The following is a 113230-nucleotide window of genomic DNA, read 5'->3' on the forward strand; positions in this document are numbered from 1 at the left end:
GGCGATCGCCGCGTTCTTCGTCTTCGTCTTGCTCGTCGGCATACATGCTCCTTGGGGTCATGCTATGCCTCGAACACAAAATTCAGGACAGGCTCTGAACGCCAGCTTCAGAAGGCAGACTCAACCGGTCTACGCAAGAGATTCATAAAAAATTCCATCCAAAAGCTGCCATTCCATTCAAATCAGATCGGCTTTCTTTGAGCGCGCGAGGAGTACGCCCTCAATTGCTTCACAGATGGGTACGGTATCTGAAGCTTTCGCTAGGCGCATCGCGGCAGCCTTGCATCGCGCATTGACCGAGTCCGATGACAGCAACGAGGCCAACGTGGACTCAAGAACTCGGCCTGATGCGCTTGCCGCCTTGATCGAGTGGCCGACCCCAAGCGCCTCCACACGAGCGCCGTTGTCAAACTGGTCATGTGCGAAAGGCACAACCACCTGCGGGATTCCAGATCGCAAGGCCTCAGCGGTGGTTCCTATTCCCCCATGATGAACGATGGCCGCCGCATGAACAAGAAGGCGTCGAAGGGGTACGTACGATTGCCACAGCACCTCACCCGGAAGAGCGGTGGGCAACTGCTTTTGAAATGGCGTCAAGAAGATCGCACGCCGACCAAGTCGAGTGACTGCGTCCAATGCCCTGGAAAAATAGGCGCTGCCGTGCTTGTGTCCGGTTCCTGAAGTGAAAATGATCGGCGCATCACCGTTCGCGAGAAAGTGGCGAATTTCATCAGACAGCTCATGTTCCGGATGCGGATCGAAGAGCGGAAACTCCCCGCTGTGGCGCGGTTGCGGCCAATCCGGCTGGTCCTTGGCAAACCACGACGGAAACAAGGTCAGCGAAAGATCCGCGACGGTATGCATATGCTCGACCAGGTGCGCCACTGGCTCAAGCCCATTGCGTTGACGCTCTTTGTTCAAGTCTGGGACGGCGATCCGATCGATTAGTTTGGCGTCAATGCTGTTCCAGATCCAACGACGCCAACTCATCGGCAGCCACGCAGGAATACCAATCGGCCCTATCGTCAGAGGATCGTGGAGGGTTCGCATATTCGCCGGCGCCAGATAGCCGCCAACGATCGGCAAGTCGGGCCGTTCAGCCCGCGCCAGCGATGCCGCGGGCAGCGCGAAGGGATGAGTGAGCAGCAGGCACTGCTCATCTGCTGGCAAGGCTCTGACGAAGGTCGGGATCTTCACCAAGATGGAAAGGACACCGCGCCACAGCGTTTCGAACGCCTTCCGTGAATCCCAAAGGTCGGGATTATTGATGAGAGCGAAATAGTCCTCGCGGCTCCCAAGCGCATGAAACGCGAATCCAGCCTCTCGAACTAGTTCCTCATGAACGGCCGGGGCCAGGAACGTGATCCGGTGTCCTCTCCGTTGCAGGGCCTGCCCAAGGCTGATGAATGGATTCACATCGCCAAGTGTGCCAATTGAGACCACGACGATATGAGCTGGTAGGCGCGCAGATTTTGTTAAAGGAATGAAAGTTGACTGACGGTACGCTTTTTCGTACGATTAAGGACTCTCTCGGAGAATACGATGACAACCCCAATCACTGCAAGCGAAGCACGTGCAAGTCTCTATCGGCTGATTGATCAAACCAGTGAATCGCACCAGCCCATCCTTATCTCGGGCAAACGCGCCAGCGCAGTGTTGATTTCTGCTGATGATTGGCAGGCAATACAGGAAACGCTGTACTTGCTGTCCATCCCCGGCATGCGTGAGTCAATCAAGAAGGGGATGGCGGAACCGCTGGGCAAAAGCGCACGAAAGCTTGCTTGGTGATGTGGGAGTTGGTCTACGCTAAACACGCTCTCAAAGACGCGAAAAAGCTTGCCGGCGCAGGCTTCAAGGCCAAGGCCCTAGATCTGTTCGAAGTACTTGCGTTAGATCCTTTTCAAAATCCACCTCCCTATGAAAAGCTCGTCGGCGACCTCGACGGTGCCTTCTCTCGCCGGATCAACATCCAGCACCGTCTTGTCTATCAAGTCTTCAAAAAGGAGCGCATCGTTCGCGTGCTTCGAATGTGGAGTCACTACGAATGAATCAGATTCGAATCGGCGACGGGTCTGAATACGTTCTCTTCGAACTCCTGTCGCACGAAGTGACTGATGGCTGGTATGAAATGCGGGCAAGTGTCGCTGTCCCTGGTTTCAATTCCTCAGTCAACGCGTTCCTGGAACCGATCGACTTCGCTCAATTCGAGCAGCAACTCAAAGTGCCGTACGACACGCTTCAGGGAACGGCTGAACTTCACCCATGTGAATCGCAAATCAACGTCGTTCTCACTGGAAACGGTCGCGGCGGCATTGAAGTGACCGGCGACATTTCTTCAATCAGTTGGACGAACAAGCTTCAATACGGCTTCACGATCGACCAGACCTTCCTGGTAGACACACTGGCCCAGCTTGAGCAACTCGGTTCAGGCGTTTGAGGTTTGCAGAATTGGCTTGCTTGCCCGCATCACTCATACAGGAACTGCGTCCGAAGACTCCGCTCCACCTTCTGTGCAAACACCTTTTGCGCTTCCATGTCCGTCCCCGCACACACCGGCTGCGTCGCGACCATCGTCATGGTCCGCACGAGCTTGAGTGATCCGGCTTCTCGCTGAACTGTCTGCCGATACTCGATGCGGCTGCCGGTCAAGTCGAGCGTGTGGTGTTCGGAAGGCGGGTCTCGCAGTAGGCGCACGTTGTCGGGCAGCTTGAGCTCGACTGTCTCGCTGACTTCGCCGTTGGGGCAACCGTAGGGATAGTGGCGCTCCGTCCTCAGCGATGCCACCCAGGGTGCCAGGGCATTGAAGCCTGACGGGGGCATGCGGATCGCACCGGGTCCGGGCAAGTCCAGAAAGTTTTTTGTGTCGTAGTCCAGGCCGAATTCTGCTTCTGCGCTGTCTGCACGCAGGTCAGGCCGGCGCAGTACGCCCGTGCCGTTGGCGCCTGCTTGGGCGAGCATTGACGTCACCACCTGCGCATCGGAAATCGATTGCATCGCCGCGAATGTCCCGCGCAATGTGGCGGCACCCAAGCCGGTGCCACGAACGGAAGTCTTGACGGCGGCCGATTCATCTCGCGCGACATCGATCACCTGCTTCACCGCCGTCAACCCGCCGTCGGACAGCGGGGTGCTGGCCCATTGGCCCGACTTCACATGGAGCACCTGCTTGCCGCCGTCGGCGAAAGGCAAGGTGCCAAAGGCGTTGTAGCGTGCCGTGCTGTCCAAGTACAGGTTCAGCTGTGGCACGTAAGTGATCATGTGGTTGAACGCCTGGAGTGTGCCGGCGCGCGGCATCCAGAACGCGTTGCCCGCGCCGATCAACACGGGCGTGCTGTCGATTCCCTTGGCGCGCAGCAATGCGCCGAGCAAGACCGCCTGGTCCTTGCAGTCGCCATAGGCGTTCGAAAGAATGCTGTCGAGCGGTCTCGGAGTGAAGCCACCGCGTTCGAGGACAACGTTCACATAGCGGATGTTCAGACGCACCCAGTTGTAGATTGCCTCGGTCTGTTTGCGAGGGTCCGACACGCCCTGGGTCAGTTGATCCGCCAGCGCAACGACGCGCGCAGTGGGCGCAGAAACATCGCCAGTCAAACGACCGTAGGCGGTGGCAAGGGCGGCACCGTCGGCCATGGTGCTGACGACCATCCTCGGGCTGTAGTCGCTTCGCGCCACGCTGCCTGCTTCGGGCGCGACCGCCTTAACGTTGTCGCTGCTAAAGACATGCTTCACCCGGCCATCGGCCAGCGTTTCCTGCACATGCGGTAGGTCGATGGTTTGCACGTCCAGTGGCATGTCCGCAGGGGCGGTAACCGTGAAAACAAAATCCTGTCGCGCGGAGTGCGGCGAGATGAACTCCATGGCGCTGAACTGGCCTGGCAGGATCGAGGCTTTGGCTGTCCGGAGCAGTTTAGTTTGCGCGGCGAAAGATGCAACAACAGGTGCCGTCAGTCCACAAAACTTTGAATTTCTGAATCCACCATTCCCAATCTTTCCCGAAGCGGCCGCACAGCATCGGCCACCTCTTCTTCCGTAAAGCGCGGCGTGATGTGCTGCGCGCAGTTCCAGTCAAACGACTCCAACCGCACGCGAAAGATGCGTTTCAGCTTGGCCTTGTAGCCCGGCAACGTAAGGAGTTCCGTGAACGCCGCGTAGGCATCCAGCGCGACCGCTTCGAGGCGTGCATAAACCTTCAGTCGTGCCCGCCCCGCGTAGTCCATCAAGAATAGGCAAGCGCGATCGTCGGTGGCCAGGTTGCCGGTGCTGATGTACTGGCGGTTGCCGCTGTAGTCGGCAAAGGCCGGCGCCTTGTCGTCGACCATTTCGAGAAAGCCGCGCGGCCCGCCGAGGTGCTGGACGTGGGACCAGCCGGTTGTTGACACCGTGGCTATGTTGAAACTGTTTTGCGGCCGGCGTTTAGACGCTAAGCCAACGACCGGATGATCTTGTCCAGCGTCAGCGGATAGTCCCGCACCCGCACGCCACAGGCGTTGTAGACCGCATTGGCGATGGCCGCCGCGCTGCCGCACAAGCCCAGCTCACCGACGCCCTTGGCCTTCATCGGCGACGATTTGTCGTCCACCTCGTCGAGGAAGAACACGTCCTGCTTCGGCACGTCGGCGTGCACCGGCACGTGGTACTCGGCCAGGTCGTGATTGACGAAGTAGCCATAACGCGTGTCGACGACCAGTTCTTCCATGAGCGCTGCGCCGAGTCCCATCGTCATCGCGCGGATCACCTGGCTGCGGGCCGTCTTCGGGTTGAGGATGCGGCCGGCCGCGAAGGCGCCGCTCATGCGCCGCACGCGCACTTCGCCGGTGGCCGCATCGACGCCGACTTCCGCAAAGTGCGCACCGAAGGTGGCCTGCGCGTAGGTCTTGGCCAGGTCGCCGAACTCGATGCCGTCCTCCACCGTGATGCCTTGCCGGCCCGCCACTTCGGCGAGTGTGACGCTGCGGCTGCCCGAAATGATCTTGCCTTCGTCGAAGCGCGCATCGCCCGCCATCAGGGCGGCCTTGCGGGCGATGGCTTCGCGCAATTTCATGCAGGCCGCATACACACCGGTCGTCGAACTGTTGCCGCCCCATTGCCCACCCGATCCGGCCGAGACCGGGAAGTCCGAGTCGCCCAGCCGCACGACGACCTGTTCGAGCGGCACGCCGAGCATTTCCGCCGCGGTCTGCGCAATGATCGTGTAGCTGCCGGTGCCGATGTCCGTCATGTCGGTCGAGATCGTGACCACGCCCTTGCCGTCCAGCGACGCGCGCGCCGCCGAGTTCATGGTGATGTTGCCGCGAAACGCGCTGGCCATGCCCATGCCGACCAGCCATCGGCCGTCGCGCACCTGGCCCGGCGTGGCACGACGCTGGTCCCAACCGAAGCGCTCCGAACCGATGCGCAGGCAGCCGATGAGGTCGCGGTGCGAGAACGCACGGCCGGGCTTCTCGGGATCGACCTGGGTGTCGTTCGCGATGCGCAGCGCAACAGGGTCCATCTTCAGGCGCTCAGCCAGCTCGTCCATGGCGATTTCGAGCGCCATCAATCCAGGCGCCTCGCCAGGTGCGCGCATGGCGTTGCCTTCGGGCAAATCGAGCGTGGCGAGACGGTGGGATGTGATGCGGTTGTCAGCCGCGTAGAGTTGGCGCGTCTGCATCGCGGCGGTTTCGGGCTGACCGCCGGGCAGGTCACCGGACCAGCTCTCGTGCGAGATCGCGACCAGCTTGCCGTCGTTACCGGCGCCCAGCTGGATGCGCTGGATCGTCGCGGGGCGATGGGTCGTGTTGTTGGGAATTTGCGGACGCGCGAGCGCCACCTTGACCGGTCGGCCGGCCACGCGTGCCGCCAGCGCCGCCATGACGACGTCGCTGCGAATCCACAGCTTGGAGCCGAAGCCGCCACCGACATAGCTCGACACGACACGGACGTCCGCCGGCTGCAGGCCGAGCACTTCCGCCAGATCGCGCTGGGCCCAGGCGATCATCTGGTTCGAGGTCCACACCGTGAGCTTGCCATCCTGCCAAGACGCGATGCTGGCGAACGGCTCCATCGCCGAACGGCTCTGGTGGGGCGTGGTGTAGGTCTGGTCGACCTTCACGGGGGCGTTCGCGAAGGCCTCGGCGAAATTGCCGACGGCAGTGTCCGGCGGGTCGTCCATCTTCGGCTTCACGGCCGAGGCACGTTCTTTGGCCAGGTCGAAGCGGCCTTCGAGACGGTCGGACTCGACCACGATGAGCTGCGTGGCCGCTCTGGCCTGCTCGAACGTCGAGGCCACCACGATCGCCACCGCCTGATCGAAGTGATCGATGTCGGGCCCCGCCATCAGTTTGGCGGTGACGGCCTTGGCCTTGTTGACCTTGCCGGCGTTCTCATGGGTGACCACGGCGATCACGCCGGGTGCCGCGCGCGCGGCACTGGTGTCGAGGCGCCGAATGCGCCCCTTGGCGATGGCAGCACCGAGGATGACGCCGTAAGCCTGGTTGGGCACCACGTCGTGCCGCTCATAGGCGTAGGGCGCGGTGCCGGTGGTTTTCAGTGGGCCGTCGATACGGTCGTACGGCTTACCGACCACCTTGAGACGGTCGATCGGATTGCGGGTCGCGGGTTGATCGAACTTCATGATTTCAACTCCTCGCTTCCGCCAGCACAGAGGCCAGCGTTCGTTCCACCAGCAGCGACTTGAACGCGTTGTGTTCACTGGTGCGTGCGCCTGCGAGCGTGACGCGCGCAATCGACGCAGCATCGGCCTGCGATTCGGCAGCCTCGACGCGCCACGGCTTGGGCGCCAGACTGCCATAGGCGAAGCGCCCCCGCCCATCGGGCTGGACCACCGCCGCCACCGAGATCAGCGCAAACGCATACGACGCGCGATCGCGCACCTTGCGGTAAATGTGCTTGCCGCCCAACGGCGCCGGCAGCGTTACTGAGGTGATCATTTCGTCGCGCGCGAGGGTGTTTTCGACCTGTGGCGTGGTGCCGGGCAGGCGATAGAAATCGGCGATCGAAATCGCGCGTCGCGTGCCGTCGGCCCGCACCGTTTCCACCGAGGCGTCGAGCAGGCGCATGGCGACTGCCATGTCGCTCGGATGCGTTGCGATGCACTGGTCGCTGGTCGACAAGATCGCCAAGTTGCGATCGAAGCCGCCTATCGCAGAGCAGCCAGAGCCCGGCTGGCGCTTGTTGCAAGGCTTGGTCGTGTCGTAGAAATAGGGGCAGCGCGTGCGTTGCAGCAGGTTGCCTGCCGTCGTCGCCTTGTTGCGCAACTGGCCCGAGGCGCCCGACATCAAAGCGCGACTGAGCACGGCGTAGTCGGCACGCACGCGCGGGTGTGCAGCAAGGTCGGTGTTGCGGACCAGCGCGCCGATACGTAACCCGCCGCCTTGCATGTCTTCGACCTGGCTCAGGTTCAGGCGGTTGATGTCGATGAGGTGCGTCGGCGTTTCGATCTGCAGCTTCATCAGGTCAAGCAGGTTGGTGCCGCCTGCGATAAGCCTGGCGCCGGGCGTATTGGCCAGCGACGCGGCCGCACCTGCGGGCGTCGTGGCCCGCTCGAAAGTGAACTGCTTCATGCGGCGTCTCCGGCGACTTCCTGGATGGCGTCGAGGATGTTGGCGTAGGCGCCGCAGCGGCAGATGTTGCCGCTCATGCGCTCACGGATTTCTTCCGGCGTGGCCCGTTGGATGGCCTTGATGTCGACGCTCACGTGGCTCGGTATGCCGGCCCTGATTTCCTGCAGCGTACCCACTGCGGAACAGATCTGGCCTGGCGTGCAGTAGCCGCACTGGAAGCCGTCATGCTTGATGAAGGCAGCCTGCATCGGATGCAGTTTTCCGGGTGCTCCCAGCCCTTCGATCGTCGTGATCTCGTCGCCGTCGTGCAGCACTGCCAGCGTCAGGCAACTGTTGATGCGTCGACCGTTGACCAGCACGGTGCAGGCGCCGCATTGCCCGTGGTCGCATCCCTTCTTGGAGCCGGTGAGATGGAGGTGTTCTCGCAGCGTGTCCAACAAGGTGGTGCGGGTGTCGAGGTCGAGGGCGTGGCTCTGGCCGTTGACTTTGAGTTCGATGGGCATCATGGGCAGGGGTCCCGCGCCTTTAAGTGCAGATGTTTCTGCCGTTTGCGCACGGCTCGCCGCAAGGGGCAGCACTGTGCCGGCGGCAGTGGCAAGGCCGCTCGCGAGCACGTCGCGCCTGCGAACTTCGTAAGAGTCTGGTTGTATCGACATCGTGGGTTTGACGGATGGTTACCGGTCTGGTCTCAAGGCGCCTCTTCGGGCGCCTGGTGGGGAATGACGTCTTCGGGGCTGGGCGAGTTCTGTCCGCCTTCGGACTTCACGGTGCCCTCTTCGAGGTGCAGCTCAGCAATCTTTTGCTGGGCCTCGTGTCTCGCTTGCTCTAGCAGCGATTCGTTGTCGAGCGCGTCGGGGGACGGTGATGTTGCAGACATGGGGATTCCTTGCGTGGGGCAGGCAACTAGGTGCCCGAGGTATGGACGTTGGAAGCGTTGCCGACCTTTTCGTCAGAACGATCCAAAACACCTTGCCTCGGCACCGCGCCGTGCCGCGTCGGACTTGACGCCGAGCGCTGGTCTCCGGCAACAGGAGAACGCTACCGTCTCGCTGGACCGAGGGCGGAAGGGAGAGGGAGTCGAACCCTCCCGGCGACGCGTGGCGCCACCCACCGGGTTTGAAGCCCGGCCGCCCCACCAGGGACGATTCCCTTCCATGTCTTGTTGCTCATGGAACGATTCATGTCGACGACGACAACGCAGCAGGCTTGCTGCTGCCCGACGCACCGAACATCACGGTATCGGGCCGCAGCAAATGCACATCCTTGACGCGTCGCGTATAGCCGACGCGGTCGAAAAATTCGAGCAGCTGGATCGCGCGCTTGCGGCCGAGGCCGGTCGCGTCTCTGAAGCTCGCGGCTTGCAGGCCTTCGGGCAAGGCGAGGCAGTCGCGTGCCAGTGCGGCCAGCCGCTCGATCGTCGCTGCTGGATAGTACAAGTCCTTGACCACCTGGAATGTCAGACCGCGCCGCGCCAGGCTGGCGAGGGTCTGGCGCACGACCGCATCCGATGCGCCGCAGCCTTTGGCGAGGTCGCGCACCCAGGCGGGATCGAAGCCGCCGTCTGCAAGCACGGGCAACAGCTTTTGGCCCAGCCGCTCTTCGGTGGCGCTGAGCACGGCCGCATGCGCGGGCAGATGCAGCCAGTGGCCGCTGCGTGCCAATGCGCCGTGGTCGAGCAGCGCTTCGACGGCGTGCAGCCACAACGCATCGCCGGTGCGTGGTGCGGCGAGTCGCTTGAGGCGGCGCGGGTCGGGGCCGACCTCTTCGGGCGATGTGGCGTGGAATTCTGCGAGGCGGTCGGTGATGCGCTGTTGCAGCGCAGCGAAGTGCGTGCCGGCGATGAGTGCGCCGGTGTTCAGCGCGCTTGCAGTCGATGCGCCGGCCAGCCGCACGGCATCGGCTGGCAACGGCAACGCCACATCTGGCTGCAGCGCGAGCGCACGCGTCACGCGGTCTGCATCGATGCCGAGTGGGGCGCTGGCGAGGAGCGCCGCCACGAGCGCGGCGCGCTCGTCCAGCGCCCACGCTGCCAGCGCGTGCAGGCGCTCCGGAGTTCGTCGATAGCGCACGGGCGCAAAGGGATCGAGCACGCGCACGCCTGCGATGGTTCGCACTGCGGATGCGTCGCGCAGCACGCCGCGGTCGCCGTGCCATGCGGTCATCGGTTCGCGCAGCACGAGTTGCGCGAGCGCGGTGTCGCCGGGTGCCAGCACATCGCGGTCGAGCAATGCGACCGAAGCCATCACGTCGCTGGTGCCGAGGTGCGTGTGCACGGTCATGCCGGAGCGCAGTGCGTGCGCCTCGCCGGGCCACAACGTGAGCTGCACGTCGATGCGTTCGGTGCTCAGCGCGATGCCGGGCGCGCAAACCCACTGGCCGCGATGGACCTCTTCTTTGGCAACGCCGGCCAGCGCGAGGGCACAACGCTGACCGACATGCGCGGACTCGGCTTGCTCGTTCTGCGCGTGGATGCCGCGCACGCGCACCTTGCGCTCGCCGGGGACGAGGATGAGTTCGTCGCCGATGCGGACGTGGCCGGCCATGACCGAGCCGGTGACGACGGTGCCAACGCCGGGGAGGGTGAAGGAGCGGTCTACTGCGAGGCGGAAGGCTTGGGGATCGTTGGTTGCTTGCCCCCATTCCTGCCTTCGCCCGGGAAGGGAAGGAGCAACACGGGCTGCCTCGGCGACCAGGTGGTTGCGCAGGGCATCTATGCCTTCGCCCGTCGTTGCCGACAGCGCGAAGCCCGGCGCGCCTGCGAGCGAGGTGTCGGCGAGCAGGGCATCGATGTCGGCGCGCACCTGTGCCACGCGCACATCGCGTTCGGCGGCATCGATGCGATCGATCTTCGTGATGACGACAGTCCCTCGTTGCAGGCCGAGCAGCGCGACCACGGCCAGGTGCTCGCGCGTCTGCGGCATCACGCCGTCGTCGGCCGCCACCACCAGCAAGGCGTGCTCGACGCCGGTGGCGCCGGCCAGCATGGTGTGCAGCAGGCGCTCGTGGCCAGGCACGTCGACGAAGCCCAGGGACACGTCATCGGCAGTGCGCAGGTACGCGTAGCCCAGCTCGATAGAGATGCCGCGCCGCTTCTCTTCCGGCAGCCGGTCGGTGTCGACACCGGTGAGCGCGCGCACCAGCGTCGTCTTGCCGTGGTCGATGTGACCTGCGGTGCCGATGATCATGACGCGCGCCTGGCCATCACATGAAGTTGCGCGTGTGCATGTCAGCCAGGCGATCTGCTTCTGCACGCTCGAAGCCCAACCGCCCGAGCCGCGCACGCCGGCCGGCAGACATCTCGCGCTTGAGTTGCTGCACGGCCTCGTGCCCGCGCGCGATGGCCGGCACCGTGAGCTCGCCGGCGGCCAGCAGCACCAGCGCATCGAACACTTCTTCGTTCAGGCCCGCGCTGTTGGCAAGCGCGTCGTAGCGCTGCTCGATCGCATTGCGCAAACGGATCTGGTAGTCGGGCTCCTCGGCCAGCCGGTACTCCAAGTGCGCCATACCGAAGGCCACGTGCCGCGCCTCATCGCGCGCTACCAGCCGGGCGATCTGCCGCGTCACCGGATCGGGCGCGTGCGCATGCAGGAAGTTGAGCAGGTTGATGAAGCTGCCTTCACCGAGCACCGACAGCAGGAAGGTCGCGATCGAGAAATCCGGCGCCTCGAAGAGCGACTGCAAGCTGGCCTGGCCGCCCGCGGTCGACAACGCAGGCTTGCCGCCGCGCAAGGCCACGCGGCGCGTGAACACTTCGATGTGTCGCGCCTCGTCGGCGCATTGCAGCGCCAGCAGTTGCAGCACTTCGCGGTAGTGCGGATGGATCTGGCCGAGGTGCCGCGCCGGCACCAGCAGCGCGGCGTTCTCGTTTTCGATCAGGTACGTCATGACCTGCACCACGGCTGCTTCGACGGCGGGCGGCAGGTCGAACGGTGCGTCCCAATCGACGGCAGTGGCCGGATCCCATTGCGCTGCGGCGGCTTGCGCGTAGAGCGCGCCGGCGGTCTCTGCCCACAGCTCGTTGCGGCGATGCAGCGTGAAGGCGAAGGGCGGGCTGCCGGCTTCGACCGTGGCTCCGCGTGCGGCCAGACCCCAGCCAGCGAGGGCGTCTTCGGCCGGCGCGTCGCTTGCAGATTGCGCGCCATGCCAGCGCCCTTCGGCGTGCGATGCGCGTGTCAACAGCGCCTGCGTTGCGCCGGACTCGCCCTTGTCGAAGCGCACGCCGTGCCCTTGCTGCCGGCACCATGCTTCCAGGTGAATATCCCAGGCCGGCGCCGTGCCTTGCACACGCAGTTCGCCGGTCGCAGGCACCTCGGCCAGCGCACGGCGGATGAGCAGCAGGGCGCCTTGTTCGAGCCCGAGCGACTCAATATCGATAGTCGGTGTTGAGGATGCGGCCATCGGGGCTGTAGAACTTTTCGTTGTCGACGGCGCGTTCGAGTTGCGCGTAGCCACTGGTGCGGCCGGTGCGCCATTCGCGCAGGCCTTCGAGTTCGAGCAGCGGGCGCACCAGCGGGTCGTCCCAGCGCATCGACAGCAGCAACGTCACGAAGTGTTCGATCTGACGTTCCGGCGCGCCGGGGCTGGTCGTGAAGTTGCAATGGTCGAAGGGCGCTGTGCTCGCGATGATGCGTGTGCTGCCGGCGGGCAGCGTGCCGTCGAGGCCGAAGGCCAGGTGGTTGCCCGCGATGAGGCAGCACGCATCGACCTCGTGGGCCATCAGCGCGCGTGCCGCATCCCGTTCGCCGCCGATGTGGTCGCCATGCTTGCCCCCGAGCACGTCGAAGATCCTGAGCGTGAAATCGTCGCGCTGGATCAGGCCTTCTTCGGTCCGCAGTTGGTCCAGTGGAATGAGCGTGGCCTGGGGTGAATCGAGCGCGCCTGCGCCGATCGTCTTGTCGCGCAGGTCGGATGCTTTCTCGATGTCGCTGTCGGCGCGCACGACGATCACCGAGCGCAGGTCGATGTCGGTGTCGCGCATCGCGACCGACTTCACCTGCAGCCCCTTGCTGCGCGCGATGCGGTCGGCCCGCACCCACGCCAGCGGCGAGTTCCACGCGCGGTGGATCGAGCCATCGAACTGCGCCTCGACCTGTCGTTCGTAATTCGAATACAGCACGTAGTCGAAGGGCAGGCCGTGCGCGATGAAGAAGGCCTTGAAGCCTTCCCAGATGGTGACGACCTTGGGCGCGTAGGCGACTGCGCCTATCACCAGAGTTTGTTCTGACATGCGGTGTTCTTTCAGTGATTGGTCGATGTTCAGAACAGCGGCAGGCCGGTGATGGCCTTGCCGATGAAGTCGTACAGCACGTCGGATGTCGGCGCCATCACGCTCGATGCGCGTGCATCGCGGAACAGGCGCTCGATGCCGGCTTCCTTGCGAAAGGCGGCGCCACCGCACACGCGCATCGCGATGTCGGTCACTTCGAGCGCGGTCTCGGCGGCAGCGGCCTTGACTTCGAGCACGCGCAGCATGGTGTCGGCGCGGCCGGCACCGATGGCGGCCACCGTGTCGTCCAGCAGCGCCTGCGCCATGTCGGTCTTGATCCGGCCGCGTGCCAGGTAGGCGCGGATGGTCGGCAGGTCGGCCAGCGAGCTGTCGAGATGCAGGTGGCGCGTCTGGCTCACATGGCCGATGGCGCGCGACATGGCGCCTTCCATCAGGCCGACGGAGCACGCCGCGGCGAGCGAGGTGAACCATGGCAGCACGACGCCCATCATGGTGTCGAAACCCTTGCCGTCTTCGCCCAACTGATCGGTCGCCGCGACGCGGACGCCTTCGGCGGTGACAGGTGTCGATGCGTTGCCGCGCAAGCCGAGTCCATCGAACTTGAAGGGCTGGCTGAGCCCTGCCGCCTTGGCTTCCACGTACCAGAGCGTGCTGGCGCCTTCGGCCGCGAGCGGCTTGCTCGACCACACATAGCTGTCGGCTTCGAAGGCCGATGTGACCCAGCTCTTGCGCGCGTCGAGCACCACAGCGTCGCCCTGGTCGCCATTGTCGAGCCGTGCGGTGCCGGTGGGCGCCCAGAAGTGGCTGCGCGAATCGGCTTCGGAGAAAGCCAGCGTGCTGAGATGCTTGCCCGCGGCGATGGCCTTGCGCACCGACTCGTTGCCCTGTTGCTCGATGACCGCCGTCGCGCAGTAGTGCATGCAGACGACCATCGCCGTCGACGGGCAGGTCTGCGCGATGCGCGACACCATCTGCACTGCTTCTGCAAGGCCCTTGCCCATGCCGCCCACGCTGGTCGCGGAGACGAGTCCGAGCAGGCCCGCACTGCCCAAAGCCCGGATCACCTCGCGCGGAAAGCGGCCCTCGGTGTCGGTGCGCTGGGCCAGTGGCGCCAGGGTGTCGGTGAGGATGGGGGTGAGCAGGTCGAGATGGGACATGGGATGAATCGGGCGGAAGTGGGGTCTATTGCAGCCGCTCGCGCAGGGCGGGCAACTGGTCGACGAAGGGCGCGCTGTTTTCGAGGCACCGCAGGTCGAGCAACAACCGATCATCCGCGATGCGGCCGATCACCGGCAGCGGCAGGCTGCGCAGCGCGGTCGCCAGCGCATCGAGCGCGGTGCCGATGCCTTTCTTCGACGTGCCCGCAGGTGCCAGCGCAAGCCCGGCGGAAGGCAGGCGTTCGACCGGCAATGAGCCCGAACCGATCTGGCCGAGCAGTTCGACCACCTCGACGGTGAAGCGCGGGCTGACCGCGTCCGCCACCGCCCCTCGAACCGCATGCGCCAGTGCACGGATGGTGTCGGCCGGCCGCGTCAGCAGGCGCAGCGTCGGCAGGTCTTGTGCCAGCCGCTCGGGCCGCAGGTAGAGCATGAGAGTCGCTTCGAGCGCAGCCATCGGCAGCTTGCTCATGCGGAGCGCGCGCTTCATCGGGTACTTGCGGATGCGGCCGACAGCCTCTTTGCTGCCGACGATCAAGCCCGCCTGCGGACCACCGAGCAGCTTGTCGCCGGAGAAGGTGACGACATCGCAGCCGGCCGCCAGCATCTCTTGCGGCAACGGCTCGCGCGGCAAGCCGTAGTGCGCAAGATCGATGAGCGAGCCGCTGCCCAGGTCGGTGGCGAGCGGCACGCCGCGCGCATGGGCGATGGGCGCCAGCACGGCTTCGTCGACTGTCGCGGTGAAGCCTTGCACCATGTAATTGCTGGTGTGCACCTTCATCACGAGTGCAGTGCGGTCGTTGATGGCGCGCTCGTAGTCGGCGGGATGGGTGCGGTTGGTGGTGCCGACCTCGACCATGCGCGCGCCGGCGCTCGCCATCACGTCCGGCATGCGAAAGGCGCCGCCGATCTCGACCAGCTCACCGCGCGAGACGATGACTTCGCTCTTGTCGGGCGTTGCGCCTGCCAGCGCCGCGATGGTCAGCAGCACGGCCGCCGCGTTGTTGTTGACGACCGTCGCAGCCTCTGCGCCGGTGATCGTGCAGAGCAGTTCCTCGACGATCGAATCGCGATCGCCACGGCCACCGGACGCCAGGTCGTATTCGAGGTTGTTGGGTGACGCCATGAGCTTCAGCATGTGCTGCAGCGCTGCGTCGGCCAGCAGAGCACGACCGAAGTTGGTATGGATGACGATGCCGGTGAGGTTGAGTACGGCCTGCATGCGCGGTGCGAGGCGTGTTCGCACGCGAGCGGTCAGCGCATCGGCGACGGCTTCGGGCTTTACTGCTTGTGCTTGCAACGTACCGGCAACTGCTTGCGCACGCAAACCATCCAGCAGCGCACGCGCTTCCTTCACCACCAGCGTGTGACCGTGCTCGTGAAGCAAAGCGCTTGCCGTTGCACCGCGCAACAGCAAGTCGACCGAGGGCAGATCCTGTGGCCTTGCCTTCGAGCCGTGGACCACGGACTCTTCGGGCGCGGCCATCAGCCGCCTCCGCCGTCGTGGTCTGGCGGACTCGGCTCAGGGTCGCCGAAGAGCAGCATCAGGTTGTGGCCGCTGCGCTCGAAACCGGCTTCGGATACAAGCAAGTCGAGCGCTACGCTGGCGAGGTCGTCGGCGACGGGTTCGACCTCGGGGTCTTTCTCCATCGAGACTTGCTTCAGGTAATGGCCGCAGGTGTCGCAGCATTCGGCCTTGACGGCGCCCGCTTTTGCGCCCGGCAACCCAGCGGTGGCCCGCGGCGCAGCGCCTTGTTCGACCGCCAGCTCCTGGTAATGGATGCCTTCGGTACTCTCGCAATGCGTGCACTTGATGCGAACGAAATGCCACTGCGTGCTGCACAGCGAACAGTGCAGATAGCGAAAGCCGGAGTCTTCAGCGCCGATGCGCGTGATGCTCGTGGTCGGCACGCTGCCGCAGCACGGGCATTCGGTCGCGGGCTCGGTTTGGCCGAAGACGCGTTCGCCGTGCGTGTCGGCAGTCAGCATCGCCAGCTGTGCCCAGTACGTCTGCAGGCCGGCAGCGATCAACGGTGCCGTCGCCAGATCGAGCCCTAAGGTGATGCGACGCGACAAGTGATCGGCCTGGTGCTCGATCCAATGTTCGGGGCTGACGAGCAACCGGTCGACGGTGTCGCGCGCCGGCCCCGCGGTCAGTCGCTCCCTGAACACGCCGAGCAGCCGCCGCAGGCCATCTCGCCAAACCGGATCGCGCGGCCAGCCGAAGGCCGGCATCGGCGGCTTCAAGGCTTTGGCGGCGGCCTGGCAGGCTTCGGTATCCGGCAGTGCGACCGCCGGGTAGTTTTGCAGCACTTCGTGCTGTGCCGTTGCCAGGTCTGCGATGAAGACCAGGTACTCGCGCATTGGGTGCGACGCGGCGAGCTGACGCAGCCGAAGTTGCCGGTCGGAGAACAGATTGAGGCGCTCGGGCAGGCGCACGAACGGCATTTGCCGCCCGGCCTGCAAGGCGATTTCTTCAGCACTCAGAACCCGAATATTGCGGACAGGAGGAGCGTTGCCGGTATTGCTTGTCATCGGAGCCGATTATTCACGGCTTGTCATTCCCGGTCATTTCGCGGTGCCACAGCGGGTGATTGAGCTTGGCCCACGCTTCGGTCACCGTGCCGCGCGTCATCGCCCGCATCGTGCCCTTGACCCAGATCGCTGCATAGATGTGAGTGATGACCGACAGGATCAGCACGATGGCCGAGAACGCGTGCACCAGCACCGCGATGCGCCGCAGCGTGATCGGAAATAAGCCGACGAACCAGGGGCTCCAGAAAATGAAGCCGGTGAGAAACAGCAGCACCAGGCTGACCCCGAAGGCCCAGAACACCAGCTTTTGCCCGGCGTTGTATTTCCCGACCGGCGGCATCTTGGACTTGTCGCCCTTCAACATGCTCGGCGCGTTCTTCATCCACTCGCCATCGACGCGATTCAGCACGTTGTCGCGCCACACCGTGAAGAACAGGAAGGCGAACCCCAGGACCATCGCGACGCCCATGAACGGGTGCAGCACACGCGTCCACGGACCGCCGCCGAACAGTCCGCTCAGGAAGAACAGGCTGGGGTGAAAGAAGGCCAGCCCCGAGAGGGCTGCGGCGACGAACATCATCGCGACGAACCAATGGTTCAGGCGGGTCGAGTCCGGGTAGCGGCGCAGGTAGCGAATCGTCATGGCGTGCTCCTTATTCCACAGGCGGCACATCGGCACGCGAAGACGGACCAGACCTTGCCAGCGCAATGCGTGCCGCATCGTTAGGCGGTGGCGGCGGCCCTTCAATGATCTCCACGTCACCGCTGGCGTCGCCGTCGATGCCGGCTTTTTCTTTCGGCTCGATCGGCCCGACCTTCATGTAGTGGAAGAAGCTGCCGACCACCGCGCCGGCCATCGCCAGCACCGCCAGTGGCTTGGCCACACCCTTCCACAACGAGACGAACGGGCTGATGTGCGGGTCTTTCGGCAGGCCGCTGTAAAGGCCCGGCCGGTCGGCATGCTGCAGCACATACATGACGTGCGTGCCACCCACGCCGGCCGGGTCGTACACGCCGGCATTGGCGAAGCCGCGCTCCTTGAGGTCGACGATGCGCTCGTCCGCGTACTCGTGCATGGCTTCCTTGGTGCCGAAGTGAATCGCACCGGTCGGGCAGGCCTTGACGCACGCCGGCTCCAGGCCCACGCCCACGCGGTCGGAACACAACGAACACTTGTAGGCTTTGTTATCGCCCTTGCTTATGCGTGGCACGTCGAAAGGGCAGCCCGTGACGCAGTTGCCGCAGCCGACGCAATGCTCGCTGATGAAGTCGACGATGCCGTTGCTGTATTTGACGATCGCGCCCGGTGAAGGGCAGGACTTCAGGCAACCGGGGTCTTCGCAATGCATGCAGCCGTCCTTGCGGATCAGCCATTCGAGCTTGCCGGGTTCGGGCTCGACTTCGGCAAAGCGCATGACGGTCCACGAGGCGGGCGTCAGGTCGTTCGGGTTGTTGTAGCTACCGACGTTTTCACCGATCTCGTCGCGCAGGTCGTTCCATTCCATGCACGCGACCTGGCAGGCCTTGCAGCCGATGCAGGTCGATACATCGATCAGTTTGGCAACCTCCATTACGGCCGGACGATGCCGCACGTCGGGCGAAGGTTGCGTGGTGGCCGAGCGGGCGGCGATGTCCAGAGTTTGAAGTGAGGACATGGATTAAGCTTTTTCGATGTTCACGGTAAACGACTTGTACTCAGGCGTCTGCGTGTTGGCATCACCGACAAAAGGCGTCAGCGTGTTGACCAGATAGCCCGGCTTGGCTAAGCCTGTGAAGCCCCAGTGGTTCGGCATCCCCACCGTGTGCACGGTGCGTCCGTCGACTTGCAAGCCAGGGATGCGCTTGGTCACCAGCGCCACCGCCTTGATGAAGCCACGCTTGCTGCTGACCTTGACCATATCCCCGTTGGCAATGCCCTTGTCCTTGGCCAGTTCCTCGCCGATTTCGACGAACTGCTGCGGCTGGATGATGGCCGAGGTGCGGACGTGCTTGGTCCATTGCTGAAAGTGCTCTGTCAGGCGGTAGCTGGTTGCCACATACGGGAAGTCCTTCGGCACGCCGAGGCGTTCCAGGTCGCCCTTGAAGATGCGTGCCGCAGGGTTGGCGCGTGCCACCTTGCTGTTCGGATGCATCAGGTTGTTGACCAGTGGCGATTCGAAAGGTTCGTAGTGCTCGGGCAATGGACCCTCGGCCAGGCCGGTCGGGGCAAAGAGTCGAGCCACGCCTTCGGCATTCATGATGAACGGACGCACTGCGTCGACTGCAAGCGGATCGGCATCCGGACGAATGTCAGGAATGTCGGAACCCGACCATTTCTTGCCATCCCAGCTGATCAATCCGCGCTTGGCAATCCACGGCTTGCCGGTGGCTGGATCGGCCCCGGCCGCGTTGTACAAAATGCGCCGGTTGGCAGGCCATGCCCACGCCCAGTTCAGCGCCTGGCCGATGCCGTACGGGTCGGCGTTGTCGCGCCGCGCCATCTGGTTGCCGGCCTGCGTCCATGCACCGGAATAAATCCAGCAGCCGCTGGCGGTGCTGCCGTCGTCCCGCAGCAGTCCGAAGCCTGGAAGCTGCTCGCCAGCTTTGGCCAGCACCTTGGTGGAATCGGCCGGGTCCACGAGGTCGGTTAAGGCCTTGCCGTTGTATTCCATCGCAACCTCTTGCGCGGAGGGGGCGGACGGAATCTTGTAGTTCCAGGTCAGGTTGACGATCGGGTCAGGAAAGGCACCGCCATCCTTGACATAGGCCTGCCGCAACTTGTTGTAGATGCCGGCCACGATGTCGAGGTCGCCCTTCGCCTCGCCAGGTCCTTCGGCGCCTTTCAGGTGCCATTGAAGCCAGCGACTCGAATTCGTGAGCGACCCTTCTTCTTCGGCGAAGCAGTTCGCCGGCAGACGGAACACGGTGGTCTGGATCTCGGCCGTCTTGACATCGTTGAACTCGCCGTAGTTCTTCCAAAATTCGCTGGTTTCGGTAATCAGCGGATCGATCGTCACGAGGAACTTGAGCTTGGACAACCCCGCGATGATTTTTGTTTTGTCAGGCAAGGCGCCAACAGGGTTGAAGCCCTGACAGATGTACCCGTTGATCTTGCCCTGGCTCATCAATTCGAAAGCCTGCAACACATCGTACAACTTATCGATCTTGGGCAGGTAGTGAAAAGCCCAGTCGTTCTGCGCTGTCGCGGCATTGCCCCACCACGCCTTTTGCATGCTGACGAAGAACTTGGGATAGTTCTGCCAGTAGCTCATCTGGTTCGGGCGCAAGGGCTTGAGTGAGCGGCTCTTGTAATAGACGTCGAGTGTCTGCTCGGAGTCGCGTGCCAGCGACATGTAGCCCGGAAGCGAGTTCGACAGCAGGCCCAGATCGGTCAGGCCCTGGATGTTGCTGTGACCACGCAGCGCATTCATGCCACCACCCGAGGCGCCGATGTTGCCCAGCAGCAGTTGCATGATGGCCGCGGTGCGGATCATCTGCGTGCCCTGGCTGTGCTGTGTCCAACCCAGCGCGTACAGCACCGTCATGGTCCTGTCGGTGGTGCTGGTGCTGGCGATGTACTCGCACACCTTCAGGAATTTGTCTTGCGGTGTACCGGTGATGCGGCTCACCAGTTCTGGCGTGTAGCGCGAGAAATGACGCTTCATGACCTGCAGCACGCACTGCGGGTCCTGCATGGTCATATCGACTTTCGCCATGCCGGCGTCGTCGAGCGCATAGCCCCACGACTTCGCATCGTAGGTGCGCTTTTCTGCGTTGTAGCCGCTGAAGATGCCTTCCTCGAACTTGTAGTCCGGCCCGACGATGAACGGCGCGTTGGTGTAGTTGCGAACGTACTCGGTTTGAATCTTGTTGTTGCTCAACAGGAAGTTCAGCACACCGGCCAGAAACGCGATGTCCGAGCCGGCACGTACGGGTGCGTAGTAGTCGGCTACGGCGGCCGAGCGCGTGAAGCGCGGGTCGACCACCACCAGCTTTGCCTTGTTCTGTTTCTTGGCTTCAATGACCCACTTGAAACCGCAGGGATGCGCCTCCGCGGCGTTGCCACCCATGATCAGCACCACATCCGCATTCTGGATGTCTTGCCAATGGTTGGTCATTGCACCTCGTCCGAACGTCGGGGCCAGACTGGCCACCGTAGGTCCGTGTCAAACGCGTGCCTGGTTATCGAAGACGAGCATCCCCGTGGAGCGGAATGCTTTGTGCGTCAGGTACCCGGTTTCGTTGGACGAGGCCGATGCACACAGCATGCCGGTGGTGGTCCAGCGGTTGACGGTCTTGCCTTCGGCGTTGGTCGGCTGGAAGTTGGCGTCGCGATCGGCCTTCAGCAAAGTTGCGATTTGCTCGAAAGCACTGTCCCAACTGATGCGCTTCCATTCGTTGCTGCCGGGTTCGCGCATCTCTGGATACTTGAGCCGACTGGGGCTGTGCACGAAGTCGAGCAGGCCCGCGCCCTTGGGGCACAGCGTGCCGCGGTTGACCGGGTGATCCGGGTCGCCCTCGATATGCAGGATCGCCGGGATCACGTTCTTGGCCTTGTCGCCCAGGCTGTACATGATGATGCCGCAACCTACCGAGCAATACGGGCAGGTATTGCGCGTTTCGGTAGTGCGGGCCAGCTTGAAGTTGCGTGCCTCGGCCAGCGCGGCCGTCGGCGAAAAACCAAGGGCGACCAGGCTGGAACCGACCAGCCCGGCACTGCTGACACGGAAGAAGTGGCGGCGATTCATGTCCATGAGGCTGCCTTTTTGAACGGTGCGTTTTTCATCGGGGTTCTACTTATTCGAAAAGAGTTGGAAACGTAATCAGGGTCTGCGCAGTGGAGGATGTCACTTGGCCTTGCCATCTCCCCCGGTCGGCGCAGCAGCGCCGCCGTTACCCGAAGTGGCAGCCTGGCCAGATGTCATCCCGCCAATGGCGGTGCCGCCTTCGGACGGTCCTTTGTGTGGCGAGGTGGAATCGACTTTATCGCCCGATCCAGCAGGAACGATGCCGGCAGGGTATTCGCCGGAACGCGTGCTCCCCGAGGCGCTGGTCGGCAGCGGCGGCGTCGAAGGTTTCCTGTCACAGGCGCCTAAGGCCAGCAGCGCCACCAGACCCATGGTCGTGGCGAATGCTTTGAAGAGATGACGTGGGCTCAAGCTTGACTCCTTTTCAAATTAGTCTAGCAATGGAACAAAGTCCTTGCACCGTGGCATCACCCTACAGACAAATTCCGCCGGCCACGTCGGCTATCGTCACTAGATGAACGCTTCTTTTCGCCTTGGCTGGCGCACCCTCTGGCGCGATTTGCGAGCGGGCGAACTGCGCCTTTTGATCGTCGCCGTGCTGCTCGCGGTCGCGGCGCTCACCGCCGTCGGGTTCTTTGCCGATCGGCTCAAGGGTGGTTTGCAGCGCGATGCGCGGCAGTTGCTCGGCGGCGATGCGGTGCTGGCCAGCGACAACCCGACGCCACCCGCCTTCGTCGAACGTGCAAAAGCGTTGGGCCTGCAAGCGGCCGGCACTTATGGCTTTCCGACCATGGCGCGCGCCAGCGATGGCCAAGGCGGCGCCAGCAAGTTGGTCGCGTTGAAAGCGGTCGAGGCCGGCTATCCGTTACGAGGCCGCCTGCAAACCTCGGTCACGGCCGAAGGCGCCGGCGAGCCGACACGTGACATCCCCGCACCCGGCGACGTGTGGGTCGATGCGTCGCTGCTTGAATCGCTCGGCTTGAAGGTCGGCGACATGATGTTGCTGGGCGACACGCAATTGAAGATCGCGCGCATCGTCGTGCTCGAGCCCGACCGGGGCGCCGGCTTCATGAGCTTCGCGCCGCGCGTGATGCTGAACCAGGCCGACGTCGCCCGCACCGGGCTCGTGCAGCCGGCCAGCCGCATCAACTACCGATTTGCCGTAGCGGGCGATGCGGCGGCAGTCAAGTCGTTCAGCGACTTCACCGACGCGACGTTGAAAAAGGGCGAGCTGCGCGGCGCAAGGCTTGACTCGTTCGAAACCGGTCGGCCCGAAATGCGGCAGACACTCGACCGCGCCGAAAAGTTCCTGAACCTCGTGGCACTGCTTGCCGCGTTGCTGTCGGCCGTGGCCGTGGCGCTCGCGGCGCGCGGCTTCGCAGCCAGCCATCTCGACGACTGCGCCATGCTGCGGGTGCTCGGGCAGAGCCAGCGCACCATCGCCATGGCGTACGCATTCGAGTTCCTGATCATCGGTCTGGTGGCGAGCGGGCTCGGCGTTGCGATCGGCTTCGGCGTGCACTACGTCTTCGTCGCGCTGCTCGCCGGACTGGTCGATGCGTCGCTGCCGGCGGCCACGTTATGGCCCGTCGCTTTCGGCTTCGGCATGGGTTTGACTCTGCTGTTCGCCTTCGGCCTGCCGCCTGTGTTGCAGCTTGCCAAGGTGCCCCCGCTGCGGGTGATCCGGCGCGATGTGGGCGGCCTCAAGCCGGCGTCGATCGCTGTGCTCACTGTCGGCGTGCTGGGCTTCGCTGCGCTGCTGCTCGCCGCCAGCAGCGACATCAAGCTCGGGCTCATCGCAGTCGGGGGTTTTGCTGCAGCGGTCGCGTTGTTCGCGGCGTTGAGCTGGCTTGCGGTCAAGGTCTTGCGACGCAGTGTCAACGAGACCACGGCCCCACGCTGGCTGGTGCTGGCGACACGGCAGATCTCGGCGCGCCCCGTGTACGCCGTGGTGCAGGTCAGTGCGCTGGCCGTCGGACTGCTCGCGCTCATCTTGCTGGTGCTGCTGCGCACCGACCTCGTCTCGAGCTGGCGCAAGGCGACGCCGCCCGATGCGCCCAACCGCTTCGTCATCAACGTGATGCCCGAGCAGAGCGACCCGTTCCAGAAGTCGCTGCGCGATGCGGGCGTGTCCAAGTTCGACTGGTACCCGATGATTCGCGGGCGCCTGATCGCGATCAACGACAAGCCGATCGCGCCCGATGACTATGCCGACGACCGCGCCAAGCGACTGGTCGATCGCGAGTTCAACCTCAGCAACAGCGCCGACGCACCGGCGCACAACACCATCACCTCCGGCAAGTGGACGCCCGATGCCAAGGGTGAGATCAGCGTCGAAGAAGGCCTGGCTGAAACGCTCGGGCTGAAGCTCGGCGACACCCTGCGCTTCGATGTCGGCGGCATCCCGAGCGATGCGCGCATCACCTCGCTGCGCAAGGTCGACTGGGGCTCGCTGCACGCCAACTTCTTCGTCATGTACACGGTCGCGACGCTCCCCGATGTGCCGGCGACTTACCTCGCCGCATTCCGAGCGCCGCCGGTCAAGGGCTTCGACAATGCGTTGGTGCGCAGCTACCCGAACATCACCAACGTCGACATGAGCGCGACCATCGCGCAGGTGCAGCGTGTGCTCGACCAGGTCATCAGCGCGGTCGAGTTCTTGTTCGGCTTCACGTTGGCAGCCGGGCTCGTCGTGCTGTTCGCTGCGGTGACTGCGACGCGCGAAGAGCGGGCGCGCGAGTTCGCGGTGATGCGCGCGGTCGGTGCACGCGCCAGCTTGCTGCGGCAAGTGCAGCGGGCCGAGCTGATCGGCGTCGGCTTGCTGGCCGGACTGCTCGCCAGCATCGTGGCGTCGGCCATCGGGTGGGCGCTGGCGCGCTACGTCTTCGAGTTCACCTGGACCGCGTCGCCGCTGGTGCCGCTGGGCGGCGCGTTGACAGGTGCGGTGCTGGCCTTGACGGCCGGCTGGTGGGGACTGCGCGAAGTGCTGCGTCGGCCGGTAGTGGAGACATTGCGCCGCGCGGCTGAATGACACCGTCGAACACCGTTAAACGGTGACGACGACAATCGACCCCATGCAGATTGAAGACAAACCCAAGTTCGACTCACCCTTCGAGTGGATCGGCGGTGAAGAAAAAGTAAAGGCGCTGGTCGACCGTTTCTACGACCTGATGGAGATCGAGCCCGCCTATGCAGTGCTGCGCGCGGTCCACGGCAACACGCTCGACAACGCGCGCCAGCGGCTCTTCTGGTTCCTGTGCGGATGGCTCGGCGGACCGCAGCATTACACCGACCGGTTCGGTAACCCGATGCTGCGTGCGCGGCATCTGCCGCAGAGCATCGGCGGCCACAGCATCGGCATCAAGGAGCGCGACCAGTGGCTCGCGTGCATGGACCAGGCGATGGGTGAGACGGGCGTCGACGAAGCGCTGCGGGAGCGGCTGCGCGACTCCTTTTTCAAGACGGCGGACTGGATGCGCAACCGGGGAGAGGCGGGGTGAGTGACATGAGCGAAATGAACAACGTGAACAAAATGAACGACATCGTGATCATCGGCGGCGGTCACGCGGCGGCGCAGCTGTGCGTTTCGCTGGTCGAGGCCGGGCAGGGCGCCCGTGTGCATCTGGTGTGCGAGGAGCCTTGCGAGCCGTATCACCGGCCGCCGTTGTCCAAGGCATTCCTGAAAAGCGCTGAAGAAACGACGCAGCCGCACAAGGCCGCTGACTGGTATCGCGAGGCCGGCATCACGTTGCATCTCGGCAATGAGGCCACGGCGATCGACCGCGCTGCGCACACCGTCACGCTGCGCTCAGGCGCCGTACTGCCGTGGGAACGACTGGTGCTCGCAACGGGCACGCGTGCGCGTCGTCTTTCCGGCTTGCCCGATGGCCTTGCCAATGTCGCGACGCTGCGGGCGGCCGACGAGGCGCATCGCCTGCGCACGCAGCTCGCGTCGGCGCAGCACGTCATCGTGCTCGGCGGCGGCTTCATCGGACTCGAAGTGGCGGCCACTGCCAAGGCGATGGGCAAGACGGTCCGCGTTGTCGAAGCCGCGCCTCGGCTGATGGGCCGCGCCGTCTCGCCCGAGTTGTCGGCGCATGTGCTGGCGGTGCATCGCGCGGCCGACATCGACATCGTTTTGAACGCCAAGGTGGGCGGTTTCGAAATCTCTGGAGACCGCCTGCAGTCGATCGAGATCGATGGCGTCAAGGTGGCGGTCGACCTGCTGCTGCTCGGCATCGGTGCGGTGCCCGAAACGACCTTGGCCGAGGCGGCCGGACTGGAATGCGCCGACGGCATCGTGGTCGACGCGCACATGCAGACCAGCGACGCGGCGGTGCTGGCGATCGGCGACTGCACGCGCTTTCCGGACCGGCGCGCCGGCCGTGCGCTGCGGCTCGAATCGGTCGCCAACGCGAACGAGCAGGCACGCACCGCGGCCGCCACGCTCACTGGCGCGCCGCGGCCGCACGATGCGTTGCCGTGGTTCTGGTCGGAGCAGGGCGGAATGCGATTGCAGATGGTCGGGCTGGTGCCGGACGAGAGCACACCGGGCCAGGTTACGGTGCGGAGGCCAGGTCCAGGCGCTAACCCCAATGCCTTCTCGCTGTTCCATTACGTCGATGGCCAACTGGTGTGCGTCGAGTCGGCCAACGCGCCGGTCGATCACATGATGAGCCGCAAGCTGATGGAGGCGCAGCGCAACCCCGAGCCGGCCGCGGTGGCCGATGTGGCGGTGCCGTTGAAATCGCTTCTGGTTTAACTGGCCGGCATTGCGCCGACAGCGCTACTGGCGTCCCACCGGCGCCAGCAACACCACCAGCGCGCCCGCGCCGCCTTCAGCCGGCTTGGCCTGCACGAAGGCCAGCACTTCGATCTTCTGGATCAGCCAGCGCTGCGTCTTGGTCTTGAGCACCGGCATCTTGCCGGGCGAGCCCAGTCCCTTTCCGTGCACCACGCGCACGCAACGGATCCCTTGACGGTGCGAGGTGCGGATGAAGGCGCCGAGCGCCTCACGCGCTTCGTCGCTTCGCAGTCCATGCAGGTCGCACTGTCGCTGGATCGCCCACTCGCCTGCACGCAGCTTGCGCGTGACGTCGGTACCGATGCCGGGGCGGCGAAAGCTCATCGCGTCGTCGACATCAAGCAGCGTGGTGACGTCGAATTCGTCGCTGATCGACTCGCGCATCACGCGTTGTTCGTCGAGCTGATGTTGGTATGGAATGGGCGCCGGTGGCTCGGGCGTTAGCACCACAGACGCTTTGCGCCGGAGCGGTTCGGTGGCGCCTATAGCGCGGCTGAACAGGTCTTTTTCCGCGGCGCGTTTTTTCTCGACAGCGAGTCGCAGCGCGTCGGCGGCGGCCTCGCGTTCACGCTCCGTCGCCAGCGTTTGCTGAATCTGCTTCAGATCGGCGAGTGAGCGCAGGCCAGGGCGCAGGCCCGCAGGTGGTTTGCCGGAATACGCTTTGACGCGTGCCATCAGATCAATCCTTTTTCTGCCATCGACAGGGTCTGGCCCGCCGCGACGATCACATGATCGAGCACGCGGACGTCGACCAGCGCCAGCGCCGCTTTCAATGTCTGTGTTAGCGACTCGTCGGCGCGCGATGGCTCGACGCTGCCGCTCGGATGGTTGTGCGCCAGCACCACGGCCGCGGCGTGATGGTGCAGTGCGCGGATGACGACCTCGCGCGGGTAGACGCTGGTTTGCGTCAGCGTGCCGCGAAACAGTTCTTCGAGTGCGATCAACCGGTGTTGCGCGTCGAGGAACAACGCTGCGAAAACTTCATGTGGCCGCGATGCGATGTGCAGTTGCAGGTAGTGCTTGACGGCTTCCGGCGAGTCGAACACCGCCCGCTCTTTCAGCCGCTCGGCCATGGCGCGGCGCGCGAGTTCGAGCACGGCGGTGAGCTCGGCGCGCTTCGCCGGTCCACCGAGACCCTTGATCTTTTTCAGGTCGTCCAGGCTGGTGTTGAGCAGGCCGGCGAGGCCGCCGAAGGTGTCGAGCAGTTCCTGCGACAACTGGAGCACGTTCTTGCCGACCATGCCGGTGCGCAGCAGCAGCGCCAGCAATTCAACGTCGCCTAGCGCACCGGCGCCGCGAGCAAGCAGCTTCTCGCGCGGGCGGGCGTCGGCGGGGAGGTCCTTGAAGGCCATGCAGGCAGTCGGTGAGGGAATTGGGCGCGGAACTGGAGCCTGCGAGCCCGGCTCCCTAAAATGAGGGCCAGTTTATCGGGACACCCATTTTGTCTTTGCCTCCCACCGCCGTTTCTGCCGCCGCCCCCCAAGTTACCGCGCCTGTCGTGAATGCGGGCTCGTTCCTCACCTTGCATTACCGGCTCGCCGGTCCGGCGGGCGACGTCATCAACACCTTCGCGGACAAACCAGCGACGCTGTCGCTCGGCAACGGCGAGCTGTCACCCGCGATGGAAGCACGGCTGATCGGACTTGAAGAAGGCGCGCATGACACCTTCCAGCTACCCGCCGGTGAAGCTTTCGGCGACCGCAATCTCGAGATGCAGCAGTGGGTCGCCAAGACGTTGCTCGCCAAAATGGGTGACCCCGACGAGCGCTATGCGGTCGGCGATGTGGTCCAGTTTCCGACGCCCGATGGCGCCGGAAGCTACGCCGGTGCGGTGATCGAGTCGAACGCGACGGCGGTGCGCTTCGACTTCAACCATCCGCTGGCCGGACAGCCCGTGACCTTCGAAGTGCAGCTGATCGGCGTGCTGTGACCGAAGTGAAAACGCTCGACGAAATCGTGTTGGCCGAGCCACGCGGCTTTTGCGCAGGTGTTGACCGCGCCATCGAAATCGTGGAGCGCGCCCTGGCCAAGTTCGGTGCGCCGATCTATGTGCGCCACGAGATCGTGCACAACACCTACGTGGTGAACGAGCTCAAGTCGAAGGGCGCGATCTTCATCGAAGACCTGGCCGATGTGCCGCCGGGCTCGACGCTGGTGTTCAGTGCGCACGGTGTCAGCAAGGCGGTGCAGCAAGAGGCCCGCGCGCGGGGCTTCGACATCTTCGACGCGACCTGCCCGCTCGTCACCAAGGTGCACGTCGAGGTCGCCAAGCTCGCCAAGGAGGGCTACGAATTCATCATGATCGGCCACAAGGGGCATCCTGAAGTCGAGGGCACGATGGGCCAGCTCACGGGCGGCATCCACCTTGTCGAAGACGTCGCCGATGTGGCGACCGTGCAGCCGGCACAGAGCGAAAAACTGGCGGTCGTGACGCAGACCACATTGAGCGTGGACGACGCGGCCGAGATCGCCGCCGCCGTGCGCGCGCGCTTTCCGAAGGTGCGCGAGCCCAAGCAGCAGGACATCTGCTACGCGACGCAAAACCGGCAGGACGCGATCAAGATCATGAGCCCGCAAGTCGACCTGGTGATCGTCGTCGGCAGCCCGACCAGCTCGAACAGCAATCGGTTGCGCGAACTGGCGCAGCGCCTGGGCACCGAGAGCTACATGGTCGATTCGGCGGACGAACTTCAGCCCGCATGGTTCGAAGGCAAGAGTCGCATCGGGATCACGGCCGGCGCTTCTGCGCCGGAGATTCTGGTGACGGAAGTGATCGATCGCGTGAAGGCGCTCGGAGCGGTGTCGGTGCGCAAGATGGACGGCATCGTGGAGACGGTCAAGTTCCCGCTGCCGAAGGGGCTTCGGCTCGCTGGCCAATCTTCACCGGGGCATATCTCGTGAGCACGACAACGATCGACTGGCGCCGCGAGATCGAAGACGCGGCGCAACGGCTGCACGCGCGTGCCGGGCACTTCCTGCTCCAGACCCCGCTGTGGAAACTGCCGGCTTCGGCCGTTGGCTTGGTAGCACCTGGTGCCGAGGTCTGGTTGAAGCTGGAACACCTGCAGGTCAGCGGCAGCTTCAAGGCGCGCGGCATGATGAACCGGCTGCTGGCCAACGACATTCCGGCCAGCGGCGTGGTGGTCGCATCGGGGGGTAACGCAGGCATCGCGACGGCGGCAGCAGCGCGTGCGTTGGGCGTGCGCTGTGAGGTGTTTTTGCCCGGTGTGTCGCCCGAAGCCAAGCGCGACCGGTTGCGTGACTTGGGTGCGGAAGTGGTCGTGGTCGGCGAGATTTACCCGGATGCGCTGGCCGCCTGCATCGCGCGCCAAAAGGAAACCGGTGCGCTGTTGACCCACGCCTACGACCAACCCGAAGTGGTGGCCGGTGCCGGCACGCTGGGCCGCGAAATCGAAGCGCAGGGCGGCTTGCCCGATTCGGTTCTGGTGAGCGTCGGTGGCGGTGGGCTGATCGGCGGGCTGGCGGCCTGGTTCGAGCAGCGCAGCCGCGTGGTCGCGATCGAACCCGAACACGCGCCGACGCTGTTCCGTGCCCGTGAAGCCGGCGAGCCGGTCGATGTGGAAGTTGGCGGTATCGCTGCCGATTCGCTCGGTGCCAAGCGCATCGGCGCGCTGTCGTGGGACATCACGCAGCGCCAGGTACGCGATGCGCTGCTGCTGCCGGACGATGCGATTCGCGCGGCGCAGCGATGGCTATGGAAAGAGATGAAGCTGGCGGTCGAGCCGGCGGCGGCGTTGCCGCTGGCGGCGCTGCAAACCGGCGCATACCGTGTGCGCGACGGCGAACGCGTCTGCCTGATCGTCTGCGGCGCCAATGTCGATCCGGCCACTTTGGCGTGACCGCGTGCGTCGGCTGACTTGAGCTGGCGTCGTCGCCACCTAAAATCGGTGGATGCTCGACATCACCCTGCTCCGCAAGGACCTCCCCTCGGTCGTTGCCCGACTCGAAACCCGCAAAGCCAATCAGACCTTTCTCGACGTTCATGCCTTCACAGCGCTGGAGGCTGAACGCAAGATCCTTCAGGTCCGAACCGAAGAGTTGCAGGCACGGCGCAACACGCTCAACAAGCAGATCGGCCCACTGAAAGCCAAGGGCGAATCTGTCGACGCATTGATGACCGAGGTCAACGCGCTCAAGGCCGAGCAAGAGGCGCAAGGCGGTCGCCTCGAAGCCATCCAGCCGGAACTGCAGGCGCTGTTGCTGGCAGTGCCCAACTTGCCGCATGCCAGCGTGCCGGTCGGCACCGACGAGCACGGCAATGTCGAAGTGCGTCGCTGGGCGCCGCAAGGCGGTGCCGGCGCCGCGGCCACGCGGCTCGGCTTCGAAGCGAAAGACCATGTCGACCTGGGTGAACCGCTCGGCCTCGACTTCGAGATGGGCACCAAGCTCGCTGGTTCGCGCTTCAGCGTGTTGAAAGGGCCGATCGCCCGGCTGCATCGCGCGCTCGCACAGTTCATGCTCGACATGCAGACAGAGAAACACGGCTACACGGAATGCTATGTGCCGTACATCGTCAACGCGGCATCGCTCAGCGGCACCGGCCAGTTGCCCAAGTTCGAAGGCGACCTCTTCGCCGCTAAAAAGGGCGGGCAAGACGGCGAGCCGGTGCCGGACAACCAGGCGCTCTACCTCATTCCGACCAGCGAAGTTCCGCTGACCAACTTCGTGCGCGACGAGGTCGTGGCCGAGTCGACGTTGCCGATCAAGCTGACCGCGCACTCGCCGTGCTTTCGCTCCGAAGCCGGCAGCGCCGGGCGCGACACGCGCGGCATGATCCGGCAGCACCAGTTCGACAAGGTCGAGATGGTGCAGATCACGCACCCCGATCGCAGCTACGAAGCGCTCGAAGCCATGACCGGCCATGCCGAGGCGGTGCTGCAGGCGCTGGAGTTGCCGTACCGCGTGGTGCTGTTGTGCACCGGCGACATGGGCTTTGGCTCCAGCAAGACCTACGACCTGGAAGTCTGGTTGCCGGCGCAGGACACGTACCGCGAGATCAGCTCGGTCTCCAACTGCGAAGCTTTTCAGGCGCGCCGATTGCAGGCGCGGTTCAAGAACGCGCAAGGCAAGAACGAACTCGTGCACACGCTCAACGGCTCTGGGCTGGCGGTCGGACGCACGCTGGTCGCGGTGCTCGAAAATCATCAGAACGCCGATGGGTCCATCACCGTGCCGCGAGCGTTGCATCCTTACCTCGGCGGACTCGAAATGCTCCGAGCCTCTGCTAGAATCTGAGGCTCGACAGCGACCGGAGAGGTGGCAGAGTGGTCGAATGTACCTGACTCGAAATCAGGCGTACGGAAACGTACCGAGGGTTCGAATCCCTCCCTCTCCTCCAGCGATGGATTGCTAAAGCCCCGCCAGCCGGGGCTTTTTTGCGTCTGTTCTGCGGTTAAGAGTTGCGCCGGTGCGACGCTGTCGGGGAAACTTTCGGTGACAATGTAGGACCCCTCGACCGCCAACGGCAGGCAAGTCGCGAGGCGCACAGGTCGGGGAAACCTACAAGGCATGCGGGGTTCAGCTTGATTCGTGACTGCTTCGCTCTCTTTCAGGGGCCCCTTTGTCGAAGGGGCTTTTTTGTAGACCCCGCGGCGGGGTGCCATTCGGAAACATGAAGGGCAATTCTTCCTTTGCCGGCCTGGGCAATTCGTCCTTCGCCAGCCTCACGCCGGCGCCAGCCTCGGCCGATGAAGCAGAACCGTGGGTCCGCGGTGAGCTGATCCGAAGTTTGATGCGGGCATCCCGCGGCTCGCATTTTCTGGCTGCCGCACTGCTGCCTGCCATGATCGGGTTGAGCTGGGGCTACGTGCCGCTGTGGCAACTGATGGTGTGGCTGGCTATCGGGGTCGCCGCCACGTGCTGCCGCGTCTGGGGCGAACAGGTCTACACGCGCCGCTATGCCGATCGCGACTCCGACGGGCAGCAGCGGTTTGTCGAGAAATATCACTTTCTCTGGAGCATCAGCGCCTTTGCCTGGGGCCTGTCGATCCTGATCTTTTTCGAGCGCACGCCGCTCATCAACCAGTTCATGAGCTGGTTGATCGTGGCCGGGGTGGCAACGTTTCCGCTCAACGGGCTGGCACTGCACCCGCCATTGCTCAAGCGCTACGTCAACACGCTCTTCATCACGATGCTCGCCGCGGTGCTGTTCCGCATTGTCGAGATGAATTTCGAGAAGCCGCATTTCAACTACGGCTTTCTGCTGCTGCCGATGCTGCATTGGTGGCTGCTGCTGCGCGCCGGCCGGCGCATCCACGAAACGGCCCGCAACAGCTTCGAACTGCTCTTTCATAACCACATCCTGATTGCCTCGCTGACCCAGCAACGGCAGGCTGCCGTGTCGGCCGTGGCCATGAAAAACCGTTTCCTAGCAAGCGCGGCACACGACATGCGGCAGCCCGTGCTGGCGCTGTCTCTCTACGCCGACTGGCTCCGCAACGAGCCAGAGCTGGTGCAGGAGATCGCGCCGAAGATCGTCCGCGCCACGCATGCGGTCAACGCGCTGTTCGATTCGCTGTTCGACCTGGCGCGCATCGATTCCGGTCAGGTGCGGCTGCACATCGAGCGGGTCGATGTCGGCCAACTGCTGCACGACCTGGAGCTGCAGTACCGGCCGGTGGCGGAGGCCAAGGGCTTGAAGTTCCAAGTGCACATTGCCAAGGGCACGGTGCTGACCGACCCCATTCGCGTACGCCGGATGATCGGCAATCTGATTGCCAACGCCATCAAGTACACCGTCGAGGGAGGCGTGCTGCTGGCGTCGCGGCAAACGCGCGATGGCCTCCGGGTCGAGGTGTGGGATACCGGCATCGGCATCGCGCGCGAACATCTGCGCGACGTGTTCCTGGAGTTCTACAAGGTGGCCGACCATGCCGGCACGTCCGATGGTTTCGGCCTCGGACTCGCCATCGTGGCTCGCCTGTCGCACGCGCTAGGCCATCCGGTGAGCGTGCGATCGCGGCTCGGACGCGGCAGCGTGTTTCGGGTTGCATTGCACGACGCCGATGAATCGCAGGCGCAATCCCGGGTCAGTTCTGCGGTCGGCTGATAAACCCCTGGTTGGGGGGTCCTGGAGTTAGCCGGAAGGCTAACCAGTCAATCAGCCGGACAGCAAACCGTTGGTCCGTGCGTAATGCAGCGCCTGCGTACGGCTCTTCACGCCGAGTCGCCGGAACAGACGCCACAGATGCACCTTGACGGTGTGTTCGCTGATTTCGAGCTCAGACGCGATGTCGCGATTGCTCATGCCCTTGTCGAGCATGGCGATGAGCTGCGTCTGGCGCTTCGACAACTTGCTGTTGGCGGCTGCCGCAGGCTCTTCGACATCCGAGTCGGCCATCAAGAGACCGCGCAGGGCGGCCGTCAATTCGGCGGAACTGGCTGACTTTTCGATGTACTGGTCGGCACCCGCTTCGATGCAGGCTTCTTCCATGTCTGCAGCAGGCGAGGCCGAGTACACGGCGATCGGCACATCCGGATAGGTCTGCTTGACCGCGATCACGCCGGAAACACCGGTCGTGTCGGGCAATTTGAGGTCGAGGCAAAACAGGCCGGGCGTACCGTGCTGCTTGACTGCGTTGGCGAGCTTGTCGAGGCGCTCGAGTTCCACGATGTTCTCGGCTGGCCGCAGGCGCCGCAGCACCATGACGATGGCGTCGCGCATCAAGGGGTGATCATCGATGACGTAAATGCTCATGTTTTGCTTTCGTTTGTGCGCAACTTATATATTGACTGTTGCTAGGCGCGCGAATCTCTCCCTTTACTTCAGCTCGCCTGACCGGCGAGTTCCTCCAGCGCAGCCATCACGGCGCGCCGCCCGTCATTGTCGACCGGTTCCAGCTGTTCTGCGAGCGCAGCGAGTGCTTCATTCGGTTGGTATCGCAGTGCCCCGATGGCGCGTCCGGCTTCTTGCGGCGACTGAAAGCCACGGCTTTGCAGCAGCGTGTCGTTGTGGGTATCGAGCAGCTTGAAATAAAAGAGTCCGTCGCGCTCGCGGTATTGCTTGAACGTCGGCTTGCCCGTCTTGCCACCCTTGCCGGCTTTCTTGCCGACACCGGCATCCTGACCGCCCAGGCTGGCAAGGCTGCGCAGCCCGACAGCGTGGCGCAGCGTCGCCATGAAAGGACGAGAAAGTTCGCGGGCCTTGTCGGCACCGATCAGCAAGGTGCGCTCGATTTGCGCGGGGTCATTCATCAACGCTTCGTAGCGCTCGCGAAGCGGCGTCAGTTCTCGGTCGATCCGCTCGAAGACCATTTGCTTGGCGTCGCCCCAGCCGATGCCTTCGACGTAGGCCTTGCGCATTGCGGCTGTCTCGTCGGCAGTCGCGAACGCCTGAAAAATCTGGAACAGGGCCGAGCCCTCGGTCTGCTTCGGCTCGCCCGGCGCGCACGAGTCGGTCACGATACCGCCGATGAGTTTTTGCAGCTGAGCTCGCGGCGAGAACAGCGGAATGGTGTTGTCGTAGCTCTTGCTCATCTTGCGGCCGTCGAGGCCGGGCAAGGTGGCAACCGCGTCGTCGACCTCGGCTTCGGGCAACACGAAATGCTCGCCGTACGAGTGATTGAAGCGCTGCGCGATGTCGCGCGCCATTTCGATGTGCTGGATCTGGTCGCGCCCGACCGGCACCTTGTGCGCGTTGAACATCAGGATGTCCGCGCCCATCAGCACCGGGTACATGAAGAGGCCCGCGGTGACGTCCGCATCCGGGTCTTCACCCTTGGCGATGTTTTTGTCTACGGAGGCTTTGTACGCGTGCGCACGGTTCAGGATGCCTTTGCCGGTGACGCAGGTCAGCAGCCAGGTGAGTTCCGGAATCTCGGGGATGTCGGATTGGCGGTAGAAGACAACGCGCTCGGGGTCGAGCCCGCAGGCCAACCAGCTGGCAGCAATTTCAAGCGTCGAACGCTGGATGCGCGCCGGGTCATCGATCTTGATGAGGGCGTGGTAGTCCGCCATGAAATAAAAGCTCTGCACATCGGCGCGCTGGCTGAAGCGCACCGACGGCCGCACCAGGCCGGCGTAGTTGCCGAGATGCGGCGTGCCCGATGTGGTGATGCCGGTCAGAAACCGGGTTGCTTTGGGAGGTGTGGATGAAGCCATGTCGAATAGGGCTCGAGTCAACGCAGCAGTGCCGTCAGTGGCGAAATCAGCAGGTCGATGACGTGGTAGCCGACCGCCATGAGCGGGCTGAGCCAGTATTTGCTGACGACGCCTGCAAGCACGAGCGCCATCACGATGAAAAAGCCATAGGGTTCGATGCGCGCCAAAAACGTCTGGGCTTGTCCGCGCGGCAGCAGTCCGGCGAGCACGCGGCCACCATCGAGCGGCGGCAACGGGAACAGGTTGAAAGCGCACATCACCAGGTTCACCAGCACGCCGCCCTGCGCCATCTTGATGAAAAACGGTTCGCTCACCCCCCCAGCGATGAGACCGACGAAGACCAGCGCCCAGAGGATCGCCTGGATGAAGTTCGAGCCCGGCCCCGCGAGTGCGACCCAGATCATGTCGCGCTTCGGGTTACGCAGATTGCCGAAGTTGACCGGCACTGGCTTGGCGTAGCCGAACAGGAACGCGCCCGAGGTCGCGAAGTACAGCATCAACGGCATCAGGATCGTGCCGATCGGGTCGATGTGCTTGAACGGATTGAGGGTCACCCGGCCCATCACATAGGCCGTGTTGTCGCCGAAGTGCCGGGCCACGTAGCCGTGGGCCGCCTCATGCACTGTGATCGCGAAGAGCACGGGCAACGCGTAGATGAGGATGCTTTGAATCAGGTTGGGAATGTCCACCGGTTCGATTGTCTCAGACGAAAGTGGGGAGGCTCTTCGTGACCGTCGGCAATCAGGTCACAACCCCAGCAGCGCGAGCGAGCCGCGGCCCATGCGGATCACGACCGGGTCGTCGCCGGTACCCATCGGCGTCAGGTCGACCACGGTGGTCGGCTCGGACGGGCAGGCGCCGGCGTCGATGACGGCGCCGAGCTGCTTTTCGAAGCGCTCGCGAATCGTCTGCGCGTCATTCAGCGCCTCGGTCTCGCCGGGGGGGATCAGCGTGGTCGCGAGCAGTGGGGCGCCGTGCAGCGTGAGCAAGTCGCACAACACTTTGTGATCGGGCACACGTAGGCCGATGGTCTTGCGCTGCGGGTGGCTCACTCTGCGAGGCACCTCTTTTGTCGCTTCGAGCAGAAAGGTGTACGGGCCGGGTGTCGCCGCTTTCAACAGCCGGTACTGCTTGTTGTCGACGCGGGCGTAATGCGACACCTCGCTCAGGTCGCGACATAGCAGGGTGAGGTGGTGCTTCTCGTCGACCTGCCGGATGCGGCGCAGCTGGTCGACCGCGTCCTTGTCGTCGAGGTGGCAGGCCAGCGCGTAGCTGGAGTCGGTCGGCACGGCGACGATTTCGCCGCGCGCGAGCAAAGCAACCGCCTGCTTCAGCAGTCGTTGCTGCGGGTTTTCGGGATGCACTTCAAAAAACTGGGCCATGGCAATCGATCAGGTTCGCGGGCTCGGGGTGAGCCGATTCAAAAACAGGTTGAGCAGGTTCAGCCCTCGGCAGGCTCGATGGGCAAGCGCCGCTCTTTGACGGTGAGCCAGGCGCCGGCCGCGCCGCATACCGCGATCAGCCCGATGCCCGCCAGCGACGCAATGTCCGGCACGTGCGAGAACATCAACCAGCCGCCGAGCATCGCAAAGCCGATCTGTGCGTAGAGGTACGGGGTGAGCGTCGATGCGGCTGCGCGCTGGTACGCCAGGATGAGCAAAAAATGGCCCACCGTGCCCATGAACCCCATCAGGCACAACAGCGCCCACCAATGCCACGAGGGCAGCGCCGTCCAAACGAAAGGCAGGGCGCACGACGCGATCAGCGTGCCGACCCAGCCGGTATAGAAATGCATGGTGAGCGGATTCTCGGTCTGCGCCAGCTTGCTCGTCAGCAACTGGAACCATGCGTTGGTCAGCACCAGCCCCATCGGCAACAAGATCGCCCAGCTGAAGCTGCTGCCACCCGGGCGCAGGATGACGAGCGTGCCAAGGAAGCCGCCACATACCAGCGTCCAGCGCAGCGGAGACACACGCTCTTTGAAGATCGTGGCGGCCAGCAGTGTGATGACCAGCGGCGCGATCAACACGATGGAGGTGAACTCCGGCAGCGGCATGTAGCGCAGGCTGAAAAAAGCGAAAAGGCTGGTCGTCAGCAGCAAAGCGCCGCGCAGCACGTGGTACCTGGGATGTGCCGTGGCCAGCAAGGATGTCCCATAGACCGGCAGCAACACAGCTGTCGTCGCGACCGCCTGGAAGGCGTAACGAAACCACACGCCCATGATGATCGGCACCGCGCCGACCGAAATCTTGGTGGCGGTGTCGAGCGTCGAAAAGCAGGCCACTGCCAAAACCACCATGCCGATACCGGCCAGGATGCGTTCGGATTCGAGATCGCGCGCGCCCCGCTCCGCTGGCTGCACCGCGCTCACTGAATGCGGTTTTCGAGCAGTTCCCAGACCGGCGTGAGTTTGCCGGGCAGCCAGGGGAGCTTGCCGAGGTCCATGTGACTTTCGTCGGGGCTATGGAAGTCGCTGCCGCGCGATGCCGCAAAGCCGAATTCAAGTGCCTTGTCGGCGTACTCGACGTACTCGGCCGGCGTGTGGCTCCCGGTAACGACCTCGATCGCCTTGCCGCCGTGCGCCTGGAATTCGAGGAATAGCGCGTACTCCTCGTTGGCGGTGAACTTGTAGCGACCCGGATGCGCGATCACAGCGATGCCCTTGGCGTCGGTGATCCAGCGGATCGCGTCCTTGAGCGTGGCCCAGCGGTGCGGCACGTAGCCCGGCTTGCCCTCGGTCAGGTACTTGCGAAAGACCTCGTAGGTGTCTTTGCAAACGCCGCTTTCGACCAGGAAGCGCGCGAAGTGCGTGCGCGAAATCAATTCAGGGTTGCCGACGAAAGTGAGTGCGCCTTCGTAGGCACCCTTGATGCCGACCTTGGCCAGCCCCTCGGACATTTCCATGGCCCGCTTGCCGCGACCGCCGCGCGTGTCGTAAAGGCCCTGACTGATGGCGGCGTCGTCCGGGTCGAAGCCGAGCCCGACGATGTGCACCGTTTCATTCGCGAAGGTGACGGAGATCTCGGTGCCCGTCAGATAGCGCATGCCGTTTTCGCGGGCCGCAGCAGCGGCGCGGTGCTGGCCGCCGACTTCGTCATGGTCGGTGAGCGCCCACAGCTCGACGCCGTTCGCCGCTGCGCGGGCAGCCAGGGCCTCCGGCGTCAGTGTGCCGTCGGAAACCACGGAATGGCAATGCAGATCGGCGTTCAGGATGTTGTGCACTCTGTAATTTTATGCCTTGCATCCTGCACGCGCAGGACCTGCCGCAAACGCCCCGCTAACGTCACTTCTTCTTGCGGAAAGCCAGCCGCGCCGCCACCGCGGTGAAGCTCATGATGAGCGCCACCACGATCCAGAAGCCGTGCTTGTGTTCGGCCAGCGGAATGCCACCGACGTTCATGCCGAAGAGCCCCGCCATGATGTTGATCGGCAGCGCGAGCACCGTGACCACCGTCAGCACGAAGAGGCTGCGGTTGTTGTCTTCATTGACGTTGGCCGCGATCTCCTCCTGCAGCAGCTTGATGCGCTCCTGCAGCGCCTGCATGTCGCGCAGTACGACCGAGAACTCTTCAGTCGAACCGCGCAGCTCCTGCGCATCGGCTTCGGTCATCCAGCCGGGCGGGTTCTGCAGCAAGCGGAAAAGCGCTGCCGGCTCGGGTGCGAGCAGGCGTTGCAGGCGCACCAGCATCCGGCGCAGCCCGCCGAGCCGCGCGCGCTTGTTGTCGAGGCGCGCGGCCAGCAGGTCGTCCTCTATCGCGTCGATGCGCGATGTCGCGTCGCGCACGATGTGCACCAGCACGTCGGCCTGGGCACGCAGCAGGTGTTCGAGCAGTTCGGTGCTCGACCGCGGCGCGTCGCCGGCATTCACAGCCGTGCGCAGCGCATCGACCGAGCGCAGCGGCTGGGTGCGCGCCGTCACCACGAGCCGCGGGCCGACGCTGATCCACAGCGTCGAGATGTCCGATGGCTCGAAGCTGAACTCGAAGTGCACGTCGTTGATGACGGCGATGAGCGCATCGTCGGCGCGCTCGATGCGGGTCGACGGCAGGCCTTCGTGCAGCGTCTCGAAGAAGGTGTCGGAGAGGTGCGCGTGCCGGCGGAGCCACCGCTCGGCCTGGGCATGGCTCAGGTTGAAGTGCAGCCAGAGATAACTTTTGTCGTGGCCTGCAATTCCGGCTGCAGCCGTCTGGGCCAGGTAGGCGGCAGCCGCTGCCGAGTCGAGCGGGCGCACCGGCTGCGACGCCTCGGCATCGAACAGATAGCCGCAGATCAGCCCGGCTCCGTCACCGCCATAGGAGGCTGCGACCCCGCCATTCACCGCACCGCTCGCCGCGCTCAAAAGATGTGCGTGAAGAGCCAGTACAACGAGCCTGACAGCAGCATCGCCACCGGCAAGGTCAGCACCCACGCCATCGCCAAGTTGCGCAGCGTCGACATCTGCAGGCCGGAGCCATTGGCCACCATCGAACCCGCCACGCCGGAAGACAGCACGTGCGTGGTCGACACCGGCAGCCCGTACATGTCGGCGGCGCCGATGGTCACCATCGTGACCAGTTCGGCCGAAGCACCTTGCGCATAGCTCAGGTGCGTCTTGCCGATCTTCTCTCCGACGGTGACCACGATGCGCTTCCAGCCGATCATGGTTCCGAGGCCCAGGGCGATCGCGACGACGACCTTGACCCACAGCGGAATGAACTTGGTGGCGTCGTCGATTTCCTTGCGAAACTCGCCAACCTTGGCCGTGGTGTCGGTATCGAAATGCGCAGCGTCGCTCTTGCCCTGATGGCGCAGCGCTTCCGACGCCAGGTACATGTCGTTTCGCACGTTGGCCACGGCGTCTGCCGGCACGCCAGCGAGCGAGCCGTGTTCCTTCACCTGCTGTGCGATGCTGCCGGCCGTCGCGCCGAGTGCAGGCACGACCGATGCATTGAACTCGCGTGTGCGCACATAGGTCGACAGCACTTCGCGTGCCGCCGCAGGCTGCAGCGCAGGCAGCGATGCAACCGCCGATGCATTGCGGTTCAGCGCGCTTTGTGCGCTCTCTGCGACCGCGACGAAGCGTACCGCTTGATCTGCCGGCATCGAGCGATTGAGCGCGTACGCCATCGGCACCGTGCCGACGAGGATCAGCATGATCAGCCCCATGCCTTTTTGCCCATCATTGGAGCCGTGCGCGAACGACACGCCGGTGCAGGTCAGGATCAACAGACCGCGAATCCACCAGGGCGGAGGAGCCTCGCCGCGTGGCTCCTCGTAGAGTGCGCGGTTCTTGACGAAGGCGCGCAGCGCGAGCAACAGCAAGGCCGCGCAGCCGAAGCCGACGAGCGGCGACAGCAGCAGCGAATAGCCGATCTTCACGGCTTGCGGCCAGTCCACGCCACTGGTTCCGTCGCGCCCGTGCATCAGCGCATTGGCAACGCCGACACCGATGATCGAGCCGATCAACGTGTGCGAAGAAGACGCTGGCAAACCGAGCCACCAGGTGCCGAGGTTCCACACGATGGCGGCGATCAGCAGCGCGAACACCATGGCAAAGCCAGCCCCTGAGCCGACTTGCAAGATGAGCTCGACCGGCAGCAGCGAGATGATGCCGAAGGCCACCGCACCGCTCGACACCAGCACGCCCAGAAAATTGAAGAAGCCCGACCAGACGACTGCGAAATTCGGCGGTAGCGAGTGTGTGTAGATCACCGTGGCTACTGCGTTGGCCGTGTCGTGAAAACCGTTGACGAACTCGAAGCCCAGCGCCACCAGCAGGGCGACACCAAGCAGGATGTACGGCACCCAGGTCGTGGTCGGTGCGCTGGCCGCGCGTACGTCGGTCGTCAGGCTCCAAGCGGTGTACAAGAGCCCGGCGGCGAGCAAGCCCGCGAAGACGATCAGGGTGACCGGGCCGGGCTTGGCGTCGAGCTTTGGCCGTTGCGCCGGCTTCGGATGTACCGGAAGATTCGCGTCGGAAGCCGCAAGGGTGTTCATGGCGTTTTTTTTTGATGTTGGAGTAACCCCGCGCATCGTGGGCGCTGCCGATGACAGGCATGTGTCAGTTGTGGCAAGGTGGCGGTCGATCAAACAAGGGACTTTCCAAATGATTCAGCGCCGCGTATTCGCCACCGCCTTGCCGTCATTCGCCGCCGCCGTTGCCGCCGCTGCGCTACTGCCCAGCCTTGCGCTGGCACAGGCGCCGCCCTGGCCCACCAAACAATCGATCAGGATCATTTCGCCCTATGCGCCGGGCGGCACCACCGACGTGCTGGCGCGTCTGCTCGCGCAGCCGCTGCAGCAAAAGCTGGGGCAGACCGTCATCGTCGAAAACAAGGGTGGTGCGGGCGGCAACGTCGGCACCGACTACGTCGCGAAGGCCGCGCCCGATGGCTACACGCTGTTGCTGGCCGCCAGCGGGCCGATCGTGATTTCGCCTTCGCTCTACGCGAAGATCCCGTACGACTCGATCAAGGACTTCACCTTCGTCGCGCCGATCGCCAACGCATCGTTCGTGGTGCTGGCCAATCCGGCGTCGGGTATCACGTCCATCAAGGACCTGATCGCGCGCGCCAAGAAGGGTGAGAAGATCAACTTCGCCTCCGCCGGCTCGGGCACGCCGCAGCACATCATCGGAGAGATGTTCAACCAGGCGGCCGGCATCAAGATGCAGCACATTCCCTACAAGGGCTCGGGCCCGGCGATGAACGATCTGCTGGCCGGCCAGGTGCCGATCTCGTTCGAGAACCCGGTGCCCGCCATGCCTCACGTCAAGGCTGGCAAAGTGAAGGTGCTGGCCAGCACCGGTGCGGTTCGGTCCGCGGCTTTCCCCGACATCCCGACCGTGGCCGAACTCGGCCTGCCGGGCTTCGATGCCAAGCCGTGGTACGGCCTCATGGCGCCGGCTGGCCTGGATCCGGCCATCGCGAAGAAGCTCAACGATGCGGTCCGTGAAGCGCTCTCCAGCACCGAGATGAAGGCCCGCCTTTTCACGCTCGGTGCCGAGCCGATGGCCATGACGACGCCGGAGTTCCAGGCCTTCGCGGAAAAGGATCGCGACAAGTGGACCAAGGTCGTGAAGACCTCAGGCGCCACGCCTGACTGACGACTTGATGCCGGCGCTCACTGCCGTACAGATCGTTGCGATCGCTCTGCAGTACACGCCGCCCCATGCCGTGTGTGCTTGCAGCGCGCTGCAGTGCCCCGGTTGGGAAAGTCTGCCCGCTACCTTCGACGCGTCTTTGCTGCGCCTCGCGGGACGGACCAACGATCGCGATCCGTACGACGAGCCGACGCTCGAAGAACACCATCCGCAAGGCACCCGCTACGACGCGGCCGATGCACCGGTCGCGCTCGGCCACTTTCCCTACAACCGCTGCGAGGTCTGGCGGTGCGTTCGTTGCGCGCGGCCGTTGCTTCGCTACACCGAATACGGCGGCTACTACGTCGACCAGCGCATACGCGAGCTGAATGGCGCGCTCGTGGTCGACACCGCCGCCAGTCGAGGCCGATAGCAGGTCGAAAGACCCGATGCTGAACCGCCAGCACTGGTGGAGACCGATGCAACGCGCCAGTTGTTCGATGCGGCGGGCGCCGCCGCACTTGCATGCCGGACTCCTGACAACGTCATCTACGGCGTGCACACTGGCGTCATGGCCCGTCGCAGCTCCATCTCCTCCCTGACGTCTTCGCTGACGTCATCGTTCACGCGCGCCTATCAGCGCAACCTGCGCGCGCTCACCAAAGCCGCGCTCAAAGCAGGGACGAAGGCCACGATCAAGACCGGCAAGCGTGCGGTCAGCGAAGTGCAGCGCGCGGCAGTCAAGCAACTGAAGCCGCCACCCGGCAAGGGCGACTGGCTCGCCGGCATGGCGCTCGGCCCCGGCGGCGCGCGGCGATATCACTTGTTTCGCCCATCGGACCTCGACCTCGCACCGGGCGAGAAGCTTCCACTGATGGTCATGCTGCATGGCTGCGGCCAGACCGGACGCGACTTCGCTGCCATTACTCGCATGAATGCGCTGGCCACCCGCCATCGCTTTCTCGTGCTCTACCCCGAGCAAGACAGGCTCCACCATCCGCAAGGCTGCTGGAACTGGTACGAGACCCGCTCGGGCAAGTCGGCCGCCGAAGCCGCAACGCTGATGGCGGCGGTCGATCAGGTCTGCGTGCTGTATGCGGCCGACCGCGCGCGCGTCGCGGTCGCCGGGCTTTCGGCAGGTGCCGGCATGGCAGCGCTCCTGGCGACCCACTATCCCGCGCGCTTTAAAGCTGTGGTCATGCACTCCGGCGTAGCGCCCGGCGCCGCCAAGTCGTCGGCCACGGCACTGGCGGCGATGCGCGGGCGCCACGTGCCGCCCATGCCGGTCACTGCCGTCGGCAAGGCAATGGGCGCCGCCGCGGCGATGACCACGCTGCCGCCCCTGCTCGTCCTGCATGGCGATCGTGACGTCGTGGTGTCGCCGAGCAATGCCGGCAGCGCCGCTGCGGTGTGGGCCGCAGCCACCGGTGCAGTGCCTGCCGCGTCACGCCGACTGCAGCGCGGGCGGCGGCATCCGATGCGCGTGACCGACTTCAAGCTGCGCGGCAAGACCAGCGTCACGTTGTGCGAGATCGCCGGCCTGGGTCACGCATGGAGCGGTGGCGCTGCGCGCTTGGCCTTCAGCGACCCGGCGGGTCCGGATGCGACGCGGATGGCGTGGGCCTTTGCGGCGCGGCAGTTCGCCCGCGCCTGATCTCGTACGCCACCCGGCGTATTTGTAGGAGACGACCTCGTCAGCACACTCCGTCCATCGACAGCGAAGGTGCTGGCGACAAGTTCAATACAACCGGAGAAGGATGCACATGCAACGTCGTTTCACACTCAAGGCACTTACCGCCAGCGTCGCTTTCGCGGCACTGGGCGTGGCCCCCGCTTTCGCAGCCGAAACCATCAAGGTCGGCATCCTGCACTCCCTGTCGGGAACGATGGCGATCTCCGAAACAGCGCTCAAGGACATGGCGCTGATGACGATCGAAGAGATCAACAAAAAGGGCGGCGTGATGGGCAAGCAGCTCGAGCCCGTGATCGTCGACCCGGCTTCCAACTGGCCGCTGTTCGCTGAAAAGACCAAGCAGCTGCTGGGTCAGGACAAGGTCGCCGTGATCTTCGGCTGCTGGACCTCGGTGTCGCGCAAATCGGTTCTGCCGGTGATCGAAGAGCAGAACGGCCTCTTGTTCTACCCCGTGCAATACGAAGGCGAAGAGCTCTCCAAGAACGTGTTCTACACGGGTGCAGCGCCTAACCAGCAAGCCATTCCCGCTGTCGAGTATTTGATGAGCAAGGCCGGCGGCGGCGCCAAGCGCTTCGTGCTGCTGGGCACCGACTACGTCTACCCGCGCACCACCAACAAGATCCTGCGCGCCTTCCTGAAGAGCAAGGGTGTGAAGGACTCGGACATCGACGAGAAGTACACGCCGTTCGGCCACAGCGACTATCAAACCATCGTTGCCGACATCAAGAAGTTCTCTCAAGGTGGCAAGACGGCCGTGATCTCGACGATCAACGGTGACTCCAACGTGCCGTTCTACAAGGAACTCGGCAACGCCGGCCTGAAGGCCAAGGACGTGCCGGTCGTCGCCTTCTCGGTAGGCGAAGAAGAACTCCGTGGCGTGGACACCAAGCCACTCGTCGGCCACCTTGCTGCATGGAACTACTTCATGTCGGTCAAGAACCCGACCAACACCGCTTGGATCAAGACGTGGAGCGACTACGCCAAGGCGAAGAAGCTGCCGGGTCAGATGGACAAGCCTTTGACCAACGATCCGATGGAAGCCACCTACGTCGGCATCAACATGTGGAAGCAGGCCGTCGAGAAGGCCAAGTCGACCGACACCGACAAGGTCATTGCCGCCATGGCCGGCCAGACCTTCAAGGCACCGGACGGCTTCACCGTCGAAATGGACCCGAAGAATCATCACCTGCACAAGCCGGTGTTCATCGGTGAAATCAAGGCCGACGGCCAGTTCGGTGTGGTGTGGAAAACGCCGGCGCCAGTCAAGGCGCAGCCCTGGAGCCCGTTCATCGAAGGCAACGACAAAAAGCCTGACCAACCAGCAGGGAAATCTTCTTAACTTTCGCTCGCCTCGTTCAAGTGACCTGTTCTGGGCTCGATCTTTTCTTTGAGGATCGGGCCCTGTTTTATTTGAGGATGATGTGAAGACAGCCCCGCGCCGAATCTTGCATGCCGCTTTCGCCGCGCTGCTTCTGGTGTCCGCACATGCGCATGCATTGACCGCAGACGAAGCCAAGGCCATCGCGACCGGCGAGACCGAAGACCGAGTTGCCGCGCTCAACAAGGCCGTCGCCACCGCCGACGACAAGACGACTGCCTTCATTCAGGCGCTGACCGACGATGCCGTCAAGGTCACCGAAGACAAGGTCTTCGTGATGAAGGACCAGAACGGAGAAGTAAAGGGCTACGACCCGGTCACCGGTGCCGAGCTCAAGGTGCCCGACACGGCCGAAGACGTGGTCAACAACAACCTGATGCGCGGCGCCCTCGACGCTGCGAAATCGATGCTCACCCTGATGAGCAGCAAGGACGAGGCGGTGCGCCTCGAAGCCGCCAACGCGCTGCTCAAAGATCCGGACGAGTCGCGTATTCCGATGGTCGAGAAGGTGCTGGCCGGCGAGACCAACACCGCCATCAAGGCCAAGCTCGAACTGGTGCGCGCGGCCTCGCTGCTCAACAGCGCCGATGCCGCCAAGCGCATCGCCGCTGCGGCCGCGTTGTCCGAAAGCAAGAACCCCGACACCAAGCTGCTGCTGAACGAACGCCTGACCGACGAGAGCGACCCGACCGTCAAGGCGGCGCTGCAAAAAGCCATTGCCAGCATCGACGGCGCGCTGGTGTGGGGCGACCGCATCAACGCAGTGTTCAGCGGCATCAGCCTCGGCTCGGTGCTGTTGCTGGCCGCACTCGGCCTTGCCATCACCTACGGCCTGATGGGCGTCATCAACATGGCCCACGGCGAGCTGATGATGATCGGCGCCTACGCCACCTACATGATGCAGGGGCTGTTTCAGCGCTACCTGCCGGAGTCGTGGTTCGGCGGCTATCTGGTCGCTGCGATCCCGGTTTCGTTTCTGGCGTCGGCGCTGGTCGGCGCCATCCTCGAACGCGGCGTCATCCGCTTCCTCTACGGCCGACCGCTCGAAACATTGCTCGCCACCTGGGGCATCAGCCTGATGCTGCAGCAGCTGGTGCGCACGCTGTTCGGCGCACAGAACGTCGGCGTCGAAAACCCCTCATGGATGAGCGGTGGCTTCACCATGCTCGGCAACGTCGCGCTGCCCTGGAACCGCATCTGCATCATCGTCTTCGCGGTGCTGGTGTTGCTGGCGATGGGCTGGCTCATCGGCAAGACACGACTCGGTTTGTTCGTGCGCGGCGTTACGCAGAACCGACCGATCGCTTCGTGCATGGGCGTCAACACGGCGCGGATCGACACCTACGCGTTCGCGCTCGGTTCGGGCATCGCAGGACTCGCGGGCTGTGCGCTCAGCCAGATCGGCAACGTCGGTCCTGACCTCGGCCAAAGCTACATCGTCGACTCCTTCATGGTGGTCGTGATGGGTGGCGTCGGGCAACTGGCCGGCACGGTGTACGCGGCGCTCGGCCTCGGCATCCTGAACAAGTTCATCGAAGGCTGGGCCGGCGCGGTGCTCGCAAAGATATGCGTGCTCGTCTTCCTCATCATCTTCATCCAGAAGCGGCCCCAGGGCATCTTCGCGATCAAGGGCCGGAGTGCAGAAGCATGACCAATATCAGCAAAGTCAAACTCCCCGCCAAGGGCCCGCTGATGAGCGGCAAAGGCTGGACGATTTTCTTCATCGCGCTGATCGTTATTTGCGCGGTGGCACCGGTGCTCAACATCGTCGTGCCGGACGGCAGCCCGCTGCACATGAGCGATTACGCGGTGGCACTGGTCGGCAAGATCATGTGCTACGCGATCTGCGCGCTGGCGATGGATTTGATTTGGGGATACACCGGCATCCTGTCGCTCGGGCACGGGCTGTTCTTTGCGCTCGGCGGCTACATGATGGGCATGTATCTGATGCGCCAGATCGGCCGCGACGGCAACTACAAGAGCGACCTGCCGGACTTCATGGTGTTCCTCGACTGGAAGGAACTGCCGTGGCACTGGACCTTCAGCGGCAGCTTTATCGCGACGCTGATCCTCATCGTGCTGGTGCCTGGTCTGATCGCGCTGGTGTTCGGCTTCTTCGCCTTCCGTTCGCGCATCAAGGGCGTGTACTTTTCGATCATTACGCAGGCGCTGACCTTCGCGGCGCTGCTGCTCTTCTTTCGCAACGAGACGGGCTTCGGCGGCAACAACGGCTTCACCGACTTCAAGCGCATCCTGGGTATTCCGCTTGCCACGCAAGAGATGCGCATGACGATCTTCGCGCTCACCGGCATCACGTTGCTGCTGTTCTTTTTGTTCTCGAAGTGGCTCATCGGAAGCAAGTTCGGCCGTGTGCTGCAGGCCATTCGCGATGCCGAAACGCGCGTGATGTTCTCGGGCTACAACCCACTGCCGTACAAGCTCACCATCTGGGTCATCTCGGCCATCATGTGCGGCGTGGCCGGTGCCTTGTACGTGCCGCAGGTCGGCATCATCAACCCCGGCGAAATGAGCACGGCCAACTCGATCGAGATCGCCATCTGGGCCGCAGTGGGCGGCCGCGCGACGCTCATCGGGCCGATCATCGGCGCCTTCATCGTCAACGGCGCCAAGAGCTGGCTGACGGTCGCGTACCCGGAGTACTGGCTGTACTTCCTCGGCGCTATCTTCATTGCCGTGACGCTCTTCTTGCCGGACGGCATCGTCGGGCTGGTCAAGAAATTGTGGAAGCGCGACAACACGCCGACCGCTGCAAGGCTCGAAGCACAACGCTCGCTCGCGGCTGAAACCGGAGGAGCACGCGCATGACACCCGACTTGATGGAAGAAGGCGCGCAACGCGTCGCCAAGCTGCACGGCATCGACCACGGCTCGACGACCGAGTCAGGTGGCCGCGAGGCGGGCTACGGCCGCATCGGTACGCCGGGCGAAGTCGACGTCACCCACGGTCGCATCCTGTACCTCGAAGACGTCAGCGTGAGCTTCGACGGCTTCAAGGCGATCAACAAGCTGAGCCTGGACATCGCGCCCGGCGAGCTGCGCTGCATCATCGGCCCCAACGGCGCCGGCAAGACCACGATGATGGACATCATCACCGGCAAGACGCGCCCCGATTCGGGCACGGTGTTCTTTGGCAGCACCATCGACCTCCTGCGCCACAAGGAAGCCGACATCGCGCAGCTCGGCATCGGTCGCAAGTTCCAGAAGCCGACGGTATTCGAGCATCTCACCGTGTTCGAGAACCTCGAGCTTGCGTTGAAGACCGACAAGGGCGTATGGCGCTCGATGTTCTTCAAACTCGACTCGACGCAGAGCGATCGGCTTGCTGAAATCCTGGAGACGATTCACTTGTCGGACAGCGTGTCGCGCATGGCGGGCAACCTGAGCCACGGACAAAAGCAGTGGCTCGAGATCGGCATGCTGTTGATGCAGGACCCGAAGCTGCTGCTGCTCGACGAGCCTGTCGCTGGCATGACGGACGAAGAAACGGCGCGCACCGCAGAGCTTTTTCTGACGCTCAAGGGCAAGCACTCCTTGATGGTGGTGGAGCACGACATGAGCTTCATCCGTACGATCTCCGAGATCGTCACTGTGCTGTGCGATGGCGCTGTACTGGCGCAGGGAACGCTGGACGAGGTGCAGGCGGATGAGCGGGTCATCGAGGTTTATCTTGGCCGCTGAAGAAAGAACAACCATGCTCACAGTCAAGAACATTCACCAGTACTACGGCGGTTCGCACATCCTGCGCGACGTGAGCTTCACGGCCACGCTCGGCAAGGTCACCGTGCTGCTCGGCCGCAACGGCGTCGGCAAGACGACCTTGCTCAAGTCGTTGATTGGCCTGGTGCCGATCAAGAGCGGCAGCATCGAGTTCGACGGGCAGGCGATCCAGAAGAAGACACCTTACGAGCGCGCTCGTTCGGGCATGGGCTTCGTGCCGCAAGGCCGCGAGATTTTTGCGCGGCTGACCGTCGAAGAAAACCTGCGCATGGGGCTGGCCTACAGGAGCGGCAGCACGCCGATTCCGCCTGAGCTGTACGAGCTTTTCCCCGTCCTCAAGCAGATGCTGCATCGGCGTGGCGGCGATCTTTCCGGTGGTCAGCAGCAGCAACTCGCCATCGGGCGGGCACTCGCACCGGGACCGAAGCTGCTCATCCTCGACGAGCCGACCGAGGGCATCCAGCCATCGATCATCAAGGACATCGGTCGTGTCATTCGCATGCTGGCCGATCGCGGCGACATGGCGATCGTGCTGTGCGAGCAGTACTACGACTTCGCGCAGGAGCTGGCCGACGACTACCTCGTGATGGAGCGCGGCGAAGTCATCGCGCGCGGTCTGGGCAAGGACATGGAAGCGCAGGGCGTGCGCCAGCTGGTTGCGATCTAGGGGGTGTCTCGGGCTTGGACAGGGATTTAGGGGTTTACCCTAAAATCTGTTTTTGCCCGCGGGTCGCCGGGCCTTTCAAGGATCCGGTTTTGAACCCTCCCATCGCCGCCTCTTCTGCTGCACTGGCCGAAGCGGCAACCACTGCACCGTCCAACGCCAACTTCGGCCGCGCCATGCTTGCGCTCGGCGTGGGCGGCTTCGCCATCGGCACGGGTGAATTCGTCATCATGGGTTTGCTGCCTGAAGTGGCAGCCGACATCGGGGTCAGCATTCCGCAAGCCGGACACGTCATCAGCGCCTATGCGTTGGGCGTCGTCATCGGTGCGCCGGTACTGGCCGTGATGGCTGCGGGCTGGCATCGTCGGGCGCTGCTCATCGCGCTGATGGCGGTGTTCGCAGCCGGCAACTTCGCGAGCGCGCTCGCGCCGGGCTACCTCTCGCTCAACCTGTTGCGCTTCGCCACAGGCCTGCCGCACGGAACCTACTTCGGCGTCGCGGCACTGGTGGCCGCCGCACTTGCACCGCCCGATCGACGCGCGCGCGCAGTCGGTCTCGTGATGCTCGGGCTGACGGGCGCCACGCTGATCGGCGTGCCGATCGCGGCGTGGCTCGGGCAGGTCTTCGGCTGGCGCGCTGCCTTCGTCTTCGTCGGCGTGATCGCTTTGATCGCCATCGTGCTGCTGAACCGCGACATCCCCGACATCGCACCTAAAGCCGGTGCGAGCCCGTGGCGCGAACTCGGCGCACTCAAGCGCAAGCAAGTGTGGTTCACGCTCGGCATCGGTGCCATCGGCTTCGGCGGCATGTTCTCGGTGTTTAGCTACATCAAGCCGACGTTGATCGAAGTGGCGGGGTTGCCGCTGGCCGGCGTGCCCTTCGTGCTGGCGTTGTTCGGCCTGGGCATGGTGGCCGGCAACCTGGTGGGCGCGCGGCTTGCTGACAAGTCGTTGCTGCGCACCATCGGCGGTCTCTTGGTGTGGTCGGCGCTGGTGCTGGCGCTGTTCTCTTTTGCGGCGCACCACGTCGTCACCGCGGCCATCAACGTTTTCCTGCTGGGCACCATCGTCGCCATCGCACCGGCCTTGCAGATCCGGTTGATGGACGTGGCGGGTGACGCGCAGACGCTGGCGGCTGCGCTCAACCACTCGGCTTTCAACATGGCCAACGCCCTCGGCGCGTGGCTTGGCGGCGCGGCCATCAGCGCCGGCCTGGGCTGGACCTCGACCGGCTGGGTCGGCGTCTTGCTTGCATTCGCGGGCATGGGGGTGTTCGCGTGGTCGATCACCAGTGCGCGGGCCGATACGCGGATGGCGCTGGCCCGCGCGATGAAGCGCTGATTCCGCTGCTTCGATGGTGGCCCGCGGTGACTGGCGCTTTTGGTTCCGTAGCGAAATGCGGCACAAATTCGCGGAACCTCGGCTTCGGCAGCGACTGAAGTGAAAAGTCTTGGGTACCTTCGCTGGTCACTCAAACAAAAGACTCAGGAGGAATTTCAGCCATGAATATCGACACCACAGGCATCCAGCGGAGCCACATCCGCAACTCGGTCATCGCAGTCATCGCATTGGTCATGCTGGTCGCCTTCTGGCCACTCACGAGCGTGCCAACCGGTTACCGTGGCGTCATCACGGTCGGCGGCGCCATCAAGAGCCTGAAGGAAGAAGGGTACGTGCTGCTCTGGCCATGGGAAAAGAAGGTGGACTTCAACATTCGAGCCGAGCAGGCCGACGTCGAAAAGGCCGAAGGCAGCACGCTGGATACGCAACCGGTCAATGTCAGCCTGACCGTGCGCTATTCGATCAGCCTGGACCGCGTCACAGAGGTGTACGAAAAGTACAGCCATGACGGTAACTTGGCGAGCTATGTGCAGACTGCGACGGCCGAAGTGTTCAAGGCCGTCACCGCGCGCTACACGGCAACCGATCTGATCGCGAAGCGTTCCAGCGTCAGCACCGACATCAGCGCCCTGCTGCGCGACAAAATGAAAGTGTTCGGCGCGCAGATCATCAGCATCGACATGCGCAACTTCAGTTTCAGTCCGTCGTACATGGCGGCGATCAACGAGAAGGTCACGCAGGAACAGTTGCGGCAGGCGGCGGACAACAAGCTCAAGACGGTGGAGTCCGAACAAAAGCAGAAGGTCGCGGTGGCCGAGGCCGAGGCTGACGCCGCGAGGAAAACAGCAGACGGCGAAGCCTATGCACAGCTCAAGATCGCGACGGCACAGGCGGACTCGCTGAAGATCCAGAACGCGGCACTGGCGCAAAACAAGGACGTGCTCGAACTTCGTCGAATCGAGGTCGAGTTGGAGAAGGCGCGCAAGTGGAACGGGGCGTTGCCCACGAGCATCTACGCCGGAGCGCCGATCCCGTTCTTGAATCTCGAAAAGTCTTCGAGGTAGTTCACTCACCTCGCTGCCGTCAGCGCGTTTCACCCGCCGTGTCTATCATGACCACATGAGCATCCCCACCACCCGACTCGGCCGCACCGGCCTCACCGTGTCGCGACTCGCGCTCGGCACCATGACCTTCGGCCTGCAGACCGACGAAGCGACGTCTTTTCGCATTCTCGACAAGGCGACCGAAGGTGGCATCAACTTTCTCGATACGGCCGACGTGTACCCGCTCGGCGGCACGGTCGAGACGGCAGGCCGCACCGAAGAGATCATCGGCCGCTGGCTGAACGCCAAGGGCAAAAGCCGGCGCAGCGAGTTCATCCTCGCGACCAAGGCGGCGAACAAGGTCGGACCCAATCCGTGGGACCAGGGCAACTCGCGCAAGCACCTGCTGGACGCGATCGACCTGTCGCTCAAGCGCCTGCAGACCGACCACGTCGACCTGTACCAGCTCCATCACAACGACCCGCACACGCCGCTCGACGAAAGCCTCGAAGCGCTCGACACCATCGTGCGGTCCGGCCGTGCGCGCTACATCGGCGTGTCGAACTTCCTTGCTTATCGGCTGGCGCGTGCCATCGGCCGGACCGAGCTGCACAAGCTCACCAAGCTGGTGTCGGTGCAGCCGCGCTACAGCCTGCTGTTTCGCGAGATCGAGCGCGAGTTGCTGCCGCTGGCGGACGAAGACGGCATCGGCGTCATCCCGTACAACCCACTGGCTGGCGGCATGCTGACGGGCAAGTACAAACCGGACTCGAAGCCCGAAGACCAGACGCGCTTCACGCTCGGCACGGCCGGCGCGATGTACCAGGACCGCTACTGGAACGATCGCAGCTTTGCGACGATCGCGCAGTTGCATGCGCTGGCCGACGAAGCCGGCGTGCCGTTGGCGACACTGGCGGTGGCATGGGTGATGGCCAATCCGCTCATCACCGCGCCGTTGCTCGGCGCCAGTCGGCCCGAGCAGCTCGACGCCACGCTGGCTGCGGCCGAGTACAAGCTCGACCCCGCACTCAAACTGAAACTGGACGAGCTGACAGCCGACTACCGCAAGGGCGATGCGCCAAGGTGACTGCGCTCCAGTGACAGGCTCCCGTTGACACGCCGGCGCGAGGCCGCAAAGAATAGTGCAGTTCTCCTTGGCGGGAGCCAGCATGCCTGTCGGTCGTGATCTCATCGTCATCGGCGGTTCAGTGGGCGGCTTGAGCGCACTGTGCCGCTTCGTGGTGCCATTGGCCGCCAACTTTCCTGCGGCCATCGTCGTGGCGATCTTCAACGGTCCGGGCGGCGGCGCTTCATCTGGCGCCGACAGCATGCAGCTTCCTGCAATCGTCGCCCAGCACACCCGCCTTTCGGTGCGCGACGCGGCCGATGGCGAGGAGTTTCATCCCGGCAATATCTATCTGGCGCCGCAGGGACATCATCTGGTCGTTCTGCCCACCGGCCGCTTCGGCTTCGACGACGCGGCCGTCGTCGATTACCCGGCGCCCTCGGCCGACCCGCTGTTTCGCTCGGCGGCCGCGGCGTACGGGCGACGTGTGATCGGCATCGTGCTGAGCGGCACCGGAGACGATGGCTCGGATGGCCTGAAGGCGATTCATCGGGAAGGCGGCATCTGCATCGTGCAAAGCCCGTCGGATGCCACCGCGCGCGGCATGCCGACAAATGCCTTGTTGTCCAACCACACTGACTTTTGCGTGCTGCTCGACGAGATGCCCAAACTGCTGATGTCACTGGTGAGCCCGACGGGCCGCGCCGGCTGAAACTGTCAGAGCGGTCGGTTAACCGACAACTTCTGGCCGACGGTTGGGCTTAACGAAACCGGCACCCAGGTCGAGATCGATGGCGACGTGCTGGTCGATGCGCCGCTCGAAACATCGTGGTTTCGCCGCGCCATGCCGTACCTGCTGCAGAACGCGATCGAGCATTCGCCGGCAGGCGCGTTGTTGGCCGTGACGCTGCGGTAAGCAGTAGATGGCGTCTGGATCCTGGTGTGGAATCCGGGTCAACGCATTGCCCGGAGAGGCCGTCGGTCTGCGCTGCCTGTTTCCGGATCGCGCCGCGCTTTGGCGCTCACAATCACGCTCATCAACCTGTTTTGTAAAGACAAAAATGCCCGACACCCTGCTTGGCGGTTTGCGGATCCTGATAACGCAGGCGGACGACTTCATGGGGCCGACGTTGTGCGAAGTCCTGGCTGAGCACGGCGCGGACGTCATCGCGAGTCGGGAATCGCTTATCGACCCGACCGCGCCCGCCGCGGTCGTCACGGCCGCCGGACGAGTCGATGTGTTGATCGCGAATCTGGCCGTTCCGGCACCGTCCACCGAAGCGGTTTCCATCACCGACGACGAATGGCGCTCCACCTTTGCAGCGCTGGTCGATCCGCTGCCGCGGCTGGTGCGGGCCGTGCTGCCTTCGATGATCGAGCGCAAGTCGGGACGCATTCTCGTCATGGGCAGCGCGACGGCCTTGCGAGGAATGCGCCGCACGGCAACGTACGGCGCGGCCCGCGCGGCCCAGATCGGGTACGTCCTGAGTGCGGCCCTCGAGGCTGCTCAGCACAACGTGCAGATCAACGCGATTGCCCAGAATTTCGTGGAGAACCCGACGTACTACCCGGTCGAGGTCCAGGCCAGGCCACGCTTTCAGGAGTTCATGAAGCGGGAGGTGCCGCTGGGCAGACTCGTCAGCGCGAGGGAGGACGCCGAGTTCGCCGCTTACCTGTGCAGCAAAGCGGCAGCGTGCTTCGTCGGACAGGTCTTTCCCGTTGCCGGAGGTTGGGCGATTCGCTGAAGCGCTGTCCCGATGCCATCTGGTCGCCCAGCTCGGGACCGAAGCCGAGGCCGCGGTGGCTGCCGCAGCAGCAAGCAATTTCCTTCGCGCTGAACGTTCTTCGCTTCTGCCGCAAAATCTTTGTGACATGCAGCGCTTTGTCCTCCTCCTCGATCACATCAGCGCGCGTGCGCGGGAGTTGCCATGGCGCAACTGATGACGCTCATGATCGAGAACGCGCTCGCCCTGATCTTCGGGGTCAGCCTGGCCGCACGTCTCGGCTTGCCGGTGCCGGCCGCGCCGGTGCTGGTGGTGGCCGGCGCACTGGTGTCCATCGGCCAGGTGTCGGTGCCCGGCGCGTTGCTGGTCGCCGTGCTCGGCAACCTGATCGGCGACGGGGCCTGGTTCTATGCGGGCCGTCGCTACGGTCATCGTTTCATGCGGCTGCTGTGCCGCATCTCGCTGTCGCCGGATTCATGCGTACGCCGCAGCGAATCGCTCATCACGCGCTGGGGCGGCTTGTCGCTGCTCGCGGCCAAGTTCGTGCCCGGCGTGTCGGTCGTGGCACCGCCGATGGCGGGTGCGCTCGGCATGTCGTCCTTGCGCTTCGTGCTGTTCGAAGTCGGTGCGGCATTGGTTTGGGCTGGCGTGTTTCTTGGTTTGGGCTACGCCTTTCGCGACAGTGTGCAAAGCGTGTTGAATGGCCTGGCCGATGCCGGCGGCGTCGCGACTCTCTTGGTGGTGGGCGCGGTGCTCGCGACACTGGCGGTTCGATACGGGCGACGGCGCCGTTTCATTCAACTGACCCGCATGCCGCGCATCTCGGTGAACGAGTTATATGACTTGATGGGCACCGAAACGCCACCGCTGGTCATCGACGTGCGCGGCAACGCGAGCATTCAGATCGACCCGCGCCGCATTCCCGGCGCACTGCCCTTGAGCCTCAAGGACATCCAGCATCGCCGCACCGCGAATGCCTTCGACGGTGCGCGCGATGTAGTTCTCTATTGCGATTGCCCGAATGACGTGTCGGCTGCCCTGGCGGCGGGCGCGCTGGCCGCGCAAGGCGTGCCGCGCGCCCGGCCACTGGCGGGAGGACTCGATGCGTGGGTGGCGGCGGGCCGGCCGACGTCGTTGCACGCGACAGCGACGGTGGAACGCAGGGCCGGTGCGCCGGACGCCACCGCAGGCGCCATTGCAGACGCTATCGCAGACGCCACGGCCTTGCCCGGCGTCAATCCCTGAAGCGCTCCAAGAAGCTCGCAAGTGCCCTTACCCGCGGCCCCGCTCGCCAAACCGTCGCAACCGTCGTTCGCCAGCTCTGCCGCACCCCAAGGACTCACCACCGGCCTGACCTTCGTCTTTGCCGTCGCCTGCGGTTTGTCCGTGGCCAACATCTACTACGCCCAGCCGCTGCTCGGTCCGATCTCCGCCAGCCTCGGCCTGCACGCGGGCCTGGCCGGGCTGATCATGACGTTGCTCCAGCTCGGCTACGGGAGCGGCCTGTTGTTGCTGGTGCCGTTGGCCGACGTCGTCGAAAACCGGCGCCTCATCGTCGGCATGCTGTCGGTGGCGGTGCTCGGCTTGCTCGGCATCGCGCTGTCCAATTCGGCTGTTACTTTTCTGGCGGCGTCGTTCGTGGTCGGCCTGTGCGCCGTGGCGGCGCAGGTGCTCGTTCCGTTTGCTTCGCACCTGGCGCCCGAGGCCACGCGTGGCAAGGTGGTCGGCAACATCATGGCGGGGCTGCTGGCCGGCATCATGCTGGCGCGGCCGTTTTCCAGCCTCGTTGCAGCGGGCTTCGGATGGCGCGCCGTGTTCTGGATTTCGGCCGTCGTCATGGCCGCGCTCATCGTCGTGTTGTGGCGCGCTCTGCCGGAGCGGCATCCGCACGGCTCCGTCGGCTACACGCGCACGATGGCATCGTTGCCGGGCATCGTGCGGCGCACGCCGCTGCTGCGCCGGCGCGCGTTCTACCAAGGGATGATGTTCGCGGGGTTCCAGACCTTCTGGACTGCCGTGCCGCTGGCCCTGGTGCACGAGTTCGGCATGGGGCAGCGCGGCATCGCCGCCTTCGCACTGGCCGGTGCCGCAGGTGCATTGGCCGCCCCCTGGTCGGGCCGTCTGGCCGACCGCGGCCTGACGCGTCCGGCCACTGGTTGGGCCATCGCGGTGGGGCTGCTGTCGTTCGCATTGGGCGCCGTGTCGGTGCACTACCACTCGCTCGCAGGCCTGGTGGCGGCCGGCGTGTTGCTCGACGTTGCCGTACAGCTGTGCCAGGTGTTGAGCATCCGCAGCATCTTCATGCTGGCACCCGAGCTGCGCGGCCGCCTGAACGGCCTCTTCATGACGTTCGTTTTCCTGTGTGCGGCCGTGGCGTCGGGCCTCGCAGCAGCGGTCTATGCCTTTCACGGATGGACGGCGCTGTGCCTTCTGGGTGGCGGCTTCATCTTTGCGGCGGCGCTGTTGTATGCGACCGAATTTCGCAGTCGTCGGATGCTGGCGGCGGCTTGATCTGAGCGTCATACTGACGCCGTCCTGATGCGTGGCTGGAAGCCCGATCTTTGCCTGGTGAACCCGGACGACACCGCCGGCCCAGCGCTCGAGCGTCAACTCGCGGCCGCCAGCTACGACTGCGTAGTGATCGGCGGTGGCCTTCGCATTCCGCCTGAGAGCTTGCTGCTGTTCGAAGTGCTCGTCAACGCCGTCCACAGGGCGGCGCCGGGCGTGCCCATCGCGTTCAACACGCAGCCTCGGGATACTGGCGATGCAGCGGCGCGCTGGTTGAAAGGCTGAGCCAGCGTTCCTCCGAGACGCATGACTGCGACCGCGACGCAGATCGGCACCGCGCATCGACGCCATGATGCGCAGCATGCCGCTGATCGTCGAGGCCTTGGCAGCCAGCGGACCGGCGCGGCGTAATCTGTCGCGATGGATTCCCTGATCGCCGCCTCTGCGCGCGCGCTCGCTGCCGGCGATGCGCTCGGCGCGCTCAAGCGGGTGGCCCTGCGCGACGACCCGCCTGCGCTGGCATTGCGCGGCATCGCGATGGCACAACTCGGCGAGCACCCCCGCGCCCGCGAACTGTTGCGACGCGCGGCGCGTGGCTTCGGCGTGCATGAAGAAGCGGCACGCGCTCGTTGCATCGTCGCCGAGGCGGAGGTGGCGCTGGCGATGCGCGACCTTGGCAGCTCTTTCCCGTCTCTGCGCTCGCTGGCCGCGGCGGCGACCACCCTGGAGGCGAGAGCCGATCGCGCCGATACGACCGATCTTGGCAACGCGCTGCAGGCACGCCTGATCGTGGCGCGCAGATTGCTGTTGCTCGGTCGTCTCGACGAGGCTGCGGATGCGTTGGCACAGCTCGGCGTGCGCGCTTTGCCGTCGCCTTTTGCGGCTGTCGCAGCGGTGGCAGAACTGACGGCGGCCGAGCTGGCGCTGCGTTCGCTGCGGGTGGCGCAGGCGCATGCGGCGCTCGGGCGCGCGCAAGAAGCGGCCGCGCGTGCCCGCGGGCCTGCGCTGATGGCCGAGGTCGCGGAGGCGCAAGCTGCGTTCGACCGTCCGGCCGCGCGGCGCGCTGTCGCCGGCATCGAACTGACACTGCGGCTCGACGAGGTCGCAGCGCTGTTCGCCTCGAACGCCCTGGTGGTCGACGCCTGCCGTCGCGGACTGCAGGCGGGCGATGCGTGGCTGCCGCTGGCCAGCCGGCCGGTGCTGTTCGTGCTGCTGCGTGCGTTGGCTGAAGCATGGCCCGGCGAGGTGAACCGCGAAGCTCTGATCGCCGGCGCGTTTCGCATTCGGCGCCCCGACGAGACGCACCGCGCGCGGTTGCGGGTCGAGATCGGCCGTCTGCGTGCGCTGGTGAGCGCATCGGCGCAGATCGAGGCCACGGCGCGCGGCTTCGCGCTTCGACCACACCGAGCGCGCGACGTTGCCGTGCTGGCACCGCCCATCGATGGCGACCAGGCGTCGCTGGTGGCGTTGCTGTCCGATGGCGCGGCATGGTCGACGTCGGCACTTGCGCTGGCTTTGGGTGCCAGCCAGCGCACCGTGCAGCGTGCGCTGGCCGAGCTCGAAGCCGAGGGCAGGGTGCGCGCCATCGGGCAGGCGCGGGCGCGCCGCTGGCTTGCGCCGCCGCTGACCGGATTCACGACGATCTTGTTACTCCCCGCTGCGCTGCGGATTCAATAGAGTTGTCTTCACGGCGCCGATTTCAGCGCGCTGAAAAGGAGTCGGACATGAATAGCAATGTGAGCAAAGAGAGACCGGCGGCCAAGGTTCGCCCGGCAGAAATCGTCCGTGAGTACGGGCCGTTCGCCGGGTCCGACAAGGTGCACGGCGTGACCCACGACGGCCACAACGTGTGGGCCGCCACCGGCGCCATGCTGGTCGCCTTCGACCCATCGAACGGTGCCACCGCATGCACGCTCGACCGCCCCTGCGATGCCGGCACCGCGTTCGACGGCACGCATCTCTATCAAATCGCCGAGACGCGCATCGACAAGATCGGCCCGAAGACGGGCGCGGTCGTGGCGTCGATCCCCGCGCCCGGCAGCGGCAGTGATTCAGGGCTCACCTGGGCCGAAGGCAGCTTGTGGGTCGGCCAGTACCGCGACCGCAAGATCCACCAAGTCAATCCGGATACGGGCACAGTGATCCGATCGATTGAATCGAACCGCTTCGTCACCGGCGTGACTTGGGTGGATGGCGAACTCTGGCACGGTACCTGGGAAGCCGAGGAGAGCGAATTGCGCCGCATCGACCCGCAGAGCGGCACCGTGCTCGACCGTCTCGCGATGCCGAGCGGCACCGGTGTCAGCGGACTCGAGTCCGATGGCGCCGACCTCTTCTATTGCGGCGGCGGCGACAGCGGAAAGGTCCGCGCCGTGCGCCGCCCCAAAAGCTCGAGCTGACGCCTAGTACGGCGCCGTCGACGTCGCGCTGTCAATTCACTTCGCGAGTCCGGCCTTCCCAATAGGGCTTCCGTAGCTCTGTCTTCAGAATCTTCCCAGCGCCCGTCATCGGCAGCGCATCGCGAAACTCCGTGCTGCGCGGGCATTTGTAGCCGGCGATCAGTTGGCGGCAATGGTCCGCCAGTTCCTTTGTCGTCGCGCTGGCGCCCGGTTTGCACACCACGACCGCGTGCACCGACTCGCCCCACTCGTCGCTGGGAATGCCGATCACGGCGCATGCGGCCACAGCGGGGTGCTGGCTGAGGGCGTTCTCGACCTCGGCCGAGTACACGTTCTCGCCACCGCTCACGATCATGTCCTTCATGCGGTCGACGATGTAGAGATAGCCGTCGTCGTCCATGCGGCCACCGTCGCCGGTATGCATCCAGCCATCGCGCAACGCGGCGGCGGTTTGCTCCGGTTTGTTCCAGTAGCCGAGCATCACGTTGGCACCACGCACCGCCACCTCGCCGACAGTGCCGCGCGGCACCTCGACGCCCAGCGGGTCGACGACGCGCACCTCGGTCGTGAGTGACGCGCGGCCGGCCGATCGCAGCAGGCCGGTCTTTGCCGCTTCGCTCTTGTGATCCGCAAAGCTGAGATACGTCGCGCAGGGTGACAGCTCGGTCATGCCATAGGCCTGGACGAAGTCGGCGCCGGGAAAGCGCTTCATTGCCCGCTGCAGCACGCCTTCGCTGATGACCGACCCGCCATAGCTCATCACCTTCACACTGCTCAGGTCGTACTGCGCCGCGTCCGGATGGTCGGTGGTCAGCTGGATCATGGTGGGCACGAGCATCAGGTGCGTCACGCGCTGCGCCTGGATGACCTGCAGCGTGCCCAGCGGCGTGAACATCGGGGCGATGATGAAGGTGCCGCCGGCGGCCGCATGGGCGAGCATCAGCGCCGCACAGGCGATGTGGAACATGGGCGCGATCAGCAAAGCGCGGCCGCTCGCTTCGGTGAGACCTTCGCCGAGTGCCGACAATGCGTTGGCACACAGGCTGTCGTGCGTGAGCATCACGCCTTTGGGAAATCCGGTGGTGCCCCCGGTGTACATCACGCCGGCGAGATCCTGGCCACTGCGAGCGGCGTCGGCCACAGGGGCGGCGGCCGCCACGATGGCTTCGTAGTCGAGCATGCCTTCGGGCGTCTCGCCATCGCCGACGTAGACCAGCGTCTGCAGCACCTTGCTTCTACTGCGCAGATCGAGCCCCACCGCTTTGAACTGCTCGTCGACCAGCAGGATGCGGGTATCGCAATCGTCCAGCGAATAGGCGATCTCGGCTGCGCTCCATCGGATGTTGACCGGATTGACCGCACCGCCACCCCACCAGGAGCCGAAGTAGAACTCCAGATAACGGTCGGAGTTGAGACTCAGCATGCCGACGCGATCGCCGCGCGCCATGCCCAGTGCCTGCAGTGCACCCGCCAGTTTGGCGACGCGATCGGCGTACTGCGCGTAACTGTGTCGGCGTGGTCCGCAGATCGTTGCTGTCCGCCGGGGATGCTGCTGCACAGCGCGGTGCAGTCCTTGAGTGAGATACAGCGGCATGGGCTTCTCCTCGACAGTTTTTTGGTTTACCGGCGCGACGATATCGGCAAACGGCAGCGGCAATGCCTAGGCAGAACCCGTGCTGCAAGATGCCGCCCATGATCGAACTTCCCCACAGCCCCGCCGCCGACCGCAACAAGCAACCCATCCTCGATGCGCTGAGTCGGGTCTTGGGAGCGGGCGGCAGTGCATTGGAGATTGCTTCCGGAACGGGCCAGCATGTCACCGCATTCGCGTCGGCTCTGCGCCAATGGGTCTGGCAGCCCACCGACGTCGACGCCAACATGTTGCCCGCGCTGGCGAGCCGCATCGAGGACGCCGGGCTGCCCAATCTGCGGCCGCCGCTTCTGCTCGACGTGACGGCGCCTCAGTGGCCGTCGCACGGCGCGGCCTTGACCAAAAGCTTCGACGCGATCTATTGCGCCAACATGTTGCACATCGCGCCGCCCGCCGCATGCGCCGGCCTCATGCGAGGGGCAGCGCGGCATCTGCTTTCCGGCGGAATGCTCATCACGTACGGTCCGTACTTCGACGAAAGCCCGCCGGCGCCGACTAACCGAGCGTTCGATGAAAGCTTGCGTGCCCGCAATCCGCTCTGGGGAATCCGACGCTTGAAGGATGTCGCGGCAGAGGCCCAGCGCCACGGCCTCGTGTTGCGTGAGAGGCACGAGATGCCCGCGAACAATCTGCTGCTGGTCTTCGTGCTCGCGTGAGACCGAGGAGGTGCTTCAGAATGCGTACATGGACCAGCGATCGAACGATGTTGCAACCCTGACCGACTCGGCACTGGCAGAGGCCGCGTTCATGGAGCGACGCAAGGCCGCGCAAGGTAATTTCTACGCGCTGGAGCGCGCGCAGGAGTTGGAGAGCGAACTGCGCCGTCGCGCGGGCATCGTCAGCACACTGGGCGCGCCGCTCGCGTTCGCGCGACCACGGCGGGCTCCGTGGTGGCGCTTCTGGTAACGCGATTGCGCGGCTGAACTCAGACGATGTCGAAGCGATCCAGGTTCATCACCTTGGTCCATGCCGCCACGAAATCAGCGACGAACTTCTGCTTTCCGTCCGAGCTTCCGTAGACTTCGGCGACAGCGCGCAGCTGCGCGTTCGAGCCGAACACCAGATCCGCGCGCGTGCCAGTCCACTTGACTTCGCTCGTCTTGCGGTCGCGCCCTTCGAACTGCTCACCAGCACCGGCGACAGACTTCCACTCCGTACCCATGTCGAGCAGGTTGACAAAGAAGTCATTGCTCAACGTGCCCGGCTTGCTGGTGAGAACACCATGCTTTGAGTTTCCGGTATTGGCGCCGAGCACCCGCAGGCCACCGACGAGCACCGTCATTTCGGGCGCCGTAAGCATCAGCAACTGCGACCGGTCGATCAACATGGCTTCAGCGCTTACGCCCCAGCCTGCCTTCATGAAATTGCGAAAGCCATCGGCTACCGGTTCCAACTGAGCGAACGAATCCACATCGGTTTGCTCTTGCGTTGTGTCCATGCGCCCCGGCGTGAAGGGCACGACGACGCCGCCGCCTGCCGCTTGTTCCACGCCGACACCGCCGGCCAGCACGATCAGGTCGGCCACAGAGACCTTCTTGCCGCCGTTTTGGGCGCCGTTGAATTCGCTCTGGATGCCTTCGAGCGTTTTCAGAACCTTCGACAGCTGGTCTGGCTGGTTGACCGCCCAATCCTTCTGTGGGGCCAGCCGAATCCGCGCACCGTTCGCGCCGCCGCGCTTGTCGGAGCCGCGGAAAGTCGAAGCCGACGCCCAGGCAGTCGAGACCAGCTGCGCGTTGGTCAAGCCCGATGCCGCGATCTTCTTCTTCAGGGTTTCGATGTCTTGTGCATCGACCACGGCGTGGTCGAGCGCAGGAATCGGGTCCTGCCAGATCAAGACTTCAGCCGGCACGTCGGAACCGAGGTAGCGAACGCGTGGTCCCATGTCGCGGTGCGTCAGCTTGAACCAGGCGCGGGCGAAGGCGTCGGCAAACTGGTCGGGGTTCGCGAGGAAACGACGCGAAATCTTTTCGTAGGCTGGGTCCGCGCGCATCGCGATGTCTGTGGTCAACATCATCGGAGACAGGCGCTTCGCAGGGTCGAACGCATGCGGGATCGTGCCGGCGCCGGCGCCGTTCTTAGGCGTCCACTGGTGCGCACCTGCGGGGCTCTTCGTCAGTTCCCATTCATATGCGAACAAGTTTTCGAAGTAGCTGTTGCTCCACTTCGTCGGTGTGGTCGACCAGGTGACTTCAAGGCCGCTGCTGATCGCATCGACGCCCTTGCCGGTGCGAAAGCTGCTCTTCCAGCCGAGTCCTTGTTCGTCGACGTGGGAGCCCTCGGGCTCGAACCCGACGTGCTCCGTGGGGCCTGCACCATGGGTCTTGCCGAAAGTGTGGCCGCCGGCGTTCAGTGCCACGGTTTCCTCGTCGTTCATTGCCATGCGGCTGAACGTTTCCCGGATGTCATGGGCAGAGGCGACCGGGTCGGGATTGCCGTCCGGACCTTCAGGGTTGACGTAGATCAAGCCCATCTGCACCGCGCCGAGCGGCTGCTCGAGCACACGCGAGTGCGGCACTTCGCTGCTGTCGTCCGCGGGCAGGACACCGTGCGTCTTTTCGACGCCCGGCGAGCCCTGTGCATAGCGGATGTCGCCACCCAGCCACTTGGTTTCACGACCCCAGTACACGTCCTGATCGGGCTCCCACACATCCACGCGACCGCCGGCGAAGCCAAAGGTCTTGAACCCCATGCTCTCCAGCGCAACGTTGCCCGTAAGGATCATCAGATCGGCCCAGGAGATCTGGTTGCCGTATTTCTGCTTGATAGGCCAGAGCAGGCGACGCGCCTTGTCCAGATTGGCGTTGTCTGGCCAGCTATTGATGGGCGAGAAACGTTGCTGACCGCGGGCTGCACCGCCCCGACCATCGCCGATGCGGTAAGTGCCGGCGCTGTGCCATGCCATGCGGATGAAGAGGCCGCCGTAATGACCAAAGTCGGCTGGCCACCAGTCCTGCGAATCGGTCATCAGAGCAGTGAGGTCCGACTTCAGTGCGGTCAGGTCCAGCTTCTTGAATTCTTCGGCGTAGTTGAAGTCGGGTCCCAGCGGGTCTGACTTTGACGAGTGCTGATGCAGCAGATCCACGCGCAATTGATTCGGCCACCATTCACGGGTCGTCGTGCCGGCGCCGGTGGCCTGGTTGAAGGGACACTTCGCTTCGCTTTTTTCACTCATGGGGATGCTCCTGTGGTTTTCAGTACGGGTAGGGAGGAAATTCTGTCGCAGAAGCTGGGCAGAAGCGAATAGGACTACCTAATGCCAGTGATAGCGGGCGGGTCCTGCGCCACGATGCGTCGCCGATGCGCAAAGCGAACTACCGTGACGCCGGCCCGTGCCTGCCGCAGCGAAGGCATGACCAACACGCAATCGTCATACGGCGTCAAGATTGGCTCGCCACCGTTCATGCCGATCACGGTGCCCGCTGCGGGGATCACCTCCAGCCCTTTCAAAGGCCTGACGAACTCGACCCCCCCGGCGCGTGCGACGACGCCACCGGTAACCTCCAGAATCCACGGCTTGGCCACGTCGGGCAGCCGCCATGTCGGCAGCATATTTTGAGCATCGGCTTCGTCGACGATGCCCGATGCCAGCAGAAAGCGCAGGCACTGATCCTGCGCCACGTCGCGGCTTCGCAGGTCGCCATGAAAACCGCATTCCACCAACAGCGAGCGGGCACCGGCGGCCACGCCGTCAGCACTGCCGAAGCGGCCATAGTCGCGCATGCGAACACCGTCTTTGTGCCCTGCGTCGACCACGATGTGCTCGGCGGCTTTCATCTGCACCGCAAGTTCGATGTTCGCGGGCTGAAGGCCGCTCAGCGTCAATGGCGGTCCAGGTTCATGCATCGAATGGAGGTCGAGCAACCAGTCGGCTTCGCGCACGAAAGGCTCGAGCGCTGCGGCCCGACGTCGCTCAATGGTCGCAGGCTGCGCGAGGCGCTCGAGCGACCATTGGCGGTTCAGGTCTTCGTCCACGAAGCGCGATGCGTCGTGATCCGCTGCGTCGAAGCGATCGAAGGCTGCGAGGTTGCACAACGCCAGTGTCAGCTGGCCGCGGCGCGGACGCACACCGGCTTCAAGCAGCCCTTTCAGCGCCCAAGCGCCGCAAAGTTCGTTGCCATGCACCAGCGCCGAGATCATCACGTGCCGCCCCGGCGCGCCACTGTCGAAGCGCCAGACGCCTTCGACGCCAGTGTTGCCGACGCGCCAAGGCGTGATGTCCGGAGCCGTTAGCGCGAAAGCGGGGAGGTCTTGCATGCTGACTTGTCCTTGATATTGCGAACGGCACGATCTTGCAGCAAGTGGCCGACGCTCGGCCTCGGATGTCCGGCCTGGTTCGCATTCCCTTGAAGCCGCCGCTTTTGTCGACGTGGAAAAAGCTTGGCTTCTCTATTGACTTCGGGCTGGGCGACTCCGCAATGCCCAGTTTCTTTTTGACTCGGACGAACAAGGCGACAACGACGGCGATCATCGCCAGGGAGACGAGAAGGGAGAGCGTATTTGGCATGTTGGTCAATGCCCGCATTGGTTGGACGCTTCAACCGTCTTGTTGCGCGCGTTGGACCATGCAGTGGCGGCTGAGGCAGACAAAAATGCGCGTGGCGGACGCGCGGGTGACGCCGACATGATCGTCGTGAAACTCCTCCTGAGTCTTTTTGTATAAGCCCGGCACTCCACACCGCGCACACCTGCTTTTGGCCATAGTCACATGCCCTTGTCGACGGTTTCGCAGAGAGCCTGTGTAGCTGGTGTGCCTTTTGACTTTTGCTGCGCTCACTACACTGAACCCCATGAGCCAAGCCACCCACTTGCATCGCGATCCAACTCGCCTTACTTCCTATTTCCGGGGTGGCTCTGTGATGCGCAGCCGAAGCGTGAGCGACATCGTGTTGTCGGCCGTCCTCGATGTGCCTGCGCCTTCAGGGAGGCTGATGGCCGACTGGGAAAGAGAGATCTCTGTGCGCCTGGGCCTCGAACCCGGTGATGTCGAGCCTTTGCCCTTGCCGCGCGCACGTGCGCGCTGGCCGGACTACAGGCACTGCGTTCAGGCGGCATCGGACTGGACGCGTGCGATCGGACTCGAAGAGGTCATCGCCACCAGTGACATCGCGCTGATGGCGTGCCGCGGCGCGAGGTACCACCATGACGGCGCGCAGTACGGCGGTGCCGCTTTCTGCAATCTCTTCCTGAGCGAGGACAAGGGGCTCGACGTGCACTTCCCGGTGAGCGGACATCGCATTCCGCTGGTCAGGGGCACGGTGCTGTTATTCGATACGGGCCAGCCGCACGCGGTGATCAGGCGAGACCGCGGCGGCTTCAATGCAGCCGATTTCGCATCCGATCTGGATTGCACTCAAGTCTTCCTGACATGGGAACTTCCAATCGAAAACATCGATGTCGCGCGCGCACTGGGAGTCGACTTCGACATCGAGCCCTCGATCGCGTCACGACTGGAGGAAGAGCAAGTCTGGCGGAACGACGCGCCAATGAGCGTATGCCCGGAATCCGGGACTTGACAGTTGCCGATGGGCGTTGGCGGTGCGCATGGCAAATGAAAGACACTGAACTCTTCCCACCGGCCGGCACCTTCACGACAAAAGCGGATGTGGCCACGGCGCGATATCGCAGCTATCTACATCGCCCAGATCCGGGGCGCCGCCGCGCGCAGTGCCCACACTTCCGCGCGCCACGCGAGCCACACCTGACGCAGCAACTGCATAGCCGGCTCCACAACCGGCGCCAGCACGCGCAGCACGATCACCTGCGGCTGCGGACTGGTCGTGCCGACCGATTCGCAGAGGCTGTGCGCATCGCTCAACGCGCGCGCAATGTCGAGCAAGGTATCGCGCCGTGCCTTCGGCATGGGTGACCCACTGATGAAAAAGAGCGACGCCATGCAGCGGTTGCCAGCCAATCCGATGGGGCTCTGGAGCAACCGCCGGTCGGCCGCGTCGATGCGCCCGCGCTCCAGCCATTTGCCGGGCACTTCGATGTGCTGCAGCAGCGTGCCGCGGTCGAAGGGCAGGTTGGCGTGCGGCAGGCCGAGGGCGGTCACGTCCCAGCCGATGAGTTCGGCGCCGGGTGCGGCATCGATGGTGATGTGGTTCTCGGCGCGGCAGCCGCTGTAGCAGATCGCCTCCAGCGGCAGCCATTCGAGGCGTGCCTCCGGTGCCAGCGAGAGGTGCGTTCGTTGCAAAGCCAACTCGCCGTCGGAGCGATAGAAGCGCGATGCGCCGGGCGTCGTGATCAGGCCGTGACTGCCGCCTGCGACCTTGACGTCGATGTCGAGCGTGTCGCCGCCGACCAGTCCGCCGGGTGGGTGGACCAGCACGTTATGGCACACCGCATCGCCTTCGGGATACAGGCTCTGCAGGATGCGTAGTGGACCGTCGTGCCTGAAACGGGCGACGCTGCGGTTTTGTTCGTTCTGGTAGTCGAGATGAAGGCGGGCGTGCCAAGGCATGCGGAGAGTCTACGGGGCCGGCTTGCAGCTACTCCGCGGATGCGCCCTCGTGTGCTGCACCGGCGTCGCGAATCAGCGCCGGACCAATGCACTCGATGGCATGCGGCGACGCGCTGAACACCGCGCGGCACGACACCGCGTTCATGCGCCGCTGGGCGCTGTCGCCGTGATACTTCTGCATGCGTGTCGCGTCGAGCCCGTACACCACGCGGCCGATGCCCGCCCAGAAGATGGCGCCCGCGCACATCACGCAGGGCTCGCCCGATGCGTAGAGGGTCGCGGCTGCCAGGTCGTCCCGCGTCACGCCGCGATCGGCCAGGGCGCGGATGGCGTTGAGTTCCGCGTGGCCTGTGAGGTCGCCGGTTTCAGCAATGTTGTTGAAGGCCTCGGCCAGCACCTCGTTGCCCGCCGAAACGATGACCGAACCATACGGCTGGTTGCCGCGGCGCCGGGCCGCATGCGACCACACGATCGCCTTGCGCAGATAGCGGCCATCGCGCTCGTCGAGCTCGTTTTCTTCAGGAAAAGCGGCGTTGGAATTCATGGTGTGTCTTTGTGCTTCCGGGCTCGGACACGCAGAACGCATGCCAATAGCCGGGCGTGCGTGTTGCATATCGGTGCACGGGAGCGCGAAGAGCGTTAGCCTTCCAAAAGAGAACGCCCATTTCAATTCAACCCAACACCGGACGTCATCGACATGGTTACACGCGGATTCACCGGGCGACGGCCCACGGCGGCCTTTGCCAACCGCTTGCCGCCGGGCCAGTTCGAGACGGATGACTTCCCGGTGTTGTCGAAGGGGCCGGCGCCTCGCATCGACATGGCTGCCTGGCGGTTCACTCTGAGCGACGGCCCGCGGCCCTTGAAGCGCTGGACCTGGGACGAGTTCATGGCGCTGCCTCGCACTGTGTGGCAAGGCGACATCCACTGCGTCACCACCTGGTCGAAATTCGACACCCGCTGGGAAGGCGTGACGATCGACGATTTGCTGACCGACGCCGGCATCGCGGCGCCCACGCCGTGGCTGCTGGCGCTGTCGCTCGACGACTACGACACCAACGTGCCGGCCGCCGATCTGCTCGGCGGGCGTGCCATGGTCGCAACGCATTTCGATGGCCAGCCGCTCGCGCCAGAGCATGGCGGCCCGGCGCGCTTGCTGGTGCCGCACCTGTACTTCTGGAAGAGCGCGAAGTGGATCAAGGGACTCAAGTTCACCGCGCGCGACGAAGCCGGCTTCTGGGAACTGCGCGGCTATCACATATACGGCGATCCCTGGCGTCAGCAGCGCTATTCGGACGATCCTTGATGGAAGCCAGCGAGCCGAAGGGCCCGTGGCGTGAGGCAAAAATACAGCGCATCGCGCAGCTCACGCCGCGCATCAAAAGCTTCTTTCTCGACGTTCCGCAGCTGGCGTCGCAACTGGCTTCGCACAGGGCGGGCCAACACCTCGATGTGCGACTGACTGCGCCCGACGGCTACGCTGCACAACGCAGTTATTCGATCGCTTCGGCCCCCCGCGCGGGGCCCGTCGAACTCGTCATCGAGAAGCTCGATAACGGTGAAGTCTCGCCTTTCTTCCACGATATCGCCGAGGTCGGCGACAGCATCGAAGTGCGCGGGCCGCTCGGCGGGCACTTCGTCTGGCGACCGGCCGATGGCGGGCCGCTGTTGTTGATCGCAGGCGGCTCAGGCATCGCGCCGTTGATGGCGATGGTGCGTGCGTGGGCTGCCGAGCCCACCACAACGCCGGTGCTGCTGCTCTGTTCCGCACGCACTGCGGCGGACCTTCCATTCCACGCCGAGTTGCTCGCACTCGAAGCGACGCGGCCCGGCCTCAATTTCGTCGCCGTGACCACGCGCGAGCGACCGCCGCGGCTGGTCGATCGGGGTCGACGGCTCGATGCCGGTGCAATAGCCGATGTGCTTGGCGACTGGAACAACGCACCGCGTCATGTGTTCGTCTGCGGCGCCAACCGGTTCGTCGAAGCGGTGGCCAACGGACTGGTCGATGCCGACGTGCCGGCGACGCGAATCAAGACCGAGCGCTACGGCGGCGCTTGACGCCAATGCAGACGCGTCTCAGGTGCCGCGTTTGTCTTCATTGCGATCCCAGAAGCCGCGGTGCGTGGCGATCATTTCATCGGCCAGCACCGGCACCGGACCGATCACCTCGACCGCCTTCTGCCCGCTTGCGAACACCTCGCGGCACGGCAGGCGCAAGGTCGGGTTCTCGGGATGGTCGCCGGTGAGCGCGAGCAGGTCGGCTTCTTCGGCGCCGTAGACGATGCGGCCGATGTTCGCCCAGTACGCGGTGCCCGCACACATCGCGCACGGCTCGAAGGTCGTGACCAGCGTGCACTGCCACAGGTAGTCAGCAGGCCAGTTCTGCGACGCGTGGCGCGCCAGCGTCGCCTCTGCATGATGGACAGTGTCGATGTTGCCCTGCTCGGCCAGCACCGTCTCGCCGTCGGGTGCGATGAGCACTGCCCCGAACGGGTGTCGGCCCATCGCCATGGCGCGTCGCGCGACTGCATCTGCCCGGCGCAACGCTTGCGCTATCTGCTCATCGGTCATTCGTTGATCACGTGTGGATCACTCATTCTGCGAGCCTCTGTGCGCCCAGCCGGTCGTGTGCTTTTCGATCACGCTGAAGAGCTCGTACATCGCCATCGCCATCGCGCCGACCACCATGAGGCCGGCAAAGGCCAGGCCCATCTGCATGGCCGAGCCGGCGGAGATCAGCAGGTAGCCTATGCCTTCGTTGGCGGCCGTCATCTCGGACACGGTGGTGCCGACGAAGGCCAGGGTGATCGCGACCTTGAGGGAAGCGAAGAAGTACGGCATGGAGCGCGGCAAGCCGATCTTGATCAGCACGTCCCAGCGCTTGGCGCCGAGCACGCGCAGCACGTCTTCCAGCTCTGGCTCCAGCGTCGCGAGGCCGGTCGCGATGTTGACCATGATCGGGAAGAAGCTGATCAAGAACGCGGTGAGGATGGCCGGCCCGGCACCGATGCCGAACCACACGACAAGGATCGGCACGAAGGCCGCCTTGGGCAGCGCGTTGAAAGCCGTCATGAGCGGGTACATCGCCGCATACGCCAGTCGCGAGCTGCCGACCACGAAGCCGAGCAGCACGCCCACCACGATCGCCAGCCCGAAGCCCGCCATCGTGACCCAGTAGGTGCGCCACGCATGGCCCGCGATGATGAGCTTGAACTCCCAGAACTGCGTCCAGATGCGCCACGGGCTCGGAAAGATGAACTCCGACACGCCGAAGCCGTCGCAGATGATTTGCCACAGCACCAGAACCGCGACCAGAAGTAGCCACGGCGACCAGCGCTCGATCTCCTTGCTGTTCTTCATCATGGTGTCACCACCGTCGATGACTTGGCCGCGGCACTGATGCCGGTATTGCCTGTACTTCCCCGTATAGCGCCGATGTGGCTGCGCAACTCGAGCACGATATCGGTGAACTCCTTGGTGTAGGTGAGTTCGAGTTCGCGTGGACGCGGCAATTCGATCTCGCGCTTGACGACGAAACGGCCGGGGCTCTTGCTCATCACATACACCGTATCGGCCAGAAAAGCCGACTCGCGCAGGTCGTGCGTGACCAGGATCACGTTGAACTGCTGCTCGGTCCAGAGGTCTCGCAGGATGCACCAGAGCTCCTCACGCGTGAAGGCATCGAGCGCGCCGAAGGGCTCGTCGAGCAACAGCATCTTGGGTTCGTGAATGAGCGCTCGGCAGATGCTGGCGCGCTGCTGCATGCCGCCCGACAGCTGCCACGGAAACTTGTCTTCATAGCCCGCGAGGCCCACCTTCTGCAGCAGCTTGCGGGCGCGCTCGACGTACTCTTTTCGATTGCGCTTGAACGACGAGCGATAGGGCTCGACGATCTCCAGCGGCAGCAGCACGTTGTCGACCGTGGTGCGCCAGGGCAGCAGCGACGGCGCCTGAAACGCCATGCCCGAAATCTTGAGGGGCCCGGTGACCGGCGAACCGTCGATGCGGATGCGGCCCATCGACGGCATGCGCAGCCCAGTCGCGAGCTTCATGAAGGTCGATTTGCCGCAGCCCGAAGGCCCGACGATGGCGATGAACTCGCCACGCTTCACCTTGAGGTCGATGGCTTCGACCGCGAAGTGATTGGCGCGCAACAGCTCTTCGTTGTAGGCGAGCCAGACGTCCTGGAAGTCGACGAAAGGGGCGTCCGGTTGGTTGGTCGGACCCGCAGTCCCGGCCATCACTTCTTCAGGACGTTGAGCTCGGCCGCGGTCGGCAGCATGGTCCCGTTCCACACGGCATCGGGGCTCACGCGGGTCTTGGTATTGAAGGCGTCGGACACCTGCGAGGCCATCAGTGCCATGCGGCCGGCGTTCACGTTGCCGAAGCCTTCGGCACGCGCGTCGGGCGTGTTGATAACAGTGTCGATGGCGAGTTGCAGGCGTCGCGTTTCGAGCTTGCTGTCGATGATGCCGTCCCGCGCCTTCACCGATTCGATCGCGACGGCCGGGCTGGCGATCACTTCCTTCATGCCCTTGGCAAAGGCCGCGAGAAATGCCTTCACCGCCGCCGGGTTTTCTTTCAGCAGCTTGGGAGAGACGACGATGGCATTGCCATAGAGCTTCACGCCGTAGTCGGGATAGGGCAGCACTACCACGTCGGCCGCCTTGGCGCCGCGCGCTTCGAGGTTGAGCAGCGAGGTGAAGGTGAAGCCGGTGATCGCATCGATGTCGCCGCGCATCAGCATGGTCTCGCGCAGCGCCGGGTCCATGGTGGTCCATTGCACCGCGCCGATGTTGTTGGCTTTGGCGAAGATCGGAAAGGCGCGACGACCGGCGTCGAACACCGGAGCGCCGAGCTTCTTGCCCGTCAGGTCGGCGGGCTTGGTGATGCCGCTCTTCTTCAGCGCCATGACCGACGCCGGCGTGTTGTTGTAGACCATCATCACGGCGATCGGCTTGTTGGGCGCGTCCGGGTTGTTGGCATGGAATTCCATCAGCGCCGCCATGTCGGCAAAGCCCATGTCGTAAGCGCCTGAGGCCACACGCGTCACGGTGCCGCCGGAGCCATTGCCCGCATCGACCGCCACATCCAGCCCCGCCGCCTTGAAGTAGCCCTTGGCCGCCGGATGAAGAAAGAGCGCCGCCGGGCCTTCGAACCGCCAGTCGAGTTGAAACTTGATCGGCGTCATCGTCTGTGCGCCGGCGGCAAGGCCAAAGCTGAGCGCCGAGGCGGAGAGGAAGGTCTGGAGCAGTTGGCGTTTGTTCATTCTGGAATCCGGTGAGTGATGCACCGGATTCAAGCAAAAACGGTGCCCGCACGCACTTGGTGCGAACCCGCTCGCGTCTTTTGCGTGGCGCGGCTACTTCTGGATATTGGCGTTTGCGACGGCGAGTGCCGTCATGTTCACCACACGCCGCACCGTGGCTGACGGCGTCAGCACATGCGCCGAGCGCGTTGCACCGAGCAGGATCGGGCCGACCGTGATGCCGTTGCCGCCGGTCATCTTCAACACGTTGAACAGGATGTTCGCGGCGTCGAGGTTCGGGCAGATCAGCAGGTTGGCCGAACCGGTGAGGGTGCTATCGGGCATCGACTGGAAGCGCACTTCTTCAGACAGGGCGGCGTCGCCGTGCATCTCGCCGTCGCACTCGATGTCGGGCGCCATCTTGGCGAACAGGTCGCGGGCGATGCGCATCTTGCGGGCCGAGCCGCGCTCGGACGTGCCGAAGTTCGAATGCGACAAGAAGGCCACCTTGGGTGGGAGGCCGAAGCGGCGCACTTCTTCGGCGGCCATCATGGCGATCTGCGCCAGTGTCTCGGCGCTCGGGTCTTCATGCACATTGGTGTCGGCGATGAAGAGGGTGTGCTTTTCCAGGGTCAGCGCGTTCAGCGTAGCGAAGCCGGGTCCACCGCGCTGCGTGCCGAGCAGCTGGCCGAGGATCTTCAAGTGGCTGTCGAAGCGGCCGACCAGGCCGCACAACATCGCGTCGGCATCGCCCAGATGCACCATCAACGCCGCGATGGTCGTGTTGGAGCGGCGCACCATCGCCTTCGAGGCCTCCGGAGAGATGCCGCGGCGGCCCATGAGCTTGTGATACGCCTCCCAGTAGGTGCGAAAGCGCGGGTCGTTCTCGGGGTCGACGATGTCGACGTCCTTCTCCAGGTTCAGATGCAGCCCGGCCTTCTTGACACGCGCCTCGATGACCGCCGGCCGGCCGATCAGCACCGGCCGCGCCAGGCCTTCGTCGACTGCCAATTGCGCCGCGCGCAGCACGCGGTCGTCTTCGCCTTCTGCATAGGCCACGCGCTTGGCCTTCGCCAGCTTGGCTGCAGTGAACACCGGCCGCATGAACATGCCAGTCTGGTAGACGAACTGCGTGAGGTGCTGGCGATAGGCTTCCAGGTCTTCGATGGGGCGCAGTGCCACGCCCGACGCCTGCGCGGCCTTGGCGACGGCCGGTGCGATGCGCAGGATCAACCGCGAATCGAAGGGCTTCGGAATGATGTAGTCGGGCCCGAACACCAGCTCCTGCCCCGCATAGGCGGTCGCGACTTCTTCGCTGATGTCGGCCTTGGTCAGCTCGGCGATTTCGCGCACGCAGGCGAGCTTCATTTCTTCGGTGATCTTGCTGGCGCCGCAGTCCAGTGCGCCGCGAAAGATGTACGGAAAGCACAGCACGTTGTTGACCTGGTTCGGATAGTCCGAACGACCGGTTGCGATGATGCAGTCGGGCCGCACCGCCTTCGCCAGTTCGGGGCGGATCTCAGGCTCCGGGTTGGCCAGCGCCAGGATGATGGGCTGGCTGCCCATGCTCTTCACCATGTCCTGCGTGACCACGCCGGGCGCCGAGCAGCCGAGGAACACATCGGCATTTTTCATGACGTCGGCCAGCGTGCGGGCTCCAGTGTCTTTTTGTGCGTAGCGCGACTTCGAATCGTCGAAACCACCGGCCCGGCCCATGAAGATCAGGCCCTTCGAATCGACCGCGTAGATGTTGCTGTGCTTGGCACCCAGGCCGACCATCACGTCGAGGCAGGCGATGGCTGCCGCACCCGCACCGGACACCGCGATCTTCACGTCTTCGATCTTCTTGCCGACGAGTTCGAGCCCGTTGATGAGCGCCGCAGCGGAGATGATGGCGGTGCCATGCTGGTCGTCGTGGAACACCGGAATGTTCATGCGCTCGCGCAGCTTGCGCTCGATGTAGAAGCACTCGGGCGCTTTAATGTCCTCGAGGTTGATGCCGCCCAGCGTCGGCTCCAGTGCCGCGATGATGTCGACCAGCTTGTCGGGGTCGTTCTCGGCCAGCTCGATGTCGAACACATCGATGCCCGCGAACTTCTTGAACAGGCATGCCTTGCCTTCCATCACCGGCTTGCTGGCGAGCGGACCGATGTTGCCCAGTCCCAGCACCGCGGTGCCGTTGGTCACCACGCCGACCAAGTTGCCGCGCGACGTATAGACGGCCGCCAGCGACGGGTCGGCCTGGATGTCGAGGCAGGGGTATGCCACGCCGGGCGAGTAGGCCAGCGACAGGTCGCGCTGGTTCAGCAGCGGCTTGGTCGGCGTGATCGAGATCTTGCCGCGCACAGGGCTGCGGTGGTACTCGCGTGCGGCGTCGCGCAGTGCTTGTTCTGCGGGGGAAAGGTCGGCTGCCATGAAGTGTCTCCTGGTTCTTTGGGCGAAAGAAACAGGCTACTGCAAAGCATGGTTTCCATGTGTAGTGGAAATACCGTCAAGCCGGCGCCGACCCTGGCTTCAGAGGTGCACGATGTCGTCGAGAAGCCGGTAGTCGGGCAGCGAGGTGTCGATCGCCTTGCCGTCGCGGATCACGGTGCGGTCGAATTGCGTACGCGCCAGCATCTCGGAATAGTTGCGCGCCTTGAGCACGATCAGGTCGGCCGGCATGCCCACCTCGAGCGTGCCGCGGTCGATGCCCATGATGGCGGCCGGGGTGGCCGTGGCGGCCTTGATCCAGTCGTCCAGCGGATGGTCCAGATGCAGAATCTTCACGGCCTGCGTGAAGGTGTCGAGCATGTCGTGATCGCCGTAGGCATAGAACGGGTCGCGGCAGTTATCGCCGGCCACCGCCACGCGCAAGCCGGCCGCCTTCATTTCGTGCAGCGTGGTCACGCCGCGCCAACGCGGCGTGCGCGCCGTCGGGCTGCGGTCTTGCAGGTACATGTTGACCGTCGGCAGGCTGACGATGTCGATGCCGGCATCGCGGCAGGCCGCGATCGTCTCTTCGATGAACTCATCGGTCTGCAAGGCCAGCGCGGTGCAATGCCCGCACAGGATGCGGCCCGCAAAGTCTTTTTGCAGCGCGGTGCGTGCCACGCGAATGAGCGTTCGCGAGCGCGGGTCGGTCGACTCGTCGACGTGCAGGTCCATGTCGAGTCCGCGTTCCATCGCCAGGGTGAACACGTTGGCCAGCGCCTCGTCGAGTTCTGCCGGCATCGGATCGTCGGGGTACTTGCCGAAGCGCGTGACGCAACCCAGGTTGCCCCCACTCTCGGCAACGATGTCGGCCAGCTGGCGTCCTTCGTCGGTCAAGAAGATGTCCATCGGCGCGATCGACGACACCTGCAGATCGATGCGGCCGGCCCAGCGCTCGCGCATTTCGCGCAGCACTGGGAACGAGATCGAAGACTGCGGTGCCAGCGAGTCGAGGTGCGTGCGGATCGCGACCACGCCCTTGGCATAGGCGGTCGAAAGGCCGAACTCCATGCGACGCCGCACGTCTTCGGCGCTCCAGTGCGCCGAACGGTCGGCCATCGTGGCCTTTGCGGCGCCCGCACCGTCGCCGGTGGTGTTGGGCTGACGCGGCCAGATGTGTCCCTTGTCGAGGTGGGTGTGGCAGTCGACCATGCCCGGCAACACCATCGACGCATCGAGATCGGGGCCCAGTTCTGCGGGCAACGTGCCGGCCGGCTCGATGGCGGCGATGCGACCGTTCTCGACCAGCAGATCGATGCCGACGAGGCCTTCGGAGCGGCGCGCCGAAAAGTCGCCCTCGACCAGGCAACCCGGTGCGCTGAGTTGACGCAGGGCGTAGCGCGATGTCGTGGGCGGTTGAAAGAAGGAGTGGGTCATGGGCTGCGGGGGTAGACAAAAATGGGCTTGGCGCGGTGGCAACCGAGACTGCGCGTGCGATGAGCGTCGGGCTCCAATGGCCAGCAAGGACTGTGCCTGTGCTGGGCCATGGTCAACGAAGTCGGCGCAGGCGAGCTGCACGCACGCCGAGCTAGTGCGTCCCGGTCGTCTTCTCGTCGTTTTCGTTCGAGATGGCAAAAAGATCCCACGCCGCCATGAAGAGCGCCGCGATCAGCGGTCCGATCACGAAGCCGTTGATGCCGAAAACCGCGATGCCGCCGATGGTCGACATCAGCACGATGTAGTCGGGCATCTGCGTGTCTTTGCCGACCAGCAGCGGCCGCAGGATGTTGTCGACCAGGCCGATGACGAACACGCCGACGAAGATCAGCACGCCGCCTTGCCAGAAGTGCCCGGTCGCCAGAAAGTAGATGGCGACCGGTCCCCAGATCAGCGCTGCGCCCACTGCCGGCAGCAGTGACAAAAACGCCATCAGCACGGCCCAGAGCAGCGCGCCCTGAACGCCGAGAAAGAAAAAGGAGAGGCCGCCGATCGTGCCCTGCGCAATCGCCACTGCCACGTTGCCTTTGATGGTCGCGCGGATGACGGTGGTGAACTTGTTGAGCAGGTAGTGCGTGTGCGGTTTGGCGAGCGGCAAGGCGTCGCGAACCTTCTTGGACAAAGGTGCACCGTCGCGCAGCAGGAAGAACAGCAGGTAGAGCATCACGAAGAAGCTCACCAGGAAGTCGAAGGTGTTTTGCCCGATGGTCAGCGCCTTGCCCGCCACCAATTGGCTGCCTTCTGCGGCGCCTGCGGTGATGCGCGCCTCCCATGCGGCCATATCGCCGAGGTTGAAGCGCTCGAGAAGATTCAGCAACCAGCGTGGCAACGCGGCCAGGATCTGCTGAAAGTAGTTGGCGAAGTTGATCTGCCCCGAACGAATGTTTTGCGCCACCAAGGCCACCTCCTGCACCAGCGAAACGCCAACCAGCGCCAGCGGCAGGATCACGATGACGAGACAGATCGCGAGGGTGGCCATCGCGGCCAGTGTCCTGCGCTGCGGCATCTTTTTCAGCAGCAGGTTGTAGAGCGGCGTGAACAATATGGCCAGGGCCACGCCCCACATCACCGCGCCGAAAAAAGGCATCAACACCCAAACGAAGGCGGCGGTGACGGCGAACAAAAGCGCCAGAAACACGCCGCGCTGGAGTTGAGGGGAATTCATATGGCTCGGACTTTAGCCGAGCGACAGGACGGCACGTGTCGGCTGAGGCGCTCTGCTGGCACTCCGGGCGAATACCGATTCCAGTTGGGGTGCACCGTCGTAGGCTGACATCGATCTTGATGACCGGAAAGACAAGCAAAGACATGACACAGGAAAAAGCCCAACCCTCACGCCGCCGGGCATTGCTGCAACTCGGAACCGCGGTTGGTGCCGGTGCCCTTGCAGGCTGCGCCACTTCGACCACATCGGGGACTTCCGGCAGCCCAACGGCCGGCGGCATCCCCAAGTTCCAGGTGATGGGCAGCACCATCCCGATCATGGGCAGCGACGAGGTGTTTCCGGTGCGGCGCGTCTACTGCATCGGCCGCAACTATGCTGCGCACGCGGTCGAGCGCGGTTCCGACCCGACACGCGAGCCGCCGTTCTTCTTCCAAAAACCGAACGACGCGGTGCAATTGGTGGCGCGTGGCGTGACTGTCGATCACCCGTATCCGCCAGTCACGAAGAACTACCACTACGAAGTCGAACTCGTGGCGGCGCTGCACAAGGGTGGCCGCAACATCCGGCCGGAGCAGGCGCTCGATTGCGTCTATGCCTATGCCGTGGGCCTCGACATGACGCGGCGCGATCTGCAGAACGCCATGGCCGCAGAAAAGAAGCCGTGGGAGATCGGCAAGTCGTTCGACCACTCGGCCGTGGTCAGCCATCTGCATCCGGTGAGCCAGACCGGGCACTTCACCAAGGGCGCGATTTCGCTGAAGGTGAATGGGCAGGTCAAGCAGTCGAGTGACCTGTCGAAAATGATCTGGAGCGTGGCCGAACAGATCGCCAACCTGTCGATCTACAACGAGCTGTTTCCCGGCGACATCATCTATTCGGGCACGCCGGAGAACGTCGGCCCGGTCGTCGTCGGCGATGTGATGACGGGGCACATCGACGGGCTCTACGACATCAACGTGAGGGTGGTCTGAGCGCAGGTGCGCTAGTGCGCCTCGGCCTGCCGCGCCGCGTTGACGATCGCCTCTTCGTCGTGCGTGGTCCCGTTCAGAAACAGGTTTAACAGCACTGCTGCGATCGACGTCAGCAAGATGCCTGACTCGATCAGCGAGTGAATGCTGTGCGGCATCCACTGCTTGAAGTTGGGCGCAATGAGCGGGATCATGCCGACGCCGATCGACACCGCGACGATCATCGCGTTGTGTCGGTTGGTCTTGAAGTCGACGCCCGACAGAATGCGGATACCGGTGGCAGCGACCATGCCGAACATCACCAGCCCGGCCCCGCCCAGCACCACGGTGGGCAGTGATTCCACCAGCGCCGCCATCTTGGGCAACAGCCCCAGCACGACAAGGATCACGCCGCCCGCCACGCAGACGAAGCGGCTCTTGACGCCCGTGACGGCGACCAGCCCGACGTTTTGCGAGAAGCTGGTGTACGGAAAGGTATTGAAAATGCCGCCGATCAGCGTGCCCAAACCGTCGGTGCGCAGGCCGCGCGCCAGGTCTTGCTGGCTGATCTTGCGGTCGGTCATTTCACCCAGCGCCAGGAACATGCCGGTCGATTCGATCATCACCACGATCATCACGAGCGTCATGGTGAAGATCAAAAACGGATCGAACTGCGGCATGCCGAAGTGGAACGGCAGCACCACGTCGACCCACGCCGCCTTGCCGACTTTCTCGAAAGTCATGATGCCCATGGCCGTCGCAACCACGGCGCCGATCACGATGCCGAGCAGCACCGAGATGTTGGCGACGAAGCCCTTGGCGAACTTGACGATGAGCAGAATCGAGACCAACACCAGCGCCGCGATGCCGACGCCCGTGAGGTCGGCGTACTTGGGGTTGGGCACCGTCGGCAGCAGGGCCAGGCCCTTGGGCAGCGGCGGAATCGCCGAGCCGGGTGAAGTCACGTCGGCGAGCCACTTGGCATAGGCCGGGTCGACCACGTTGGGCGCAGTGGGGCCGAACGGGTTGCCGAAGATCCAGTTGATGCCGACGCGCATCAGGCTGATGCCGATGACCGCGATGATGGTGCCGGTGACCACCGGCGGAAAGAACCGCAGCACGCGACTCACCAGCGGCGCGATCAGTATCGAGATGATGCCGGCGCCGATGATCGAGCCGAACAGCAACTGCGCACCGGACTGCCCCGGGTTGGCACTGGCGATGGCGACCATCGGCGCGACCGACGCAAAGGTCACACCCATCATGACCGGCAGCTTGACACCGAACCATTGCGTCGCGCCGAGCGACTGGATCAGCGTGGCGATGCCGCAGCAGAACAAGTCGGCCGAGATCAGCAGCGCGACCTCTTCAGGGCTGAGCTTGAGCGCGCGGCCGACGATGAGCGGCACCGCGACGGCGCCTGCATACATGACCAGCACGTGCTGCAGGCCCAGGGCAGCGAGCTTGCCCGCTGGCAGGTGTTGGTCCACGGGATGAACGGCCGGGCGAGCCGCTTGCAAAAGTGAATCCGTCATGCCATGTTTCCTGTTCACCAAGTTGTACGCGAAACTGTATACAAAGTATCGGGCTGGCTGAATAGCGAGAAACCCGCACGCTCTGCGGCGCCGGGTTCGTTTCGCGGCGTCGCAGAGGCGGGGTTGCAAGCTTCACGCCAGCCGGTGGCAGCGGGGCCGCCGTAGGACTTGGCGCTAGGCCACGATGTCATCGTGATCCGAAGACTCCACGGTTCCGTAGACCAAGGACACACAGCCTCAAGGCATCCCATGGACATCCCGGACAAAGCTCGCCTGATGGAACAATTCCAGTCGCTGGCCGCCTCAATGCAGGGTGCAGACCCACGCTCACCCGAACTCGGTCTTCTCTCTTTCGAGCTTGCCGATGTAGAGCGCAAGTGGGTGGCGCTGGACGATCCGGTGACTGCCCAGTCCTGGATCACGCAGCTGGGATGCACCAGGTCGGAGCTCGAAGCGGCGGTCCATGCTGTCGGACATTCCTCAAGGCAGGTGACCAGTTACCTGGCCCAGGTGAGCGGCGAAACGTTGGGATAACTGGCCAGGCCCAGCAGGAACTCGTCCTCTCTGCGAACCACCGCGAGAAGTTTCGACGGCGTGCGCGCACGTTTGCCCTTCAGGCCAGCAAATCTGCCAGCGTCCGCGCGATCACCTTGGTGGCGCGGCGCAGGTCTTCCAGCAGCACCCGCTCGTCGTTGCGTTTGGCGTGCGACTCGAGCACGGTACGCGGGCCGGCGCCGTAGATCACGCCCGGAATGCCGGCCTCGGCGTAGAGCCGTACGTCGGTGTAGAGAGGCGTTCCCATCGCCTTGATCGGTTCGCCGAAGATGGCTGCACCGTGCTTCTGGATCGCGTCGACCAGCGGCTTGTTGCCGGGCAGCGGGCGCATCGAATTCGCGAGCAGCAGGCGTTTGATGCCAACGGTGATTCCAGTGGATTCTGCTGCCGCATCGGCAATTACTTTGCGGATGGTGGCCTCGACCTCGACCGGGTTCTCTTCCGGGATCATGCGGCGGTCGAGCTTGAAGACAACCTTGCCGGGCACCACGTTGGTGTTGGTGCCGCCTTCGATGCGGCCGACGTTGAGGTAAGGGTGCGTGATGCCCTCGACCTTGGACGTCACCTTTTTATAGAGCGCGTTCTGCGCATAGAGAGCATTCAGGATTTTGGTCGCGCCCTGCAATGCGTCGATGCCGGTGTCAGGAATCGCGGCGTGTGCCATCTTGCCGTGCACCGTTACTTCCATCTGCAGGCAGCCGTTGTGCGCGGTGACCACTTCGTAGCTGAAGCCAGCAGCGATCATCAAGTCGGGCTTTGTCAGGCCGTTCTTCAACAGCCAGCCCGGGCCGAGAAGGCCACCGAATTCCTCGTCGTAGGTGAAGTGCAATTCGACGGTGCCCTTGCTCGGCCGGGCCACGGCTTCGAGCGCGCGCGTTGCGAAGGTGAAGCTGGCGAAGTCGCTCTTGCTCACCGCCGTCGCGCGGCCGTAGACGCTGCCGTCGTCGATCTCGCCGCCGTAGGGGTCGTGCGTCCAGCCTTCGCCGGGCGGCACCACGTCGCCGTGCGCATTGAGCGCGACGGTGAGGCCTTCGCCTGCGGCGCCGTACTGTCGCCGCACGATCAGGTTGGTGATCGATTCGAGTCCGTAGTCCGCGACCTCCTGCGCCGGCACCGGATGCTTCTCCGCCTCGAAGCCGAAGTCCTTCAGCAATTCAGCAGTGCGCTCCGCATGCGGCGCGTTGTTGCCCGGTGGCGTGTCGGTCGGCACGCGCACCAGCTGCTGCAGGAACTTCACTTCGTCGTCGAAGTGCGCATCGATCCAGGCGTCGAGCTTTGCGTAGTCGGTCATGAGGTTGTCGGGGTTCAGTGCGTCTGTTCCAGCGCCAGGTTGTCGAGCAGAAGCGAGAAGGCTTCGACCGCCAGCTGGATGTCGTCGTTGGTGCTCGATTCGAGCGGGTTGTGGCTGATGCCCGAGTTGATCCCGCGCACGAAGAGCATCGCTTGCGGCATGACTTCGTGCAGCTTCATCGCATCATGGCCGGCACCGCTGGGCATGCGGAACAGTGGAATGCCGAGCGCGTCGACCGCCTTCTCCCAGCGCTGCTGCCATTGCGCATCGCTCGGCGCGGCGGCGGCGCGCATCGTCTCTTCGAGCGTGTAGCGCACCGCGCGGCGCGCGCAGATGTCCTTCAAGGCAGCCAGCACATCATCAACCACCGCATCGCGCTGTGCGTTGTTCGGTGCGCGGATGTCGAGGCTGAATTTGCAGCTGCCCGGCACCACGTTGATGGAGCCGTTGGGTACTTGCAGCATGCCGACGGTGGCGACCGAGTCGTCGTCCTTGCCGGCACGTTGCTCTGCGAAAAGTATCAGCTCGGAGACGGCGGCGGCAGCGTCGCGGCGCCGGTCCATCGGCGTGGTGCCGGCGTGGCTTGCCATGCCGATCACTTCGCCGACGTAGCGCACGCTGCCGTTGATCGAAGTCACGATGCCGAGCGGCAAGTCGAGCTCGTTCAGCACCGGGCCTTGCTCGATGTGGACCTCGACGAAGCCCAGGTATTTCTTCGGGTCGCGCTGGATCTTCGGGATGTCTTCAGGCTCGAGTCCGGCGTGCGCCATCGCATTGCGCATGGTCACGCCATCGGCATCCTGCTGATCGAGCCAGGCTGGATTGAAGTGCCCGATGAGCGCGCCCGATCCCAGAAAGGTCGCCTTGTAGCGCTGGCCTTCTTCTTCGGCAAAGCCGACGACTTCGAAGGCGAAGGGCAGGCGGCGGTTCTGCTTCTTGAGCTCGCGCACGCAGGCCATCGGCACGAAGATGCCGAGTCGTCCGTCGTACTTGCCGCCATTGCGCACGGTGTCGTAATGCGAGCCTGTGAGCAGCGCTTTCGCATCGGGTGTCGTTCCCTCGTAGCGGCCGACCACGTTGCCGACCGCGTCGATCCCGACGGTGTCGAAGCCGCAATCGCGCATGCCCTGCGCGAGCTGCGCGGCGCAGGCGCGGTGCGCGTCGGTGAGGTAGGTGACGGTGAGCTGGCCGAGTTCGGCATAGCCCGGATCGGTGTGCACCGACAGCGCCTCCTGCCAGTCCCACACCTCGTTGCCGAGCGTCGGTACGTGGGCGAACTTGTCGCCTAGCCGGATCTCGGCGATGCGATGGATGTTGCGCAGCGCCTCGCCTTGTTCGAACGACGGATGGTGATGCACGCGCCGCTCGAAGGTGTCGATGATCTCGCGCTTGGAGAGGCCCGTGCCGCGCGGTCCTCGCACGGCCAGGATGAACGGAAAGCCGAACTTCTGGCCGTAGATGGCATTGAGTCGGCGGATGTGCGCCAGTTCTTCGCCCGTGCAGTTCGTGAGCCCGGCCTTGCCCTGTTCGTTGGTCGATTCGGCGGTGAGCGTGTTGCTCTCCATCTGCTTGCCGGCGAGCTCCGGATGCAGGCGGATCAGCGCAAGCTGCTGCTCTGCGCTGGCGCCGGTCACGGCCTGCGCCATCGCGTGCTTCAGGTGCTGCAACGAACGGAAGGGCCGCGCTTGCAATGCCTTCTCTGCCACCCAGGGTGAGTGCTCGTAGATGCCGTCGAGCAATGCAACGGCTTGTGCCGGCGCGGCGGCGTTCAACTGGTCGATGGTGAGGGCCATGTCAGGCTTCGATGGCCGTGGGAACGAAGGGATGCACCTGCTTCCAGTGCCGCGCGATGTCGACCCTACGGCAGATCCATACCCGCTCGTGGCCCTGCACGTAGTCCAGAAAACGCTTGAGCGAACCGATGCGCCCCGGCTTGCCGAGCAGGCGGCAGTGCATGCCGATGCTCATCATCTTCGGTGCCTCTTCGCCCTCTGCATACAGCGCGTCGAAGCTGTCCTTCAAGTAGTTGAAGAAGTGCTCGCCGGTGTTGAACCCCTGCGCCTGTACGAAGCGCATGTCGTTGCAGTCGAGCGAGTAGGGCACAACCAAGTGCGGCACCACGCTGCCGTCGGTCTTCTCTACCTGCGCATAGAACGGCAGGTCGTCGCCGTAGTAGTCGCTGTCGTATTCGTAGCTTCCCTGGTCGACCACCAGACGTCGCGTGTTGGGGCTGTCGCGGCCGGTGTACCAGCCGACCGGCCATTGGCCGCCGGTCATATCGCGCAGCACGTGGGTGCCTATGTCGATATGGCGCTTCTCGGTGGCGATCGGCAGGTTTTGGTAATGAATCCAGCGCAGTCCATGGTTGGCGATTTCGTAGCCATTCTTCATGAACGTCTCTAGCAGTTCGGGGTAGCGCTGCAGCGCCATACCGACGCCGAACACCGTCATGGGCAGGCCACGCGATTCGAACTCGCGCAGGATGCGCCAGACACCGGCGCGCGAGCCGTACTCGTACATCGACTCCATCGTCATGTGGCGGTTTTCGTAGGCCTGCGCGGTGACCAGTTCCGACAGAAACGTCTCCGAGGTCGCGTCGCCGTGCAGCGGATTGTTCTCGCCGCCTTCTTCGTAGTTCAAAACGAATTGCAGCGCGATCTTCGCCTGGCCGGGCCATTGCGCGTGCGGCGGGTTGCGGCCATAGCCGACCATGTCGCGCGGATAGACCATGGGCTGGCGGTCTGGTTCGTTGTCCTGGCGTTTGTCTTGGGTGGGGGTCATGCGTGGCTCCGGCGGCGGGGTCTCAGGACAGCGCCAGGGTGATGTCGTGGGTCGGAACTTTCCGGTCGAAAACGAGATGGGCCTCGACGTGTTCGAGGTGCTCTGCCATGAGGCGTACGGCACGCTCTTCGTCCTTGGCGGCGAGCGCTTTCACGATGTCGGCATGCTCGTCGTTGGAATGCTCGGCAGCGCTGGTGGTCTGGTACATCAGCGTAATGAGGGCGCAGCGCGAGATCAGTTCGCCCAGCATTTGCGCCAGCACCTTGTTGCCCATGAGCTCGGCCATGCGCACATGAAAGTCGCCGAGCAGCTCGGTGCGATCGGAGACGTCTTCACCCGCCACCGCGGCTTTTTCAAGTGCGACATGCTCGCGCAGGGCCTTGATCTTGGCAGGCGTCACGGTCAGCACGAACTCGCGCGTCATCGCGGTTTCCAGCATGCGGCGCACCGCGAACACCTGGCGAGCCTCGTCGACGGCCGGCGCCGCGACGAACGCGCCGCGTGCCGGCTCCAGCCGGATCAGCCGATTTTGCGAAAGCTGGAACAAAGCTTGCCTCACCAGGGTGCGAGAGACGCCGAAGTGGTCGGCCAGCTTTTGTTCCGCGAGCTTGCTGCCGGGCTGCAGACGGTGCTCCACTATGGCTTTGGTAAGCGCATCGACGATGGCGCGAGTGCTCGACAGGGTGGCGGGGGCAGCGTCCATGTTTTTGATGATAGACCCAAAGCCAGTAACTGTATACACTTTTGTCCACCGAATGAAGCGACACAAATGAAGGGGCACTTATGGGCTTGAGCACACACGTACTGGACACGATGCATGGCGGCCCTGCTGCCGGCATGTCCGTCGCGCTGTACACCACCGAGGGCGACACCGCCGCGCTGGTGCGGCGCTTCACCCTCAATGCCGATGGCCGCAGCGATGGCCCGCTTTACGATAACGACACCATCAAGGTCGGCACCTACCGGCTGGTGTTCGACGTGGCGGCGTACTTCAAGACGCTCGGGGTGAAGCTGCCCGAGCCCAACTTCCTGAACCGCGTGTCGCTCGACTTCGGCGTGGCGCACACCGACCAGCACTATCACGTGCCGTTGCTGGTCAGCCCCTGGGCCTACTCGACCTACCGCGGTTCCTGATCGATGACGCCGATGCGCCTGTGGCGTCTAGAGCTGTCCTTCGGTGAGCGTGTCGAGCTGGAAATGGCCGCCGCGATCCCACAGCCAGGTGTCGGTCCAGGTGACCTTGCCGATGCGCGTGGCCGCCGGAAAAGGCGAAGCCTCCAGCACCGTGCGTTCGATCTCGGCGATTACCTCGGGCGCATGGTTCGGCGCGCGCATCCAGTGCATCGAGAGCACCTTGCCGTTGGTGTCGAGGTTGACCTGCAGCGTGCCGACCGCATAGAGCATCGGCGGCATCTTGCCGTCGTAGATGCGGTCCTTGTTGCCGTCGTAGATGTGGCGTGCGGCGTCTTTGCGATAGTCGCGCGGTGTCGCAGCGACGGAAGGGCGGGGGATCTTTCCTGCCGTGCCGTCGGCCGCGGCGCGACTCAGCTGGCCCGGCACCGGCGAAGTGATGGGCGCGGTCGGGCTGGTGCTGCCGCAGCCGGCAAGCCAGATGGCTCCGACGAGGGCAGTTGCGAACCCAAGATTGCGGGACATCGCCCGACGCAAAAGAGTGGGCAGGCCGGACGGCAAGAAGGACGGCAAGAGAGACTGAAAGTTCATCGGCAGATTTATACCGTGAGCGGGATGACAGGCGCTGACGACGGTTCGACCATTGGCAACCGGAGGTTTCCGTTTTGATCGGCGCCGTCGACGAACTGCTGGCGCGCCTCGCGCACGAAAACGCGGTGTTGGTGCGCGTGACATCGACGCAAGGTTCGGCCCCTCGCGAGGCCGGCACCTGGATGGCGGTGTGGGCGAATGGCCTCACCGGCACCATCGGCGGTGGGCAACTCGAGTTTCAGGCGACCGAAGAATCACGCGCGATGCTGGCCGGTGCACCACCTATCGACGGCGTGCGGCGCTACCCGCTCGGTCCGAGCCTGGGCCAATGCTGTGGCGGCGTCATGTTCCTGTCGTACCAGGCGATCGGCGCACGCGATGCGCCGGCGCTCAAGCGGGAATTGGTCGCACACCTGCCGCCGGTCGCGCTTTTCGGCGGCGGCCATGTCGGCGCCGCGCTCGGGCGGCTGCTCGCGACGCTGCCGTTTTCAGTGCGCTGGATCGACAGCCGCGATGGCGTGTTCCCCGCGGCGCTGCCGGCACAGATCGACGCCGAGCATTCGGAGCCGGTGCAGGACGCGGTGGCCCAACTCGCGCCCCAGTCGCGCGTGCTCATCATGAGCTTCAGCCATTCCGAAGACCTCGACATCGTCATCGCCTGCCTCAAGCGCCTGAGGGCGCGCGACGACCTGCCGTACATCGGCCTGATCGGCAGCAAGACGAAGTGGGCGACCTTCCGGCACCGGCTCGAAGCACGTGGTTTCACCGAAGCCGAGATGAGCCGCGTCACCTGCCCGATCGGTACGCCCGGCATTCACGGCAAGGAGCCGGAGGTCATTGCGGTCGCGGTGGCGGCACAGTTGTTGCAGTCCATGGGCTGACCCTCTCGGACGCTCGAAGACCGTTCAAAAAACAGCCCAAAGGCACCTTAAAAGTGTATACACTTCGGTTTACAACAAGCCGCAGCGGAGCGAGTTCCCCTCAAGGAACGGCGTTCGCGGCACTTTCTCTGCCTACAGTGCCCGCGGTGGTGAGCAGGCCAGAACCATTCCGGGGTTGAGCGCAAATGGAAAGTTATTACCTCGACTGGGCCAACCTGCTGCTGCGTTGGGCCCACGTCATCACCGCCATTGCATGGATCGGTGCTTCGTTCTACTTCGTGATGCTGGACAACAGCCTCGAAAAGCCGCAAGACAAGGAATCGCTCGACAAGGGCGTCGGCGGCGAGCAATGGGCGGTGCACGGCGGCGGCTTCTACAACATGCAGAAGTACGGCCTGGCGCCCAAGGTGCTACCGGACCATCTGCACTGGTCGTACTGGGAGAGCTATTCGACGTGGCTTACCGGCTTCGCGCTCTTCACCATGTCGTACCTCTGGAATGCCAGCACGTACCTCATCGACAAGAGCAAGATGGACTGGCAACCCGGTGCCGCCATCGGTGTCGCGCTGGCGTTCTTCGTCGTGTTCTGGATGGTCTACGACGGCATCTGCCAGGTCTTCGGCAAGCGCAAGAATGGCGACGTGATCGTGGGTGTGCTGATCGCCCTGTTCATCGCCTTTGCCGCCTGGCTGGCGTGCCGCTGGTTCGCCGGCCGCGCCGCCTTCCTGCTGGTCGGCGCCATGATGGCCACGACCATGAGCGGCAACGTGTTCTTCTGGATCATTCCCGGCCAGCGCAAGAACGTGCAGGCGCTGCGCGAGGGTCGGCCGGTCGACCCCACGCACGGCGTGCGCGGCAAACAGCGCAGCGTGCACAACACCTACTTCACGCTGCCGGTACTGTTCGCGATGCTGAGCAACCACTACAGCTTCACCTACACCCACAAATACAACTGGATCGTGCTGCTGCTCATCATGCTGGGCGGCGCTGCCATTCGACAGTTCTTCGTGGTGCGACACCGTTTCAAGTTGGGCATTGCTCGCAACCCGATCGCGTATGCAATGGTCGGCATCTTGGTGCTCGGGCTGACGATCGTCTGGATGAAGCCCGAACCCGCGCCTCTGCCGCCGGCCGGGGCTGTTGCACAGGCTGTCAGCTTCGGTGACGTGCAGAAGGTGCTCGAACAGCGCTGCTACATGTGCCACGGCGCCGCGATGCAGATGAAGAACGTCCGGCTCGACTCACCCGACCAGGTGGCGCTGCACGCGCAGGCGGTGTATCAGCAGGCGGTGGTGACCAAGATCATGCCGATGAACAACGCGACCGGCATCACCGATGCGGAGCGGGCGCTGATCGGGCGCTGGTTCGAGGCGGGGGCCAAAACCCAGTAAGGCCTGGCCCGGCGAGTCCCGGTCGGATCGAGCAGCGCAGCAGCGCAGCAGCGCGGTAATGCGGTAGCGCGGTAATGCGGTAGCGCAGCCGCCAGAGACGGTCCGCGCCCCTCGTGGCTTCAGGCAAACAGTGCTGCGTACTGTTCCCGCAGCAGCTTCTTCTGCACCTTGCCCATGGCATTGCGTGGCAATTCGCCGACGACGAAGCACTGCTTTGGTATCTTGAAGTTGGCCAGCTTCGACTTCAACTCGGCCAGGATCTTTTGCGGATCGGGCGCCGTGCCCGGCTTGGCAATCACCAGTGCCACACCCACTTCGCCGAAGTCCTTGTGGGGCACGCCGACCACGGCGCTTTCGGCCACGCCGGGCATCTCGTTGATGCTGCCCTCGATCTCGGCCGGATACACGTTGTAGCCGCCGCTGATGATCAAATCCTTGCTGCGGCCGACGATGGTGACGTAGCCACGCGCATCCACCACGCCGACGTCGCCGGTCTTGAAGAATCCGTCGTCGGTGAATTCCTCTTGGGTCTTCTCGGGCATGCGCCAGTAGCCGGCGAAGACGTTCGGGCCCTGGACCTCGATGCCGCCGATCTCTCCCTCCGGCAGCGACTCGTGACCCTCGCCGCGTACCCGCAGCGACACACCGGGCAAGGGGAAGCCGACCGTGCCGCCGCGCCGCTCATCGCCGTGCGGTTCTTCATACGGGTTGGACGTCAGCATGGCGGTCTCGCTCATGCCGTAGCGCTCCAGGATCGTGTGGCCGGTGCGTTCGTTCCACTCGTTGAAGGTCTCGATCAGCAGCGGCGCCGAACCGGCGACGAAGAGCCGCATGTTTTTGCAGGCCTCGCGCGTCAGGCCGGGCTCGGCCAACAGGCGCACATACAACGTCGGCACCCCCATGAAGACCGTCGCTTCGGGCAGCTTGCTGACGACCCGCTTGGGGTCGAACTTCGCCAGCCAGATCATCTTGCTGCCGTTGATCAGCGCGCCATGCAATGCCACGAAAAGCCCATGGACGTGAAAGATCGGCAGCGCGTGAATCAGCACGTCGCCGGGCTTCCAGCCCCAGTATTTTTTCAGCACCTGCGCATTGCTCAGCAGGTTGCCGTGCGACAGCATCGCGCCCTTGCTGCGGCCGGTGGTGCCGCTGGTGTAGAGGATCGCGGCCAGGTCATCGGTCGTCTTGACTGCGACCTGGTGCCGGTCACTGCAGTGCGCGGCGCGCTCCAGCCAGGTGCCGCTGCGGTCGTCACCCAGCGTGAAGACGTGCGGCACACCGGCCTCGGCGGCGAGCTCGCCGACCCAGCCGACATTCTGCGGGCTGCACACCACGACACTCGGCTCGGCATTGCCGATGAAATACGCCATTTCTCCGCGCTGGTAGGCCGTGTTCAGCGGCAGGAAGACATAGCCGGCGCGCAGCGTCGCCAGGTAGAGCAACGCCGCTTCAACGGATTTTTCGACCTGTACCGCAACGCGCGCGCCCTTCGGCAGCTTGAGCGACACCAGCAGGTTGGCCATCATCGCGGTGGCCCGTTCGATGTCCTGCCACGTGTAGTTCAGCGGGTGCTCGGTCTCGATGGCAACGCCGGCAAGGTCAGCTGGAAATGCCGCGCGCAAGGCTGAAAAAAGATTGTCGTTTTGCATGGCTCGAATCATTGGGAAGGCAATCAGGACTTGGCCGCGATGGCGCCCATCACGGCATCCGGTAGCGCGGTGGCGATGCCGGGGAACACGCAGATCAGCACCACGGCCAGCAGCATCAACAGCACGAAAGGCAGCACGCCCCAGATGATTTCGTTAAGGGGAATATCGGGCGCGATGTTCTTGATGACAAAGATGTTCAAGCCCACCGGCGGATGAATCAGCCCGGTCTCCATTACGATGGTCATCAACACGCCGAACCAGATCAGGTCGAAGCCGGCAGCTTTCAGCGGCGGCAGGATGATCGGCGCCGTCATCAGGATGATGCTGACCGGCGGCAAAAAGAAACCCAGCAAGATCACCATCACCAGGACGGTGGCCAGCAGCACCCAGCGCGACAGGTGCATGCCGACCACCCACTCGGCCGTCGACTGGCTGATGTGCAGGTAGCTCATCACGTAAGAGAACAGCAGCGACATGCCGATGATCAGCATCAGCATCGACGACTCCTTGAGCGTGGCGGTGAGGATCGGTGCCACGTCGCGCGGCCGCCAGACGCCGTAGATCACGGCGATCAGCAGCAGCGCCAGCACAGCCCCCAGCCCGGCTGTCTCGCTCGGCGTGGCGAAGCCGCCGTACAGGGCGACCATCACGCCGATCAGCAGCAGCACGAAAGGGACGACGCGCGGCAGCATCTCGAACTTCTGCCGCGTGCTGAAGGTCTCGTGCTCCAGCAGCGCCGACGCCGTGCCCGAGCGCGTGTACTCGGCCTCGGCCCGCCGGTATTCCTTGCGATAACGCAGCACCGCATAGATCGCGAACAACGACACCAGCAACACCCCTGGAAAGATGCCCGCCAGGAACAGTCGGCCCAGCGATTGTTCGGCCGCCACGGCGTAGAGAATCATCGTCACCGAAGGCGGCAAGAGGATGCCCAGCGTGCCGCCCGCAGCGATGATGCCGGCGGCAAAGCCGGGCGAATAACCGCGCCGGCGCATTTCCGGAATGCCCGCGCTGCCGATGGCCGAGCAGGTCGCCGGGCTGGAGCCGGCCATCGCTGCGAACAGCGCACAGGCGAACACGTTGGCAATGCCCAGACCGCCGGGGATGCGGCCCATCCAGACATGCATCGCGGCATACAGGTCCTGGCCCGCGCGTGATCTGCCGATGGCGGCGCCTTTCAGAATGAACAGCGGAATCGACAGCAGCGTGACGCTGGCCATTTCTTCATAGACGTTCTGCGTGACCGTGTTGAGGGCCGACGCAGGCATGAACAGGTACATGAACAGCACGGCGACGCTGCCCAGCGCGAAAGAAATCGGCGCGCCCGAGAACATGAACAGCAGCGTCATGCCGCCGAAAAACAACCCTATGGCGAGCATGCTCATGACATCGCTCCGCCCGCCGGCTGGGTCAGTGCGTTGAGGCGGGCACTGAACTGCACCAGCAGTTGCAGGCCGAGCAGGGTCATGCCCACGGCCATGATGCCGTAGGGAATCGTCAACGGCGGCGCCCACGAAGAGGACGTGGTCTGTTGCTCGACCCACGCCTCATGAAACAATGCCCATGACTTCCAGGCAAAAAACGTACAGAACAGCAGGCTCATCAAATCGACCAGCATCAGGCGCCACTTGTCGAGGGATTGGGGCAGCCAGCCGGCCACGGCTTCGATGCCGATATGGCCACGCAGCGACTGCACATAGGCCGCGCACAGAAAGGTGGCCGCGACCAGACAAAACACCGCCGCCTCGTCCTGCCAGTCGGTCGAGGCCTGCATGACATAGCGCGAGACCACGCTGTAGGTCAGCACCAGCGCGGCCAGCAACAGGGTCACCATGCCCAGCATGACCATCGCCCGATTGATCCACAGCAGCGCGCGAGCCAACGGTTGCAACGCACGCGGCGTGAACGGATCGATCTGAACAGCGACACGTGGCAATGCCGTGCCGTCGACAGCAGGCGGATTGAACTCGTGGCTCATGCCAGTTTCTGGGCTGCCTTGAGCAGCGCCGCGCAGGACTCGTTTCTGTCGCTGAAATCCTTCCAGGCGGTGGCGCGCGCGATGGTCTGCCATTTCTTCAGCGTGGCTTCGTCCATGTCGACCACCGCCGCGCCGGCCTTGGCGTAGACATCGGCCGCGATCTTGTCGTCGGCACGGGCCGCGTCGCGTCCGAAGATTTCCATTTCGGCGCCGACCGCCATCACCACATCCTGCTGCGCCTTGGGCAGCTTGCCGAAGACCTCTTTCGAAATCATCAGTGGCTCCAGCATGAACCAGTACGTTTTGTCGCGGCCTGAGGTCAGGTGCTTGGCGATCTCTTCGAGCTTGAACGAGATGAAGCTGGTGCTCGACGTCATGGCCGCGTCCATCGCGCCGGTCTGCATCGACGCGTAGATTTCATTGGAGGGCAAGGTGATCACCGAGGCGCCGGCTTGCTTCAGCATCATGTCCATCTCGCGGCTGCCGCCGCGCACCTTCAGGCCCTTGGCGTCGTCGGGCGTGAGCAGTGCGCGGGTGCGACTGGCGACGCCGCCGGCTTGCCAGACCCAACTGACGATGAGGATGCCCTTGTCGTCCAGCACCTTTGCCAGCAGCTTGCCGACCTCGGCGTTCTTCCATGCGGCCGCCTGCTCGTAGCTCGGCACCAGCGCCGGCATCAGGCCGATGTTGGTCTCGGCCACCTCGCCACCGGCGTACGACAGCGGAACCAGGCTCATGTCGAGTGCGCCCTTGCGCATGGAAGAGAACTGGGCGTTGGTCTTCATCAGCGACGAGCCGGCATAGACCGATGACTTCAGTGCACCGTTGGTCCGCTTCTCGACTTCAGCCGCAAAGCGGCGACAGAGCCGGTCGCGAAAGTCGCCCTCCGTCAAGGTGCCACCCGGAAACTGGTGCGAGATTTTCAGGCTGCTGCCGCCCGCCTGTGCAAACGAGTTGCCAGCCATTGCACCCAGTGCCGTAGCACCAGCGGTATTCAGAAAGTCGCGTCGTTTGAAAGTCATTTTTGTCTCCTGTCTTACTGTGAAATAAACCAAGCGCGCGTCACATATACAAACCTTCGACCTCGCTGGAAGCCGGGATTTGACCCTGAGCGAGCATGGCGCGGTGCTTGTCCAGGCGTTTCAGGTCGTAGAGGTAATTCACCATCAGTCCGTACGACTGCTTCATGCCTTTGACCGACGGATCGCCGGCCCAGTTCAGGCGTTCGACGCGTGCGCCGTTGCCCAGGTGGAACCGGGCCACTGCGTCCAGCGGCTTGCCATCGAGCACCGCGCGACCGAGGTATTCGGCGGCACACCGCAGCAGCATCTGGCGCACCGGAGAACGAGCGTCCAGTGCCGGCGCAGCGTCAGCGGCGGCCAGGAAGTGATTCGCCAGCGGCGGCTCGAAACCCACAGCGCGGCCGAGTGTCGCGCGTGTTTTTACATCCAGCTTTTCAATCATGGCGCCGGCATTTTTGGCCAGCCAGCTGCGAAAACCGGGAATTGGCGACAGCGTGGCGAAGACCTTCAGCTTGGGGAACTCTTCCTTCAGCGTCTCCGCCACCCGCTTGATCAGCGAGTCGCCAAAACTCACGCCGCGCAAGCCTGCCTGCGTGTTGCTGATCGAATAAAAAATAGCGGTGGTGGCCTTGCTCAGATCGGTGGTGTCGGCCGACTCGTCCAGCAGCGGCGTGATGCTGTCGGTCATGCGGTCGACCAATGCCACTTCGACAAAAATCAGCGGATCGTCCGGCAGGCGCGGATGAAAAAATCCGTAGCAGCGGCGGTCCGAGTCGAGCCGGTTCTTGACGTCGGCCCAGCTCTTGATGTCGTGCACCGCCTCGTAGCGGATCAGCTTTTCGATCAGCGACGCCGGCGAGTCCCAACTAATGCGCCGCAGCTCCAGAAAACCGACATCGAACCAGGTCGAGAACATGTATTCCATCTCGACATCCAGCGCCTGCAGCCGCTTGTCGGACTTGAGGTGCGGCAACAGGTCGGCGCGCAGGTCGACCAGAAAACGGATGCCTTCCGGAAACACGCTGAAGCGCTGCAGCAGACGCCGGCGCGGTGACACGGTGGCACGGCGATAGCGCACTTCTGCGACAGCCTCGTCGGGCGTGCCGACCGCACGGGCGAACTGCGCCTGGGCCAGCTGCGTTTTCTGCGCGTCGGCGACGAACTGCTCGCTCATCAGCAGCCACATGTCGCGTCGCTCGTCCTGCGTGGCGCCGGCGTACCAGCCGGCCACGCCGTGAGCGCGGCGTCCGCCCTCGACTTCGCTGACTTGCGGATCGACGATGGCCTTCAACTCCTGCAGCGTGCGGCGCAACACGCGCGGCGACAGCGCCTCTTCTTTCTGTCGCAAGGTAGCCGCTAGGCGTTCACGCGTACTGCGGGCCGGAGCCGGTGCCGGCATCGCCGCATCTGCAGCGGCCGTCGGCGTTTTCGCTGTCTTCTTGTCACCGCCAAGGCGCGACACGTTGCGGTTGAGCCAGTCCGCTGCGGTCACGATGCAAACCTCGATCGTTGGCTGCGGGCCAGCTCACGCAGCGCGTCGCGTTGCCGCGTCAGGTGGGTTCGCATGGCGGCATCCGCACCTTCGCTGTCGCGGCTTTTAAGCGCTGCGAACACCGTCATGTGCTCCGACAAACTCTGCGCCATCCGGCCCGGTGCGCCCAATGATTGAAGCCGCGACAACTTGAGGATCTTGCGCAGATCGGCGATGGCCTGCGCCAGCCAGCGGTTGTCTGCCAAAGCGATGATCGCCTCGTGGATGGCGAAGTTGGTCGCGTAGTAGTCCTGTATGCGGCCAGCCTGCGCATGCTCGCCCAGCCGCTCGTGCAGCACAGCGAGGTCGACCAGATCGGCATCACTGGCATTGCGGGCCGCCTCGTAAGCGCAGCGACCTTCCAGCAGCGCGATGACCGGGAATATCTCGTCAAGGTCCTGCTCGGTGACTTCACTGACGAAGCAACCGCGACGCGGTTCATGGCGCAACAGGCCTTCCGAGGTCAGCACCTTCAAGGCCTCGCGCAGGGGCGTACGCGAAATGTTCAGCCGTTCACAGAGTGCGACTTCATCGAGAAAGCTGCCGGGCGCTAGCGCGCCGGCAAAGATCTGCTCGCGCAAGGTGCTGGCAACTTCTTCGTGAAGGGAGCTCTGGACGAGACGCATGGCGGGTGGGACTCCGGTGTGGGTGCGGCCGAGACGTTGAGGCTGCACACGGAGGAACGGTAGCAGGTTGGTTGGCGCGCCGGTCTCGGTAATTACCCATAATTACGAGTAATTATCGTGACGGCGCGGATTCCGTAAAACGGGTGGCGAGCGGGATGCAGCAAGTGGATACACCGTCGCATTCCCTCCACCACTGACCGGAGAGAACGCCACGCCGAGGCACGAGCAGGAGGTCGTGGGCTGGCTGCAGGCGATCGGGATGTCGAGGGCCTTGCTGCATTCGACCAAGCTGAAGGACAAGGCCCAAGGTGCCCTGCGACACATTCCTTTCACCGAACTGGCGAACCTCACCGGGACGCCTGCCATGTCGGTGCCGCTCCACTGGACGCAGGAGGGCATGCCGCTGGGTGTTCACTTCATGGCCGGGCCATCGCAGGAGGGGCTGTTATTCAGGCTCGCCGCCCAGCTGGAACAAGCGCAGCCCTGGTTTCATCGCGTGCCTACGGCGGTATAGAGACGCCGCCATTACGACGGCGAACGAGGCGAGGTCGAGAAAGAACTGGTGTCGTCGGTTTGGAAACGTATCAAGGCGGGACTGGTTCTTCAACCGCCCGCCAATACCATCGCCAGCCGGTTGTGCCGCTCGACCAGCGGTCCTGCGTCCACTGTCACCAACTGCCCCTCGCGTACCACCACACGTCCGTTCACCACCGTGTATGCGGCTTGCGGACTCGCGCACAACAGCAGGCTGGCGACCGGGTCGTGCACCGCGCCGCCGGCAAACGCGACGGTGTTCAGATCGAACAGCGCCAGGTCCGCACACATGCCCGGCGCCAGATGGCCGATGTCGTGGCGCCCCAGCACCTCGGCACCGCCACGGGTGGCAATGGCGAGCGCATCGCGCGCCGTCATTTCGGCCGGACCGTGATCGCAACCGAAGGGTTCCAGTGAGCGCCCGACGCGTGCCAGCAGCAGCGCCTGACGCGCCTCGTTGACCATGTGCGCGCCATCGTTGCTGGCACTGCCATCCACGCCCAGGCCGACAGGTATGCCCGCATCCAGCATCCGGCGGACAGGTGCGATGCCCGAGGCCAGCCGCATGTTGCTGCACGGGCAATGCGCCACGCCGGTCTTCGTCTTTGCGAACAGCGCAATGCCTTCTGCATCGAGCTTCACGCAGTGCGCGTGCCACACGTCGTGGCCGAGCCAGCCCAGGTCTTGTGCGTACTCGGTCGGCGTGCAGTTGAACTTCTCGCGGCTGTAGGCGATGTCGTGGTCGTTCTCGGCGAGGTGCGTGTGCAGCCGAACGCCCTGGCCCTTGAAGGAGCGCGCGAGCAGTGCCGATTCGCGCATCAGGTCGCGGCTCACGCTGAAGGGCGAGCAAGGTGCCACGGCCACGTTGGTCATCGCGCCGTGCGACGCATCGTGAAAGGTTTCGATCAGCCGCTGCGTGTCTTTCAGGATATCGGCTTCGCGCTCGACCACGCTGTCGGGCGGCAAGCCACCTTGCGACGCGCCGACGCTCATGCTGCCGCGCGTGGCGACGAAGCGCATGCCGATCTCGCGCGCCGCTTCGATGCTGTCTTCGAGCCGCACGCCGTTGGGGTAGATGTAGAGATGGTCGCTGCTGGTGGTGCAGCCTGAAAGCAGCAGCTCGGCCATCGCGAGCTGTGTCGACACCCGCACCATCTCCGGCGTGAGGCCGGCCCAGATTGGATACAAGCCGCGCAGCCACGAGAACAGTTCGGCATCCTGCACGGCCGGAATGGCGCGCGTCAGCGACTGGACCATGTGGTGGTGCGTGTTGATCAGCCCCGGCATCACCAAGTGGCCGCGCGCATCGATGACTTCGTCCGCCTTTTGCGGCAGCTGGTCGGCCGGGCCGATGGCCTCGACGACGTTGTCGCGCAGCAGCACCGAGGCGTTGCGCCATTCCTTTCTTGCGTCGTCGAAGGTGGCCACGCAGTCGGCATTTCGGATCAACAGAGTGGTCATGGCGGGCGAGAATGGAAGGTGGAGACGACACAAATGATCGCATCGAAACCCATCACTGAACTGGCCGATCCGCACGCGGCACCGCGCCGTTTTCTCGAGCAGCTTTACCGCATCGCGGTGCAGCGCGCCCTGCCGCTGGCCAGCATGGGCGCGTACCTGCCCGAGCCGCCCGATCCCGCCAAGGGCCGCACGCTGGTCATCGGCGCCGGCAAGGCGGGTGGCTCGATGGCGCAGGCGCTCGAAGCCCTGTGGCCGGCCGACGCGCCGCTGTCGGGCCTGGTCGTCACGCGCTACGGCCACGTTCCACCGCGGCCTGAAGGATTGAAGCAGCGCATCGAACTGGTCGAGGCGTCGCATCCGGTGCCGGACGAGGCCGGCATGAAGGCCGCCGAACGCATCCTCGCGCTGACCGAAGGCTTGACTGCCGGCGACCTGGTGCTGTGCCTGATCTCCGGCGGTGGATCGTCGGTGCTCACGTTGCCGGCCGAGGGCATGACGCTGGCGGACAAGCAGCGCGTGAACCAGCAACTGCTCGACAGTGGCGCTCACATCGGCGAAATGAACTGCGTGCGCAAGCACCTGTCGCGCGTGAAAGGCGGGCGGCTCGCCGCAGCTTGCGCGCCGGCACGGGTCGTCACGCTGACGATCAGCGATGTGCCCGGCGACGACATGGGCATCATCGCCAGCGGTCCGACCGTCCCCGACGACACGACCTGCGCGCAGGCCTTGGCGATCCTCGACCGCTACAAGATCGACATTCCGCCGGCCGTGCGCGCCGGCCTCGAAAGCGGTGCGCTGGAAACGCCGAAGCCGGGCGATGCCGTGTTCAAGGGTCACACCGCACACCTGATCGCGACGCCGCAGCAATCGCTCGAAGCCGCGGCGGTTGCGGCGCGTGCGGCCGGCATCGAGGCACATATCCTGAGCGATGAAATGGAAGGCGAATCGCGCGAGGTCGGCAAGGTGCACGGGGCGCTGGCGCGTGCCGTAGCGCAGCGCGGCCAGCCTTTCGCCAGGCCGTGCGTGATCTTGTCGGGCGGCGAAACCACGGTGACCATCCGACCGCGTCAGCCCGGTCAACCCAAAGGCCGTGGCGGCCGCGCCGGAGAGTTCTGCATGGGCCTGGCCGGTGTGTTGATGGGCCAGGCCGACGTGTGGGCGCTGGCGGCCGACACCGACGGGATCGATGGCGTCGAAGACAACGCCGGTGCCTTCGTCACGCCCGACACGCTGGCGCGCGCCGAGGCGAAGGGTCGCAAGCTGGCCGCGCATCTTGACCGCAACGACGCCTACGGTTACTTCGACGCCATCGGTGATCTGCTGGTGACCGGCCCGACGCACACCAACGTCAATGACTTCAGGGCGCTGCTGATCCTGTGACAACCGAAACGTCGCCATCGGTGCTGTTCGTGTGCACCGGTAACATCTGCCGCTCGCCGACCGCGCATGCGCTGCTCGTGCACAAGGCGCAGGAAGCCGGTTTTGCGGTGCGCGTCGACAGCGCCGCCGTCTCAGACGAAGAGCGGGGCAATCCGGCCGACCGACGCTCCGTTGCCGAAGCCAAACGCCGCGGCATCGCGATGCCCGATCACCGTGCGCGGCAGATCACTGCAAAAGACTTCGACAGTTTCGATCACGTTGTCGGCATGACGCGCGCGCACGCTGCGGCGCTGCGCCGCATTGCGCCGGTGCACGCCAGCAAGGTGGCTTTGATGATGGACTTTGCAGGGGCGCAAGACCGCGACGTGCCCGACCCCTGGTACGGCGACCAGGCCGCGTTCATTGAAGCCTTCGACATGATCGAGGAGGGCGTCGACGGGTTGTTGGCGCGGCTGCGCCATTTGGCCGACGGGGGTGCTGCCGGTTAGCGCTGTACGCGTTGCGTCGCCTGCTTGCGGCGCGGTCCTTGCGCCCGTCCGCCCACTGCGGAGAATCATCCAACGTCACCACAAACCGAGGAATCGACATGGCGATCACGACAGTCAAGTCCGGTGAGACATGGGCCGCAGGCGACCTCTACGAAAGCTACGTCGGCCGATGGAGCCGCGCGGTAGCGCAGGCGTTCCTGCCCTGGCTCGACGTGCCCGCAAGCTCGCGCTGGCTCGACGTCGGATGCGGCACCGGTGCACTCACCGAAACCATCCTCGCGCGGTCGCAACCCGCGGCAGTGGTGGGAGTCGACCTCTCGCCGGACTTCATCGCGCATGCACGCGCCCACGTCGCAAGCCCGCTCGCCACATTCGAAGTCGGCAATGCACAGATCTTGGCGCTTCAAGGGCCGCGGTTCGAAGCGGCGGTGTCTGCGCTGGTTCTCAATTTCTTGCCGGAGCCCGGCCTTGCGGCGCGGGCGATGGCGGGCAGGGTCCATCCCGGCGGGCGGGTCGCGGCCTGCGTGTGGGACTACCGGGGGCAAATGGAGCTCATGCGGTACTTCTGGGATGCCGCCATCGCCCTTGACCCAGCCGCCGGCGCACTTGACGAGGGATTGCGCTTCCCGCTGTGCCAACCGGATCCGTTGCAGGCGCTGTTCGCCGATGCGGGGCTGGTTGACGTCGAGGTGCGCGCGCTCGACGTACCGACCGTGTTGCGCGACTTCGACGACTACTGGAGTCCGTTCCTGGCCGGAAACTTTCCAGCGCCAGCCTATGCGATGTCGCTGGGCGGAGAGGCCCGCTTGGCGCTGCGTGAGCGGCTTCGCTCAACGCTGCCCACGGCAGCGGACGGTTCGATCGCATTGGTTGCGCGCGCCTGGGCGGTGCGAGGTACGGTGCACAGCACCGCGACCTGAGGCGAATGTGGCCGGGAACGAATATTGCACCGCTCGCTGATTGCGAAATGAAGCTCTCGCAGGCAGGATATTGATGCTCCGCGGGGAAGTTTTGCTGTCCCGCTTTTCTGGTGTCACGCGCCGCCCATGTTCTTCCTCTGGCCTCAGTACCTCTGGTTTTTGCCGGTGCTTGCACTGCTGCCGGTGGCTTATGTATGGCTGCAGCGGCGTCGGGGCAGCGCGGCTTTGCGCTACAGCAGCCTGGGCGTCGTCCGCGCGGCTGCATCGGGCCGCGCTTGGCGGCGGCACCTGCCGCCCGCGCTGCTTTTGCTGGCCTGCGTCGGGTTGCTTTTCGCTGCGGCGCGCCCGGTGGCGCGCGTGCCGCTGCCATGGGCCCGGTCATCGATCCTGATGGCAATCGACGTGTCGCTCAGCATGCGTGTCACCGACGTCAAACCGAGTCGCATCGTGGCGGCGCAAGAGGCGGCCAAGATGTTCCTGCGGGAACTGCCGAAAAATGTCGAAGTCGGGCTCATCACCTTCGCCGGCAGCAGCACGGTCACCCAGCGTGCGACGCTCGACCGCGAGTCCGTTGCCGCCAGCATCGATGCCTTCCAGATGCAGCTCGGCACGGCCATTGGCGATGCCATCGTGGTGAGCCTCGCGGAGCTGTTCCCCGACGACGGCATCGATCTCACCGAGATGACCTACGGCAGCAGACCGCAGGGCCGCAGCCTCGACGACAAGGCCAAAACGCCGCCCAAGCAAATCACGCCCGTGGCGCCAGGGTCGTACGGTTCTGCAGCGATCATCCTGCTGAGCGATGGCCGCCGGACTTCCGGACTCGACACGCTGGCGGCGGCAAAGATGGCGGCCGATCGTGGCGTTCGCATTTACGTTGTGGGACTTGGGACCGTAGAGGGTGACGTTTCCTCGCCCGACGGCATGGCCATCTACATGAAGCTGGACGAACCGACGTTGCGCGAAGTGGCGCGCATGACCGGCGGCGAATACTTCCACGCCGGCACCGCCGAGACGCTGCGCACCGTCTACCAGAACCTCGGCTCGCGCGTGGTGGTGCTGAAGCGCGAGACAGAACTCACCGGCTTGGTGACACTGTTCTCTGCGGTAATTGCGATCGCAGCCGCTGCGCTGTCCATGCTCTGGTTCGGGCGATTCACCTGAACGTTGCCGAGGCGCCCGGTACCGCAAAAGTTCAGAACAGACTCGCTCCGATGTTGATCAGCAGGGCGAGCACCGTCGTATTGAACAGATAGGCCAGGATGCAATGCACCGAGCCGATGCGACGCATCATCTTGGAGACGAAAGACACGTCGGCCGTCTGGCCCGAGGTGCCGATGACGGCGGCAAAGTAGAAGAAGTCGCCATAGTCCGGCTCGTCGTCGTCTGGAAAGCTCAAGCCTGGTTTGCGTCCGTCGGATTGCGCCGCGTAATAGTCGTGCGCATAGTGCAGCGCGAACATGATCTGGGTGAAGGTCCAGGACGACACGACCGTCAGTGCCGCGAGTCCGATATGCGCGACCTTCGCTGTACCGTGCATGTCCTTGACCACCGTGAGTTCGCCGCCGATGGCAGCAAGACTCGCAATGGCAGAGATGACGACCAGGGTGAGAATCACGAACTGCCCTTCGTCCTGTGCCCTTGCCCGGTAGCGCATGTGTTCGCGGGACGACCGGGTCATCATGCCGACCGCAAGAAAGACATAGAGCATCGCACCCGTGTTCCATGCGATCAGCAGTCGGGTGACCAGATGCGCTTCGAGCCGTGCGGGGAACAGCACACCCACCAGGATTGCGGTGAGCGTGGCGACGAGCAGGCGGGGCCGGGCCCGCAATTGCCGGTAAATGCGGTTGTGTCGAAGTTTCATCGCGCTGAAGAAAAGCCATGGAGGGAATGAGTCGGAAAGTGCAACTCGAACCGGGCACCGCCCAGCGCCGAGCTCTGCACCACCAGGCGCCCGGCATGAGCTTTCGCGATCTCGCGAACGATCGCCAGGCCAAGGCCGCTGCCTTCGGCCTCGACGCTGTTGCCACGCTGGAATCGCTGGGTGATGCGTTCGCGATCGGCGGGCTCGATGCCAGGCCCGCTGTCGTCCACCGCGATGAACGCGTGGCCTGAGCCAACGGACACGCTGACGTTCACGCGGGCGCCGGACACGCAGTACTTGAGCGCGTTGTCCAGAAGGTTGTTGACGGCCTCGCGGACGAGCGCCGCATCGACCATCACCCAGGCGTGGTCCGATGCGTCGTCGAAGCCGAAGTCGAGTCCCGCCGACAACGCGCGGAAGACCCACTCGCGCGACGCCTCGAAAGCCAGCACTCTCAGGTCGACGCGGTCCCGGCTCGCGTCGCTTTGAGCTTCCGGCTCTGCGCGAGAAAGCAGCAGTAATTGATTGGCCAGTCGCACCGCGCGCTGCGCTGATTGCTGCAGTTCGACGACCGATATCCGCATCACCGGAAGACTCTCGCTGCGCAAGGCCTGCTCGGCCTGCAATTTCAGCGCAGTCAGAGGGGTTCGAAGCTGGTGCGCGGCGTTGGCGATGAACGCGCGCTGTGCCTGGCCTGCCAGTTCGAGGCGACCGATCACCGCATTCAATGCTTCGATCAAAGGGCGCAATTCGGCCGGGAGGCCGTTCTCAGGCACCGGTTGCAAGCTTCGGTGGCTCATGTCGCGCAATGCGTTGCCGAGCGACAGGATGTTGCGGGTCTGAAAAAAGATCACGCGGTGCAGTACCCAGCCTGCGAGCAACAGCAACACCAACTGCGGAATCCACACGGCCAGCAGAATCTCGCCCGCAAGGTGGCGACGTTTGCGCGTGGTCTCTCCGACCATTACCGAGACCTGTTCGCCCGCACTGGCGAGCGGCACGTCGACGATGGCCCAGCGCATGGCGTGGCCGCCCAGGTCCGCATCGAACAGGCGCGCATTGCGAAACACTTCCGGCGCCTCAGGCTCCCGCGGCGCTTCTGACACTCCGGCGATGTAGCCGCTGCGCGAACCGACCACGCGATACACGGTCTGGTCTTCGTCGTCCCACTGGAACATGGCCTCGGCAGAGCGCGGCAGGTCGAGTCCGGCGCGCGGGCCGATCTGTCGTACCGCCTGTGCCAGGCTGTTGGCCGAGTCGTAGAGCCAGCGGTCGAACACCTCGTGCACGTAGTAGCGCGTGATGCCGTAAGAAAGCGCGCCGCTGAGCAGGAAGAGCGCTGCCATGCGCCAAAGCAGACGTGTTTCCAGGCGCCGCTGCAGGCTGTCGTCGGGGCTCCGGGTGGGCGCTCTCACGACACGCTCGCCAAACGGCGCAGCAGGTAGCCGAAGCCACGCACCGTCACGATCTCGACATCGTGGCCGGCGATCTTCTGGCGGATGCGGTGCAGGTAGACCTCGATGGTCTTGCCGGCCACGTCGCCATGAAAAGCCATCAGCGTTTCAGTCAGCTGGGCTTTGGTGACCACGCGGTCGACGTTGCCCATCAGGCGCTGCAGCAGCTGGAACTCGCGCGGCGTGAGGCTCAGTGGTACGCCGTCCAGGCTGATGCGTGCGGCATCGGACATCAGGCATAGCGCGCCGGCGGACAACCGCTGCGCCTGTGGATGGCCGCCGCGCCGCAGCACGGCCTGGATGCGTGCGTCGAGTTCGGCCATGTCGAAAGGCTTGACCACATAGTCGTCTGCGCCGGCCCGCAACCCACCGACGCGCTGGTGCTGCTCGTCGCGTGCGGTCAGCACGATGACAGGCAGCGAGTTGCCGGCTTCGCGGATCTGCCGCAGCACGTCGCTGCCGTCCATGTCCGGCAACCCCATGTCGAGCAGTACCAAGGCCGGCAGGTCGCGCCGCATGCTCACGAGCGCCTGCGCGCCGTTGTGCGCCTTCAGCACTCGGTAGCCGCGATGCTGCAGCTCGCGGCCCAGCAGCTCCGCAATTTGAAGGTCGTCTTCGACGATAAGAATCAGGGCGTCCACTGCGCGACTCTAGGCGATGCGGCCGTTATCTATTTTTAAACCACGACCCTTAGGCTGCGCTCCTCTCTGGCTTCGTGGCAGCGCTTCTCAATGAAAATCTCGCGTCGATCTGCGCATTCCGGCTGGCGGACGCTGACCGTCCTTTTGCTCGTGCTGGCTGCGGGCATCGGCATCGGGACGAAGGTCGCGCGGCACGCGGCGGCCGTGGCTGTAGCCCCATCGGCTGCACCAGGCGCTACCGTCGCGGCGGCCGCGAGCCCCCCGGTGGCCGGCGCCGGTTTGCTGCGCTATGCCCGCGATGCACCTGAGCTCGCATCGATCCGCATCACGCCGGTCGAGGCTGTGCCACTGCCGGCGCTGCCGCCGGCGAATGCCCACCTGGCCTATGACGAAGACGTGACGGCCAGGGTCAGCTCGCCGGTCGCGGGTCGCGTGGTTCGTCTGATGGTCCAGGCCGGTGACCGCGTGCGGCGTGGCGCCGCGCTGGCTGAACTCGACTCGCCCGACCTGGCGTCCGCCCAGTCCGACCTGGCCAAGGCGAAAGCCGACGAGGCGCACAAACGGCAGAGCGTCGAGCGCACCCGGGCGCTGGCCGAAACCGAAACCGGCTCGCGCAAGGACAACGAGGCGGCCGAGGCCGATTTGCAGCAGGCCGTCGCAGAGACCCGTCGCGCTGCCCAGCGGATGAACAACCTGGCAACGGCAACGGCAACGGCAACGGTCAGCGGTTCAGGTCGCTTCGTGCTCCGGGCGCCGATCGACGGCGTGGTGGTCGACCGGCAGATCAACGCCGGCATGGAAGTGCGCCCCGATCTGGCCAACCCGCTGTTCGTCATCACCGACACGGCAAAACTCTGGGCCTTGGCAGACGTGTCCGAAACGGCCTTGAATGCGGTGCACGCGGGGCAGCCGGTGGAACTCGAAGTCGATGCCTGGCCCGGCCAGCGTTTTGCCGGCGTGGTGCGCCACGTGGGCGCCGCGCTCGATGCCGCATCGCGTCGCCTGCAGGTGCGTTGCGAGATCGCCAACGCCGACGGTCGGCTCAGGGCAGAGATGTTCTCGCGCGTGGCTTTTCTCTCCGACACGGAGGCAACGGCGATCCGGGTACCCAACGGCAGCCTGGTGCTCAACGGCATGCAGAACTTCGTCATCGTGGAGCAGGAGCCGGGCGTTTTTGCGCGGCGGCCTGTTCAGCTCCGATGGAGCGGGTCGGATACCAGCTATCTGTCGGCGGGCCTGCATGCCGGCGAGCGAATCGTGTCCGAAGGCGCGCTCTTGCTGGCGTCCGAGTTTCCTGCCCATGCTGAATAAGTTCGTTCGCTTCGTGTTGGCCCAGCCGGTCTTCGTGCTGGTGATGACGGTGGCGTTGGCCGCCTTCGGCATCAATGCGGTCCTGCACTTGCCGATCGAGGCCTTTCCCGACGTGCAGGATGTGCAAGTCCAGATCATCACTCTGAGCGCCGGCTCCGCGCCGGAAGAGGTCGAGCGAACGCTGACGCTGCCGATCGAGCGCGAGATGACCGGTGTGCCGGGCGAGACTCAGTTGCGCTCGGTCTCCATGACCGGTTTGTCGGTGGTCACGCTGACCTTTGCAGATGGCACCGACAACTACTTCGCGCGCTCGCAAGTGCTGGAACATCTGGGCAACGTGACGCTGCCCACGGGTGTGCAGCCAACGCTCGCGCCACTCACCACCGCCGTCGGCGAGGTACTGCGCTATGTCGTGCAGGCGCCGCCGGACATGGCCGAGAACGACGTGCGTGCGCTGCAGGATTGGGTCGTACGCCCGGCCCTGCGCATGGTGCCGGGCGTGGCCGACGTGGCGAGCTTTGGCGGCACGGTCAAGGAGTACCAGGTGCTGGTGGACCCGGCACGGCTCAAGCGTTTCGGCGTGACCCTGGACCAGGTCGCGCTGGCCCTGACCAACAACAGCGCGAACGTCGGTGGCGGGGTGCTGCGCCGAGGCGACGAGGCGCTGGTCGTGCGCAGTATCGGACTGGTCGATTCGCTCGCCAGCATCGGCCAGGTGATCGTGCAGGCCAAGCAAGGCCGCACAGTGCTGGTGTCTGACATCGCCCAGGTGGAACTCGGCCACAAGCCGAGGTCGGGCATCGTCGCCTACGACGATCACGACAGCGTCGTCGAGGGCGTCGTGAGCATGACCAAGGGTCAAAACGCCGCCGTGGTGGTGGCGGGTGTCGAACAGGCCATGGCGGCGCTGGCGCCGCGCCTGCCGCGAGGCGTGACCTTGCCGGTGGTCTACACGCGGACCGACTTGATCCACCAGACGGTCGACACGGTGGTCGAGAATCTGGTGACCGGCGCCTTGCTGGTGATCGTCATCCTGGTCGTGTTCCTGCGCAACTGGCGTGCCGCGGTCATCGTCGCGACGGTGATCCCGCTGTCGCTGCTGTTCGCTTTCATCATGCTCGACCTGCGCGGCATACCGGCCAACCTGATCTCGCTCGGCGCTGTCGATTTCGGCATCATCATCGACAGCGCCGTCGTGCTGGTGGAGGCGTTGATGGTCCGGCTCGCCCTGGACCGGAGCCTCTCGGTGACGGCGCCAGCGCAAACGTCTTTGAGGCCCGGCGCCGCCTACCAGAAGGCGCTTACCTTTCATTCGCGGCTGCGGGTGTTGCGCGAAACCGTGGTGGACCTGGGCCGGCCGATCCTCTTCTCCAAGGGGATCATCATCATCGCGTTCCTGCCGATCTTCACCTTCCAGCGGGTCGAAGGAAAGATCTTTGCGCCCGTGGCTTTCACGCTGACCTTCGCGTTGCTCGGCGCGCTCGTGCTGACCGTCACGCTGGTGCCGACGCTGCTGCGCTTTGCCATGCGCGGCGCCAACATGGCCGAGCGCCGCAGCCAGTGGATGGAAAACCTGCAGTCGGGCTACCAGCGCCTGCTCTTGTGGGGTGGTGTGCGGCGCGTCATCGTCTTCACCCTGTCGCTGGTGGTGCTGGGCGTGACGCTGTTGCTGGCGCCGCTGCTCGGCAGCGAGTTCTTGCCCAAGCTGGACGAAGGCAATATCTGGCTGGCCATCACCTTGCCGACCTCGACCGCCATCGACACCACCAAGCAGGTGGAGCGCAAGGTGCGTGCCGTGCTGCGCAGCTATCCGGAAGTGCGCCGGGTCATCACACAGGTCGGACGGCCCGACGACGGCACTGATGCCAAGGGGCCGAACAACCTGGAGATCCTGGCCGACCTGCAGCCACGCAGCCAGTGGCACTTTGCCGACAAGCAGGCGCTGGTGGAAGACATGACTCGCCGCCTCAAAGCGCTGCCTGGCGTGCCGACCAATTTTTCGCAAGTGATCGAAGACAACGTCGAGGAGTCGTTGTCCGGCGTCAAGGGCGAGATCGCCGTCAAGATCTACGGGCCCGACCTGCAGGTGCTGGAAAAGAAGAGCGATCAGATCGCCGCCGTGCTGCGCGGATTGCGCGGGGCGGCCGACGTCGCGGCGATCCGCATCGGCGGCCAGAGCGAAGTCGACATCCAGGTCGACCGGCGGCGGCTCGCGCGGCTGGGCATCAGCGTGGCGGACGTCAACACGGTCATCGGCAGCGCGCTGGGCGACGTGGCGGTGAACAGCTTCTACGAGGGCGACCGGCGCTTCGACGTGACGATGCAAGTTGCGAAAGGCGCGCGCGCATCGATCGACGACATCGGAGCATTGCAGGTCAACCTGCCGGACGGCGCCGGCACCGTGTCACTCGACCAGGTCGCGCAGATCGCATTGCGTCAGGGTGCCTCGCGGGTGAGCCGCGAAGGCGGTGAGCGCAATGCGTCGGTCAAAGCCAATCTGCTGGGGCGCGACCAGGGCAGCTTCATCGACGAGGCGCAGCAGGCGGTAGCAGCACAGGTCGTGTTGCCACCGGGCTACCGCATCACATGGGGCGGCCAGTTCGAGAACCAGCAGCGCGCCGTCAAGCGGCTCGCCGTGATCGTGCCGATCAGCGCACTGCTGATTTTCTCGCTGCTGTTCTGGGCTTTCGGCTCGGTCCGGTACGCCTGCCTGGTGCTGGTGCTGGTGCCGTTCACCCTGATCGGCGGCATTGCCGGCCTGGCGATCGCGGGGCTTCACTTCTCGGTGTCGGCGGCGGTGGGATTCATCGCCGTGGCCGGGATATCGGTGCAGAACGGCGTGATCATGGTGGAGCACATTGCCGACAACCTCGATGCGTCGGTCTCGCTTTTCGAGAATGCGGTGGCGGGCGCCGTCGCCCGGTTGCGCCCGATTCTGATGACGGCGCTGATGGCCGGTCTGGGCCTGTTGCCGGCGGCGTTGTCGCATGGCATCGGCTCCGAGACGCAGCGCCCGTTCGCCGTGGTGATCGTCGGCGGCGTGGTGTCGGCAACCCTGTTCACGCTGCTGCTGCTGCCATTGCTCTATCCGATTTTCGCGGGCGGCAAGCAGAAGCGAAATGAGGATCTCGAACCGGCGGCCGCTCCGAGTGGCGCTACCGTTGTCCCGGGCACGCCATGATGTTTCTTCGAGATGGGTTTGCAGCAGTTTCGCTGGCACTGGTCGCTGGTTGCGCTGTCGGCCCCGACTTCGTTGCGCCTCCAACACCGGCGCCGCCGGGCTACACCGCCGCGCCGGTTGCCGTGGTCACCCGCGGCACCGACATTCCGGCGATGTGGTGGGCGCTTTTTCAGTCGCCCGCGCTGAGCCGACTGGTGGCGCGCGCGCTGTCGAACAACCCCGGGATCGAATCCGCCCAGGCCGCATTGAATGCCGCGCGCGAAAACGCCGAAGCGCAGCGCGGCGCCTTCTTTCCGCAGGTCAGCGTGACAACGATGTCGAGCCGGCAGTCCTCGTCCACCACGCTGTCGTCGCCGCTAAATGACAACCGCTACATCTTCAACCTGCACACGCCGCAGCTGAACATCGCCTACACGCCCGATGTCTTCGGTGGCAATCGGCGACTGCTCGAATCGCAGCAGGCGCAGGCCGACGCGCAGCAATTTTTGTACGAGGCCACGCGCCTGACGCTGGCCGCCAACGTCGTCTTGGCTGCCGTCACCGAGGCATCGATTCGCGGACAGATCGCCGCCGCGAACGACACCGTGCAGCTGCAGCAACGCCAACTCCTGCTGCTGCAGCGGCAACGAAAACTGGGTGCCATCGGCATCGCAGACACCGCCGCCCAGGAAAGTCTGCTGGCGCAGACCCAGGGCGCGATGCTGCTGCTTGAAAAACAACTCGCGCTGCAACGCAACCAGTTGTCGACCCTGCTCGGTCAGCGGCCCGATGAGGCACTGCCAGAGCGTTTCGAGCTGGCCGACCTCGTGCTGCCCAAAGCGCTGCCTTTGAGCCTGCCGTCGCAACTGGCCGACCAGCGCCCGGATGTGCGCGCGGCGCTGGCGCAACTGCAGTCGGCCAGTGCGCAGATCGGGGTCGCCGTGGCCGCCCGTTTGCCGGCCATCACGCTCACCGCGAACGCTGGTTCGACCGCGCTGACTGTGGGCAGCCTGTTCGGACCCGGCACCGGCTTCTGGGCACTGGGCGCAGGACTCGTGCAACCGCTGTTCGATGGCGGCACGCTGCTTCACCGCCAACGCGCTGCCGAGGCGACCTATGAAGAGGCCAGGGCGCAGTACCGCGGTGTGGTGATCGGCGCCTTCCAGAGCGTTGCCGATGCACTGCAGGCACTCGACCACGACACGCGGATGGTCGATGCGGCCGCGCAGGGCGAGGAGGCTGCCGCGCGGTCGTTGCGGGCTGCGCAACACCGCTTCAATGCGGGTGACACCGGCTTGTTCGAAGTGCTCGGTGCCCAGTTGATCGAGAGCCAGGCCAAGAGCACGGCGGTGCAGGCGCGCGCGAGTCGCTATGCAGACACCGTCGCGCTGCTGCAGGCGCTCGGTGGTGGCTGGTGGAATCAGCCGGCCCCGCACTAGCGTCCTGAACCCTGGCGTCTTGAACGCTACCGTCTCGAACCGCGCTGCAGCACAGCGCGACCCCGTTCATCCCCGTCAGCCCATGCGCGTGGGCAGCCAGAGCGCGATGATCGGGAACGCGATGAGGATCACCAGCCGCAGCATGTCGGTCACGATGAAGGGCAGCACGCCCTTGAAGATGGTCGTGAAGCTCACCTCTTTCACCACGCTTTTGATGACGAAGACATTCATGCCCACCGGCGGATGAATCAGCCCGAGTTCGACCGTCATGACGATGATGACGCCGAACCATATCGGATCGAAGCCCAGGTGCACGATCACCGGATAGATGATCGGCACCGTCAGGATGATCATCGCCATGGCGTCCATCAGGCAGCCGAGCACCAGGTACATCAGCATGATGAGCGCCAGCACCCCATAGCGGCCGATGCCCAGGCTGGTCAAAAATTCGGTCAGCTTCTGCGGGCTCTGCGTGATCGTTAGAAAGTAGCCGAAGAGCAGGGCGCCGATCAGCACGGTGAACACCGCTGCCGAGGTCCGCGTGGCCGAGAGCAAGGCCTCGCGAATCTTCGGCCCATCGAGCTTGCCGCGCACCAGGCCGAGGATGAAGGCGCCGCTCGCGCCCACGCCGCCCGCCTCGGTCGGCGTGAAGAAGCCACCGTAGAGCCCGCCGATCACGAAGATGAAAAGCACCAGCGGCGCCCACACGTTCTTCAGGTCGACCAGGCGTTCCGACCAGGGTTTGTTCTCGCCGGCCGGCAGCCAGTCGGGCCGTGCCTTGACGATGATCGCGATGGTGATGACGTACATCAGCATTGCCAGCAGGCCGGGGATGATGCCGGCCATGAAGAGCTTGCCGATGTCTTGCTGCGTCAGGATGGCGTAGACCGCGAGCACGGTCGATGGGGGCAGGATGGCGCCGAGCGTGCCGCCCGCGGCGATCACCCCGGTCGAAAACGACTGTGGGTAATTGAAGCGCCGCATCTCCGGATAAGCCACGGCAGAAAAGGTCGCCGCGGTGGCGACCGACGAGCCGCAGATGGCCGCGAAGCCGCCGCAGGCCAGCACGGTGGCCACGCCGAGTCCGCCCCGCAGGTGGCCGATCATCGAGTTGGCTGCCTTGAAGAGTTCGCGGCTCACGCCCGACACCGACACCAGCGCCCCCATCAGCATGAACATGGGGATGACGCCGAAGGTGTAGTCGGTGACGGTGCGCATCGAGGTCTGGCCGACCAGCTTGAGCGCGGGCATCGGCCCGACGATCCACGCATAGCCGGTGACGCCGACCAGCCCCATCGCCATGCCGACCGGCACCCGCAACAGCATCAGCGCGAAGAGCGCGACGAAACCCAATACCGCGATCGCATCGGCGCTCATTCGTCTGCTCTCTGTTCAGGCTTGACTTCGTCGAGCTGCTCGGGGTGAAAGATAAGGCGATAGGTACGGATGCCGATCAGCAGCACCGCGCAGACATCGCCGAACCATGCGACCGCATAGAACGGCCAGGTCGGGATGTTCATGTCGTAGGTCTGCACGTTGTCGACGTAAGTGCCGCGCACCTTGTCGAACAGCATGGCGGTCTGCACCGCCACCACGAACAGCAAGACCAGCGTCGCGAAGACGTCGATCGCGCGCTTCATGCGCGGCCCGGCGGTCGACCACACCAGGTCGACCGTGATGTGGCTGCCGCGGTAGCTGGTCGCTGCGATGCCCCAGAAGATCAGGATGCCGAGAAACATCCGGCCGAAGTCGTAGGCATCGGGAATCGAGGTGTTGAAGAACTTGCGCAACACCACCGCGATGAAGATGTTCAGCGCAACCAGGCCGACGAAGATGGCTGCCAGCCATTCGATGCCGTTGATCATCCGGTCCATCACGCCGACCCGGCGCTTCTGGCCGGCCACAGGAGACACCGAATCCATCGACTACAGCGCCGCCTTGTTCTTTGCGAGACTGGCCTTGAGGCCGTCCATCACCGCTTTCGGATCCTGGCCGGCCTTCTTGACGGCCTCGCCCCACTGCACTTCTCCCGGCGCCGTCGCCTTGCGCCATGCATCGAGTTGCTCGGGCGTCAGCTTGTAGATCTCGTGGCCGGCTTGCGCGGCGATCTTGGCGTGTCCGGCAAACTCGAAGTCGGCCCACGGTGCGGCGACGCGCTCGGCCCATTCGCTGGTGCAGTGGTCGTCGATGACCTTTTTCTGGGCCGCCGACATGCTCTCGTATTTGTCCTTGTTCATGCCCCAGACGAAGGGCGTGACGTAGAGCGGCACATCCATGTGAAAGCTCACGACCTTGTCGATGCCGAAGAGGCCGATCGAGCCCCACGGAAAGGTGATGGCGTCGGCCACGCCGCGTTCCAGCATGTCGCGCGACTCGGGCGCAGACGCCTGCACGTTGGTGCCGCCGAGGGCCGTCACCATCTGGCCGATGGTGCTGGTGGCGGGGCGGATCTTCATGCCCTTGATGTCGGTGGGCAGCGTGATCTT

At 64.5% G+C, this 113230-nt stretch carries 106 protein-coding genes and 2 tRNA genes (1 of these 108 cut by a window edge); 49 read left to right on the forward strand and 59 right to left on the reverse strand.

Going from position 1 to position 113230, the window contains the following annotated elements; translation table 11 throughout:
* Nucleotides 1-177: 177 nt before the first annotated feature.
* The gene (locus tag RCH10_RS16530) at nucleotides 178-1443 is read right to left on the reverse strand and encodes a glycosyltransferase (RefSeq protein WP_409053215.1); all 1266 of its coding nucleotides are present in this window, start codon (nucleotides 1441-1443) and stop codon (nucleotides 178-180) included.
* Between the two features lie 99 nt (nucleotides 1444-1542).
* Here RCH10_RS16530 and RCH10_RS16535 point away from each other — a divergent pair, with 99 nt between their 5' ends.
* Genes RCH10_RS16535 through RCH10_RS16545 form a run of 3 tightly spaced genes read left to right on the forward strand, consistent with a single transcriptional unit; the run spans nucleotide 1543 to nucleotide 2437 of the window.
* Entirely contained in the window at nucleotides 1543-1788 is a 246-nt protein-coding gene (locus RCH10_RS16535; RefSeq protein WP_409053216.1) for a type II toxin-antitoxin system Phd/YefM family antitoxin, read from the forward strand.
* Nucleotides 1788-2048, forward strand: a complete 261-nt coding sequence (locus tag RCH10_RS16540) for a Txe/YoeB family addiction module toxin (RefSeq protein ID WP_409053369.1) — start codon at nucleotides 1788-1790, stop codon at nucleotides 2046-2048. The genes RCH10_RS16535 and RCH10_RS16540 overlap by 1 nt, the downstream gene beginning before the upstream one ends.
* Nucleotides 2045-2437, forward strand: coding sequence for a hypothetical protein (locus tag RCH10_RS16545; protein WP_409053217.1), 393 nt, complete (start codon nucleotides 2045-2047; stop codon nucleotides 2435-2437). The genes RCH10_RS16540 and RCH10_RS16545 overlap by 4 nt, the downstream gene beginning before the upstream one ends.
* Before the next feature lie 29 nt (nucleotides 2438-2466).
* Here the strand turns inward: RCH10_RS16545 and RCH10_RS16550 are convergent, their stop codons facing one another.
* The 17 genes from RCH10_RS16550 to RCH10_RS16630 form a co-directional block, all read right to left on the reverse strand.
* Nucleotides 2467-3780, reverse strand: coding sequence for a transglutaminase-like domain-containing protein (locus tag RCH10_RS16550; RefSeq protein ID WP_409053218.1), 1314 nt, complete (start codon nucleotides 3778-3780; stop codon nucleotides 2467-2469).
* A 164-nt stretch (nucleotides 3781-3944) separates the two neighbouring features.
* Nucleotides 3945-4526 (reverse strand): pyridoxamine 5'-phosphate oxidase family protein, encoded by a 582-nt coding sequence (locus RCH10_RS16555; protein WP_409053219.1) that lies wholly within the window; start codon nucleotides 4524-4526, stop codon nucleotides 3945-3947.
* Nucleotides 4421-6613, reverse strand: a complete 2193-nt coding sequence (paoC, locus tag RCH10_RS16560) for an aldehyde oxidoreductase molybdenum-binding subunit PaoC (protein WP_409053220.1) — start codon at nucleotides 6611-6613, stop codon at nucleotides 4421-4423. Before paoC ends, RCH10_RS16555 begins: the two co-directional genes overlap by 106 nt.
* 4 nt (nucleotides 6614-6617) lie before the next feature.
* A complete protein-coding gene (locus RCH10_RS16565) occupies nucleotides 6618-7562 on the reverse strand; it encodes an FAD binding domain-containing protein (RefSeq protein ID WP_409053221.1) in 945 nt (314 codons plus the stop codon).
* A complete protein-coding gene (paoA, locus tag RCH10_RS16570) occupies nucleotides 7559-8218 on the reverse strand; it encodes an aldehyde dehydrogenase iron-sulfur subunit PaoA (protein WP_409053222.1) in 660 nt (219 codons plus the stop codon). Before paoA ends, RCH10_RS16565 begins: the two co-directional genes overlap by 4 nt.
* 32 nt (nucleotides 8219-8250) lie before the next feature.
* On the reverse strand, nucleotides 8251-8439 hold the full coding sequence (locus RCH10_RS16575) for a hypothetical protein (protein WP_409053223.1): 189 nt from the start codon (nucleotides 8437-8439) through the stop codon (nucleotides 8251-8253).
* 184 nt (nucleotides 8440-8623) lie between these two features.
* Nucleotides 8624-8716, reverse strand: a tRNA-Sec gene (locus tag RCH10_RS16580).
* Between the two features lie 24 nt (nucleotides 8717-8740).
* Complete coding sequence (gene selB / locus RCH10_RS16585) at nucleotides 8741-10747, reverse strand: selenocysteine-specific translation elongation factor (RefSeq protein ID WP_409053224.1); 2007 nt, start codon at nucleotides 10745-10747, stop codon at nucleotides 8741-8743.
* Between the two features lie 16 nt (nucleotides 10748-10763).
* Entirely contained in the window at nucleotides 10764-11960 is a 1197-nt protein-coding gene (locus RCH10_RS16590; protein WP_409053225.1) for a ferritin-like domain-containing protein, read from the reverse strand.
* Entirely contained in the window at nucleotides 11926-12789 is an 864-nt protein-coding gene (locus RCH10_RS16595) for a phosphate/phosphite/phosphonate ABC transporter substrate-binding protein (RefSeq protein WP_409053226.1), read from the reverse strand. Before RCH10_RS16595 ends, RCH10_RS16590 begins: the two co-directional genes overlap by 35 nt.
* A gap of 29 nt (nucleotides 12790-12818) precedes the next feature.
* Complete coding sequence (locus tag RCH10_RS16600; RefSeq protein WP_409053227.1) at nucleotides 12819-13946, reverse strand: acyl-CoA dehydrogenase family protein; 1128 nt, start codon at nucleotides 13944-13946, stop codon at nucleotides 12819-12821.
* Nucleotides 13947-13971: 25 nt separating this feature from the next.
* Nucleotides 13972-15432 (reverse strand): L-seryl-tRNA(Sec) selenium transferase, encoded by a 1461-nt coding sequence (selA, locus tag RCH10_RS16605; RefSeq protein ID WP_409053228.1) that lies wholly within the window; start codon nucleotides 15430-15432, stop codon nucleotides 13972-13974.
* Nucleotides 15432-16481: a formate dehydrogenase accessory protein FdhE gene (gene fdhE, locus RCH10_RS16610; RefSeq protein WP_409053229.1), complete on the reverse strand. Its 1050-nt coding sequence runs from the start codon at nucleotides 16479-16481 to the stop codon at nucleotides 15432-15434. The genes selA and fdhE overlap by 1 nt, the downstream gene beginning before the upstream one ends.
* Before the next feature lie 13 nt (nucleotides 16482-16494).
* Complete coding sequence (locus RCH10_RS16615) at nucleotides 16495-17124, reverse strand: formate dehydrogenase subunit gamma (protein WP_409053230.1); 630 nt, start codon at nucleotides 17122-17124, stop codon at nucleotides 16495-16497.
* 10 nt (nucleotides 17125-17134) lie between these two features.
* Nucleotides 17135-18136: a formate dehydrogenase subunit beta gene (gene fdxH / locus RCH10_RS16620; RefSeq protein ID WP_323495451.1), complete on the reverse strand. Its 1002-nt coding sequence runs from the start codon at nucleotides 18134-18136 to the stop codon at nucleotides 17135-17137.
* 3 nt (nucleotides 18137-18139) lie between these two features.
* Complete coding sequence (gene fdnG, locus RCH10_RS16625) at nucleotides 18140-21214, reverse strand: formate dehydrogenase-N subunit alpha (protein ID WP_409053231.1); 3075 nt, start codon at nucleotides 21212-21214, stop codon at nucleotides 18140-18142.
* A 93-nt stretch (nucleotides 21215-21307) separates the two neighbouring features.
* Nucleotides 21308-21619, reverse strand: coding sequence for a hypothetical protein (locus RCH10_RS16630; RefSeq protein WP_409053232.1), 312 nt, complete (start codon nucleotides 21617-21619; stop codon nucleotides 21308-21310).
* 103 nt (nucleotides 21620-21722) lie between these two features.
* Between RCH10_RS16630 and RCH10_RS16635 the strand changes: the two genes are divergently transcribed.
* Genes RCH10_RS16635 through RCH10_RS16645 form a run of 3 tightly spaced genes read left to right on the forward strand, consistent with a single transcriptional unit; the run spans nucleotide 21723 to nucleotide 25970 of the window.
* The gene (locus tag RCH10_RS16635; protein WP_409053233.1) at nucleotides 21723-24239 is read left to right on the forward strand and encodes an ABC transporter permease; all 2517 of its coding nucleotides are present in this window, start codon (nucleotides 21723-21725) and stop codon (nucleotides 24237-24239) included.
* A gap of 43 nt (nucleotides 24240-24282) precedes the next feature.
* Complete coding sequence (locus RCH10_RS16640; protein WP_409053234.1) at nucleotides 24283-24708, forward strand: group II truncated hemoglobin; 426 nt, start codon at nucleotides 24283-24285, stop codon at nucleotides 24706-24708.
* A gap of 32 nt (nucleotides 24709-24740) precedes the next feature.
* The gene (locus RCH10_RS16645; protein ID WP_409053370.1) at nucleotides 24741-25970 is read left to right on the forward strand and encodes an NAD(P)/FAD-dependent oxidoreductase; all 1230 of its coding nucleotides are present in this window, start codon (nucleotides 24741-24743) and stop codon (nucleotides 25968-25970) included.
* A 24-nt stretch (nucleotides 25971-25994) separates the two neighbouring features.
* Here RCH10_RS16645 and RCH10_RS16650 read toward each other — a convergent pair whose 3' ends face one another.
* On the reverse strand, nucleotides 25995-26687 hold the full coding sequence (locus RCH10_RS16650) for a Smr/MutS family protein (protein WP_409053235.1): 693 nt from the start codon (nucleotides 26685-26687) through the stop codon (nucleotides 25995-25997).
* On the reverse strand, nucleotides 26687-27364 hold the full coding sequence (gene radC, locus RCH10_RS16655) for a RadC family protein (RefSeq protein WP_187054664.1): 678 nt from the start codon (nucleotides 27362-27364) through the stop codon (nucleotides 26687-26689). The genes RCH10_RS16650 and radC overlap by 1 nt, the downstream gene beginning before the upstream one ends.
* A gap of 95 nt (nucleotides 27365-27459) precedes the next feature.
* On the opposite strand from radC, the gene RCH10_RS16660 reads away from it, so the two are divergent.
* The 6 genes from RCH10_RS16660 to RCH10_RS16685 all read left to right on the forward strand — a co-directional run bounded on the left by RCH10_RS16660 (nucleotide 27460) and on the right by RCH10_RS16685 (nucleotide 33081).
* Nucleotides 27460-27942 carry a peptidylprolyl isomerase gene (locus tag RCH10_RS16660; RefSeq protein WP_409053371.1) on the forward strand — a complete coding sequence of 161 codons (483 nt, stop codon included), beginning with the start codon at nucleotides 27460-27462 and terminating at the stop codon, nucleotides 27940-27942.
* Nucleotides 27943-27947: 5 nt separating this feature from the next.
* Complete coding sequence (gene ispH / locus RCH10_RS16665; RefSeq protein ID WP_187054909.1) at nucleotides 27948-28913, forward strand: 4-hydroxy-3-methylbut-2-enyl diphosphate reductase; 966 nt, start codon at nucleotides 27948-27950, stop codon at nucleotides 28911-28913.
* Nucleotides 28910-29872, forward strand: a complete 963-nt coding sequence (locus RCH10_RS16670; RefSeq protein WP_409053236.1) for a threonine/serine dehydratase — start codon at nucleotides 28910-28912, stop codon at nucleotides 29870-29872. The genes ispH and RCH10_RS16670 overlap by 4 nt, the downstream gene beginning before the upstream one ends.
* A gap of 52 nt (nucleotides 29873-29924) precedes the next feature.
* The gene (gene serS, locus RCH10_RS16675) at nucleotides 29925-31268 is read left to right on the forward strand and encodes a serine--tRNA ligase (protein WP_323495444.1); all 1344 of its coding nucleotides are present in this window, start codon (nucleotides 29925-29927) and stop codon (nucleotides 31266-31268) included.
* 15 nt (nucleotides 31269-31283) lie between these two features.
* Nucleotides 31284-31371 (forward strand) — tRNA-Ser (locus RCH10_RS16680).
* Nucleotides 31372-31644: 273 nt separating this feature from the next.
* Nucleotides 31645-33081 carry a sensor histidine kinase gene (locus tag RCH10_RS16685; RefSeq protein WP_409053237.1) on the forward strand — a complete coding sequence of 479 codons (1437 nt, stop codon included), beginning with the start codon at nucleotides 31645-31647 and terminating at the stop codon, nucleotides 33079-33081.
* 51 nt (nucleotides 33082-33132) lie between these two features.
* Here the strand turns inward: RCH10_RS16685 and RCH10_RS16690 are convergent, their stop codons facing one another.
* From RCH10_RS16690 to RCH10_RS16725, 8 genes are all read right to left on the reverse strand, one after another.
* Nucleotides 33133-33729, reverse strand: a complete 597-nt coding sequence (locus RCH10_RS16690) for a LuxR C-terminal-related transcriptional regulator (RefSeq protein ID WP_187054667.1) — start codon at nucleotides 33727-33729, stop codon at nucleotides 33133-33135.
* Between the two features lie 68 nt (nucleotides 33730-33797).
* Nucleotides 33798-35132: a tryptophan--tRNA ligase gene (locus RCH10_RS16695; protein WP_409053238.1), complete on the reverse strand. Its 1335-nt coding sequence runs from the start codon at nucleotides 35130-35132 to the stop codon at nucleotides 33798-33800.
* Between the two features lie 17 nt (nucleotides 35133-35149).
* Nucleotides 35150-35821: a site-2 protease family protein gene (locus RCH10_RS16700; protein WP_409053239.1), complete on the reverse strand. Its 672-nt coding sequence runs from the start codon at nucleotides 35819-35821 to the stop codon at nucleotides 35150-35152.
* A 57-nt stretch (nucleotides 35822-35878) separates the two neighbouring features.
* The gene (locus RCH10_RS16705; protein ID WP_409053240.1) at nucleotides 35879-36514 is read right to left on the reverse strand and encodes an L-threonylcarbamoyladenylate synthase; all 636 of its coding nucleotides are present in this window, start codon (nucleotides 36512-36514) and stop codon (nucleotides 35879-35881) included.
* A 59-nt stretch (nucleotides 36515-36573) separates the two neighbouring features.
* Nucleotides 36574-37431, reverse strand: coding sequence for a DMT family transporter (locus RCH10_RS16710; RefSeq protein WP_323495558.1), 858 nt, complete (start codon nucleotides 37429-37431; stop codon nucleotides 36574-36576).
* Nucleotides 37432-37499: 68 nt separating this feature from the next.
* Nucleotides 37500-38354: a 3',5'-nucleoside bisphosphate phosphatase gene (locus tag RCH10_RS16715; RefSeq protein WP_409053241.1), complete on the reverse strand. Its 855-nt coding sequence runs from the start codon at nucleotides 38352-38354 to the stop codon at nucleotides 37500-37502.
* A 61-nt stretch (nucleotides 38355-38415) separates the two neighbouring features.
* On the reverse strand, nucleotides 38416-39471 hold the full coding sequence (locus tag RCH10_RS16720) for a transporter (protein ID WP_409053242.1): 1056 nt from the start codon (nucleotides 39469-39471) through the stop codon (nucleotides 38416-38418).
* The gene (locus RCH10_RS16725) at nucleotides 39468-41108 is read right to left on the reverse strand and encodes an inorganic phosphate transporter (protein WP_409053243.1); all 1641 of its coding nucleotides are present in this window, start codon (nucleotides 41106-41108) and stop codon (nucleotides 39468-39470) included. Before RCH10_RS16725 ends, RCH10_RS16720 begins: the two co-directional genes overlap by 4 nt.
* Nucleotides 41109-41217: 109 nt before the next feature.
* Here RCH10_RS16725 and RCH10_RS16730 point away from each other — a divergent pair, with 109 nt between their 5' ends.
* From RCH10_RS16730 to RCH10_RS16815, 18 genes are all read left to right on the forward strand, one after another.
* Nucleotides 41218-42216, forward strand: coding sequence for a Bug family tripartite tricarboxylate transporter substrate binding protein (locus RCH10_RS16730; RefSeq protein ID WP_409053244.1), 999 nt, complete (start codon nucleotides 41218-41220; stop codon nucleotides 42214-42216).
* 7 nt (nucleotides 42217-42223) lie between these two features.
* Nucleotides 42224-42625 carry a hypothetical protein gene (locus tag RCH10_RS16735; RefSeq protein ID WP_409053245.1) on the forward strand — a complete coding sequence of 134 codons (402 nt, stop codon included), beginning with the start codon at nucleotides 42224-42226 and terminating at the stop codon, nucleotides 42623-42625.
* Between the two features lie 138 nt (nucleotides 42626-42763).
* Nucleotides 42764-43846, forward strand: coding sequence for an alpha/beta hydrolase family esterase (locus RCH10_RS16740; protein ID WP_409053372.1), 1083 nt, complete (start codon nucleotides 42764-42766; stop codon nucleotides 43844-43846).
* A gap of 109 nt (nucleotides 43847-43955) precedes the next feature.
* Nucleotides 43956-45224 (forward strand): urea ABC transporter substrate-binding protein, encoded by a 1269-nt coding sequence (gene urtA, locus RCH10_RS16745; protein ID WP_409053246.1) that lies wholly within the window; start codon nucleotides 43956-43958, stop codon nucleotides 45222-45224.
* Nucleotides 45225-45327: 103 nt separating this feature from the next.
* Nucleotides 45328-46914, forward strand: coding sequence for an urea ABC transporter permease subunit UrtB (urtB, locus tag RCH10_RS16750; RefSeq protein WP_409053373.1), 1587 nt, complete (start codon nucleotides 45328-45330; stop codon nucleotides 46912-46914).
* Nucleotides 46911-48089, forward strand: coding sequence for an urea ABC transporter permease subunit UrtC (gene urtC, locus RCH10_RS16755; protein WP_409053247.1), 1179 nt, complete (start codon nucleotides 46911-46913; stop codon nucleotides 48087-48089). Before urtB ends, urtC begins: the two co-directional genes overlap by 4 nt.
* Nucleotides 48086-48961, forward strand: coding sequence for an urea ABC transporter ATP-binding protein UrtD (gene urtD, locus RCH10_RS16760; RefSeq protein ID WP_409053248.1), 876 nt, complete (start codon nucleotides 48086-48088; stop codon nucleotides 48959-48961). Before urtC ends, urtD begins: the two co-directional genes overlap by 4 nt.
* Before the next feature lie 13 nt (nucleotides 48962-48974).
* Nucleotides 48975-49667 carry an urea ABC transporter ATP-binding subunit UrtE gene (gene urtE / locus RCH10_RS16765; RefSeq protein ID WP_409053249.1) on the forward strand — a complete coding sequence of 231 codons (693 nt, stop codon included), beginning with the start codon at nucleotides 48975-48977 and terminating at the stop codon, nucleotides 49665-49667.
* A 122-nt stretch (nucleotides 49668-49789) separates the two neighbouring features.
* On the forward strand, nucleotides 49790-51004 hold the full coding sequence (locus RCH10_RS16770; RefSeq protein ID WP_409053374.1) for an MFS transporter: 1215 nt from the start codon (nucleotides 49790-49792) through the stop codon (nucleotides 51002-51004).
* A 161-nt stretch (nucleotides 51005-51165) separates the two neighbouring features.
* The gene (locus tag RCH10_RS16775) at nucleotides 51166-52068 is read left to right on the forward strand and encodes a prohibitin family protein (RefSeq protein ID WP_409053250.1); all 903 of its coding nucleotides are present in this window, start codon (nucleotides 51166-51168) and stop codon (nucleotides 52066-52068) included.
* 55 nt (nucleotides 52069-52123) lie between these two features.
* Nucleotides 52124-53134: an aldo/keto reductase gene (locus RCH10_RS16780; RefSeq protein WP_323495428.1), complete on the forward strand. Its 1011-nt coding sequence runs from the start codon at nucleotides 52124-52126 to the stop codon at nucleotides 53132-53134.
* An 82-nt stretch (nucleotides 53135-53216) separates the two neighbouring features.
* Nucleotides 53217-53825 carry a chemotaxis protein CheB gene (locus RCH10_RS16785; protein WP_409053251.1) on the forward strand — a complete coding sequence of 203 codons (609 nt, stop codon included), beginning with the start codon at nucleotides 53217-53219 and terminating at the stop codon, nucleotides 53823-53825.
* A 349-nt stretch (nucleotides 53826-54174) separates the two neighbouring features.
* On the forward strand, nucleotides 54175-54858 hold the full coding sequence (locus RCH10_RS16790; RefSeq protein ID WP_409053252.1) for an SDR family oxidoreductase: 684 nt from the start codon (nucleotides 54175-54177) through the stop codon (nucleotides 54856-54858).
* A gap of 183 nt (nucleotides 54859-55041) precedes the next feature.
* Nucleotides 55042-56082, forward strand: a complete 1041-nt coding sequence (locus tag RCH10_RS16795) for a VTT domain-containing protein (RefSeq protein ID WP_409053253.1) — start codon at nucleotides 55042-55044, stop codon at nucleotides 56080-56082.
* A gap of 21 nt (nucleotides 56083-56103) precedes the next feature.
* Nucleotides 56104-57348 carry an MFS transporter gene (locus RCH10_RS16800; RefSeq protein ID WP_409053254.1) on the forward strand — a complete coding sequence of 415 codons (1245 nt, stop codon included), beginning with the start codon at nucleotides 56104-56106 and terminating at the stop codon, nucleotides 57346-57348.
* A 27-nt stretch (nucleotides 57349-57375) separates the two neighbouring features.
* Nucleotides 57376-57630, forward strand: coding sequence for a hypothetical protein (locus tag RCH10_RS16805; RefSeq protein ID WP_409053255.1), 255 nt, complete (start codon nucleotides 57376-57378; stop codon nucleotides 57628-57630).
* 135 nt (nucleotides 57631-57765) lie between these two features.
* Nucleotides 57766-59022: a helix-turn-helix domain-containing protein gene (locus RCH10_RS16810; RefSeq protein WP_409053256.1), complete on the forward strand. Its 1257-nt coding sequence runs from the start codon at nucleotides 57766-57768 to the stop codon at nucleotides 59020-59022.
* Between the two features lie 47 nt (nucleotides 59023-59069).
* Entirely contained in the window at nucleotides 59070-59744 is a 675-nt protein-coding gene (locus RCH10_RS16815) for a DUF6923 family protein (protein WP_409053257.1), read from the forward strand.
* Nucleotides 59745-59775: 31 nt separating this feature from the next.
* On the opposite strand, the gene RCH10_RS16820 is transcribed toward RCH10_RS16815, so the two are convergent.
* Complete coding sequence (locus RCH10_RS16820) at nucleotides 59776-61338, reverse strand: acyl-CoA synthetase (RefSeq protein ID WP_409053258.1); 1563 nt, start codon at nucleotides 61336-61338, stop codon at nucleotides 59776-59778.
* A gap of 98 nt (nucleotides 61339-61436) precedes the next feature.
* On the opposite strand from RCH10_RS16820, the gene RCH10_RS16825 reads away from it, so the two are divergent.
* Both RCH10_RS16825 and RCH10_RS16830 read left to right on the forward strand, forming a co-directional pair.
* Complete coding sequence (locus RCH10_RS16825) at nucleotides 61437-62051, forward strand: DUF938 domain-containing protein (protein WP_409053259.1); 615 nt, start codon at nucleotides 61437-61439, stop codon at nucleotides 62049-62051.
* A gap of 28 nt (nucleotides 62052-62079) precedes the next feature.
* The gene (locus RCH10_RS16830; protein ID WP_323495418.1) at nucleotides 62080-62301 is read left to right on the forward strand and encodes a hypothetical protein; all 222 of its coding nucleotides are present in this window, start codon (nucleotides 62080-62082) and stop codon (nucleotides 62299-62301) included.
* A gap of 19 nt (nucleotides 62302-62320) precedes the next feature.
* Here RCH10_RS16830 and katG read toward each other — a convergent pair whose 3' ends face one another.
* Nucleotides 62321-64567: a catalase/peroxidase HPI gene (gene katG, locus RCH10_RS16835; protein ID WP_409053260.1), complete on the reverse strand. Its 2247-nt coding sequence runs from the start codon at nucleotides 64565-64567 to the stop codon at nucleotides 62321-62323.
* Nucleotides 64568-64641: 74 nt separating this feature from the next.
* Nucleotides 64642-65649, reverse strand: coding sequence for a succinylglutamate desuccinylase/aspartoacylase family protein (locus RCH10_RS16840; RefSeq protein WP_409053261.1), 1008 nt, complete (start codon nucleotides 65647-65649; stop codon nucleotides 64642-64644).
* Between the two features lie 89 nt (nucleotides 65650-65738).
* Here RCH10_RS16840 and RCH10_RS16845 point away from each other — a divergent pair, with 89 nt between their 5' ends.
* Both RCH10_RS16845 and RCH10_RS16850 read left to right on the forward strand, forming a co-directional pair.
* On the forward strand, nucleotides 65739-66020 hold the full coding sequence (locus tag RCH10_RS16845; RefSeq protein WP_409053262.1) for a hypothetical protein: 282 nt from the start codon (nucleotides 65739-65741) through the stop codon (nucleotides 66018-66020).
* A gap of 162 nt (nucleotides 66021-66182) precedes the next feature.
* A complete protein-coding gene (locus tag RCH10_RS16850; protein WP_409053263.1) occupies nucleotides 66183-66908 on the forward strand; it encodes a hypothetical protein in 726 nt (241 codons plus the stop codon).
* Between the two features lie 116 nt (nucleotides 66909-67024).
* Here RCH10_RS16850 and RCH10_RS16855 read toward each other — a convergent pair whose 3' ends face one another.
* Together RCH10_RS16855 and RCH10_RS16860 are read right to left on the reverse strand one after the other, a co-directional pair.
* Complete coding sequence (locus RCH10_RS16855; protein WP_409053264.1) at nucleotides 67025-67855, reverse strand: urease accessory protein UreD; 831 nt, start codon at nucleotides 67853-67855, stop codon at nucleotides 67025-67027.
* 28 nt (nucleotides 67856-67883) lie between these two features.
* On the reverse strand, nucleotides 67884-68399 hold the full coding sequence (locus tag RCH10_RS16860) for a nucleoside deaminase (protein WP_409053265.1): 516 nt from the start codon (nucleotides 68397-68399) through the stop codon (nucleotides 67884-67886).
* A 153-nt stretch (nucleotides 68400-68552) separates the two neighbouring features.
* On the opposite strand from RCH10_RS16860, the gene RCH10_RS16865 reads away from it, so the two are divergent.
* Nucleotides 68553-69161, forward strand: a complete 609-nt coding sequence (locus RCH10_RS16865; RefSeq protein ID WP_323495410.1) for a sulfite oxidase-like oxidoreductase — start codon at nucleotides 68553-68555, stop codon at nucleotides 69159-69161.
* Nucleotides 69161-69916 carry a ferredoxin reductase gene (locus tag RCH10_RS16870; RefSeq protein WP_409053266.1) on the forward strand — a complete coding sequence of 252 codons (756 nt, stop codon included), beginning with the start codon at nucleotides 69161-69163 and terminating at the stop codon, nucleotides 69914-69916. Before RCH10_RS16865 ends, RCH10_RS16870 begins: the two co-directional genes overlap by 1 nt.
* An 18-nt stretch (nucleotides 69917-69934) precedes the next feature.
* Here RCH10_RS16870 and RCH10_RS16875 read toward each other — a convergent pair whose 3' ends face one another.
* The 7 genes from RCH10_RS16875 to RCH10_RS16905 form a co-directional block, all read right to left on the reverse strand.
* Nucleotides 69935-70429 (reverse strand): nucleoside deaminase, encoded by a 495-nt coding sequence (locus RCH10_RS16875; protein WP_409053267.1) that lies wholly within the window; start codon nucleotides 70427-70429, stop codon nucleotides 69935-69937.
* Nucleotides 70430-70447: 18 nt separating this feature from the next.
* The gene (locus tag RCH10_RS16880; protein WP_323495555.1) at nucleotides 70448-71218 is read right to left on the reverse strand and encodes an ABC transporter permease; all 771 of its coding nucleotides are present in this window, start codon (nucleotides 71216-71218) and stop codon (nucleotides 70448-70450) included.
* Nucleotides 71218-72099, reverse strand: a complete 882-nt coding sequence (locus RCH10_RS16885) for an ABC transporter ATP-binding protein (protein ID WP_409053268.1) — start codon at nucleotides 72097-72099, stop codon at nucleotides 71218-71220. Before RCH10_RS16885 ends, RCH10_RS16880 begins: the two co-directional genes overlap by 1 nt.
* Nucleotides 72099-73127 (reverse strand): ABC transporter substrate-binding protein, encoded by a 1029-nt coding sequence (locus RCH10_RS16890; protein WP_409053269.1) that lies wholly within the window; start codon nucleotides 73125-73127, stop codon nucleotides 72099-72101. The genes RCH10_RS16885 and RCH10_RS16890 overlap by 1 nt, the downstream gene beginning before the upstream one ends.
* Nucleotides 73128-73220: 93 nt before the next feature.
* Nucleotides 73221-75521, reverse strand: a complete 2301-nt coding sequence (locus RCH10_RS16895; RefSeq protein ID WP_323495406.1) for an NADP-dependent malic enzyme — start codon at nucleotides 75519-75521, stop codon at nucleotides 73221-73223.
* A 99-nt stretch (nucleotides 75522-75620) separates the two neighbouring features.
* Nucleotides 75621-76955: a cytosine deaminase gene (locus RCH10_RS16900; protein WP_409053270.1), complete on the reverse strand. Its 1335-nt coding sequence runs from the start codon at nucleotides 76953-76955 to the stop codon at nucleotides 75621-75623.
* Nucleotides 76956-77106: 151 nt separating this feature from the next.
* On the reverse strand, nucleotides 77107-78180 hold the full coding sequence (locus RCH10_RS16905; RefSeq protein ID WP_409053271.1) for an AI-2E family transporter: 1074 nt from the start codon (nucleotides 78178-78180) through the stop codon (nucleotides 77107-77109).
* A 143-nt stretch (nucleotides 78181-78323) separates the two neighbouring features.
* Here RCH10_RS16905 and RCH10_RS16910 point away from each other — a divergent pair, with 143 nt between their 5' ends.
* On the forward strand, nucleotides 78324-79151 hold the full coding sequence (locus RCH10_RS16910; RefSeq protein ID WP_409053272.1) for a fumarylacetoacetate hydrolase family protein: 828 nt from the start codon (nucleotides 78324-78326) through the stop codon (nucleotides 79149-79151).
* Between the two features lie 11 nt (nucleotides 79152-79162).
* Here the strand turns inward: RCH10_RS16910 and RCH10_RS16915 are convergent, their stop codons facing one another.
* On the reverse strand, nucleotides 79163-80662 hold the full coding sequence (locus RCH10_RS16915; RefSeq protein ID WP_409053273.1) for a nucleobase:cation symporter-2 family protein: 1500 nt from the start codon (nucleotides 80660-80662) through the stop codon (nucleotides 79163-79165).
* A 249-nt stretch (nucleotides 80663-80911) separates the two neighbouring features.
* Here RCH10_RS16915 and RCH10_RS16920 point away from each other — a divergent pair, with 249 nt between their 5' ends.
* Nucleotides 80912-81196, forward strand: coding sequence for a DUF3606 domain-containing protein (locus tag RCH10_RS16920; RefSeq protein ID WP_409053274.1), 285 nt, complete (start codon nucleotides 80912-80914; stop codon nucleotides 81194-81196).
* 79 nt (nucleotides 81197-81275) lie between these two features.
* Here RCH10_RS16920 and RCH10_RS16925 read toward each other — a convergent pair whose 3' ends face one another.
* The 4 genes from RCH10_RS16925 to RCH10_RS16940 are packed head-to-tail and all read right to left on the reverse strand — an operon-like array spanning nucleotide 81276 to nucleotide 85992.
* Nucleotides 81276-82508 (reverse strand): M20 family metallopeptidase, encoded by a 1233-nt coding sequence (locus tag RCH10_RS16925; protein WP_409053275.1) that lies wholly within the window; start codon nucleotides 82506-82508, stop codon nucleotides 81276-81278.
* Nucleotides 82509-82522: 14 nt separating this feature from the next.
* A complete protein-coding gene (uraD, locus tag RCH10_RS16930) occupies nucleotides 82523-84301 on the reverse strand; it encodes a 2-oxo-4-hydroxy-4-carboxy-5-ureidoimidazoline decarboxylase (protein ID WP_409053276.1) in 1779 nt (592 codons plus the stop codon).
* A gap of 1 nt (nucleotide 84302) precedes the next feature.
* Complete coding sequence (gene puuE / locus RCH10_RS16935) at nucleotides 84303-85289, reverse strand: allantoinase PuuE (protein WP_409053277.1); 987 nt, start codon at nucleotides 85287-85289, stop codon at nucleotides 84303-84305.
* 22 nt (nucleotides 85290-85311) lie between these two features.
* Nucleotides 85312-85992 (reverse strand): GntR family transcriptional regulator, encoded by a 681-nt coding sequence (locus RCH10_RS16940; protein ID WP_409053278.1) that lies wholly within the window; start codon nucleotides 85990-85992, stop codon nucleotides 85312-85314.
* Nucleotides 85993-86072: 80 nt separating this feature from the next.
* Here RCH10_RS16940 and uraH point away from each other — a divergent pair, with 80 nt between their 5' ends.
* Nucleotides 86073-86423, forward strand: coding sequence for a hydroxyisourate hydrolase (gene uraH, locus RCH10_RS16945; RefSeq protein ID WP_409053279.1), 351 nt, complete (start codon nucleotides 86073-86075; stop codon nucleotides 86421-86423).
* Nucleotides 86424-86450: 27 nt separating this feature from the next.
* Here uraH and RCH10_RS16950 read toward each other — a convergent pair whose 3' ends face one another.
* On the reverse strand, nucleotides 86451-86945 hold the full coding sequence (locus RCH10_RS16950) for a hypothetical protein (protein ID WP_409053280.1): 495 nt from the start codon (nucleotides 86943-86945) through the stop codon (nucleotides 86451-86453).
* Between the two features lie 140 nt (nucleotides 86946-87085).
* Between RCH10_RS16950 and xdhC the strand changes: the two genes are divergently transcribed.
* Both xdhC and RCH10_RS16960 read left to right on the forward strand, forming a co-directional pair.
* Nucleotides 87086-87892 carry a xanthine dehydrogenase accessory protein XdhC gene (gene xdhC, locus RCH10_RS16955; protein WP_409053281.1) on the forward strand — a complete coding sequence of 269 codons (807 nt, stop codon included), beginning with the start codon at nucleotides 87086-87088 and terminating at the stop codon, nucleotides 87890-87892.
* A gap of 185 nt (nucleotides 87893-88077) precedes the next feature.
* Entirely contained in the window at nucleotides 88078-89283 is a 1206-nt protein-coding gene (locus tag RCH10_RS16960; protein WP_409053282.1) for a urate hydroxylase PuuD, read from the forward strand.
* A gap of 119 nt (nucleotides 89284-89402) precedes the next feature.
* Here RCH10_RS16960 and RCH10_RS16965 read toward each other — a convergent pair whose 3' ends face one another.
* From RCH10_RS16965 to RCH10_RS16990, 6 genes are read right to left on the reverse strand one after another with little or no spacing between them, the layout of a single operon-like run.
* Entirely contained in the window at nucleotides 89403-90932 is a 1530-nt protein-coding gene (locus RCH10_RS16965) for a malonate--CoA ligase (protein ID WP_409053283.1), read from the reverse strand.
* Between the two features lie 23 nt (nucleotides 90933-90955).
* A complete protein-coding gene (locus RCH10_RS16970; protein WP_409053284.1) occupies nucleotides 90956-92317 on the reverse strand; it encodes a TRAP transporter large permease in 1362 nt (453 codons plus the stop codon).
* Complete coding sequence (locus tag RCH10_RS16975) at nucleotides 92314-92910, reverse strand: TRAP transporter small permease (protein ID WP_409053285.1); 597 nt, start codon at nucleotides 92908-92910, stop codon at nucleotides 92314-92316. The genes RCH10_RS16970 and RCH10_RS16975 overlap by 4 nt, the downstream gene beginning before the upstream one ends.
* Nucleotides 92907-93932: a TRAP transporter substrate-binding protein DctP gene (dctP, locus tag RCH10_RS16980; protein WP_409053286.1), complete on the reverse strand. Its 1026-nt coding sequence runs from the start codon at nucleotides 93930-93932 to the stop codon at nucleotides 92907-92909. The genes RCH10_RS16975 and dctP overlap by 4 nt, the downstream gene beginning before the upstream one ends.
* Nucleotides 93933-93972: 40 nt before the next feature.
* Nucleotides 93973-95424: a malonyl-CoA decarboxylase gene (locus RCH10_RS16985; RefSeq protein ID WP_409053287.1), complete on the reverse strand. Its 1452-nt coding sequence runs from the start codon at nucleotides 95422-95424 to the stop codon at nucleotides 93973-93975.
* Entirely contained in the window at nucleotides 95421-96089 is a 669-nt protein-coding gene (locus RCH10_RS16990) for a GntR family transcriptional regulator (protein ID WP_409053288.1), read from the reverse strand. The genes RCH10_RS16985 and RCH10_RS16990 overlap by 4 nt, the downstream gene beginning before the upstream one ends.
* A gap of 235 nt (nucleotides 96090-96324) precedes the next feature.
* On the opposite strand from RCH10_RS16990, the gene RCH10_RS16995 reads away from it, so the two are divergent.
* Entirely contained in the window at nucleotides 96325-96603 is a 279-nt protein-coding gene (locus tag RCH10_RS16995) for an amidase family protein (protein WP_409053289.1), read from the forward strand.
* 89 nt (nucleotides 96604-96692) lie between these two features.
* Here the strand turns inward: RCH10_RS16995 and RCH10_RS17000 are convergent, their stop codons facing one another.
* On the reverse strand, nucleotides 96693-98084 hold the full coding sequence (locus RCH10_RS17000) for an 8-oxoguanine deaminase (protein WP_409053290.1): 1392 nt from the start codon (nucleotides 98082-98084) through the stop codon (nucleotides 96693-96695).
* 33 nt (nucleotides 98085-98117) lie between these two features.
* Between RCH10_RS17000 and RCH10_RS17005 the strand changes: the two genes are divergently transcribed.
* The 4 genes from RCH10_RS17005 to RCH10_RS17020 all read left to right on the forward strand — a co-directional run bounded on the left by RCH10_RS17005 (nucleotide 98118) and on the right by RCH10_RS17020 (nucleotide 102036).
* Complete coding sequence (locus RCH10_RS17005) at nucleotides 98118-99464, forward strand: glycerate kinase (RefSeq protein ID WP_409053291.1); 1347 nt, start codon at nucleotides 98118-98120, stop codon at nucleotides 99462-99464.
* Nucleotides 99461-99952, forward strand: a complete 492-nt coding sequence (locus tag RCH10_RS17010) for a low molecular weight protein-tyrosine-phosphatase (protein ID WP_187050900.1) — start codon at nucleotides 99461-99463, stop codon at nucleotides 99950-99952. Before RCH10_RS17005 ends, RCH10_RS17010 begins: the two co-directional genes overlap by 4 nt.
* Nucleotides 99953-100050: 98 nt before the next feature.
* Nucleotides 100051-100872: a class I SAM-dependent methyltransferase gene (locus tag RCH10_RS17015; RefSeq protein ID WP_409053292.1), complete on the forward strand. Its 822-nt coding sequence runs from the start codon at nucleotides 100051-100053 to the stop codon at nucleotides 100870-100872.
* A 126-nt stretch (nucleotides 100873-100998) separates the two neighbouring features.
* Nucleotides 100999-102036, forward strand: a complete 1038-nt coding sequence (locus RCH10_RS17020) for a VWA domain-containing protein (RefSeq protein WP_409053293.1) — start codon at nucleotides 100999-101001, stop codon at nucleotides 102034-102036.
* A gap of 31 nt (nucleotides 102037-102067) precedes the next feature.
* Here the strand turns inward: RCH10_RS17020 and RCH10_RS17025 are convergent, their stop codons facing one another.
* The 3 genes from RCH10_RS17025 to RCH10_RS17035 are packed head-to-tail and all read right to left on the reverse strand — an operon-like array spanning nucleotide 102068 to nucleotide 104834.
* Nucleotides 102068-102739 (reverse strand): DUF1345 domain-containing protein, encoded by a 672-nt coding sequence (locus RCH10_RS17025; protein ID WP_187050902.1) that lies wholly within the window; start codon nucleotides 102737-102739, stop codon nucleotides 102068-102070.
* Entirely contained in the window at nucleotides 102736-104154 is a 1419-nt protein-coding gene (locus RCH10_RS17030) for a sensor histidine kinase (RefSeq protein WP_409053294.1), read from the reverse strand. Before RCH10_RS17030 ends, RCH10_RS17025 begins: the two co-directional genes overlap by 4 nt.
* Nucleotides 104151-104834, reverse strand: coding sequence for a response regulator transcription factor (locus RCH10_RS17035; RefSeq protein WP_187050904.1), 684 nt, complete (start codon nucleotides 104832-104834; stop codon nucleotides 104151-104153). Before RCH10_RS17035 ends, RCH10_RS17030 begins: the two co-directional genes overlap by 4 nt.
* A gap of 90 nt (nucleotides 104835-104924) precedes the next feature.
* Here RCH10_RS17035 and RCH10_RS17040 point away from each other — a divergent pair, with 90 nt between their 5' ends.
* Genes RCH10_RS17040 through RCH10_RS17050 form a run of 3 tightly spaced genes read left to right on the forward strand, consistent with a single transcriptional unit; the run spans nucleotide 104925 to nucleotide 110744 of the window.
* The gene (locus RCH10_RS17040) at nucleotides 104925-106145 is read left to right on the forward strand and encodes an efflux RND transporter periplasmic adaptor subunit (protein WP_409053295.1); all 1221 of its coding nucleotides are present in this window, start codon (nucleotides 104925-104927) and stop codon (nucleotides 106143-106145) included.
* A complete protein-coding gene (locus tag RCH10_RS17045) occupies nucleotides 106135-109326 on the forward strand; it encodes an efflux RND transporter permease subunit (protein ID WP_409053296.1) in 3192 nt (1063 codons plus the stop codon). Before RCH10_RS17040 ends, RCH10_RS17045 begins: the two co-directional genes overlap by 11 nt.
* On the forward strand, nucleotides 109323-110744 hold the full coding sequence (locus RCH10_RS17050; protein ID WP_409053297.1) for an efflux transporter outer membrane subunit: 1422 nt from the start codon (nucleotides 109323-109325) through the stop codon (nucleotides 110742-110744). Before RCH10_RS17045 ends, RCH10_RS17050 begins: the two co-directional genes overlap by 4 nt.
* 75 nt (nucleotides 110745-110819) lie before the next feature.
* Here RCH10_RS17050 and RCH10_RS17055 read toward each other — a convergent pair whose 3' ends face one another.
* The 3 genes in view from RCH10_RS17055 to RCH10_RS17065 are tightly spaced (at most 3 nt apart) and all read right to left on the reverse strand, a layout consistent with a single transcriptional unit that may run on beyond the window.
* A complete protein-coding gene (locus tag RCH10_RS17055) occupies nucleotides 110820-112121 on the reverse strand; it encodes a TRAP transporter large permease (protein ID WP_409053298.1) in 1302 nt (433 codons plus the stop codon).
* Nucleotides 112118-112666: a TRAP transporter small permease gene (locus RCH10_RS17060; protein ID WP_261802234.1), complete on the reverse strand. Its 549-nt coding sequence runs from the start codon at nucleotides 112664-112666 to the stop codon at nucleotides 112118-112120. Before RCH10_RS17060 ends, RCH10_RS17055 begins: the two co-directional genes overlap by 4 nt.
* A 3-nt stretch (nucleotides 112667-112669) precedes the next feature.
* Nucleotides 112670-113230, reverse strand: the 3' portion of a protein-coding gene (locus RCH10_RS17065) for a TRAP transporter substrate-binding protein (RefSeq protein ID WP_409053299.1). Its footprint extends 474 nt past the window's final position; only the last 561 of its 1035 coding nucleotides appear in the window; the start codon falls outside the window, past its right edge; the stop codon is at nucleotides 112670-112672.

Origin of the sequence: Variovorax sp. GrIS 2.14, assembly GCF_046115955.1 — a bacterium.
Taxonomy (GTDB): domain Bacteria; phylum Pseudomonadota; class Gammaproteobacteria; order Burkholderiales; family Burkholderiaceae_C; genus Variovorax.

Coding starts and splice junctions, on each gene's coding strand:
- RCH10_RS16535 (WP_409053216.1), top strand. CDS start 1,543: ATGACAACCCCAATCACTGCAAGCGAAGCACGTGCAAGTCTCTATCGG.
- RCH10_RS16540 (WP_409053369.1), top strand. CDS start 1,788: ATGTGGGAGTTGGTCTACGCTAAACACGCTCTCAAAGACGCGAAAAAG.
- RCH10_RS16545 (WP_409053217.1), top strand. CDS start 2,045: ATGAATCAGATTCGAATCGGCGACGGGTCTGAATACGTTCTCTTCGAA.
- paoC (WP_409053220.1), bottom strand. CDS start 6,613: ATGAAGTTCGATCAACCCGCGACCCGCAATCCGATCGACCGTCTCAAG.
- RCH10_RS16565 (WP_409053221.1), bottom strand. CDS start 7,562: ATGAAGCAGTTCACTTTCGAGCGGGCCACGACGCCCGCAGGTGCGGCC.
- paoA (WP_409053222.1), bottom strand. CDS start 8,218: ATGTCGATACAACCAGACTCTTACGAAGTTCGCAGGCGCGACGTGCTC.
- RCH10_RS16575 (WP_409053223.1), bottom strand. CDS start 8,439: ATGTCTGCAACATCACCGTCCCCCGACGCGCTCGACAACGAATCGCTG.
- selB (WP_409053224.1), bottom strand. CDS start 10,747: ATGATCATCGGCACCGCAGGTCACATCGACCACGGCAAGACGACGCTG.
- RCH10_RS16590 (WP_409053225.1), bottom strand. CDS start 11,960: ATGGCCGCATCCTCAACACCGACTATCGATATTGAGTCGCTCGGGCTC.
- RCH10_RS16595 (WP_409053226.1), bottom strand. CDS start 12,789: ATGTCAGAACAAACTCTGGTGATAGGCGCAGTCGCCTACGCGCCCAAG.
- RCH10_RS16600 (WP_409053227.1), bottom strand. CDS start 13,946: ATGTCCCATCTCGACCTGCTCACCCCCATCCTCACCGACACCCTGGCG.
- selA (WP_409053228.1), bottom strand. CDS start 15,432: ATGGCCGCGCCCGAAGAGTCCGTGGTCCACGGCTCGAAGGCAAGGCCA.
- fdhE (WP_409053229.1), bottom strand. CDS start 16,481: ATGACAAGCAATACCGGCAACGCTCCTCCTGTCCGCAATATTCGGGTT.
- RCH10_RS16615 (WP_409053230.1), bottom strand. CDS start 17,124: ATGACGATTCGCTACCTGCGCCGCTACCCGGACTCGACCCGCCTGAAC.
- fdxH (WP_323495451.1), bottom strand. CDS start 18,136: ATGTCCTCACTTCAAACTCTGGACATCGCCGCCCGCTCGGCCACCACG.
- RCH10_RS16635 (WP_409053233.1), top strand. CDS start 21,723: ATGAACGCTTCTTTTCGCCTTGGCTGGCGCACCCTCTGGCGCGATTTG.
- RCH10_RS16640 (WP_409053234.1), top strand. CDS start 24,283: ATGCAGATTGAAGACAAACCCAAGTTCGACTCACCCTTCGAGTGGATC.
- RCH10_RS16645 (WP_409053370.1), top strand. CDS start 24,741: ATGAACGACATCGTGATCATCGGCGGCGGTCACGCGGCGGCGCAGCTG.
- RCH10_RS16650 (WP_409053235.1), bottom strand. CDS start 26,687: ATGGCACGCGTCAAAGCGTATTCCGGCAAACCACCTGCGGGCCTGCGC.
- radC (WP_187054664.1), bottom strand. CDS start 27,364: ATGGCCTTCAAGGACCTCCCCGCCGACGCCCGCCCGCGCGAGAAGCTG.
- serS (WP_323495444.1), top strand. CDS start 29,925: ATGCTCGACATCACCCTGCTCCGCAAGGACCTCCCCTCGGTCGTTGCC.
- RCH10_RS16685 (WP_409053237.1), top strand. CDS start 31,645: ATGAAGGGCAATTCTTCCTTTGCCGGCCTGGGCAATTCGTCCTTCGCC.
- RCH10_RS16690 (WP_187054667.1), bottom strand. CDS start 33,729: ATGAGCATTTACGTCATCGATGATCACCCCTTGATGCGCGACGCCATC.
- RCH10_RS16695 (WP_409053238.1), bottom strand. CDS start 35,132: ATGGCTTCATCCACACCTCCCAAAGCAACCCGGTTTCTGACCGGCATC.
- RCH10_RS16705 (WP_409053240.1), bottom strand. CDS start 36,514: ATGGCCCAGTTTTTTGAAGTGCATCCCGAAAACCCGCAGCAACGACTG.
- RCH10_RS16710 (WP_323495558.1), bottom strand. CDS start 37,431: ATGGTGGTTTTGGCAGTGGCCTGCTTTTCGACGCTCGACACCGCCACC.
- RCH10_RS16725 (WP_409053243.1), bottom strand. CDS start 41,108: ATGAACACCCTTGCGGCTTCCGACGCGAATCTTCCGGTACATCCGAAG.
- RCH10_RS16730 (WP_409053244.1), top strand. CDS start 41,218: ATGATTCAGCGCCGCGTATTCGCCACCGCCTTGCCGTCATTCGCCGCC.
- RCH10_RS16735 (WP_409053245.1), top strand. CDS start 42,224: ATGCCGGCGCTCACTGCCGTACAGATCGTTGCGATCGCTCTGCAGTAC.
- RCH10_RS16740 (WP_409053372.1), top strand. CDS start 42,764: ATGGCCCGTCGCAGCTCCATCTCCTCCCTGACGTCTTCGCTGACGTCA.
- urtA (WP_409053246.1), top strand. CDS start 43,956: ATGCAACGTCGTTTCACACTCAAGGCACTTACCGCCAGCGTCGCTTTC.
- urtC (WP_409053247.1), top strand. CDS start 46,911: ATGACCAATATCAGCAAAGTCAAACTCCCCGCCAAGGGCCCGCTGATG.
- urtD (WP_409053248.1), top strand. CDS start 48,086: ATGACACCCGACTTGATGGAAGAAGGCGCGCAACGCGTCGCCAAGCTG.
- urtE (WP_409053249.1), top strand. CDS start 48,975: ATGCTCACAGTCAAGAACATTCACCAGTACTACGGCGGTTCGCACATC.
- RCH10_RS16775 (WP_409053250.1), top strand. CDS start 51,166: ATGAATATCGACACCACAGGCATCCAGCGGAGCCACATCCGCAACTCG.
- RCH10_RS16780 (WP_323495428.1), top strand. CDS start 52,124: ATGAGCATCCCCACCACCCGACTCGGCCGCACCGGCCTCACCGTGTCG.
- RCH10_RS16785 (WP_409053251.1), top strand. CDS start 53,217: ATGCCTGTCGGTCGTGATCTCATCGTCATCGGCGGTTCAGTGGGCGGC.
- RCH10_RS16790 (WP_409053252.1), top strand. CDS start 54,175: ATGCCCGACACCCTGCTTGGCGGTTTGCGGATCCTGATAACGCAGGCG.
- RCH10_RS16795 (WP_409053253.1), top strand. CDS start 55,042: ATGGCGCAACTGATGACGCTCATGATCGAGAACGCGCTCGCCCTGATC.
- RCH10_RS16805 (WP_409053255.1), top strand. CDS start 57,376: ATGCGTGGCTGGAAGCCCGATCTTTGCCTGGTGAACCCGGACGACACC.
- RCH10_RS16810 (WP_409053256.1), top strand. CDS start 57,766: ATGGATTCCCTGATCGCCGCCTCTGCGCGCGCGCTCGCTGCCGGCGAT.
- RCH10_RS16815 (WP_409053257.1), top strand. CDS start 59,070: ATGAATAGCAATGTGAGCAAAGAGAGACCGGCGGCCAAGGTTCGCCCG.
- RCH10_RS16820 (WP_409053258.1), bottom strand. CDS start 61,338: ATGCCGCTGTATCTCACTCAAGGACTGCACCGCGCTGTGCAGCAGCAT.
- RCH10_RS16825 (WP_409053259.1), top strand. CDS start 61,437: ATGATCGAACTTCCCCACAGCCCCGCCGCCGACCGCAACAAGCAACCC.
- RCH10_RS16830 (WP_323495418.1), top strand. CDS start 62,080: ATGGACCAGCGATCGAACGATGTTGCAACCCTGACCGACTCGGCACTG.
- katG (WP_409053260.1), bottom strand. CDS start 64,567: ATGAGTGAAAAAAGCGAAGCGAAGTGTCCCTTCAACCAGGCCACCGGC.
- RCH10_RS16840 (WP_409053261.1), bottom strand. CDS start 65,649: ATGCAAGACCTCCCCGCTTTCGCGCTAACGGCTCCGGACATCACGCCT.
- RCH10_RS16850 (WP_409053263.1), top strand. CDS start 66,183: ATGAGCCAAGCCACCCACTTGCATCGCGATCCAACTCGCCTTACTTCC.
- RCH10_RS16855 (WP_409053264.1), bottom strand. CDS start 67,855: ATGCCTTGGCACGCCCGCCTTCATCTCGACTACCAGAACGAACAAAAC.
- RCH10_RS16860 (WP_409053265.1), bottom strand. CDS start 68,399: ATGAATTCCAACGCCGCTTTTCCTGAAGAAAACGAGCTCGACGAGCGC.
- RCH10_RS16865 (WP_323495410.1), top strand. CDS start 68,553: ATGGTTACACGCGGATTCACCGGGCGACGGCCCACGGCGGCCTTTGCC.
- RCH10_RS16870 (WP_409053266.1), top strand. CDS start 69,161: ATGGAAGCCAGCGAGCCGAAGGGCCCGTGGCGTGAGGCAAAAATACAG.
- RCH10_RS16875 (WP_409053267.1), bottom strand. CDS start 70,429: ATGACCGATGAGCAGATAGCGCAAGCGTTGCGCCGGGCAGATGCAGTC.
- RCH10_RS16880 (WP_323495555.1), bottom strand. CDS start 71,218: ATGAAGAACAGCAAGGAGATCGAGCGCTGGTCGCCGTGGCTACTTCTG.
- RCH10_RS16885 (WP_409053268.1), bottom strand. CDS start 72,099: ATGGCCGGGACTGCGGGTCCGACCAACCAACCGGACGCCCCTTTCGTC.
- RCH10_RS16890 (WP_409053269.1), bottom strand. CDS start 73,127: ATGAACAAACGCCAACTGCTCCAGACCTTCCTCTCCGCCTCGGCGCTC.
- RCH10_RS16895 (WP_323495406.1), bottom strand. CDS start 75,521: ATGGCAGCCGACCTTTCCCCCGCAGAACAAGCACTGCGCGACGCCGCA.
- RCH10_RS16900 (WP_409053270.1), bottom strand. CDS start 76,955: ATGACCCACTCCTTCTTTCAACCGCCCACGACATCGCGCTACGCCCTG.
- RCH10_RS16905 (WP_409053271.1), bottom strand. CDS start 78,180: ATGAATTCCCCTCAACTCCAGCGCGGCGTGTTTCTGGCGCTTTTGTTC.
- RCH10_RS16910 (WP_409053272.1), top strand. CDS start 78,324: ATGACACAGGAAAAAGCCCAACCCTCACGCCGCCGGGCATTGCTGCAA.
- RCH10_RS16915 (WP_409053273.1), bottom strand. CDS start 80,662: ATGACGGATTCACTTTTGCAAGCGGCTCGCCCGGCCGTTCATCCCGTG.
- RCH10_RS16920 (WP_409053274.1), top strand. CDS start 80,912: ATGGACATCCCGGACAAAGCTCGCCTGATGGAACAATTCCAGTCGCTG.
- RCH10_RS16925 (WP_409053275.1), bottom strand. CDS start 82,508: ATGACCGACTACGCAAAGCTCGACGCCTGGATCGATGCGCACTTCGAC.
- uraD (WP_409053276.1), bottom strand. CDS start 84,301: ATGGCCCTCACCATCGACCAGTTGAACGCCGCCGCGCCGGCACAAGCC.
- puuE (WP_409053277.1), bottom strand. CDS start 85,289: ATGACCCCCACCCAAGACAAACGCCAGGACAACGAACCAGACCGCCAG.
- RCH10_RS16940 (WP_409053278.1), bottom strand. CDS start 85,992: ATGGACGCTGCCCCCGCCACCCTGTCGAGCACTCGCGCCATCGTCGAT.
- uraH (WP_409053279.1), top strand. CDS start 86,073: ATGGGCTTGAGCACACACGTACTGGACACGATGCATGGCGGCCCTGCT.
- RCH10_RS16950 (WP_409053280.1), bottom strand. CDS start 86,945: ATGTCCCGCAATCTTGGGTTCGCAACTGCCCTCGTCGGAGCCATCTGG.
- RCH10_RS16960 (WP_409053282.1), top strand. CDS start 88,078: ATGGAAAGTTATTACCTCGACTGGGCCAACCTGCTGCTGCGTTGGGCC.
- RCH10_RS16965 (WP_409053283.1), bottom strand. CDS start 90,932: ATGCAAAACGACAATCTTTTTTCAGCCTTGCGCGCGGCATTTCCAGCT.
- RCH10_RS16970 (WP_409053284.1), bottom strand. CDS start 92,317: ATGAGCATGCTCGCCATAGGGTTGTTTTTCGGCGGCATGACGCTGCTG.
- RCH10_RS16975 (WP_409053285.1), bottom strand. CDS start 92,910: ATGAGCCACGAGTTCAATCCGCCTGCTGTCGACGGCACGGCATTGCCA.
- dctP (WP_409053286.1), bottom strand. CDS start 93,932: ATGACTTTCAAACGACGCGACTTTCTGAATACCGCTGGTGCTACGGCA.
- RCH10_RS16990 (WP_409053288.1), bottom strand. CDS start 96,089: ATGCGTCTCGTCCAGAGCTCCCTTCACGAAGAAGTTGCCAGCACCTTG.
- RCH10_RS17000 (WP_409053290.1), bottom strand. CDS start 98,084: ATGACCACTCTGTTGATCCGAAATGCCGACTGCGTGGCCACCTTCGAC.
- RCH10_RS17005 (WP_409053291.1), top strand. CDS start 98,118: ATGATCGCATCGAAACCCATCACTGAACTGGCCGATCCGCACGCGGCA.
- RCH10_RS17015 (WP_409053292.1), top strand. CDS start 100,051: ATGGCGATCACGACAGTCAAGTCCGGTGAGACATGGGCCGCAGGCGAC.
- RCH10_RS17020 (WP_409053293.1), top strand. CDS start 100,999: ATGTTCTTCCTCTGGCCTCAGTACCTCTGGTTTTTGCCGGTGCTTGCA.
- RCH10_RS17025 (WP_187050902.1), bottom strand. CDS start 102,739: ATGAAACTTCGACACAACCGCATTTACCGGCAATTGCGGGCCCGGCCC.
- RCH10_RS17040 (WP_409053295.1), top strand. CDS start 104,925: ATGAAAATCTCGCGTCGATCTGCGCATTCCGGCTGGCGGACGCTGACC.
- RCH10_RS17045 (WP_409053296.1), top strand. CDS start 106,135: ATGCTGAATAAGTTCGTTCGCTTCGTGTTGGCCCAGCCGGTCTTCGTG.
- RCH10_RS17050 (WP_409053297.1), top strand. CDS start 109,323: ATGATGTTTCTTCGAGATGGGTTTGCAGCAGTTTCGCTGGCACTGGTC.
- RCH10_RS17055 (WP_409053298.1), bottom strand. CDS start 112,121: ATGAGCGCCGATGCGATCGCGGTATTGGGTTTCGTCGCGCTCTTCGCG.
- RCH10_RS17060 (WP_261802234.1), bottom strand. CDS start 112,666: ATGGATTCGGTGTCTCCTGTGGCCGGCCAGAAGCGCCGGGTCGGCGTG.